Genomic DNA, 97,771 nt, shown 5'->3' with positions numbered 1-97,771 from the left:
GTTTCCTTGAAGGCGCAGAACGGATCGTCGAGACGAACGTGCTTGGTCCGCTGCGCCTGATCGCGGCCTTAAGCGAGCACCTGCAAACCCGGCCCGAGGCCACTCTGATGACCGTATCGTCAGGGCTGGCACACACCCCGCTGGCCCTCACGCCGACGTACAACGGCTCCAAGGCCTTCATCCACCGGTTCACCGAGACCATCCGGCTCCAGTTCGCTGACACCCCGGTTCAAGTCATCGAGCTCGTCCCGCCAGCCGTGCGTACCCAACTCATGAGCGGCGGGTCGCAGAACGAGCACTACCTTCCACTGACGCATATGTGGACGAGGTCATGGCTCTCCTCGAGACCCAACCCGAGGCCAGGGAAATCCTCGTCGACGCCGTGAAATTCCTCCGTTTCTCCGAAATCGAGAACCGCTATGACGAAGCAATTGCTGCGCTCAACCCCTCGGTGAAGCTCAAGGTCGCCGACAGGTGAGGCGGCAGATGGTTCTGCTGACCGCCGCGGACCTGCGCCGCACTTGAGTAACGTCACCCGGTAACCGGGGTAACCGGCTTGGGACCGCAGCACCAATAATGGAGGGGTGGGTTAACGCCGGGCGTGGTTGATGTGGGTGACCGGTGTAATCGCCTACCTCATCGCCGTGACCCAGCGGACGAGCTTCGGCGTCGCGGGGCTTAAGGCGACCGAACGCTACTCGGCCAGCGCCTCCGCACTTTCCATCTTCACCGTGGGGTGTGGCGTGGATGGCGGTTCGGGGCAGGTGATGCGCGCTCGAGGTTCCCGCCTGGCGGCGAACCGCCCCGGCACCTGCGGACACAATGACCACCATTCCTGATGTGCCTGATCGGCTGGGCCTGCTGTGCAGGTGGGTATTCCCGCCCTGCACAGCTTCCGCCGCTGCTATTCTGCGGTCAACTCGTCGGCCATCAGTTCTTCCTCATCGGCGTGGACTTCCTCGAAGGTCTCCGTGTCCTCGTCTTCCTCGGTGTCCTCGTCCGGTTCGTCTGACTGCTTGGTGCCGTCGAGGAGAATCTGCTCGACCGCACTGGCCGTGTACCCCCATGCGACCAGCTGGGTGATGTAGGCGAGGTGGCTCCCGGCCGGTGAGCGCCATGAGTCCTTGGCGGTGGTCTCTTCATACCCTGCGCACACCAGCGCGATTAGGGACACCTCGGGGCGGGCGGTTGTCTTGGCCACATGGTCCCGCAGCGGGTTCCACCCCTACGTGTCCTTGCCCTCGGTCTTCGCCCCGGCCATCTCGGCGGCCACTGCTGGCTCGTACCCGCTGGCGACCTCTGCGTGGTGGGTCAGGGCGTAGGTGGTGAAGTACTGCCAGCCCTTGGGTGCCTGCTTTTTTCACATGCCGGCCGCTCAATCGCGGTCCTGCTGCCGGAGGTCACTTCAGCGAACAGATCCGATTCTGCACCCGTGCTGCATTCAGCGCGGCGAGCTGCAGCTTTGCCTCCTGGGTCGATGTAGTGATGCGGGTATAAGCGATACGCTTTGTGTCCCCAGTTTGAGTCAGAAAGTCCCAGCGATGGCACTCGTGAAACAGATGGTGTCAAGAGGAGTTCTCGAGACAAGGGCATCCCGTCGTTCCGGGTGCTCGACGTCTAGACTGCACATCGATCATGTGTCTTAGAAGGCTTTACGTTCTTGAGACAGTGTCTGGACGTGCGGAAGACCCGGCTGTGGTCCGACTCCACGCTTCAACCGGACAGCTAGTGGATGCGCCACTCAATCGTCTGCCAATTGAGCCTACTTGTGATGAATGACCGCGCTGGAACTGTCCTGATCTGGAAGGGGAGCTTTGGTCGACCGTTCTTCTTCTTTGGTAGCCCATTCAGGACTAAGTCGTTACGAGCGAAGTGGCAGGCGGAGGCCGCGAACTCGAGGTAAATAGTCGAATTCGCGGTGGGGACTGGCTTGCGGGTGACGCATTAGCAGGACGGGTCAGGGACTTCATCATCGCGGCGCATTTCGCTCTTTTCCACCCCAAGTGATCACTAATATCTGCGCAGTATGGGCAGCGCGTCTCAAGCGTCGGGATGGCATCTGGCCGATGTGGCGGAGCGAGAGAATCTGTCATGCAGTTGTGGGCCGCTTGGATTATGAATGGTTTGAGGGGAGGTGACGTTGTGGTGGAGAGTCTGGAGACTGTGCATGTCGTGGGGCGTGCCCGGGACTCGGTAATGAGCGCGGGGGCCACCCGGTCACGGCCGCGGTTGAATTTCTCCGGCAGGATCGGGTTGTTCACGGCGAAGAAGCGCCGCACCCAGTCAGTGGGGGTTCGGCATTCTTTGGGAAGGCCTCTGGTGGGGAAAGCGGGGGTGTGGACAGTGTCCACACCTAGGGCTTCGGACCGGGCCGTACATCGGCCGGACCGGGCCGGATTGGGATGTTTTCGGGGGAGCCCAGTGTTTGCAAGGGCTGGAGTCCGGTTCGAGTCCCACTTCGGGCACGTGTTTCCCCTAGTCAGAGGCCCTTGGTTCTCTGACTGTGGACAGCCGGCCCAATTCTGCGGTCCGGGTGCCGGTTCTGGTGGCTGCTTGGAGTTTTCCTGGGGGCGGGTCACCTCCTTTCTGTCGCGAGGCACGGGTTGGGCGTTCTTACTCCTTCATGGGGGAGTGGCGGTGTGGGTGCATGACTTCGGTGGGATTTCTTAACCTGGTGATCCCCCTCGAGCGGCTCAGGGGAAGCAGTCACCGAGAATCCGTGCTGAAGTTGCACTCCTGCGGACACCACTCCAAAAGTACTGCAGCGCAATCAAGGGAAACCCGCCCGGATCGACGCCACAGGGGCCGTAACCACAGGTCAGTACACCCGGTCCGGGTGTCAGGTGCCCTTGAACGCCGTTCAACGAGCATCGGGGCAGCATCAGGTAGCTGGAATGCTGGGAACGTGACAACTCACCCTCCGACGCCGAGCAGTGTGGGTCAGTCCAAGCTCGCGATCAGGGCGCCAAGGCGTGCAAGCATCCCCGGAACAGCCTGACATGCATCGTCGCCGAACCTAGGTGCAATACCTCCAATGAAGGCCGCGGACAATGAGATGAGCTTCCCACGATCCGACTCGGGCGACTCGGCCTCCGCCCTCATCGCCTGCATAGCCGCAACCGCGGGCGAGGGCGCGTCACCGAGATTCGACAGCTCGCGCTGAAGCTCGGCCGGTACCGCTGCCAACTCCGTGGACGACTCTGCATCGAAGGTATTACTGGACTGAACAGCATGGTCACCTGCAGCAGCCACTCCCATTGTTCCGATCACATCTAGTCGAATGCGCATTCAGGACGCTACCGTCGAACCTTAATTTCGGGATGGTTCTCCTCGACCCAGTCGGCCATCCGGTTGCCGCGTCGCTTGATGAACTTCAGCGACGCCTCCCGGACCTCCACGTACTCATCCGTGGTGACCGGTACGCCCGAGCGCTTGAAGTCCTCGCCATGCTTTAAGAAGAAGTCAATTTTTCCTTCCCGCGTCACGAGGTCCTGGAAGTGGAAGAACTTCACGAACTGCTCGAACGTGCCGAAGAGCGCAAAGAAGTCTGCGTAGTTGGTGGTGACATCCTCGAGAGGGCTGCCTGGTTCCTCGGCGTAGTGGCGGCGGATGCACTCGAGGGTCAGGTCCATACGGTCCGCAATCTTCCCGCGCATTCCTCGTGCGGTGTTCATGGTGGGCCGGTGTATCTTCCTGACGGGCCAGATCATGGCACTGCCGATCGTGTACGGCGGGTTGAAATAGCGAAGCTTCTGCTTCTCGCTCAACCCGGCCTTGGCCTCCACCAAGGCTTTCGGTCTGCTCCACTTGGTGTAGGAGTTTGTGATGGCGTCGCTGCCGAACGTGAATTTCTTATCCGAGGCCTGCTCGAACATCAGGTAGTTGTTCCGACGGGTCTTCGGGTCGCTCGGCTCCGTGGGCGCGAAAAGGACATCGGAACTCAGTGCCTTGGTCCACAGCAGCTCGTGATTAGTTTTGAGCTTCTGACTGTGGCTGTCCGGGTCCTTCCCTGTTGGTACATCGGACTTGCAGTCGAAGGTGATGTCGAAGACGCGCATGAAATGGAGTGTATGTGCGCCTCGGTCTCGAACCACGAAACCTACCGTCGAGTCAGTCGCGCGCGTCGCAGATGCCGGTGGCCGGCAGCTGGAGCCCGCATGAGCCGCCGGCTGAGGTGAGCCTTGTACTCGCGAGTCAGCGTTGGTCCGGCGTCGTCCGGCAGGTCCGGACAGAACTGCCGGGGGTGTTCGGTCAGAGCAGGACGGCCAGAGTCAGGGCCCATGCTGGGGCGCGAGGGCCCGCCACGCATAATGGACTGGGCGGCACAGATGTGATCCGCATCAGGGGACTGTCGCGAAAGCAGGCGGTCCGGTCATCGAATGGGGAGCAATGACGACAGCATGGGTGGTGCGTCTCGGCACCGGAGGATCCAACGTGGACGAGCTGGTCGAGGCCGGCTATCTGGGTGTCGACTTCGTCCAGGACCACGACATCAGAGACCACCTTGGGCAAGGCCCGGAGGCCTTCCGGAAAGCCATGATCCCGGTGACCATCGGCCTCCATCGTGGCATGTCGAAGATAGTTGCAGCGCAAGCGATGGGAAGCCTGCACGCGGCGGCGGAGACCATGGCGGTTGGAGATCTTGTGCTCGCACCGACGGCCAGTCCCATCCGCTACCACTTCGGAATTGTCACCTCGGATTACGAGTTCCATCCCCGAAAGGTGCTGCCACACCGGCGCCGCGTCGACTGGAGGGGGTCCTTCGACCGGTCCTTGATGAGCCCGAGGCTGGCCTCGGCCGCCGGGACCCCGCAGACCATCAAGAAGCTCTCACCGGAGCACGCACCCGAGCTGGTCAGGCTCACGCGCCTCACCGAAATCGGCTCACCGCCGGCGTCCTTCACGCATGCCGGCTCTGCGGAGGCTCCCACCCTGGCGCCAGCCGGCGAGGTCATCCCGTCCGACGTGCAGGATCCGCTGGCCTTCCAGATGGAAAAGCAGCTCGAGGACTTCCTGGTGCACAACTGGAGCCGTACGGCCCTCGGCCGTGACTACGACATCTTCTCGACCGAGGACGAGGGTGACATTGGTCGGCAGTTCAAGACCGACATCGGCCTTATGGACATCCTCGCCATCAGCAAGGACCGCACACGGCTGCTGGTTGTCGAACTCAAGCGTGGCCGCGCCAGCGACGTCGTCGTGGGCCAAATCCAGCGCTATATGGGGTACGCGAAGGCAATCCTTGCGGAGCCGGGTCAGAGCGTTGAAGGGGTTATCATCGCCCAGGAAGATGATGCAAAGATTCGCTACGCACTCTCGGTCGCCGCAAATATCCGCTTTCTGCGCTACCGCGTGGAGTTCCACCTCGAGGAGTAGTCCGGCCGGCTGAAACAGGCACGAAAAGGGGGCCGTCCGGTGCGGACGGCCCCGTTTCAGGGTGTTTTGCCGGGTCGGGCCGCTTCGCGGTAGCGGGCTTGGATGTTCTCATCGACGGTCTGGAGGCAGGCGGTGTTCGCCAAGCGCTCCCACTGCTCACGGTTCTCGTCATGCCCGCGCGACGCCATCTCGTCCTCGATGTCATAGTCGCCGCCGTCGATGATGAGCTCGTAGTCGTAATCCGGGCTCAGGACGTGCTCGGTGTTCGAGTAGTGCTGCATCTCGTTGTGCACGGCGACGTGGATCAGTCCGGCATAGTGGGTGCGGCGGTCATCGCTCAGGTGCGGCAGCTCGTTCTCAAGCATGCGGAACGCGTCCCTGCGGTGATCCACGGCCTCGCCGTCGGCCATGTAGTCCGGGTGCCACTCACGGATGTCATCAGCCAAGCGGGCGGCGCCGAGGGTGTCCTTCACCGGTGACTTCGGAATCTTCAGCAGTTCACCGGTGAGCGCGGTGCCGTAGGCTGCCTCGAACTCGGAATCGAAGTCGGGTGCTTCCGGTGCCGCTGGTGCAAGGCTCAGGGCTGGCTCGGTGTGGGTGGTGGCGGCGACCTGGCCGCTGGCTGTTACTCCGGAGGGGTGCGGGTGATGTCCATACCGTCATGTGTGCGGCAGCGCCGCTCAGGCGCTGCACCGTCGGCACGGCACTCCCCGCGCGGAAACGTTCCCGGTCAGTAGAGTCCAGTGAAGGAGCCGGACACGGGCCAGCCGGAGGCAACATGCTGCAGCGACGAATGAGACGAAGAGGTACCAAGTGGGGAGCAGGACGGACAGTATCCGGCAGCAGGTCACGGACAAGGCGAAGGATGCGACGGCTGCTGTCGGAGCAGCTGTCACCGTGCCCCTCGTGGCGAGCTCGACCCTCATAGGAGCCGTGTTGATGGATCCTAGGCTCAGCGAAGTCCTCGAACGAGGAACGCTCGAACTACCACGGCTGGTCGGGACGTAAGGGACCGGAAAACCGATCAAGGGCTTCGTCGGGGTCGCCTTCGACAGGTCGGCCCGAGCATGGTGAGGCAATGGACCCCTGTGGGCGGGCGGCAGGGGTATCGCAGGCGGGGATGCCACCCACGACCTGGTCGTCAAGACCGTTATCGGCGCTGTCAGCGCCGGCTTGTTGACCGCCACGATCGCATACGAGAAAGGCAGAGAGGTCGATGCTGCCTCGGGAGGCCCTCGCAGTGCGGACCTGCACCGCGTGCCAGGGATTGCTGCCGCTGGCAGAGGCAGGAGACACCCCCGCAAGCTCACTGCGCCCACATTGCGGCCACACCGTCGACGTGTCGGCCCAAAACAAGCCCGACGAAAGAGGTCTCTGGCGATCACCGGGGGCTATTTTCGTGTCCGTTCAGTCGAGCAGGGGGATGTGCTCGGGGCAGAATGCTGTCACTCCGAACTGGTTGATCGAGTGCAGCTCTTCGAGCGTGTACTTCGCTCCAGCAGCGCCGGTGATCAACTGGTCCACCACAGGGTCACCGCCGGGTTTGCTGTAGACGAGACAGAAGTTGCGAGCAGCCGCGACGACGTCCGCGTCCGGGAAGTTCTCCAGGTTCGGGTGGACTGATCGCACGCGCGACAGGAACGCCTGTTCGGCCAGCTGTTCCTCAGTCAATTCCGGTGTGGGTTCTGCGGCAGGTTCAGCGTCCAGCTCACGGGTGCACGTTGTTTTGATGCCAGCGGTCGCCGATTCGTAGGTCCCGTTGTCCAGCTGAAATCGGCCCCTATCATCCCAGGCTTGGGTGAATTCGTCGAAGATGCCTTCCAGTTCACTGATGGGTTTAGCAAGCTCAGGCTCGGCCCTGGCCCCAACCTCACCCAGGCGGGCGGCCAGTACGCCCGCCTCCGAAGCGGTGTCGGCATCGAGGGATTCGACGTTGAGCAGGAATTCCTCGGCGTCCTTCGCGACTGCGCTTGTTCCGAAGAGCGACAGGCATGAGTCGAGAAGGGAAACAGTGGCCTCATCCGACTCGAAGGTGGCTTCGGCCGATGGTGTCGCCGAGGCAGCAGTCTCGGAAGTCTCGGTAGGTGCCGGTGCCGCTTGCTCTGCCTGTCCGCCACACCCGGCCAGGAGCAGGGCGGCTGCCACAATGAGGCAAATCGATCGTGATGCTTTCAAGGGTCCCCCATAAGAAGTTCTGCGGCGGTTGACCGCGCTGCCGCGTCCTTCACGCGGGCAGTGCGCTCATCGTATAGGTCCCGGCGGTTGCTATTGTTCAGCCGAGGCCGGACGCGACGGCCAGGCTCACCGCCCAGGGGACTTCTTGAGGCGGTCGATGAACCGCTCCGCCGCGTCTTGATCCTCATGGGTCAGCCGTCTGGACGGCTCCGGTATGACCAGCAGTGACTCGAAGCCGACGGCGGTAGATGCTTCGTGGCGATGCCCCTGAATGATAGGCCTTCATCCTCAACCGGTGCTCGCGCTCCGGGATGGTCATCTCCAACGTCGGACCGATCGGCGGAAAGGCCCAGTCCGGGCTTCACACGGTCGCCTCGCGGTTCAGTGCCGCAGCCTTGGCTGAGCGGATACGCGCCGTCCACGCGCTGGGCGATCGATTCAGGGTGTTCGCGGGCGACCTAATCAGCTTCCTGAAAGACCTCCTGATTCCGGGATCAATGACGAGGTCTTCTGCTTCGTGGACCCGCCCTACATCCGGGCTGGCAATGATCTCTACGCCATCGACATGGACGACGACCTGGACAACCGGCTGGCCGCAGCGCTGAACAAGCTGACCGCGCCGTGGATGCTCACCTACGACGCCCACCCACAGATCCCGCTGCTGTACCCGGGCCGTGCGGTGACTGAGTTCGACATCCCTCACACGGCAGGCAGCTCCCGTGTTGGACGGGAGTACCTGGTGCTCGGACCCGGCATGTCGCTGCCTCAGGTCAACCCGCCGGGCAAGGGCCGCTACGAGCTCTTCGCCGCCTGACGGGTGAGGCTTCGCGTGTAGCCGCACATATGGCGAACATGACCATGAGCCCCCGTCGCGAGCACGCCGAGATCGCCAACCGCAGCGGCACCTGGAGCGAGGAGACGACCCCTGAACGAGAAGCCGCGCGCCGCGTTCGAGGCCGGCGGCGGCAAGTCGTCAATGTGTACGTGCGCCCCGGCGAACGCATCGTCCTCACCTACGACTCCCGGGGCCGCACCGCCCATGCCACGCTGAACGGCGTGGCAATCAAGGGCCCGAATCTCCGGAAGCGGGTCGGCGACGTGCTCTACCGAATGCCGAAGCCTGCGACAGAGGACGGGGCAGGGTCAGAGTCCAGCGGGTCCTAGAGGTCGTCGAACCCGCAGGCTTCGCTGACCTTCTCTCCAGCCGAATCCATCTTGTCGCTCTCCTTCGCGCTGAGCTCGTCCTCGCCATCCACTCCCTTGGCGGCATAGTCAGCGACGAGCTTGACCTCGTCCTTCAAGGGGTCCGAGGCCGTCTTGGCGAGCTCCTGCATCTGCTCGGCAAGGTCCTTGCGCTCACCCTTGCTCAGATCATCGGAATACCCCGCGACGATTGCCCTGAGCTCAGCGCAGGTGTCGGCGGTGGAGAGCTGCTCCGCTCCACACCCGGTCAGGAGCAGCAGCGAGAGGACAGCGGTCAGTGCGGCGTATTTCACGGATTCCCTCAGGTTCGGTGTGCGAGACGTCTCATCCTATCCGCCGGCTGACGGAGCGGGAGAACCGCCCTGCCGCACACATGCAGGGGGAACCCGAATACCTAGAGGAACCTTGCTCACACCGCCACGCCTGCTCATCACCGCCTCCCGCACCTGGCACGACCGTGCCGCCGTCAAGGAAGCCCTGCGCGACTGGTGGAACTCCACGGACCGCAACCCGGGCGCCATCCTGGTCTCCGGTGCGTGCCCGAAGGGCGCCGACCGCATCTGCAAGGGGATTTGGGAGCGGAACGGGCTCACCGTCGAATGCCACCCAGCGAAGTGGCGGAAGCCGGACGGATCGAAGAACTGGAAGGCCAAATTCACCCGTGAAAGTCATTCGGCAGATGACCCAGAAGGACGGCATTGACAGCAAGCTCATTTCGGCCGTGACTACGCCGGCAACCGGCCAGTCATTGACAGCCCCGCGCCACAGGACATGGAGGCCAACCGCCGGGTGGACGCCGTTGTGCAGTCCAATGAATTCGACTCCGTCAAGGCGCTTATCCCAGAACAGGCCGCACCGAAGAAGCCAGCTGAGAAGAAGCACGCTGGCGGGCACTGAGCCCGCGGTGTCAGCTGTCTGCGGGTAGCCTGCCCAGCAGCTCGTCCAGGTCCGCTGAGCGTTCCGGGCAGTCATAGGCCGCGGTGAGGCGCAGGATGTCGTCGGTGATCTGCGGCTGCCCGCGGATCACGGTGATGTCCCTCTCCCACGTCAGCGGCGCTGGGGCATCGACGGCTCTCTCACAGACCTGCCTTGCCATGAAGTCACGGAACCCCTGGGCCGAATCCGGCACCATACCCTGGGCTGCAAGATCCGCGGCGTAGTCTCCGGAGATCTCGAAGGAAGCAGGCTCGGGCTCTACGGCCGTGGTTTCGGGCAGGAACGCGTCGCAGATGGCAATGGTTTCGTGGCCGGCGTCCGTGAAGGCCTCGTCATCGAATACCCAGGTCTCATCGCCCTCCAAGGTCTGGATGAAATTCTGGAAGGGCACTTGCATCGTTTCCAGGGGCTCAACCAGTTTGTCTTCGGCTGTGGCGGCCACTTCACCAAGCGCGGTGAAGATCTCGCTAGCCTTATCGGCTGTCTTCCCGCTGCGGTCCTCCGATTCAGTGAGGAACACCGACGCCTCGACGACGAGGCCGCCGTCAATCTTGAACAGCTCCACGCAGCTGTCCTCCAGCGGCACCGTCGACCGCTCATAGGTCTTGGTCGGGGCCGGCTCCGAAACGGCTTCCGCCGACGGAGATGCTGATGCCGGGCTCTCAGCAGATTCAGCCGGGGTGCTGCACCCGCTCAAGGCCAATACCGCGGCAGCAAACAGGGCATAAGCAGGCATTGTCTTCACGGTTCCCCCAGCAGAATAGTCAGAGCTGCGGTTCAGGGCCCGGGATAGGGGCGCCGCGCAGCAAAGTCATCCTATCCGGCTGCGGGGAGGATTGTTGTCGGCCCCGCACACATGAGCATCACCTGTCCCAGCCCCTCCCGAAACAGGCTGGTCCTCGACTAGATGACCAAGCCTCCACCTCCGCGTGCCGTGGCTTGGAGTGCCGATCCACTGCACCCGCACGAGTTCCTTGGCCCACGCCATCGCAAAGCACTTCACCGTCTGCGTGTGGCAGTCAGCGTCTACAGAGTTCGCTCAGATGGGTGGGGCGTTTTCCGTGGTCTCCGTGACACCAGTAGTGGGTGCGGGTAGGCAGATCGGTGGGACGTGCCTGTCCGCGAAGGTGAGATGCCGTGCCAACCTGGTCTCGGTCGGTTCTCCATGGGCGGCACCGTAGCCGCCACCGATGACACCGCTGCCCGATGTCCGCGGTCAGGTTACGTGTTAGCCTTCCTCGGTTGGTCTCGATCGAAATATGGGGAAAATGAATAAGAATCTCAAGCTGGCTGGCGCCGGCGTCCTGTCATTAGTCTTGCTCGGTGGTGGCGCCGGAATCGGCTCCGCGATCACGGACCCGACTAAGAGCGAAGAGTACGCCGCGATGGAGTCCGAGAATCGCTCGAAGCAATCCAAGGTCGACGATCTGACGACTGGCCTTACTGCAGCTCAAAAGAAGAATGAGGAGCTTGAAGGTGACTTGCGGGCGGCCGAGGATCGCGAAGACGAGTTAGCGATAGCCGAAGCTGCGGTGAAGAAACGTGAAGACGAAGCAACTGCTGCTGAGGCTGCCGTGAAGAAGCGGGAAGACGCTGTGAAGGGTGCTGAGACGGCGAAAGCCGCAAGCAGCATCACCGATGGCTCTTGGACAGTGGGGCGCACAGTAGAAGCTGGGACTTACACCACGGAAAGAGCCATCACGGGTTCTTGCTACTGGGAGATCACCACATCGGGGACCAACGGTGACGACATAATCGCCAATGACAACGTGTCCGGTGGTCAACCCACGATCACCCTCGCTGAGGGCCAGGACTTCAAGAGCAAGCGCTGCGGAACCTGGGTTAAACTCGGCTGACATCCTCCACGGACGACGGAAGCGCCCCACCTCCGAAGAGATGGGGCGCTTTAGTCTGCTGATCAGTTCGTCCAATATCCGCTGGGGACTTTGTGTTCAAACCAGTGTCCGATGGCGGAAGCGCTCTCCCACCGCCCGGAGCTTTTCCTCCTTGGCGTACTTCGGCGCCTCCGAGATCAAGATGCCCGCCCAGGCCATCGCCTGCAGGCGCTGCGGGGTGATCTTCGCCGTCACGATCGAACCCCGGATCGGCACGGGTGACCGCACGCGGTCCATGGTCTCCTGGGCGGGCGTGGACGGAGCCCTGCAACCCAGTGAGGTCGTCCGCGCTGGTTTTCCCGTGCCTGGCCAGTACTGCGGCCGCCTTGATGGCGTCGAGGGACGGGGCCTGGACCGCCGCACGCCATGGGAGCAGCTTGGCCGGCTCGATGAGGCGCTTGGCCACGACAGCGTCTTTCACATGAAGCACACCCATCGCGGTGCGGACGGGACGCGTCTTAAACAACGTGTACCCCATCTCTGGGCACTGCTGGAGACCTCATCGAGGACATCGAGGCGGTCCAAGCTCCTGGTACCCCGGTCGTCATGGGCTCAATCTGCGGCTAATGGCGCAGCGTGACACAGCCAACATGCGTTGAGGGACACTCAGGCGATAGGGAGTGCGCGCGCTGCTGTCCTGTGTTCAGCCCGGAGTGCTTTGAGTGTCGGGTAGTAGGGATGGTGAGCGTTGCCCTGGAGGTTGAGCGGTAGGCTCAACTGCTCCATCGCCCGCGTCTCGGCGCACCACGGGGCCTCCACCTGCGCCCAGGTTACACGGGCGTGGCGTTGCATCCAGTCGCTGATCTGGCGTTCGCCATCGGGCGTGAATGTGAGTCGGGTTCCGCTGCCGACCCTGCGGAGCGCGATACCGAGGGTTTCTGCCAAGTGACAACCCAGGGTCAGCCGAAGCGTGGACCCGTAGGCGTTGCCTCGGTAGTGGTACCGGATCCGGTCGCGGCGTGTTTGTGTGCTTGGTCGGCCGCCATTTCGCGGCGGCTCTTTCGGGGCAATTCCTATGTAGAGCAGCACGCTGTCACCGACAACGTGGCACGGGCGTGGGTCCACACCGGGTGGCAGTTCATCGAAGTACCACGCGTAGATGCCAGGAGCCCTAGTCACCGGTGATGGCAGCTCGAGTACTTCCTGGCGGGAGTACAGATGCGATGGGGCTAGCAGCCGTCCAAGCGCCCCAGCAGTGTGTTCGATGGTCAGCCTCCGTTCCTGATCATGCGAGTCTAGGCGAAGCGTGCCTGCGCATAGTGCACCAGATGTCTTGGCATGATCCGCGTCCAAAGGATCACCTGTGGCATCACGCTGAGGACGGGAAACATACTGAATGACGTGTACCCATCGGCTATCAGTCCTCGACTGATGGAGCGTCAAGCCGCCCGCTGGCCGAACCGGGTGCAGGTCACGCGATCGCCTATACGGCACCGCTCATCGGGTCGTCGAGGGGCCGACCAGACGGCAATCAGCCCGCTTTCCTAGGGTGCGAATGCCCCGCTCCCGTGTGGAGCTACGAAACCCGCGCGAGTGGAGTTACACGTCGCAGCCGATGCCGTCGCTGTCGCGGTCCAGGTGGCTGCCGTAGCCAGGCTCACTGGCGTACACCGGGGCTGCCCCGGCGGCACGTGCTTCATCGCAGTTGCTGTACGACCAGTTCGAATACTCCTGCACTGGTTCCACCTGCTGGATGTCGGTGTTCGTGGCTGGTTCCTCATATGCGGGGTCGGTGTTCGAGCTGGTTCCCGATCCGCCGCCGAACAGCTCGATGGCACCAAAGACGACGACGACGAACACAAGACCGAACATGACTGTGCCGAGTCCTTCTCGAAAATCCCAAACCATGAATCCCCCAACGATCAGATGCGCCGATTCTAGCCCTTCGGCCAGCCGGGGAAGGGTCGACCCTCCGCCCGCACACATGGGAGTAATGTCCAGAATTCTCATCGCCGGCGACTTGCACGGCTCCATCGGTTACGTCCAGATCCTCATCAAGAGCGCGGCCAACTCGGGTATCGACACCATCGCGCAGGTCGGGGACCTGATGGTCCTCTGGCCCGACTACGGCGAGCACCCTTTCACCACAGCGCTCAAGTAGTCCCTGGCCGAGCACGGCGTCCGGATGGTCTTCATCGACGGCAACCACGACGTCCACCTGGACCTTCGCGCCCTGCCGCTCAACAGTGAAGGGTTCGGCGTCATCATGGAGCAGCTCCTCTACTCACGCCGCGGGCACCGCTGGCAGCTGGACGGGGTCCGCTTCGGGGGACCGGCTCTTCCTAGGGTGCCCGTGACGGTTCAGAAGTGAGTGCCGCGTGCTGCAGCCGGAAGAAGTCCTCCGGGTACATACACTTCAGATCCTTAATTTTGGGGGCGTATGCGCTGTTATGCCACAGGAAGCAGGCCAGGCGACTGCGGCGGCCGACCACCACCTCCACGATACTTTGTACCGGGTCAACGCGCCCCGTAGCCCTGTCGTCGCGGCCGAAGAGCGGGAACTGGCGAGCAATCTCCGGGTAGGCCAGTAGGAAGGCGTCGCGTGACGGACCGCCGACCACAACGATCAGGCCGGCAGGGCAGGCGGCAAGCACACGATCCATGTGCTTGTTGCTGCAAAAGTGCGCGGCTTCACGGACACCGTGCTCAACCTTCGATTTGCAGTGCACGACCTCCGTCATCGCGACGTTCTCGTGCCACGGTGTTTCCTCGCCGACAAGGCTCTGCGTTTGATTCCGAATCCACTGCCAGTAGGTCTCAGTCCTGCCGCGGTTGACACTCTCGCCGCTGGCGACCCGTCGAAGAATATTGGCTGCAGGTTCGCCGCTGGCTCCAGACTTAAGGTGCTGCAGGGCTTCATTCACCCACGAGTGCTTGCTGTCGAACCGGTGCAGCATGAAGTCAGCAATCAGGTCATCGCTCCACTCCACAGTCGGATAGAGCTCAGCCAGGTGCTTGTATCGAGCCCGTGCTTCCGGCTCTCCGGCGCTGATCGACGGATTCGAGGACAGGAAGACCACCTTGGCCGTCTCCAGACTTCCCGCCCATGCTTCAGGCACCTGGAAGGGGCTCTCGTATCTGTTTTGGAAGCAGACAACCTTATGGCACGGGTGGTTGGAGTCCGCTGCCGCAACCGGTACCTCCGGGCACCGGGCGACGCTGAGCGCGAGTTCCTTAAGATGTAGTGGCACTGTTCCCCCAAATTGATCAACGTTGGAGTGAGCCTATCGCTCGGGTGCCCTCTCTTTGGGGGGACTTGCCAGGCTGCCGTGCGATACGGCTCCGCTGCACAAATTTTCTGTAGCAGCACCTCGACCAGGGGAGGACCATGATCACAGCACGTGTACCCTAAAAAGCCCCGACCGCAGGCTGATTTGTTTCGACCACACAGGCTGCGGTCGCCGTGACCTTGATCCTGCTGAGGCGCCGCCGCTCGAGGAAACACAAGGCGGCGCTGCGGGCAGGAGGCATTAGGCGCCGGAACGATCATCGAACCGGAGGCGCCCGCTCCCGCTGAAGAGGAAGCTGCGGTTAGCCCTGAGGCCGACGCCCCTGTCATCGTCATCCCGGCCGAGGATGAGGCCGAGGAAGAAACCGAGGTGCTGGTCTTCGTCGAAGAGCACAACCCGTTCGGTTAACCCCTAGGGCGTTTCTCACCCCCTAGTCGTCCTTCGGTAGGTACCAACCATGCTCGCGACGCCTGGGCTCTCGTGGCTCTGGGGGCTCGCGGGCGTATGCCTCGTTTTCACGGCGCACCATTTCCGCGTCGAAGCGGCGCAATTCGTTGTCGAGGCGTTGCAACTCATTGTCGAGATCTTTGTGGGAGACGTAACGCAGTCGCAGCGCTTCGCGCTCATCTTCGAGTTCCTCGTCGGACAGCGGGCGGAGGCCCCCAAATGCGCGTTCAACACCGTCAAAAATGCCCATGCATAGATGCGGTCACACTCGGGGCTACCGATGCATGACCGTCGGTCGACACCGTTGCCAAGGCGCGGGAACATTAACGACACCATGATGATGACCTCCACGCTCGAGCAGATTCGCGCCATTAGGAATAAAGCGCCCGGAACGGACGTCCAGGACCGTCCCGGCAAAGGCATACGAGGTCATGACCACCAGTACGAGGACGGCAAGGTCGCGCACCCGGTGCAGTCGGCGGATTGGCGGGGTGCGTCGGGGCCACAGCATGAGCTGACCGCCGGTGCGGTCGACGCCGCGGGATTAATTCTGGGCGTGCCTTCACGTGTGCGGTGACAGGGGCCGAGCTCACCGCAGCCTCCGGCCGGCATCACCCCGCGTTGGCTTGTGCCTCGGTGATTGCATCCTCCAAGGCCCCGGCCCGCTCAGGGCAGAAGTAGGCGACGGTCAGGCGAAGTGCCTCCGCCCCGCTACCCATGGATGGCTCACCGTCGTGCATCACCCGCACATTCCTGCGGAAGCTGCCGAGTGAATCGGACGTGTCGCCCTCGCAGACGTTTCCTCTCATGAATGCGGCGTAGGACGTAATGTCATCCGGGACGACGCCAACGGCGGCTAGATCTTCTTCATAGACGCCGCTGATCGGGACAGGCTCAACCAATGTGTCAGCCCCGGCGTCCGTGCCGGTGAAGTACGGGGTGCAGAGGTTAGTCAGCTCTGTGCCGGCGGCCTTCCACTCGGTCGCGACGAAGGTGTAGTTGGTGCCGCCGCTTTCGGTGATCTCGATCATCTCTGTCATGGGCGCCGCGAAGCCCTGGAGGAAGGGGACTATCTGGTCCTCGGCGTTGAGGGCTATCCCGTCGATCTCCTCCTTGAGGCCGCGAGCCTCCCTGATCGTCGGTGGCGCGATGTCCTCGAATTCTTGGAGGAAGGTGATCGTCCTGTAGAACGGGCCGTCTTCGTTCTGGCCGAGCAGCTGGTTGCAGGTCGTCTGCCGTGAGACCTGGAAGGCCGGTTCCGACTCGTCTGTGGTGGGCGGCGACGACGGCGTCGGGCTGGCACTGGCGCTGCTGGCCTCTGCCTCAGGCTCCTGCCCGGCATTGGACGTGCCGCACCCGGCGAGTAGGAGCAGGGTGAGCGGTACGGCAGCGAGACGGATGTTCAATGAGACCCCCAGAGTGACGTGAGGGTAGTAGCTTCCCATCCCGCCGGGTGCTCCACCAAACAATTTGTTCGATGAGGTGCCGGAGGCTCCGGGGCACTTTGTACACCCGCAGCGGCAGACGGTCCGTGCTGCCCGTCAGTTCGGTGGCGACCTGGAGGACAAGAGTGACGACTTCCTCGGTGATGTCCCTGGGCCGCGGGACGTTCTGGCGGGACATTACGAGGTCGGCGATGGCCGCGACTTCGATCGAAACGGTGGCCGAGGACGGTTCATGAGTGGCATGCAGACCCATGTGTACGGAGGTAGCGTCATCGCTGCCCTCGGGCGAGCAGACGCTGCTGGCCTTGTAGCATCCGAGGTCTTGGGCGACCTGGCTGCGGGCCGTAAGGCTCCCCGGCGTCCAGCACGATCTGCAGAATAGTTTTTGCTCCTCGCAGGTAATGCCCCCCCAGGTTCTGGTAGGTGTAATTGCCGCCGACGCACGCGGGTTCAACGGGAGGTGGACAACTGCGTCTCCTGCATGCTGTAGTGCCCTGACGAATGGCCCCGGTAGATTCTTTCCGCCGGGGCTATTTCATGTCCTGGGTGTGCGCCGGTAGTGCTCGTGCGTGAGCTCCGCCTGCTTGACCCACACGTCGTGCTTCCTGGTCGCGTTGGCACCTGCCTCCAAGTGCTCGAGGTGCTCGGCGAGTGAATAGAAGCCCTTCCCAGGGGCGTCGAGTGTCGCCAGTGCGACAACCGAGGACAGCATGTACTTCTTGTGGTCAGGATCGTCTTTCACGATGTCCGCCAGGAGGGCTCCGAGTGCGTTTCGCTCACCGTCACGGGACAGATCGAACGGCGCAACCTCGGCGTCCTCGGCGAGGGCTTTATTGAACTCGCCGTACGGGATCAAACTCCCGCGCTTGGCTGTGCGGATCATGATGTACCGTCCGGCCTCCATCATCCGCTCCCACTGCTCGTCGCTGCGTCCCTGCGGCATCTCGTCCCTTTCGTTGGCTGCGGAAAGCCTAGCGGCCAGCAACAGCTTTCCGCTCTATGCTCGGGGAGGACATCTCACAGGGGAGGGGGCCCGGCATGGGCAACAACCAGGAAGAGCGCAGCGCCAAGGTGCGCCGGAAACACGGGATTCTGATGGGGGTTCCCATCTGGAATGGTCGACAGGGCTGGGCCGCATACGCCGACGGTCTCCTCACCGTGAAGATGACGATAACGAAAGCAGTCGTCATTCCGGTGCAGGACCTCGCTCCAATCGACTTCAGGTCCGCTCGCTCAATGACCGCGGGATATATACGGTTCAGTCGTGAAGGCGGTAAGTTCGGTGACCGCCAGGAGATCATCTTCGGGTCGCAGGATGAGGGGCTTTTCGCGCAGCTCAAACATCTCCTCGAGGACGAGCAGCGCCGCGGTGTCCAGGGCTCGCTGCCCGAGGAGCCTCAGGCTGAAGAGGCTGAAGGAGCCGAAGGCGAACCGGGGGTGGAGACACTCAAGGACGAAAAGTACCGGGCCAAGTACAAGATCCCGGCTGATGCCGTGCTGGCCCGCTCCGCAGGCATGGGCTACGTCGCCTTCGACCGGCACTATGTCACCCTGCAGTGGGTCGGTCTGGGCAGGGGCATCGTTGGAAAGGGCGTGAAGCGGATCCCTCTGACAGCCATCACGAGTGTCCAGATGAAGCCGGCCGGCCTCGTGATGAGCGGGTTCATCCAGTTCTCCTTCGCCGGGGCTAACGATGTCCGAAGCGCTTTCGGCCGGCAGTCCTGGGACGCGATGGGCGACGAGAACACGATGTCCTTCAACGCGCCAGACGAATATGCGTTCCTGAAGCTCCGGGACGCCATCGAGCAGGCCCAGCGGGCACTGCACCAGCCGGTCGTTGTGCAGACCGCCCCGGCGCCGGAGGAGGATGTTTTCGCGCACCTGGAGAAGCTCGGGAAGCTTCGTGATGCCGGGATTGTCAGCGAGGCGGAGTTCGCTGCGAAGAAGGCTGAACTGCTTGGCCGGATCTGAGGACCGGGCCCAATGTCGGCCGTCGGCGTCCGGGACGCATAGGGAGGAGAACCAACCTCTTTAGATCGAAGGAACCCCGTGTCCCAAACTCTTCTCGCCAGCAACGTGGCAGCCATCAACTGGAACCGCATCCGGGACGAAAAGGATGTCGAGGTCTGGAACCGCCTCGTCAACAACTTCTGGCTGCCGGAGAAGGTGCCCCTGTCCAACGACGTCCAGTCGTGGGCCACGCTGACCCCGGACGAGCAGCAGCTCACCATGCGCGTGTTCACCGGGCTCACCCTGCTCGAGACGGTGCAGGCCACCGTAGGTGCCGTCAGCCTGATCCCGGACGCCATCACGCGGCAGGAAGAGGCGGTGTACACCAACATCGCGTTCATGGAGTCGGTGCACGCCAAGAGCTACTCCTCGATCTTCTCGACGCTGGCCTCCACCAAGGAGATCGACGAGGCCTTCCGCTGGTCCACCGAGAATGTGAACCTTCAGAAGAAGGCGCAGATCGTCATGGACTACTACCAGGGCGATGATCCGCTGAAGCGCAAGGTGGCCTCCACGCTGCTGGAGAGCTTCCTGTTCTACTCCGGGTTCTACCTGCCGATGTACTGGTCCTCACGGGCGAAGCTGACGAACACGGCCGACCTGATCCGCCTGATCATCCGCGACGAGGCCGTGCACGGCTACTACATCGGCTACAAGTTCCAGAAGGGCCTCGAGGGACAGTCCGAGGCGCGCAAGCAGGAGATCAAGGACTACACCTACGAGCTGCTGTTCGAGCTGTACGAGAATGAGGTCCAGTACACGCACGACCTCTACGACTCCGTCGGCCTGGCCGAGGACGTCAAGAAGTTCCTCCACTACAACGCCAACAAGGCCCTGATGAACCTGGGCTACGAGGCGATGTTCCCCTCCACCGTGACCGATGTGAACCCGGCGATCCTTTCGGCGCTCTCACCGAACGCTGACGAGAACCACGACTTCTTCTCCGGCTCGGGCTCCTCGTACGTCATCGGTAAAGCGGTCAACACCGAGGACGACGAATGGTCGTTCTGAGGGTGCGAGATCCGGTCCTACTTGGCGGAAACGAACCTCGTTGGCGGAAACGGTGAAGTGACAAGTTAGTTGGCCAACTGACAATCATCTTGGCCAAGTGACAACTCTCGTATCCGAGCATTGCTCAGTTGTGGGACTTGAAAGCGGGCGTCCGGGTCATAGACCTTGGCGCCCGCTGCGTTGTCCAGCCCCGTTTCACACCGTCAGCCGACCAAACCCTTGGCACGTTGGACTGCCGGGCGGAACTCCTCCTGCTTGGCGCGTTTGGTCAATGCCTGCGGGCCGACGCCCGGAGCCTTGATCGTGATGGCGCGCGGCACCCGGTCCGCCAAGTGCTTCGCCCAGGTCTGCTGCACGGAGACGCTGCACAGGATCACCACCTGCAGACGGGGGAGAAGGCACAGGACAGAGCCCATCGCCTTGGCGCCGGCCACACGTTCGTTGGCGTCCTCCGTCTCCGTGAAGAAGGGTACTATGTTCCACATGAGCCGGCGGCCACTGAGCCCGAGGTGTCAGCTGTCGGCGGGCAGCCTGCCCAGCAGCTCTTCCAGGTCCCCCGAGCGTTCCGGGCAGTCATAGGCCGCAGTGAGGCGCAGAATGTCGTCGGTGATCTGTGGCTGCCCACGGATCAGAGTTATGTCCCTCTCCCATGTCAGCGGTGCTGGGGCATCGACGGCTCTCTCACAGACCTTCCGTGCCATGAAGTCGCGGAACCCCTGGGCCGAACCCTCAGCCGAATCCGGCGCCATGCCCTGGGCTGCAAGATCCGCGGCGTAGTCACCGGTGATCTCGAACGACGCTTCGGCCGGCTCAGGTTCGGCGACAACTTCGGTGGGAAGGTGACCTCGGCAGGTTTCGGCAACTTCGCGGGCCCCATCCTTGAACGCCTCTGCGTCGAGGTGCCAAGTATCGCCACTTTGGCTGGCTTGGACGAATTCCCGCAAGGGGAGCTGCATCTCATCGAGAGGTGCAGCCAGCTCGGCTTTGGCGGTCTGCTCCACATCTCCGATCCGGGTATAGATGTCGTTGGCGCCCTCAACGGTTTCGTCGTTCATTTCCTCCACCGCCTCCAGGAACTCAAGAGCCTCAATAACGAGGCCGCCGTCCGGCTCGAGGACAGCAACGCAGCTCGATTCCAAGGGCATGGAGGTTCCTTTGTCATCCGGAGTGGTCTTGTCCGGTGCCGGCTCGACTATCGACTCCGCTGACGGCGACTTCGAGGAGGTCACCTCAGCCGATTCAGCCGGGGTGCTGCACCCGCTCAAGGTCAGTATGGCGGCAGCGAACAGGGCATAAGCAGGTATTGTCTTCATAGTTCCCCCAGCAGAATGGTCAGAGTTGCGGTTCAGGGCCCGGGATGCGGGCGCCGCGCAGCGGATTCATCCTATCCGGCTGCGGGGAGGATTGTTGTCGGCTCCGCACCCATGATCATCATGTGTTCCAGCCCCTCCCGAAACAGGCTGGTCGTCGACTAGATGACCAAGCCGCCTGCAGCCCCCACATCCGATTCGGCGCGCTCCAAACCAAGAACCGTTGAGGTCTACGACTTCCGGCGCCCCACCACCCTGGCCCGCGAGCACGCCCGCGTCCTCGAGCTGGCCTTATGAACCTTCGCCCGCCAGGTGGCGTGGTGGGGCCCTACGTGACGCCTCTGTGGGCGGCGGCCAGGGCGCGAGCCATCTGCAGCTCTATGTGTCGAGCCGAGGATCTTCATTGGTGCGTCCCGGTTGCGGAGATGCGTGACTATGGTGACTGCTGAGTTCAATGGTGCTGCGATCGGTGGTCCGCATACCGGCCCGGCTCATAGCTGGATCGGGCGCAGGACCCCTTGCCCCGGTCGCATGCGGATGGTCCGCCCTCACGCGTGCGGCAGGACCTAGAAAGCGCTACGTCGGGGTGGAGAATACCCGGCGCCGCAGCAGCCAGGGCCGCGTGTTCGGCGGTGATGTCCGGGCGGGGGAGTGGGAAGCCGGCCAGGGTGCCGTGGGCGCGCTCGTGGTTGCGGCGCTGGGCAAAGTATTCGGCCTTGCGCTGTTCGATGGCGTCGGTGGCGGTCCTCACGGACGGAAGGTTCGCCAGGCGGACGGGTGCCTCCTCGAAGGCGCGCACAGCGGCAAGGAGCTCGCCGCGGCTGGGCAGGCGGTCACCGTGGGCGGGGAGGTAGTCCTGCCAGATGCCGGACTTCACCGTGCGCGATGCGTAGGCGGCCAGTGCGCGGTCCATGTCGGTGAGCTGCTCGGCGGCCCGGAGGGGGGAGCAGGCGTTCGCGGGCCACCGGTGCGGGCTCGGACGCGGGAGGTGCTGCGACGGCTGCGGGGGACAGCTCCTGCTCGGCGACGAGGGCGGAATATCCACCGAGGCTGACGCCGACTCTGCGTGGGTGGCGTGGGCGAACTGCCCGGCGGTGCGCACACCCTTTACGGCGCAGTTCGGAGTGAAGCCTGACATGTCCTGCCCTTTCGAGCGGCCCGGTACCGCTCCTCTCATTTTCGCATCTCCTGCCTGCCGGGCTACCGGGCGCACCAAACGCTCGCCGTAGTGTCCGAATAATGCGTTGCGATCTGCGCTCGCAGATGCACCGCATTACGGAAGATTGCTTAGGCCAAGCCGGGTTCCCCAGCCATACAGAATTAGCATTAACAGCCTGGGCTGAGGTTGGCGCTATAGTTTGGCTGGGGGGACTGACCTGTCATTTGGTCTGACGCAAGGCTATATCTCAGTGATGAAGCGGCAGAGACGCCACCCAGAGAAATCAGCCAAAATAGTTAGACAGGATTTGTAATGACAGAGTATTCAACGGTGCCGAGCGCTCCGCGTGACGGTAAAGCCCAAGCGGCAGCAGACAAGGCGTACCGTAAGGCTACGCGGCCTTGGTTCAAGAAGAAGCGCTTCCTACTCCCTTTGATCATCATCGGGCTCATGATCATTTCGTCGATTGCCAATGCTGGTAAGGACGAGCCTTCCGCTGCCGTCGCTCCTAGCGCGGACGCATCGGCAGCGGCACCTGCTGCTACGGCCCCCGCAGAAACGGCGGCGCCCCCAGAAACGGCGGCGCCCGCAGAAACGGCGGCGCCCGCAAAACCGGCAGCCCCCGCAAAACCGGCAGCCCCTGCAGTTCCTACCGAGTACAAGTCCGCGCTGAACAAAGCGGAGTCCTACTCCAAGATGATGCACATGAGCAAGGCCGGCATCTACGAGCAACTCACATCGGAATTCGGTGAAAAGTTCTCGCCTGAAGCAGCGCAATATGCGGTCGATAACCTCGTGGCCGACTACAACGCGAATGCCCTGGCGAAGGCCAAGGACTACCAGGAGACTATGTCCATGTCTCCCGAGGGAATCCGCGAACAGCTGACATCGGAGTTCGGTGAAAAATTCACGCCGGAGGAAGCCGACTACGCGATTCAAAACCTAGGCTAGAAGGCACAAAACTAAAGGGGCTCCCATCTGGGGGCCCCTTTGCTGTATGGCGGTCTAAACCGTGGGGCTTCAGGCGTTACGACGTGCGTTCATCGTTCTGCAGAGAAAACATGGACTGGGGCTACATGACCGGATCTGGCGAAGCCTCCAATCGGTAAAACCCTTGCCACCGGGCGTCCGGGCATTCACGGTGTACTTCAAAGTTCCGTCTCAAATGTGTCTTGGGGCGCGCCCGGGGAAGCCCCCGCGAACTCGTTACTGTCCCTCACGGCGGCGACCATCCGCCGGGTCGGGATTCCCATGCCCAGGTTAGTTCTCCTCCCCTTCACCCTCGCTGCGGTGCTCGCCACCTCGGCCTGCATGCCGCATGCAGGCATCAACTTTGACGGCGAAGCCGTCAGCTGTCCTGAGGAGCCGGCGTCCCGGGAATGTGAGGACGGTGTTTACCGAGCGGCTGACCAATTGCTGTCCGATGATATTGGAGATGAGGAATTCCAGGACCGGGCCCTTGGAGTGATTCGGGCGGTGATCGTGCCAACCGACCTCGAACGCGATAAGGACGGAGAGGCGAACGAAAGTGACCTTTGATGAGGTCGAACGAATCAGCTCGTCGTTCGCGATGCTATTAGCGGTGGACCTGGTGATCCGCTGGGGACTCAGGGGCCGGAGTGCACCGGCGGCCGGCAGGAGAATGGATACAGGGAGGACAGGGCTTTGCATGAAATTCCTCTCAGTTGGCTGGTGACAACCGATGACCGATGGCGCATCGGATGTGAAAACGCGCCTGGCTAGGTAAGTTCGCTTCGTCTTGGAAAGAGGCGCTCCACTATGTCGATCGGGAGAACGGTTGTCAGGAATGTCTCCTGGTGGGGGAGAACTCCGGGTGTGGACAGTGTCCACACTTTGGGTCTCGGACTGGGTCGGACCGGTGCCGGACTGAGTCGGATTGCGGATGTTTTCGGGGGAGTGGCGGATTTACAGGCCCTGAGTCCGGTTCGAGTCCCACTTCGGGCACATGTTCCCCCTAGTCAGAGACCTTTTTGCTCTCTGACTGTGGACAGCCGGCCCAATTCTGCGGTCCGGGTGCCGGTTCTGGTGGCTGTTTTGGATTTTTCCTGGGGCCTGGGTGCGTCCATTCTGTCGCGAAGCCCGGGTTGGGCGTTCTTACTACTTCATGGAGGAGTGGCGGTGTAGGTACATGACTTCGGCGGGGTTTAGGACCTGATCATCCTCCCCGAGCAGCTCAGGCAAGGTGGCCACCGAGGGTGAATGGCTCATGAGTACCTCCACCACTAGCGGACGTAGGTCGCGGCGACTCCCGGCTTGCTCGCTGGAGGCTACAAGGACGGGCCCGAGTTCGGCCTCCAGCCAAGCCAGCAGGCGGGGAGCCTCAGGGCTTGCCGGCCGGAGCGGGTCAACGGGGGGGTCGCTGATCATCGTTCGAATGGAAGGTGAGTCCTTCGGCCTTCAGGCGCCGCACAAGGAGCCGCACGTTCAAACGGGCGCGGAGAGCATCTCAAACCCACCTGGACGAACTGAAGCAGGCATTAGCCAACGGAAAAATTGTTGCGGTAGTCGGGGTCGGACTGGCGATGCACGCCACGAACGCGGCGCCCTGCTCGAATTGGTTCGGCTTTCCTGATGAGAGCTCACGCCCAGAAAGTGTCGTAAGCGGCTACGGAGGAGTGGGCGACCATAATCGACACCGCGTTGTCGTGCGCGAGATCGTCCGATGACACTTCTACGCTCATAAAAACAGCCGGTATGGTCAAGGCAAAGATTGATGAGTTAGGCCACCAAGCGTCTCAAGATTGGATGGAGGCTACTATCGAAAGCCTCCAATTGAAGAGTAGCTCGAGGCCTGTGGCACTTCGCGACCTAAAATTTCCAATATTCACGACTAACTACGATTCGATGATCGAAGCCGCTTCTGGGATCGGGTCAGCAGCCTGGACCGCTCCTGACGACCTGCACAATGTCGCCCTAGGCGACTCTGCATCCGTTGATCACCTGCACGATATTTGCCGCGAAAGAGCCGCACAATGTGCCAGCTCTTTTGCGGTCCTGCTGGAAAAACTTTGACCGCGAAACGAATTCTTGACGGAAAGATCGTCATCTCTGGCGCCTGCAGTAACCCACTTTCTCCAACTCAAATACGAGCGACACCACCGCCACCAGCGCTTCGCCAGGGCGCATTCGTGAATTATCAGCAAGAACGACCGCAATGTCAGCGACTGTTGCCTTTCCATCTATGGCCCTCCAGATGCTCGCACCGGTCGCGTCGAGGAACAGGAAGCGATTCTCGCGGACGAGAACCGGCTGACCGCTCGTCTGTCGATAACGGACGCGAAGGTCACGAACGGGCACGTCGGTGCCGCGGACACTAATCGGGATCAGCTCTGTACCTCCTCAACGAGCTCTTCGGCGAAGGCAGCACATTTGTGGACATAAGCGCGGACGGCGCCTTCTTCCCTTTCCGGATGTTCGCAATTCTGTAATGCCCAAAATCTGCGGTGGACGGTACCGGAGGGATCGGTGAGGGCCAAGAGTCGTGCACGCCACTTGACCGCGCTGTTTGTAGATCCATGAGAGTGGTTCCAGAGATCGGCGCCGAGGCCGACAAGATCCCGCGCCCGGAGTAACGCGGAGTCCCAATCAGCACTATCCACCATTCCCCAGACATCTTCCAAGGCGCCGTCTATTCTGTGGACCGCCTGCTGGGTAAGGAATCGTCGAAACAAATCGGAATCAAATCTGCTCTGCCACTCTTGGAGCCCTGCAGCGTCGTTTAGTGCCAGCCCGGTAATCAGCCGGTGTATGAAGTGCTCCTCTTCAGGTAAAAAGCTATCAGCAACAAAACGTTCGCCTACATGTAGATTATTAAGTCGATTAGCTAGTTGATGGACGCGTTCGGGATCCCAATATTCGTAGTCAATCCGACGATGCTCATGAAAACGGATTCCGATCCGGCACCTTTGCCTTGAGATAGTAAGTACAGATCGAGGCCAAGATCCATCTATAACAAAGACGTCTATGTCCGAGCCATAATTTCCGAGGCCCTCCACGAGCGACCCCGAAAGATAGGCAGTTGGCGGACCGCGAAAAGGAAGAGCTTCGTGCTGCAAGATGGCTTCTCGGCTGAGTCCCAGTTCGCGCAGCAAGTCGGTAGCATCAGTCAAATCCGCCATGGGTTTCCATCACATCCAGCGGGGCGGGCACGACGAATCCCAGTTGAATCAGGCAATGATACTTACCTCGAGCGACGGAAATTGGCGCCCCTGGGGAGTGACTTCTTCGATGGATAGAGTCACGAAGGGGTGACTTCCGGCCTTGATATTGATGTCCCGGGGGATGCGGTCCAGATTGCGAACGCCGAGCTCATCAGCTATTTTCTGAATCAACTCTTCAGGTAGGCGCAGAGACATGGCCCGAGCGTCCTTGTTCATGGTGACTTCTCCCTTGCTTCGGTGGCTGATGCAGATCATTGTGCACCCCTCGCCAATGGCTGACAAGGGTTCATTAAATGTCGGAGGTGAATATGGGAGGGTTTGCCTCAAAGCCAGAGGTAGTGCAATAGGAATAATCGCTTTTGACTGCCGCTTTGCTGCGTGCCTGCGCGTAGGACCGCCAGTCCTCAACGGTCATCCGTGGCTTAAATATCGTCGGGTCCACGGGCTTTCAGTTAGGTGATCGAGGAGAGGCGGGCAGTCGATGCTTCGTATCTGTCGGCTCATGGATCTAAGGTTCTCCATCCGATGTACGCCAAGAGCGACTTGTTGCATACACATACGCGTTCAGGGAAGCCACATCCAAGGTATGGAATCACCCTTGCCTCTGACCGCGAAAATGCGGGTCGATATTGAGTGATCCTCGGCGAACGATTCGACCTAATGGATCGCTTCGGGCAGCGCTCCACAGTGCCGCGACGCATCCCCCTGAAACTCACCGACGTCTCGGATCGGATCTGCGCCGCCCCGGTCGGATCGGATCTGCGCCGCCCCGGAAATGCTGTACCAGCAGCTCATTGACGCGCAGGCGACCGCGTTCATCGGCGCCGCCCCGCTCCAGCGGACCGGGGACCGCGCGGTGCAGCGGAACGGCTCCCGGGCCGGGACGTTGACGACCACGCGGGGGACCTGAATCCGAAGTTTCTTGAGCTGCGGGCCGGCTGGTTTTTCCCGGCCCTGCTGGAGCGGCGTCGCCGCATCGATCAGGTCCTCTACGCGGTTATGATGGAGGCCGACCTGCGGGGAGGACGACGTCCAGCCAACCGGTAGCTGGCGCGGATGATTGTTGTGCGGTCGTTGCCGAAGCGGTTGCTCACGCAAACACCACGCAGCCAGGAACCGAGCTGGAGCGGACCTCCGCTATGGGAAACTTCTCGTCGAACATCATCAGGAAGACCGGACTCATGGAGCCCAGCCCTCTTGATGGTCCTATAAGCATTTGCTCAAGGCCAAGCTGGCCGGGCTTTAGCCCTACCTATATGCTCGTGCCATCTGCACCCAGACCCGCGGTCGCAGTGGGCGTCACCATGGCTGAATGACAAAAAGCTCTGTGTGATATGGAAATACCACCACACCGTCGACGGCGTAACTCTCGACGAGTGCGTGCACTTCCTTAAGGAAGACCGGCCCGACCGCAGCGACAGCTCGTTGGGCCTGAGTCGAGCTCGACGCCATCCCGACAAAGCTGTCAACGGTCATTGCTTGATTCCATCGCGACTCAGCTCGGATTACCGCGTCCAACCCTACGTCAAATCCGTCTGCCAGCTCCTGCGCGACATCAATGTCGCGATAGCGGCGACTGTACCCCGGGCTCCGCTCTTCGAGCAGACCTTCGTACGCCGACAGGAATGGGCTTCGGCTGTGGTCGCGGTTGTTTTGAACTACGATCACACGACCACCCGCCCGAAGGACCTTCCGGGCCGCTTGCAGGAAGGCAGGTCGATCGAACCATTGGTAGGCCTGTCCCGCAATGATGAGGTCAACGTCGGTGACCGTCGACAGGACATCTTCTATGCGGCCTACCATCCAATTCAAGCCCGGGAACTTCCGCTTTCCCGCTTCGACCATGTCTCTTGAAATATCGATGGCATACACTTCCGGGCCGACGAGTGCGGGCAGCACCCACTCCAAGGAGATTCCGGTCCCCGCACCTGCATCGACCACCCGCAAGTTGTGGCGCGTCATCCCAAGCGCAGTATCAAGGAGATCGGACGGATAACGGGGACGGTAACGGTCGTAGTCATCGGCAAGACCGTCAAATTTGGCGCCATCAGGCATGAAAATCCTCCTGGTTGGTGATTACGGAGAGCAAGCCTCCGCGGGAAGCCATTCTGCGCATCATAAGCGGCGGTGGCGTGAATGGATGGCTTCGTCCGGCTACCTTGAGAACGCCGCGCTCCAAGTCAAGAACCGCTCGCCCACCATCTGGTAGATCGTCGGTGTCAAGCTCGATAGCGGGTACGCCGAGGTTCCAACAATTTCGAAAAAAGATGCGGCCGAACGCGGGAGCCAGCACCAAAGTGACACCCGCGGCCTGCAGTGCGCTTACTGCCTGCTCGCGTGAACTACCGATACCCATCACCGCGTCCCCGACGAGCGCGTCGCCAGAGCGGAATGTCTCGGCCATCCCGGGAAACCGGTGCTCGAAGATATGGGGAGCCATGTCAGCCGGATCTGTGTACATGTGCTTATAACGCCCAGGGATGATGTCGTCGGTGGAGATGACTCCCGTGACGCGACGGAGACGTAGGGGACTCATGTCAGTTCCTCCAACTCCGCAAGGGTGGGAATGCGGCCTAGGAGTGCTGTCGCCGCAGCCACGATTGGGGATGCGAGGTAAATCGGAGCCGCCGGGTTACCCATTCGACCCTTGAAGTTCCGATTCATGGTTGTCAGTACCGGTAACCCACTTGCTGGCACTGGACCCTGTACCCCGACGCACGCTCCACACCCCGGCGGCGTCGTGATGACGCCGGCCTCGCGCAAGGCCTCAAGCGCACCACTCTCAGCAGATCGCTTCTCGACCGCCCGTGACGCTGGCGTCACGACCGTCATTACGTCTGGGTGGACCCGCCTAGCTCGCAGAAATTCGGCGGCGGCGGCGATATCCTCGGTGTGTCCGTTGGTGCAGGTACCGACGAAGACCTGTCCGACGCGAGTCCCGGCAACCTCGTCGAGTGTTGCGACGTTCCCGGGCAGATGCGGCAGCGCTACTAGTGGGGTCAGTCCGCTCACGTCGAGGTGAACGGTCGCGACCGCGTCCCCGCGACCTGTGGGGGAGAGCGCCGCGCCAAGCGGAGTGGGCCGCGGTGGAAGAAAAACACATTTTGCACCCATCTCGACCCCCATGCTGGCGACGGTGGCGGCCTCGTCATCGCTGAGCCCCTCGGGCCACTCGCCGCACCACTCGACTGCTCGGTAGAGCCAGGTGTCCATCGGAACGGATCTCAGCACGTGAAGCAGAACGTCCTTGGCCGTGGTCAAACGGTGGGGTGTGCCCGTCACCTCGAGCACCACAGTTTCCGGTACCCGAAGCCAAGTACGGTTCGTCGCCATGATGGCAGCGACGTCGGTGGCGCCCATGCCGAGCGCCAGCGCCTGCACAGCACCACCGAGGCACGTATGGCTGTCCGATCCGACGACGATACTTCCCGGACGAAACCACCCCTTCTCTAGTGCCACCAGATGACTCACTCCTTGGCCGTCCGATAGGAAGTCAACCCCAAGGGAATGAGCAAAGCGCCGGGCTTCGGCGAGTCGGTCGGCAATAGCGACATTCGGCGGCAGAACGCTGTGGTCCACGACAAATGCAACTCGGCTCGGGTCGTGCACCGCCCCAAGCCCATGTTTCTCCCAGAGACGCGCGATGGTCGGTGAATTCCCATCCTGTACGTAGACTCGGTCAACTTCCACTGTCACCAGATTTCCGGGTGCGATCGGATCGGTTGAATGGGTCGCCAGGATACGCTCAATCAAGTTTTCCCCCGCTGACGGGCCCGGCTCAGCGGTGCTGCCGCCGTCCAGCAGGCGCTCAGTGGCCCGCGGGGGCACCTTGCACCTCCTTGAGAATCCCGATGAGTTCGTCATCGGAGATCAATCCCTGCTTTTCCACGGAGCGGTCTCGAACTGCCGTGAGGCATGCGTCGAGGTGCTCGGGTTCGGCTTCTATGCCGAAGTTGGCTAGCACGTGCTCGATCATGCGACGACCCGAGTGTTTGCCGACCACGAGCTGCCGCGTCCCACCGACCAGCTCGGGAGGAAACGGCTCGAATGTGCTCGAATCCCGCAGCATACCGTTAGTGTGGATCCCGGACTCGTGTGCGAACACATTCGATCCCACGATCGGCTGCCAAGGCGGAACAGTCACCCCAGTCGCCTCTGCAAGTACCGCGGAAAGCCTCTCGAGGTGGTCCAGCCGGATCCCTAAATCACGGTTGTGGAACTGACGTAGGGCCATGACCATCTGGGCCAGGTCCGGCATGCCGGCCCGTTCACCGATCGCGTTGACTGTCACATGGAAGTAGCGGGCACCGGCCGCGAGCCCGGCCAAAGTGTTGGCGATGGCCAGACCGAAGTCATTGTGGCAGTGGCACTGCAGGTCGATCGTAGCCGCGGAGGCGACGGCGGCGACGCGCTCCCCGTACCCCGCGGGATCGAGGATCCCGATAGTGTCAGAAAGGCGAAGCCGATCCGCGCCCGCTTCCTGAACCACTACAGCGTATTCCTGAAGGAACTCGATATCGGTGCGACCCATATCCTCCGCGCTAATCGAAACAAACGCGCCCTGGTCCTTCGCCAACTTCACCATGTCGGCCGCGGTCGAAAGGAGCCACGCTCGATCTTTCTTCACGCTGTTTGCGAGGTGAATGTTTGAGGTCGGCAGGCCCATATGAATCGCACGGAACCCAAGGGAGAGCGAGTACTCAATATCGGCCCGCACGCCACGGTTCCACGCAACGAGGTTGACCTCGTCGCGCCGCTCAAGCATCTCTTGCATGGCGCGGACATCGTGACCACCCATTGCTGGGATACCCGCCTCGATCCATTTCAACCCAGCGTCCACCAAAGCATTGAAGATGCGGACTTTAGTGACGTCGGCGAATGCGACCCCGGGCGCCTGCTCACCATCGCGCAGTGTGGTGTCTTCGAGAATCAGGTCGTCTCTCATCAATTTTTTTCCTTTCATAGGGATGTGTTGGTTAATGCGGATGTGTTGGTCAAGGAGGTTAGGAGTCGGCGACGTAACGGCCCATCGGGACTGGAGGTCGCAAATACTCCACGCCTTTGCAAGCGTGGGACGATCTCAGCGACAACGCCCTCAAGGTCGAACGGCAAAACCGGGGGCATCAGATTGAATCCGTCACACACACCGGACTGGAACCACTCCACCAGCGTGTCGGTGACACTGTCCCAGGATCCAATAAGCACTAAGTGGCTACGGGCAGCAGCGATCCGACGCGAGAGCGCCTCCAGAGTGAGGTTGGGTTCGTCGCGAACGATTTCGAGGATGTGCGCACGCTTGCTGAGGTTGCCGTTGGAGAGTGGCAACTCGGTCGGTAGCGGCTGATTCGAAGGGAACCCCGTGACATCGGTGCCTAACTGGTCACTGAGCATGCTGAGGGCGTGTTCCGGATGCACGAGATCATTCAGCTCGGCGAATCGACGCTCCGCCGCGGCGAGTGTCTCTGCGCCGTAGATCGACACGCCTGGCAGCACGAGAGGACCTGGAACCTTGCGCCCTACCTGTCTCATAGCCGCGTCAAGGGCTGACTTGTAATGACGTGCTTTGGTTAGATCCGAGGCCGATGTGAAGATCAGATCGGCCCACCGCGCACCGAGCCGGAGACCCGGCCCCGATGCTCCAGCCTGCACAAGTACGGGACGCCCCTGCGGGGGTGGCTCGACATTCAGCTCGCCGAACGCCGAGACGTGTCGGCCGTGGAATGATACGGGCCGCCGAGCTTCAGGACGGTAATAACGGCCCGTTTCCCGATCCCTCACGAATGCGTCCGGATGCCAGCTCTCCCAAAGGGCGCATACCACCTCAACAAACTCCTCAGCGCGGGCGTAGCGCTCGGCGTGGGCAGGCAATCCCGGGCGACCAAAACTGGCTGCTGCAGCCTCCTTTGAGGAGGTTACGATGTTCCATCCGGCGCGCCCACCGCTAAGGTGGTCGAGCGAGGCGAACTGGCGCGCGACATTGTAGGGCTCGCTGAAGCTCGTTGACACCGTGGCTAGGAGCCCGATGTCCCGTGTCAACGGCGCGAGCGCCGACAGCAGAGTCAGGGGCTCCAGCCCGACCACTCGCGCGCTGCGCCCGTGCCGCTCGTCGTTGAAAACTGAGGGAGTATCCGCAAGAAAGAGGAAGTCGAGCAGACCTTCTTCCGCCGTGGATGCAAGTGCCGCGTAGTGGCTTAGCGATGACGGTGCGGCGCCCTCGCTACCGGGATGACGCCAGGCCGCAGGATGGTGTCCGTAAGCGTAGGTGATGTACGCTCCGAGCAGCATCCGGCGCCGAGGTTCAGCCTGCACGGCGTGCCTCGAGTTCCGGGATGATAGGAAGTCCCAGGTTGAGGAGCCGAGTGACATCCTCACAGATCTCCTCTGCCTCGTAAGCCCGGCCGTGATCGAGGACGCAGCGAGCCAGCTGGTCCATGGACCTATAAGCAGCACGCAGCATGTGGTTGGCATAGATCACGACGTCACATCCCGCGGAATACAGTTCGTCGTCCGTGATCCGGTTGTACGTCGTCGGTACGCAGAAAAGCGGTACATCACTATGTTTCACCTTGAACTCGCGGGCGAACGCCACGACTTCTTCAGCTCGTTTTGCCTTGCTGTGGATAAGGATCCCTGTCGCGCCCGCCTCCAGGTACGCATCGGCCCGGCGGTGTGCATCGGCCGCGCCAAGTCCGAGGATGAGCGACTCTAGACGAGCGATGACTTGAAAACGTGGGTTGACCCGGGCTGCACCCCCGGCCGTGAGGCGATGCTGAAATTCCTCTACGTCTGCGATCCGCTGCCCCGCGCCGGGACCGAGCAGCGAGTTCTGCTTAAGGCCGGCCTTATCCTCAATTACGACCCCATCAACTCCTGCCAACTCCAGGTCGCGGACCATGAAGTAGAAGTGCTCTGGTTGGCCACCGGTGTCGCCATCCATTAGTAGCGGGCGGCGGGCGGCGGCGAAGATTTCACTGAGCCGGTCAAGTCTGCTCCGAACGCTTAGAACCTCGTTATCGGGGTAGCCGCGGCTGGTGGAGTCGGTAAGCGAACTTGACCAGAATCCGTCGAAGGTGGCTGGCTGCCCGTCGGCGCGGCGGCCTGTGGCTCCCGCGACAATCATCGCCGAGATCGGATCGTGCACCTCCATAAGGCGCACCAGTCCAGGTTGCTCAAGGAGCGAGAGAAGGTCAGGCGGGGTTACCGGCTTGTTGGGTGAAGCTTTCATTCGGCACACTCCTTTGAGGTGGCTGGTTCGGAATTGGCTGGGGATTCAGTCGTCTGGGTGCGAGACCGTGGTTCGTCGGCCGCGCTCCACAAACCGCTCAAGGAGAAAAATTCCAACCAGGAGCCAGGCAGCACCGAGGCCGAAGGCCAGCGCAAACCGCCACACTGCCGACGAAGCGTCGTGATTGAGCAATGCGGATGTGACGGTGTCGATGATGTGGGTAAGCGGCACAACCTGCGCCATCCCTTGAACCGCCTCCGGCCAGTGGGAAACTGGCACGAATGCCCCACAGAACAGCGCAATTGTGGCGGCCGCCACGTTAGCGACGAGGTTGCGCGCGGCGGGCCATACGATCACCGCGGCAGCGACTGCCATGGAGAATCCAAAAGAGGAGAGTGCGCATAGCGGAACGGCGACCGCGGTGATTAAGGCAGATTCAAGGTCGTAGCGCAGACCTAGGATCGGACCCAGCACGAATAAGAGCAACAGCGGCGTGGCGGTGGCACTGGGTAACCATTGCAGCGCCCTACCTACAAAGGCCGGCCACGCCGGGGCAGTGCCGATGAGCAGGAAAGGCATTGTCCCGTCCTGCCGCTCCCAGCCAACAGTTTGAATCGCAAGCATGGTTTCGGTGGCACCGATCAGGAGCGAACGCCCAATGACCAGGTAGAGGGTGACTTGAGGGTCCTGCAGCATGGCGCCGATTGAAGCGAAGAAAAGCACCTCAAGGATCCCGCGGGCGAGCCACCCGAGGATCCAGGTCCGCCATGTGTAACGACGGCGGAAGTCAGCTGCACCCGTGCGGCCCGAAAGCAGGAGGAGCAGGGCAACTTGAGACAGGCGGCGATTCCCAGGTGTCTCGATAATTCCGGTTGACGTGGAGCGTGGCTGATCAGATGCCATCGAATGCGCCCTCCACACGTAGCCGGTCAACGGCACGTGAGATCACCCAGCTTCCGAGACCCCCGGCTACGAGCGCCGTTCCCAGCACGACCACGACGGCGGCCCACCAGTTGCTCGGTATTTCACCGATCAGCAGGGACCGGAGCAGGTCAGCTGCCCATGAGAGGTATACAAGGTGCCCGAGTGCCTCGAGCCAGTCCGGATACACATCGATCGGCACCAGCACGCCGCCAAGGATGAAAATTGGGTAACCAAGAGCGTTCTGATAGGTGTGCGGATTATGGGTTCGTACAAAGAAAACGGCTAGAAGAATACCTACGCACCCTGTCGCCGTAGCCGTTGCTACCACCATGAGCGCGGTGAGCGGGAGCGTGTCCACAGTAACCGGCACCCCCAGGACGAATCCGCCCAGTGCGAGACTCAGGGCGAAGACGACGACGGAGTACCCACTGACCGCCGCCGTCCTCCCGAGTAGATAGGTGAAATACGGCGCACGGGCCGCCGCCAACATTTCCAATCGACCGCTGTCACGATCCTTGGTGACGAGGTCACCGACTACGTAGAGCGCATTTTGCCAAGTGGCCATGAGCCCGGGGGCGACGACGGCGACAACCTCGAGGTCCGGTCGGCCCGCCGCGCGGATCACCGCCAGTATTCCAAGGATCTGGAGCGGAACTAGCGCCATCGTCATCAGTTCCACGGGGGTGCGCACAAGCGTTCGGGTTTGTATACGGCAGGCAGCGGCGCCGACCCGGAAGGGCTGGAACAAGTCAATCGACATGAAGCCCCCGATCACCTACGGCTGCGAGATACACGTCCTCCAGCGATGGCGGCATCACTGCAAACGCCGTCGTACCCGTAGCGAGCACCGCGTTGAGAACTCCAGCCATTTGTTGAGGTTGTGGGACGGTAATCGTCGTTGTGCCATTTTCCTCGGTGACCTGCAGGCCACCGTCCAGCCGGGAGAGAGCCACATGGACCTGCTGCAGCACCCCAGAAGGCAACGGTTCGTCGAACCGGACTCGCGCCCCTCCGGACTGCCGACGCAGCTCGGCGGGGGTGGCACTGAACCCGATCCGTCCAGCGTCAAGAAGGCTTACTCGGTCACAGATCGCTTGCGCCTCGGCCATGTCGTGGGTAGCCAGCAACACGGTCGAACCTGCCGCACGAGCATCAAGCACAAGACGCCTCAACGCGAGTGCGGCTACCGGGTCAAGCCCCATCGTCGGTTCGTCGAGAATTAGTACGTCGGGCTCAACTGCCAGGGCACGGGCGAGATGTACCCGCTGTTTCATACCACGACTGAAGCTCTCGACTCGGCGGTCTACACCTGCCAGTCCGACTCGTTCAAGGGCCTGTTTCGCACGCTCCTGTGCGCGACGCCGTCCACGTACGCCGTTGGCTACACACCAGAACTCGAGATTCTCCTGTGGGGTAAGGCGACCATAGAGTCCACGATCGCCTCCAAGCACGAGTGCGATCGACCGACGGACCGCGCTCGGATCGGTCGCGACGTTGTGACCCATCACACGCGCCGTGCCGGAGGTCGGCACGATGATCGTTGAAAGGATGCGCGAGAGAGTCGACTTCCCGGCGCCGTTGGGGCCGAGCAGACCGTGAATCTCTCCAACCTTCACCGTCAGGTTGACCCGATCGAGCGCTACTTTACGGTTCGGGCCACTACCAAAGGTGCGGCCCAGCCCGTCAACCTGGACTGCTGGCGCCGGGCTCGGCGACTGGGTGGACAGGTCAGCCGACATAAATCACCTGGGACTGGGCTACGGCGGCGCGGGCCCGGCTGACCTCATCCGTACTCACTTCGGGAGTGGACGTCAGCAGGAAAGTCCCGACAGTGGTCAGGAGGAGTGGTTTTTCGCCTGAACGCTCGAGTAGGAACGGCGTTTCACCGCCCTGCGGTGCGTCGTCCACGAGCAGGCCATGGAGGTTGGGTGCTCGCGATGGGCTGCGGCCCTGGTTGCGCTTTGAGTCCTCGGCCCGCCGTGCAGCATCTAGCCAGATCGGCGGCACACTCGCTAAGCCCGTATCTGCAGCAAGTCCCCATAGCTCCTGGAGCTCTGGCGCGAGTGCGTAACGCTCAAGGAGATCGGACTGATTGGTTGCCCACCCGGGTGCTGTTAATTCGAGGGCCTCAAGCAGCAGCGCCGCATCGATGAGGTCACGTAGATGGAACGCCCGTTGGAACCTTTCCTCACAGATGGCGAGCAATGAGGTTTCAAGAGGATTGGCCGGGACCGCGGCCCGCACCGATACATGGCGTCCGTCACCGTAGAACGGCGTGGCGGATAACTCTACGAGCACCGGTTTCTCGAAGAATATGTCCGGCGCGGGCCGCTCGAAGGCGATGTAGGCCTGTGAAGGGTCACCTTCCATCAGGGTGAGGTCCGGGTCCGAGAAGTCATCGGTCGCCCTGATGCGCGCGGCTGCGCGCCAAAGATCAATCGGGTCTGCAAAGGCTAGGTCTACATCAGTCTGGGAACGGCACAGCGGATTCTTATAAAGGGACCGTATCGTCGCGCCCTTCACAATCTGGCTGGAGGGCGCGACCTCACAGGCAAGCCGGGCGTACTTGTCCAACACGTGAAGGCGGTGACGCTGGCGGTCCAGGAGTGCACGCGCCGCCGGACTCAAGATTGGATAACCACGTTCCTCGACAGTGGATAGGTACAGCACACCGACCCCTTGATGCAATGCGTCGGCGACTCGGAACGCCTGATAGGGAGTCTCTGTCGGGCTCAACCCGAGATGATGGATGAGCCAGTCGTGGTCGATCATGCTACCTCCCGTGTCCAGATAGTCTCGATGTGGCGCCACCCTTGGGCGACTAGGCGGTCCACAATGCGCCAGCCTGGGCCGTCCGGTCCATCAGGGTGGACTACGCTTCCAAGGAGATCCTCATTTCTTTCCGCGGCCAGCTCACCTGCTCTGGCTACCAGAGCCGATTCGACCAGACGACGTCTTCCTCGGTCCGTCAGATCGACGAGAGTGTCGATGATTTCGGAGTAGCGAATCGGGATTGCCTCCGCGCGCAGAACGCCTGGGGCGAGGGTCAGATGTCCCACCGGACGCTCGTCTTCCAGTGCCACCAACGATGTCCAGCGACCGGAGAGCGGGGCGGAATTCAGCCACAACTCAGCGGAAGTCGTGCTGAGCTTGTCCCCATACCCAGCACGAAGCGCAAGAAGTAGCCAGGTACGCACGGCATCGATGTGTGGGTGGGCAGCGTCCAAAGGCGCATCAAGAATCCGTGTGGGAGATTCGGGGGCAGCATATAGATCGTCGGCCCCGAGAGCGACATAGGACATGTAGGGCGACCATCCGCCCCCCGGGTGCGCACGATCAGCAACGCGAACACGCACTCGAGCATTGGGATGATCAGCAAGAATCTCGTCGACAGCCGCTGCGTGGTACGCGGAGGCGTGCCATCGGTCAGGGTCGTCGAAGGAAAGAAGTGCCACGGCGCCGCCGTCAATGGGATCAGTGCTCCAGTCGACACGAAACTCTGCAGCCTGAGAGATCTTGTTGATGCTCATTTGCCCGTTCTCCTGTTGATTGCGGGGTGCGGGCCGTGTGAGACCCGCACCCCTAAGTCGGCCGATCGACTTACTTCTTGTTCGGCTTGGTGATGGTGATGCGAATGACAGCCATGAGAATCCTCCTCTCTGTTCTGTGGGTTGCACCCCCTCCATTTCCACGTCTCCACCTCGACAAGGTGGCCGGATTGGTAAGGGTAGGGGGCAGGACCTAGGAGTCCGTCGTGATGCACGAGGACGGTCGGGTAGGTATAGAGCGGTACGGCAGGAACGGCGGCGGCGAGAGCACGTTCGGCTTCCCGTACGGTTTGCTGTCGGTCTTCGGGGTCTACGGCCTCAAGCAGCCGCGTGAAAGCCTTGTCGATTGCCCGGTCGGCAATGCCGGCGTAATTCTGGCCACCGTCCTCAACTGACCTCCACAGGGTGGCATGGCCAGCTGGATCGGGGTTGCCGGCGAGTCCAATCAGTGCCGCATCGAAGTTGCCCTGGCGCAGACGGGCGACCAAATCGCGCGATTCCACCCAATCAACGACGAGCCCCAATTGGGACCGTGCGGCAAACCGCTCGATGTGGCGCACTGCCGCCATCCTGGTCGGTGTTTGGACGGCGATCAGCCGCACGGGGCCTGAGGACAAGCGGCGAGGCTGATCGCGTTCGCGCTCAGCCTCGTCACAATCCGCGGCAGTGAGGTTGCTAAACGCAGGTTCATAACCGTTCTCGCCAGGGCGCCGGAGCAATGCGTTGAGAGGGGTGTCGCCAACCGCATCTGCAGCAATCGCGTGGCGGTCGAGACCTGTGGCCCAGGATCGACGCCGTTCCCGGGAGGCGAACACACCACGTCGCGTGTTGAAAAGAAGGATTTCGAACTGTGCGCTGGGTGCTGATACAAGCGTCAGAGGCACACGAGCGGCCTCGACAACCTGCTCAGCCACGTCCCTGCGATCGAAGGTGGCGACATCCACCTCGCCGCGCATGACGAGTTCGGCGCGTTCGGCGTCGGTGGTTGCGAAGCGAACCTGGATCTGATCAATGGTTGCAGGGGCAACGTGGGAAGGATTTTGATGGAGCACCAGTCCAGAATCCGTGCGCCCATGGTAGCGGTACGGACCGCTGGCGGGGCGGACTGAGGAGGGCCAATCTGACTCAAAGTCGACATTGCGAAGGAGATGGGCCGGCATGATGGCGCCGGTTGTTGACGTGAACAGGTCGCTAGCCGCGCTGTATGGCCGATCCAGCTCGAGGACAAACTCGCGATCCGAGACGTGGCGAATATCCCTGACGAGGTTATACCCGTCACGTTCAGGCACGCCGGATCCGGGGTCGAGCATGATTTCCCAGGTGAAGCGGACGTCGTCAACGCTGATCGGAACGCCGTCGTGCCATCGGGCATTTTCACGAATCCGGTAGTGCAGACAGTGCCCGCCCTCGGTCGGGTGGGGCACATCGAAGGCAAGTTGGCCGCGGTAGCGCCCGTCCGGTCCAACCTTTACTAATGAGTGCAATATGGGCGCCATCACCGTGGCCGTGGCGAGATGTTTTCCCGCGTGAACCAGCGGGTTCAGCGTTGGTGGTTCTCCGCAGAAAGTAACTGAGACCGTCGATGGCGTCACAGCAGATCCCTTAGGACGGATAAATCGCTGGGACGCAGACTCAGCGCAACGAAGCGCACCCCCGACCGCGCGCACCCTTGGACTAGATCTTCAACGTCAATGGGGTCTTTATCAAGCGCCAGACCGTGCCATTGAAGGAAGGAGGGTTCACTCGTATCGAACTGCTCGCTGAGCAGTACGGCCACAATCTCGTCGTGGTCACGCTGATCATGGAGTGGATTGAGCTCCCGCAGGGAGGGCTCGTCGAGGGTCGGATCGACCCGCGACAGGGCGATGACGCCAAGTTCAGCTTCCGCCGCGAATCGGACGTCGACCGCGTTGGTGAACCATGACATCGGGTAAATGCGCTTGGAGTCTTTGTCGAAGAGAGGCCGAAGCGGTTGAGAATTCGGACTGACACGGAGTAAAGATTCTCCATGCTCAAACGCAAGTGCCGCCTCTTCCAGCTGCGGATATCCGAGCAGGGTTCCCTCGCAGAAGCTGGCATAAGAGGGCCAGGTGTGAACACGAGGCGGCGCCCCATCGTTGTTTGACAGATGGATCCAGGCTCGATCATTAGTTAGTGGAACAACGCCATGCTCTAGAACCGCGTTAGTCATCAACGTGGTCTTACCGGCGGAGACGGCACCAGTGAACAGCACAGCGTTACCATCGCGGGGACGGACGATACCACTGGCATGAAGCAAGCGGGTGCCCCGTACGCCGCGAACGACGAGAGCCAACGAACGCAAAAGGTGGAACAGTGCCTCGCCTGCAGCTGCGCGGTCACCATCGGACAAGACAGCGAACGACCACTTCTCGACGGCGCGAAGGTCGTCGCCAACGTAATCCGAGGGCGGGTCGCTGCGCACACCGAAGTCACGGCCCTCCCAAAACCACCATCCCGGTCGGTCGGAATGGGCTGTGGCGTCGAAAGACCAACGGGGGTGCTTGCTGCGATGCACGGCACGCCGTTCGCATTCAGGAGCCGCCGGGATCCCCGGATGGGGGACTTGAGTGATTTTGATGATTTTGGTCGGCTCCTGCTGAGCCGAAAGGGAACCTGACACGCCGGCATAAGCTTCCATGAATGCATCGACGTGCGCCAATGTCCAAGGCTCCGTGACCTCGAGTCGAAACTCGGTGTCGAGCAGGCGGACTTTGGACCTCACAGGACCGCTTTTTCAACACAGCCGAGCTTTTCCATCACAACCATGGTTCCCCCCATAAGTGATCTGCAGCACTGAAGATCAACGTAACGTGCGTAACATAAGTTACACAGATACATACTTAGTTGCTAGAGCAAACGGCAAATTTCTCGCAGAGAGTTGCGGGCTTCTTTTGTTTTCTCCCTAGTCGTGGTAACTGCGCCTAGCGCCAGAACGAATTGGGGGCATATGGCCGAACCAATTGAAGTTTGTTGCTGGAGGATGCCGGGGTTGGCGGTGGTTTGCTACCTAATGAGATTCAGGGGAGCTAGGTGATCACGGGTGATATCGTCCACCGTCGAGCAGCCCGCAAGGGTCATTACTTCCCTCAACTCCTCCGTCATAGTGTGGAGGAGCTGCTCAACCCCATGCTGCCCGGCTATCGCCATTGCCCAGAGATACGGCCTGCCAACCAGGACAGCCGCCGCGCCGAGCGCAACGGCGCGGAACACATCGCTACCCGATCGGATACCACCATCGACGTAGACAGGAACTGCTCCATCCACTGCAGCAACCACGTTAGATAAGGCGTCAGCGGTGGGAATAACCCCGTCGATTTGGCGACCCCCATGGTTAGAAACAATCACCTCCGATGCTCCTGCCTCGACAGCCATTTGAGCATCAGCTGGATGCAGTACGCCCTTGACGGCGACCGGGATTGAGGACTCCCGGATGAGCTCGCTCACATCACCCCACTTCAATGACGCGTCCCAGACGCCTGGTTCGGACGTCCGGGTGGAGCCATCACCGCGATGACTGGTCACCGCCACCCCTGACGGGAGCGGGCCGATGCCGCCATGACGAGCTGCGCGAGGGCGGTACGCCTCTCGTGCACGGTCAACTGTAATGACAACCCGCTGGAAACCCACCCGCGCGCACTCCGCCATGACCATGGAAGTCCAATCGCGGTCGGTGCTGACGTACAGCTGCTGCCATAACTGCGCCCCTGTTTTTGCGACATCATGCAGATCTGTCGTCGCCGAAGTCGCAAGAGTGTAGACCGTCCCAAAGTTAGCGGCTGCCCGTGCGCCGCCCATTTCGCCATCAGGATGGATGGCAAGCTGGCGTCCGGTAGGCGCCAGCAGGATAGGAGAGGTCAGCGCTGTACCGTTCACCTGCACCCCGGTGGAAACATCTGATGCGCTCTGCAGCACACGAGGGACAATCTGTTGCTGACTCCAGGCTTCTCGATTGCTACGAAGCGACCGCTCTGTTCCTGCGCCCGCCGCAACGAAATCGTACACAGCCGGCGGCAATGCATTTCGAGCTCTCTGTTCCAACTCGTCTGCGCTCAACCGTTCCATGATTATCCCCTTTTCTTTCTCAGTTCCTGCCCCTGAGTCTCAGCCCGGGCCCTGAGACGTAATGTCTCCTCACCATCGTGCGCGCAGCGCATTAAGACGATTCGAGTGGTGTGGCGAACGCAGAGGTATATCGTTCCCTCCGGACGGCGGCTACCCGATGATTTGGGAAGCCTTCAACCAAGCTCCCTTGGCTATAAGATTGGTGTGATATTGCTATCTCCTATCATCGATGATTCCTCTCTCCATTTGAACAGCTTAGGTAGATTTGCTGGCCGACACGCAACCCTTTTATGGTTCCAACGCGACCCAACATGAGTTTGAGCAAAATCAACCGTCGGAAGAGAAATGTTCGAGCACCATCGCCGATAACTCACCATACGACACCCTGATCCCGTACCCTTGAGTCACCGTTCGGTGCAGCTTCGAGTGCGATCCCCGTTACGACTCGAAGCTGCCCGAACGTTTGTGCCTCCGGTTTGATGGCCGGCTGTTCTTCAGCGTCCTGCCCGGGTCTCACCACACGGCGCGAAGAACCCTGCTGGTGCGTCTTGATGCCGGCCCATCCGGAGTGCCGCATCGGTGTTTTTCTCCAGGGCGTCGCCTTGGACGGCTCTGATGTCCCCGACTTTTCGAGACCGGGCTGAAGGAACTATCCCTACTCGTGGTGCTCTTCCGATTCTTCGTCGGCCTTCTGTCGGGCCTCCTGCTGATGCTGCCTGAGCTTCGCTTCAGCGTCCCTGCGACGGTAGACAATGGCCTTCGCTTGCTCAGCAGTGGGGTGGCGGTGTTCCCGCTCCCAGGCATGGTCGTTCACCCCGTTCCGCGGAGGGGCACCTTCATCACGGCCGCTGTCGTTTTCGCTCATACCATACGGTCCCATAAGGGCCCGGGCGGTGTACGGCCCGGGGCCCGCCCGGGCTTCAGACACCCTCGAGAGAACTATTTTGCCATGCGCACACGGCACTTGCTCCTAGCCAGGTCGACCATTCTAGTTAACGAGAGTGCCCGGCCGTTGCGACGCCGGCGGTCTGGGCGACAGCGACCGGCAGTGCCCCGATGGTGGCTGGCTGGTCCACCACGAGCAGGACCCTGCCGTGCTCGGTGACGACCGATGCCCGATGCCCGATGCCCGACGCCGGACCGGACCGGAAGGTACGTCCGGTCCTATAAGTTCGCTTCAAAGAAGCTCCGCCCCCTGTCCATGCGAGGTGCGGTTGTCCGGTAAGGCGTCCGGTGGGGGAGAAGTGGGGGGGTGTGGACAGTGTCCACACTTTGGGTCTCGGACTGGGCCGTACCGGTGCCGGACTGGCCCGGATTGCGGATGTTTTCTGGGGAGTGGCGGGTTTCCGGGACCTGGAGTCCGGTTCGAGTCCCACTTCGGGCACATGTTCCCCCTAGTCAGAGACCTTTTTGCTCTCTGACTGTGGACAGCCGGCCCAATTCTGCGGTCCGGGTGCCGGTTTTGGCGGCTGCTTGGGGTTTTCCTGCGGGCTGGTGCCTCCTTTCTCTCGCGGAGCCCGGTTTGAGCTCTCTTCTACTTCATGGGGGAGGGGCGGGGTAGCTGCATCACTGCGGTGAGGGTTTTTGGTTTGGTCATGCTCCTCGAGTGGCTCAGTCGAAGCATCCACCTAAAGTTTGTGGCTCACAAGCACCATCACAACGAGACTCAGGTTGCTGCGACGTCCGGTGTGGTCGCTGGCGGCTATGGGTACACAAAATGCGGCCGGGCGTCCCCATCGGAACGAGCAGGGATGCGCAGGGGAAACGTGGAAACAAGCGCAGCGGCCCGGTTTTCTACTTGTGAAGCTCGGCGTATATCGCCTCGACCGGTTCGCAGAGGCGGGCGTGGATGTCCCGGGTGATTTGGTCCGCGAGTATTTCATAACGGCCGTCGCGGATGCCGTCCAAAGCGATCCGCACAATGTCCGCGGGTTCATTCATGTCCCCGGGCAGGCCCTCGGTCATCGTCGTGCGGGTAAAGCCCATGTACAGTCCGATGACGGTGGTGTTGGAGGGTGCGAGTTCGAGGCGGAGGGCGTTGGTCGCGGACCAGAGGGCTGCCTTCGATGCGGCGTAGGCCCCGCCGCGGTGGTACCAGGCCCCAACTGAAACGACGTTCAGCAGTGTTCCGCCACCGTTAGCTGCAAGGACCGGGGCGAATGAGCGCGCGACCCGCAGGGCGCCGAAGAAGTTCGTCTCGAACATGCTGTGGATGGCGTCGAAGTCGACGGACGTGATGGGCTCCAGCGCGGCGATGCCGGCACTGTTGATGACGATGGTCGTATCTGCTGCCGTTGCCGTGGCTGCTTCGACGGACGCATCGCTGGTGATGTCCAGCTGCACTGGCACAACCTTCGGGTCATCCCCGCGAACGGGCGCGCGGGATGCCGCGTACACCCGGTCGGCCCCGCGGCCGAGGGCCTGCAGGACAAATTCGGTGCCCAGGCCTCCGCTCGCTCCGGTAACGAATACGACGTCACCGTCCAAGGACTGGTCCATAATGTGTTCCTCTCGTTGGCCGCTCCATTCAGAAGCTGCCGGATCAGGGTGTTTGGCTGGACGGCTGGGGTGGCTGTGCAGCCCCAGCCGTCCTCGTGTTGCGTCAATGGGTTCCGTCGATGGCCCGGTCGATCAGGTCGACTACCTTGGACGGACGGGACATCATGGGCACATGGGAGCTCTTGACCTCCACAGTGGTGGCGCCGGCCCGGTCTGCCATCACCCGTTGCGCCTCCGGGGGGATGATGTTGTCATTGCGGGCGACCATGTACCAGGAGGGAATCTCCTTCCAGGCGGGCGCGCCCGAGGGCGTGACGAGTGAGGCCAGGGCGCCGGGCCGCTGGCTGACGCCCATGAAGTCGGTGACCTGCTTGGGGAGATCCTGGGCGAACAGGCGGGCGAAGTGGGCCGGGTCGATGTAGGCGTCGGCGTCGCCTTCCTGGGCACCGGGGAAGGGCCGGATCACCAGGTGGTTGGTAACTTCCGTCTGGCCGCCGCCAAGGGTGTTCGCGGCCTGTACCGTCTCCTTCCCGTCCAGTGCGTAGGCGGCAATATATACCAGGGCTTCGACGTTCGGATTCCCGGTGGCGGCGTTGGTTATCACCGCGCCGCCGTAGGAATGTCCGATGAGCACGACGGGCCCTTTGATGGTGGCCAGGTAGCTTTTCAGGTAGGCGCTGTCGTACTGGATCCCGCGCAGCGGATTGGAAACGGCGTGCACCGGGTATCCCGCGTCCAGGTAGCGGCCGGCTACTTCCGCCCATCCTGAGGAGTCGGCGAAGGCTCCATGAACGAAGACGAGGGTGGGTTTTTGCTCATCGTGGCCCGAGGTGGCGGGCAGGGAAGCGGCCGCGGGTGCGGCGATGACGGCCGCCGCGATGAATGCGGCCAGGAGTGAGCGGAGGCTGAGCCACCGTTTGATGCGGTGGAGGACGGGCGTGATCATGGTGATCTTCCTTCGGGGCTGGTTCAGGTGGGGGCGGGCCGGGTTGATCTGAGCGGGATGGGGACGGGGCGGCCGGGGGGAAGCCAGAGGACCTCCGTAATCTTGTCGGGCCGTGTGTGGAGCTGTTTGAGGGCGAGGCTGCGGCCTTCGCTGAAGTGGCTCCAGCCTTCGTAGTGGACAGGTATCGCCACCTGGGGGCGGATGAGTTTGAGCAGCCGGGCGGCGTCCCGGGCGTTCATGGTGTACCTGACCGGTCCGGTGACCCGGAACCGGACAGCGCCCAGGTGCAGCAGTGCGACGTCGATCTCGAACCGGCGCGCGACGTCCCTAAGGCCGCGGTAAAGGACGGAGTCCCCCGACATCCAGAGGGCGAGGGTGTCCTCCCCGGGGCGCTGGAGCGCGAAACCGAGGGTCTGGCCGACGACAGGCAGGCTAAGGGCGGGCCCGTGGCGGGCCGGGGTGGCGATGATGCGAAGCGGTGAGATCCCGGGCTTGCGCAGCGTCATCTGCTCCCATGGGCGAAGCCCATGGGTGTTGGGCAATGCCAACCGTTTTGCACCACTTCTGGTGGTCACTACCGTTGGCACGGACGAAAGCATCTGGCGTCCGCGGTTGTCCAGGTTGTCCGCGTGGTGATCGTGTGAGAGCAGAACCGCGTCGACCGGCCCGAGGTCGGCGGGCTGCAGTGCCGGGCGGCCGGTTTTTACCGATGACGTGCCAAGTCCAAAGCGGTACCGGCGGCCCGGACCATCAAAGGTCGGATCGGTAAGGATCCTCCACCCGTCCAGTTCGACCAGGGCCGTCGGCCCACCGATGTGGGTGATCCGGAGCTGCTCCACACTCGCGGGACCTGACTATTGGTGGTGCTGGGTGTCACGGGCGGCCGCATGCTGCAGCGACCAGCTGAGGGCGTAGTCCGCGACTTCTTCCCATCCGTCCTGGCTCACGATGCGGTGGGTGCGTCCCGGGAACTCGACGCGTTCGACCACCGACGGTCCCTGCGCGTACTTTTTGAGCGCCGCTTTTTGGATCGCCGGCGGGGCAACGTGGTCGATGCCGCCGGAGATGAGCAGGAGCGGGGCCCGGTCCGGCTTGAGGAAGTCGACTTTGGTGATTCCGGTCTTTTGCTTTGGGAGGGAGAGCACGCCTTCGAAGAAGACCCGGTTCACGGAGTTGATGGCGCTTGATTCCCATTCCCTGTCGGAGTCGGCTCGGTTGAGGTCGTTTCCGAAGGTGTAGTGGAAGTGGCGTTTGGTGAACCGGTTGGCCTTGTTGATCCGGAACGGATTCGACAGGATCGGCAGGCCGGTTCGCAGTGTTGAGAACGGCAGAGCGAGCACCCCTGCAGGCTGCCCGGGTTCGACTCCGACCCCGGCGATCCCCAGTCCGCGGTCAAGGAGCATCTGAACGAAGATTCCGCCGAAGGAGTGGCCCATGATGATCGGCTGCTCGGGCATAGCCCGGATGATCCGGTCATAATGGTCGACGATCTCCTTGATGCCGACGCCTTCAAGTGCACTTGGGTCGTAGCGGACGCTGTCCGGGGACCGGTCATCGACACCCGGCCAGCCCGGCACGATGACCTCATGGCCGAGACCGCGGAATCTTCCGGCCCATGTGTCCCAGCTGGACGGGGTCATCCACAGCCCATGGACCAGGACGATCGGTGGTTTGGGTTCAGTCGGCGGGTTCATTTTCGCTTGCCTTTCTCTGCGAGCTCAGGAATGGATGAAGTCGAGGAGGTCGCGAGAGAGGCGTTCCTTCTCGGTGTCGGGCAGCGCGTGACCGGCATTGTCATAGACCTTCAGGTCGGCGCCGGAGATGAGCTTCGCGGAGCGCTGGCCGCCGACCTCGAACGGAACGATCTGGTCGTCGTCGCCGTGAATGACGAGGGTGGGCACGTTGATCTTGGCCAGGTCCTCGCGGAAGTCGGTTGCCGAGAAGGCGGCGATGCATTCATAGGCAGCGCGGTGGCCCGAGGCCATTCCCTGCAGCCAAAAGGCGTCCCGTATGCCCTGCGGGACATCGCCGCGCCGGTTGTGACCGAAGAACGGGCCGTCGGCCAAGTCCCGGTACAGCTGGGAGCGTGAAGCGCGTTCGCCTGCCCGGATATCGTCGAACACCTCCACCGGCAGGCCTTCGGGATTGTCATCGGTCCGCAGCATGAGCGGAGGAACTGCTGACACGAGCACAAGCTTCGCGACCCGTGCCGGGCCGTGCCGGCCCACATAGTGGGCGACCTCCCCTCCACCGGTGGAGTGGCCCACGAGAGTGACACCGTTGAGGTCGAGCGAGTCCAGTACCACGGCAAGGTCGTCGGCGTAGGTGTCCATTTCATTGCCGGCCCAGGTCTGCGTGGAGCGGCCGTGCCCGCGGCGGTCATGGGCAATGACGCGGCATCCGTTTTCGGCGAGGAAGAGGGCCTGGCTGTCCCAGGCATCGGCGTTCAGCGGCCAGCCGTGGCTGAGCAGGACGGGGGTTCCATCGGCCGGTCCCCAGTCCTTGTAGAAAATCTGCGTTCCATCTTCGGTGGTCACGTAGCTCATGGAGATGTTTCCTTCGGTTCGGTGCCAGCAGGGTCCCTTCCGAAGGTCCCACGGCGAGGGAACAGCCCGCATCGCGTGCGGTGCACAGTCCGAAGGTGCACGTCGCGCTGTGGGGCTACACGCTTGGACTGACCAGCTGCCCAGTCCCTGCGCGGCACCCTACGCGATTGTGGCGAGACCACTACGAACCCATATAGGCCAGAAGTGATGGCGGTGTTCGGGCCGCGGCGGTCCGCCTCCCGGCGGCGCACCTCAGTCGAGGTTGATTTTGTGGAGCTGCCTGCGCGAAGTTACCCCGAGCTTTCGGAACACCTTCCGCAGGTGGTAGTCCACGGTGTGGGAACTGAGGAACAGTTCGGCCGCGATGTCGGCGTTGGTGTTGCCCGCTGCGGCAAGCCTGGCCACGGACAGCTCCTGTGGCGTAAGCGTCGCAGCGAGGGTTTGTTTGTTGTGCCCGAGTGTTTCTCCGAGTGCGGCTAGTTCCCGGCGCGCCCGCGCCGACCAACCCGGCGCGCCAAGCCGCTGGAAAATTTCAAATCCATCGAATAGGTGAGCGGCGGCTTCGGTCCGGCGGCGCCGGCGGCGAAGCCATTCTCCGTACAGCAGGTGTGTGCGCGCGGCATCCATTTCCAGAGCGGGCCCGGTAAGCAATTCCAGGGCGCGTTCGAAGTGCGGGGCGGGTGTGTCGTCGTCGAGATGGGTCATGCTTCGTTCTTCAAGCCCTTCCGCCCACTTACTCTTGGAGTGGTGGCTTTCCTCCCGCAAGCGTAGAAGGAGGTCGTTCGCCGATTGATGATCGCCGGCGCGTGCCGCACATTCAACAAGGTCAGGCAGGTACAAGGCGCCGGTGAAGAACGGGTCATCATGCCTGATTTGGCGGCCGGCGTTCCACGCTTCGACATAGCGGCCTTCCGATGCTCGGAGCAAAAGGGTCCCGATGAGGCGGGAGGAACCGCTTAGGCCGTACCCGTAAGCTCTTGCCTCGGCGGAGACCTCGTCCTCCCTGGTGATTGATTCATCGCCGAGCCATCCGCGGAGTACCGGCAGGGACGTGACCATGGCGGCCCACACCTTGGGGAGTCCCATGAAAGAGATAATCTCCGCCGCACTGTTGAGACGCTCGCTGCCCTCGCGGATCCTGCCTTGCCGCATATTGAGGTACGCGCCGAGGAGAAGGATGCGGCAAAGGACCAGGGTGGCGCCGAGATTCCGTGCAGCGTGTTCCGCGCGCTGAAGAACCGCTTCGCTTGATTCCGGATCTCTGAAAAGGCACGCGGCATATGCAACGGAAATGAAGGACTGCAGGATGTCCTCGTCGGGAATTCCAGGTGCTGTTGCCTGATCGATTGTTGCGCGGACGAGGGAGGCCGCCGCCGCAGGTCCTTCAAGGACGAGGGTGCTTAAAGCGATAAGGGCCTGAGTGGGCAGATCGGTACCCGGGGCCGTTTCGCAGATTCGACGCGCTTCCTCGGCAACCTCCCGGGAGGACGTCCCCTGCACCATATCGTCGGCCTGAACGAGCGCCCAGTAAGCGCTGGCAATGGCCTGTTTGGCCCGCGCCGGGGCGGTGGAGCGGAAGAGCCGGGCCGCAACCAACAGTCGTTGAGGACGATGCGCGTAGATAGGACCCGGCACGGGCGCAAGAGTGTCCAGGTCGCACCTGGCCATGAAGAGCCGCCCTCGAGCCAAGTCGTCGAGTCCATCGGGGTCCAAAGTCCTCAGCAGCGCTCCTGCCTGCGCGGGTGCGCCTGCCGCGATCGCCGATTCTCCGGCAGCGAGAAGGCGCAGGTTCTTGACTGTCTGGGCGGAAGTGAGGGCCGCTGAACGAACTAGCAGGTTCGTTCGACTCATATAGCCGCCGCGCTTCGTTGCCATATCCGCTGCTTCCTCAAGCGCGTCTGCAACCTCATCATCCGGTCCGATAGTGGCCGCCGCCCGGTGTGTTACCCATCTGTAGGTGTCACCGCGCCGCTCGGCTGCATGCGCAAGGTGCAGGTGCATGGCTCGGGTGTCATGACTGGGCGAACCGTTGTATATGGCTGAACGCACGAGCGGATGGCGGAACGTCACGGTTGAATCGACACGAACCAGGCCGGCCAGTTCTGCTGCGCGTGAAGCATTATCCTGCAGACCCAAGGCATCACTGGCAGCTGTGATCGCCTCAAGGTTGCCCTCTGGCTCTATGGCTGCTGCCAAAAGCCACATCTGTGTCTCCTGCGGCAGCTGGCGGCCCTGCCTGAGGTAATGCGCTTCCAGGTGCTTCCCCAGCGGTACCGGCTCGGGAAGAAGTTCTTCACCGCGTAGCTGGCGTTCCGTGAGGTCCGTAAGCAAATCCACTAGGGCGAGTGGATTGCCCCCTGTCGCGTCGACGATCTGGTCAGCGACACGCGGGTCCAGTGCTTGGGAGGACGAGGTTTCGAGCAGCGTCAAGGCGTCGGCGCGGTTTAGGCCCGCGAGGGTTCGTGCAGGGAGGTCGTCCAAAGGAGTTGGCTCCGCGTCATTGCTCCGGACGGCAAACAACACCACGAGCCGTTCGGCCAGGATGCGCCGCGCTACGAAGGCAAAAGCATCCAGTGACTCGCGATCCACCCACTGCGCATCATCGATAAAGCATGCGAAGGGGGCTTCTTCCGAGACCCGCGCAAGGAGATTCAACAACCCGAGGCCGACCAAGGATTTAGAGGCTGGAGGGCCGCTCGCCAGCCCGCACGCCACAAGGAGCGCTGAGCGCTGGGCCTCGGTGAGGTCATCAAGGGCCGCCCGGTGGGTCAGAATCATTCTCTGGAGCGCAGCATAGGGAAGGTCGGCTTCTGCTTCGACGCCGGCTATCAGCGTCATTGGGAGCTGCGGATACTCGGCCAGGACCGAGGATATGAGGAAGGTCTTGCCGACACCGGCGTCTCCACGTACGACCCCGGCTGTTCCGTGTCCTTCAGCAGCTGCCCTGAAAAGACTCGTGAGCCAGGCTTTGTCGTCGGATCGTCCAATAAGGCTGACCGGCGGCTCCAGCCTGTCCATCAAGCTCCAATTCCAGGGGGAGGAGATTGTCGTTTGAGAGAACGATAGCCAATGTCACCCACTCAGGAGGGAAAGTTACTGCGACATTTCGACCGACGGCGCAGACTTGCCCAGGGAGGAGCAGGCAGGAGCCTCAAAGGCCGAAAGGGACGGCGCAGCCCTGCGAATACGGGCGCACAGCGCATATCAAGGGAGCGTCTGCCATGAAGTTCAGCGCGGCTCGGGCAAAGTAACAGCAGGAGAATTCGAGAGCGAAGCAAGTGGGGAACGTAGGTGCCAAGATACTCCGCGGCCTCGACGCTCGTGCCGTGCCGGAGCATGGACAGGGAAGGACGGGGGCTGACCGAGGCTCGTCGGCGTTCGCCGGTGACGACTGATGGCCCCGGGCGGATCGGATGTGACTACGCCCGGTTCAACAAGTTCGCTTCGTCCTGGAAAGAAGCGCCGCACCCTGTCCATACGGGGTGTGGCTCGTCGGGAAGGCCTTCGGGGGGGGGGGGGGGGGGAGAAACGGGGGTGTGGACAGTGTCCACACCTCGGGTTTCGGATTGGGCCGTACCGGTGCCGGACTGGGCCGAACTGGGGACGTTCTTGGGGGAGTGGCGGGAATTCAAGGGCGGGAGTCCGGTTCGAGTCCCACTTCGGGCACATGTTTCCCCTAGTCAGAGGCCCTTTTGCGCTCTGACTGTGGACAGCCGGCCCAATTCTGCGGTCCGGGTGCCGGTTCTGGTGGCTGGGTTGGGGTTTTCCGGGGCTGGGTGCCGCCTTTCTGTCGCGAAGCCCGGGTTGGGCTTTCTTACTGGTTCATGAGGGAGCGGCTGGGTAGCTGCATGATTTTTGTGAGGGTTCTTCACCTGGTTATCTTTCTGAGCAGCTCGGGCGAAACAGCCACGGAGAGTCCGTGTTGAAGCTGCACATGGCGGACGTGATTAGGCATCGACGTTGAACGCAGGGACGGTGCCTGGGGGATCACCGTCGTACGGCGACACTGTGTCATTTCCCACGAGGAGCCCGTCACGGATGGACATTCCTCGCTCGGTTAAGGACCCGGTAAGTGCCGCGATGGTTGCGGCGTGAGGCCTTGGCTGTCCGGGCTCGGCGGGCATCGATATGTATAGGGCAAAAATCGTGCCAGCGGCCTCACCGTCGTGTGCCAGGTATTCAGCGATGGTTCGAGCGTAGCTGACCTCTGCTCCTAGCTTCGGCAGGTCGACGCGCAGGGTGGCCCCGACGTGCCCAAGTGGGCCACGGTCGCGATTGGCGTCTGTATACGACGTATCGAAGATGGCGCTACGCGAGTGCCGGATCTGAGACTCGTATCTCCAAAGTGATGACGATGGCAATGATTGCCACGGCGGTCAGGAAGAGGCTTTGCGGTGCCAGGGCGCTGAGTCCGATCAAGACGGCTAGGGCTGGGATGGTGACGTTCTGTGCCCGGGTGAGGGAACTCCTCAGGGTAAGGAGCCAGATGCCGAGGATGAACGAGCTGACAGGTACGGTCAGGGTGGCAGCGGCCTCGGTTGAGGCTAGGGCGGTGGCGGCAGTTTCGTAGTCGATCGCAACTTCAATGCCAGCGGAGAACGCGCCGGCCGCCGCAAAAATGGCGTAATGGGCGTACCCGAACACGAGCGAGTTTCGGAGTCGATCGAATTGATCGTGATGGCTGCGAGCAAAGTAGATCCACCACATGCCGCTTGCGATCACGAGTCCGCTTACAGCGACGGCAATTAAGGGCGAAATGTGCTCGCTGCTTTCGGCTGCGTCGATGATTGCGTTGGCGGAAGCGAGAATGGACTCGCCAAGCAGAATCAGGGTGAAGAGTCCGTATCGTTCAGCGATGTGATGGGGATGCCATGGTGTGGGGCGGGAGCTTTCCGCCCAGATCGGCACAGCGATTTCAATGAGGACCAGCACCAGGAACACTGGGATGCCGCCCTGCTCCGGCAGAGCGAGCCGCGCCAACCAGAGCACTTGGACGACGGAGATGCCGATCGCGTACTTCAGAGCTGTTCGTCTCAGGGGCGCGTCGCCGTGAGCCGCGCGGAGCCATTGCGCAACCATGGCCAGACGCATGATGGCGTATCCGATGGTGACAAGCCAAAAGTCACTTTCCGTCATCGCGTCGCTTGCGCCTGCGGCAATGACGAGCACGCCGCTCATTTGGACGATGGTGAGCACCCGATACAGCCAATCGTCCGTGTCGAACGCAGTGGCGAACCAGGTGAAGTTCATCCAGGCCCACCAGATGGCGAAAAGGATCATGAGATAGGCGCCGGTGCCGCTGGCGATGTGCTGTTCAGCCTCGGCGTGGTGTAGTTCGGCGGAGGCACGGGAGACGGCTACAACGAACACGAGATCGAAGAACAGCTCGAGCGGGGATGCTCCTCGATGCTCCTCAGAAGGGTTCCTCGGCCGCATCTGGGCTAACCCAAGGCGCATCGGTGCACTGGTCATCTAGATTGTCCTTCGATCGTGGGCCGTCAAGGTGAGGCGGACGCCGTGTCGACGGCGTCCGCCTTATTGGCCGGTCGGCTGCGGGGCTGGTTCAACCGTCGCGGATGGTTTTGAGCGATAAATCGCCACCAAAGGCCCGGGAGGCGACGCTCGACCGGCCATTCGAATGCGTGCTCCTCCGGTCACCTAAAGCAGTGACAGTATCCCCGTCGACGGAGACCTTTTCCTCCGTAAGGGTGTCTGAGGCGCCGATAAACTCCTGTTCACTCCACCCATTTTTATACCGGGCGCTGGCTCTGCGGAAGTTGCTAATGAGCAGGAGTTGCGGGACCCTGGCGACCGGCCAGCGGAGCTCGCCGAAACCCTCGTTGAGCGCGTCTGAGACACCCCACTTGGGCGAGAAGCTGTGGCCGCCGCACTAGCGACCGACGTCAGCCATGGGGCAGCGCCCATGGCAGCAGTCGATGGACCTTGGCCTCGATGGGGCGGGGCAAGACAGCTGAAGCCGAGCAGTCCAAGTGACGCGACTTCAGTCTTCGGTAGACGGCTAAGGCACACGTAGGGGAGATCGTCCCACGTCTCCTTGCTACGGAGCAGTTACCTTGGGGGTGGAGATGGTAGACGCTTGTAGAGCCGTGGTGCTGGTCTGCCGGCAATGGTGAACCGGGTTAGCTGCACTTCCGGTGAAGGCAGTCGATGCTTTCGGTCGCCCGCCTACACCGGAAGCGCATGATCAGACTAGGGTTTGACGTTGAACTCGCTGATGACTGCAACACGATTGAACGCGTTGATGGCGATGACGATCCACTGGACGGCGGCGATCTGATCGTTGCTGAGGACCATTTGCTCGCGCTCATGCTCGTATGGTGAGCCGGCGGTGGCTATGAGCGTGGTCTTCTCTGTCAGTGAGAGGGCAGCGCGTTCCTCGGGCGTGAAGTACTCGGTTTCCCTCCATGCGCTGAGGACCGCGAGTCGATCGGGGGTTTCGCCCTGCTCTCTCGCCTGCTTGCTGTGCATACGGAGGCAGAAGGCGCATCCGTTAATTTGAGACGCCCTGATTTTCACGAGCTCGGCCACGCCAGGACTCAGTCCGGCGCGCTCGGCGAACTCCTCGCTTTCCTGACTAAGAACCAGCAGAGCGTCATAAACGCTTGGTGCCAGAGAGTTGATTCTGTTGGGGTGAGTCATGACGTGACCTCTTTCGGACGCGATAGCTGATGATGATGCAGGAACCCTGACAAAAGGGGTGGACTACTTACCTTCGGGGACCGGCTCCTTCAGCCAGTTCTCGAAGCGGGTAGTGAACAAGGTGGCGTCAGGTCCTGGTACCAGCGTGGTGTCGCTCAGTTCCATGCCGAAGTAGAGCGCGTGTGGGTCGGCAACGACGGTGCGAGAGTCGCCGCGTGCAGCCAGTCCCTGGCGGATCAGATCATCGAGCGTGAACTCCTCCGGGCCGGCGATCTCGTGGATCGCGTTGAGAGGTTCCCCCACGCTGGTGCGTGCGACTGCTGTGGCAACGTCTTCCGCCGCTATGGGCTGGATAGAAACGGGGGCCAGGTGAACCTCGTCGCCCACAGTTGCGGCCTGTGCGATGCTCTTCACAAACTCGAAGAACTGCGTCGCATGAACGATGGAAAAAGGAATTGGGCCTTCCGTGATGAGTTTTTCCTGAGCTATCTTCGCTCGAAAGTACCCACTGGCAGCCATTCGCTCCGTACCCACGACGGACAGGGCGACATGGTGGCGAACTCCAGCGCTGGCTTCTGCCGCGAGGAGATTCCTCGTTGAGGTTGTGAAGAAGTTCAGAACGGCTTCATCTTCGAACGAGGGAGAGTTCGAAACATCGATGACAACTTCTGCTCCTTGGAGAACTTCAGCCAGACCCTCTCCGGTAAGCGTGTTCACACCGGTATTCGGTGAGGCCGAAATTGCTTCGTGTCCGTGTTCGGTGAGCTTCGTAATGAGCTTCGACCCGATCAGGCCGCTACCCCCGATAACAACAATTTTCATTTTTACCCTTTCATTGGCCGATCTGGAGATGGTGCTTTGCGCCATCCCAGTGCCTGCGATGGCAGAGATCGAGTTCGGTACAGGTATGACAGGACATCGCTCAGATTTGTGACAATGCCCCTACAGCTGCGTCTTCGTACGCTTAGGATCGGGGCGACGGTGCTGCTAGAACCAGACGCTGCGCCCATCAGTGTTCGAGAAGCTTTTGCTTTGATACGGGTACGGGCGTTGGCTGACCGGGCTTCTTCGAGGAAGCCTGCGTGCCGTCCGACCGGCCTCGGGGCGTTCCGCTGCGCGCCTCGTGCAAGGCGCCTGGAGCGGCAGGTGTCCCCGCCACGTCGCAATGCATCGGGTGCACCCTCTCGGGACCGGCTTGATCACGAGTGGCGGCGGGGTTCCGGATGGTGGCCGCGGCGAGGATGCCGCCGAGCACCAGCACCACGGCACCGATCATGCAGGCCGAGGCGAACCCTGCCGAAAACACCGGCGGGTCGCTGTAGGCGTCACCGGTGAGCCCGACGGCGGCCGGGAGGACGGAGATGGCCACGAGGCCCGCCGCGCGGGCCACGGCATTGTTCACCCCTGACGCCAGGCCGGCCTGATGGTCGGGCACCGCGGTCAGGGCCGCCGACGTAAGCGGGGCCACGAGTAGCGAGAGGCCCAACCCCAACAGGACCACAGGCGGCAGCACGTCCAGGATGTAGGAGGCCCCAGGCCCGATTCGCAGCATGAGGACCAGCGCCACCGCACACAACAGTGGCCCCACGGTCATGGGTATCCTCGGCCCGATCCGCGCACCGAGCGCTCCCGCACGGGGGGACAGGACGAGCATGAGGGCCGTTATCGGCAGCATCGAGGTCCCGGCCCCGACCGGGCTGAAGCCCGACACGACCTGGAGGTGGAGGACGAGCAGGAAGAAGATGCTGCCGAAGACGGCGTAGATGAGGAAGGTGACGGCGTTAGCGGCACTGAACTGACGATTGGCGAAGATCCGCAGCGGGAGCATCGGATGCGCCGTGCGCCACTCCACGACCAGGAATGCCACGGCAGCGAGGATGCCCAGGACGGCACTCGCCAGGACGGGCGGCGAGCCAAAGCCCCGGGTTGGCGCCTCGATAAACGCGTAGGTGGTGCCCGCGAGGGCCAGGGCGCCGAAGACGGCTCCGGCGATATCGAGCCGACCCGTCGCGGCGTCGTCGCGGCTTTCCGGGACATGCCGTACGGCGATCCAGACCACGACGGCGGCAAGGGGCACGTTTATGAGGAACACCCAACGCCAGGAGACGCTCTCCACGAGCCAGCCACCGAGGAAGGGACCGATCGCGGTCGCAACACCACCGAGGCCCGACCAGGCGCCGATGGCCCGCGCGCGGTCCTCACCCGAGAACCCAGCCTGAATGATGGCGAGGCTCCCCGGCGTGAGCAGCGCCCCACCCACACCCTGAAGGGCCCGCGCCGCGATAAGCAGGCCGGCGTCCGGAGCGAGCCCGCACAGCAGCGATGCGACAGCGAACCAGATGACCCCGACCACGAAGACGCGCTTCCGCCCGAACATGTCCCCGAGGGAGCCTCCCATCAGGATGAAGGAGGCGAGCGTCAGGGTGTAGCCGGTCACCATCCACTGCAGTGCGGCGAAGTCCTCGCCGAGGTCCGATCCGATGGTAGGCAGGGCGACGTTCACCACCGTGGCGTCGATCCCCGCGATGCTGGAGCCCAGTACCGTGGCCAGCAGGATCCACCGTCCGGACGCCGTGCCCATCCTGATCTCGCTCACGATCTACCCGCCCATCGACCCCGCAGCACCCCGCTGCGCCCCACCGGTTGCGGGCGCAGATGCCCGTCTGGCCATAGCGCTGCCGCTTCCATGTGCTTCATGCGTTTCAACGAAATCTCTCCTTTTGAGCGTCGGTGGCCGTGCGTCAGAGGTTAGGCAGAGCCGTTACAGATTCGACAACCGAGACCGACTAGTTGTGACAGTCAGGGGTAAGGAGGTCTTCGAGTGCACCTAAATTGCCTGTGCGCGCCGCGTTGAGGAAGGCGGTGAGCAAGCTTTGCTGTTCGGTGGAACCGGTGGAACCGGTAGAGCTCAGGCGTTCGGGTGTGAGGTGCTTGCGAGCCCGGCTGACCAGTTGGCGCGCGTTGGCTTCTTTTAGGTTGAGGATTTGCGCGATCTGCCCGTACGGGTAATCGAAAGCCTCCCTTAATATATAGGCGGCACGCTCTGTCGGTGAGAGCTCCTCCAACATGAGCAGCACCGCAAATCCGAGTGACTCCGTCTGTTCCGCTCCGAGGGCGGGATCGCAGGTGGTGTCTACGGGTTCCGGGAGCCAGGGTCCGATGTACGTTTCCCTGCGTAACCGTGCAGAGGCGGCAACATTGATGGCCAGCCGTGTCGCGGTCGTCGCCAGGAACGCTGGTGGATGGCGCACTACTGCCCGGTCGGTGGACTGCCAGCGGATCCAGGTGTCTTGAACGACGTCTTCGGCCTCGGCGGCGCTTCCAAGCATCCTGTACGCAATGCCAAAGAGCCGCGGGCGCACCGCCTCGAAGGTCACTGTTGCGCGCTCGAGATCCTGCGAATTGGCGCTGTCCTTAATTTCCATGTCTCGATCTCTCGCATAGACGGGGTTTGCTATCTGGTCATCAGGGCCCAACCAGTACGGGTATCTGCGTGCCGCCAGGCACCGTCCGCGTGGTGAGGGGTAGTGGCCGGATGCGGGTGTGGACTGATGTGCACGCCTGCCGCGCGCTGAAGCGGATTAGCGTTCAGTGCTGTATCCAGGGATATGCAGTTCCAAACGCGTCCCTTCTTTGGGCCAGGTTCTCCACGGCATCGATTGGCATCGGGAGCGGCTAAATCCGCCGGTCGATGAAGGGGGACCAGACTGAAAGGCAAGTGCGCTCCGTGTAGTGGGACACACCTGGTCTGGATGCCTACGGTGGCTCCTATTCACGCTGACTGTCGTGCTGCCGCGGGGGAGGGCCGAGGATTACCTCGGCACCAGGGCATGGTCGGCGTGAAGCGCAGCTCTCCGAATTCATCCGCAGGCCGCGAGCACCTGCTCGCGTATCTGCCGGCGATCAGAGATCGGCAAAATGGGAGGTGACATCTTCATGATCTTCCTTGGCAAGCCCTTGGAGTAAGTGACTGATCGCGGGCGTTCGCTCGCGAGGGGGATCTTTCACATCTGGCCCCGCACTAAGGTGCTTGACCTGTGCAGCCAGCCTGACCGGCTGCCGTTAACGGTCCCGAAATCTGGGCAGCCCACTATCTGAGGGGCTCGAGGGCGGCGCTAAAATTGAGGCGTATGACAGGCCCTCATGATGCCGAACGTGGCCCTGTGCTCATCGTGCGCAGCAAAATTGAGACGCCGCCTGTGACAGAGCGGCTGATTGCGCGCGCCCGGTTGACGGACAGGATCCTCGGCCTGATGCGTTCACACCGAATTGTGTGCATCACCGCCACAGCGGGGGCCGGCAAGACTACGGCGGCTATCCAGGCTTTGGAAGAGCAGGAACGTCCCGTGGTCTGGATAACGTTGGACAGCACCGACCGCGCCCCCGGGCGGCTGCTGCTGTATCTCGAGTCGGCGTTTGCGAACGAAGCACCACACCTGCGCGGCCTTGTAACCAACGTGCTCGCCGCGGGGCTGGGGCACGAGGAGGCTACGGGTTTGCTGGTTGAAGCAGTGGCCGGTGAACCCCTCGTGCTTGTCTTGGACGGACTTGAGCAACTCGCGGGCGCTGAAGAGTCCATTTCTCTTGTCCGGGCCATCGCACGCTACGCACCGCGCACGCTGAAGGTTCTGCTCCTGAGCCGCCTGGACGTGCCACTCGATGTCGGCTCCGACGTAGGCGTAGATCAGGTAGCTATCGTTGGAGAGTCTCAGTTGGCCTTCAACACCGACGAAGCGGCCGACGCCCTGGCACAGTACGGGATGCTCGACATTGATCCAGCGCGTGCCGTGGAGTCCACGGGCGGATGGGTTACCGGGATATTGTTCGAGGCGTGGCGCGCGCGTGAGCACGTAGTGGGGACCGGCGGTGAGGCGGATCCGCTCCATGGTTACTTGGCTTCTCAGATCCTTGCCCGCCTTACGGCCGAGGAACGAGATTTTCTCATCACCACGTCGATGCTTGAAGAGGTGACGGCCGCTCGGGCAGAAAAGCTCGGTGAGGTCGGGGCTGGTGAACGACTGAAGGGGCTATACGCACAACATCTGCCTGTCTCCTGGAGAGCCGGGTCCGCCAGCATGCGTTGCCACCCACGATTCCGTGAGTACCTCCTGACCCTCTTGAGACGTCGCGACGGCGAAGACCTCCGAAGCCTGCGCCTGGTCTTCGCCGACTTGATGCGCGCGGAGGGAAACTTCGAGGAATGCGTGGAGCAGCTGCTGCTAGCCGGCGCGTTGGACGACGCGGTAGAGCCCGCAGGACGCGCCATCATCGGTGTTATTGCACGGCTCGACTACCCCGTTGCGAAAAAGTGGCTTCGAATCCTCGCCTCAGCAAAAGACAGTCAAACCTCGGAGCTGGCGGTAGGGGAACTCATGCTCGCCATCGCCGACGATGACTACGCCCGGGGTTGCTCGGTAGCCGACAGACTTGAATCGGCAGGTGCCCGCAAGCAGCTAGCCGCCACCTCTCCCACCGGTGCAAGCATCATGGCGTGGTGCTACTGGCACTTGGGGCGGGTCGATGAGATGAAGGCCGTCCTCACTTCCGCACCACGAAGCCCCGAAGTAGACGCGGCGTCATACCTGTTGTCGCTATCCGCGCTGAAGCCCGAGCCTGCCGGCCTTACTGTTCCGCGCCTAACCGGAGGACCCCTCGACGCCCTCATAATGCGGACCCACTACGTACGGGGGAGGCTCCGCGAAGCTAACCAACAAAACCCTTCGCCCTGGGCCGCCGCCGTTTCCACTCCGTGGAAGGCCGCGACCCTCAGGGCAACTGGCCACTTGGAACAGGCCCTGAACCTGTACCGGTCATACAGCCCAGAAGCCCGATCTCAGGCCTGGATGCACGGGGTCGCGGGTCCAGAGATCATGGTCGATCTCGCCGACGAGGCAGAAGCCCGCCGGATTCTTGCCCACGGCAGGGACCTGATCAAGGCCAGCGGGTCGTTAGTCATGGAGTGGCTCAACCTGCTGGTTGAGGTGAAGCTCGAACTTCGGGTCAGTCACAATGTCAACGCCGCGGGCGAGATCCTTGATCGGGTAGAGAACTCGGGCGGACGTTCCTACGCCTTCATTGGGGAATCGGTGGACACGGCGTGGGGACTGTTGTTCCTCATGTCCGCATCGGATGAAGGCCGTGCCGCTCAAGTCCTTCAGCGTGCTGTTGACAGCATGCAAGAAGGGCACCGCATTCTTGAATTGCCTGCTGCCGCAGCCTACCTGGCTGAAGCCGAGTGGCGGCGGGGCCATGAAGCAGAATCAGACGCCGCATCCGATCTGGCACTTGCAGCAGCCGCCGAACAGGGCTCCAACCACCAACTGCTCCTCGCGCTGTCCGACTTCCAGGGCGTCGTCTCACGCCGCTTGGATGCCGAAAGCGGCGTTGATTCGCGCTGGCACGAGTTGGGTCGAGCCTTACGCAAACGCGGCGTTCCCGTCGACCGGCAGGCGCGCCCGGTCATCTCCCTCTCTGAGTTCGGCTCCCTGCGCATCCTCGTTGAGGGAGAAGAGTCGAGGCCTCGCCTGGCAAGAAGCGCGACACTCCTCGCCTATTTAGCAACGGTCCCCGGTTACCGCGCCACACGCGAGGAACTGTTGGAGGCCCTGTTTGACGGCCGCATGGATGAGTCATCGCGGGCGTACCTGCGGCAGATCACTCACAGACTAAGGGAAGTGTTACCCGCGGGGACCGGCCCGTCATTCTCCGCGGACCTGCTCGCCTTCCACATTCCAGTAATCATCGACAGTGAATCTGCCCAGTTCCTATCGCTCTTATCTGAAGCCGCCAGACTCACCGGATCAGAAAAGCTTGAGACTCTCTTACGAGCACTTTCCATTATCGATCGCGGTGAATATCTGCCTAATGTGGACTTTCCGTGGGCGCGGCAGCGACGCGAATACCTCGAGGATCAGGTTGTTCAAGCCCGCCTACAGGCAGGGCTGTTGGCGTTCGACCAGGAACACTACGAGCAGGCGGCCTCCCTGGCCGAGCAAGTCGTGGCCCGGGACCCTTTCAAGGAGGGCGCGTGGCGGCTGTTGATGCACACCGCTAGCGCTTTGGGCGACAACGATCAGATCACCACCTACTTCAAGCGTTGCGCAGCGGCCTTGAACGAGCTTGAAGTATTGCCATCAGATTCCACCCGGTTGCTTTTCGAACGGCTGCGGCGTTAACCCGCCGAAGGAGACAGCAGCTTCGCGTGGCCCAGCAGTCGGGTGGCTTAAGTGCATCCGCCTGTTGACCCGAGCGTCGACCGGTCCATCGACGCCCCCTTATGAGGTCGCTTGTTTTCCTGCATCACACGTCACTCATTCGGCAGTTACCCGGTCGAAGTACGTAGGAGCTACACAGCTCCCCGGTCCGCCGCGGGGTAAGAGCGGGAACACCGGGTTTCCGGCGACCTTCGGGTCTGCGCCAAGCAGAAAACGGCTGGTCCCACCCGCCACCGACACCGCCCCGGGCCCCGGATTTGGAGCTCGGGGCAGTCTGTGTCCCCGAAATAAGCCATCGAGGTGCTAGCGCCCGAGGCATTCGCAATGCGCTCGGTTGATCCTTACATGCCACCCGCGGCGTCGATGTCGACGTGGGTTTTTCAACGCCACCAGTTCCGAGGGGCAACTGGCAGGGGCGCATGCCCTCCCGGCGAGGGCTAGCACCCACTATGGGGACGACAGAGGCACTTTCCCGGGGTGCACAATTACCGGGATTCCTTGGAAATCTTTTTCATGGCGAGGATTGCATCGGCAAATGCCTGAGGTTGCTCGGCTGGGAGATTGTGGCCCGCCTGGGGCACCTGCCGGTGCTCCCGAAAACCAATGAAATGGCGCGCCTGCGCGGACCCGTCCGTGGCGGGAAAGTTGCCGTCGGCGAGCCCGTCGAGTGTGATCGTTGGGACGGAGATCTCAGGCTGCTGGCTTAAACGACGTTCGATGCTCTCGAACTGAGGGGCTCCCGGCGCGTACCCGAGCCGGTGGCGGTATGAGTGGATGACTATATCGACGTAATCGGGGTTGTCGAAGGCTTGCGCAGACCGGTCCAACTCGTCGGGGCTGAACGCCCAGGCGGGGGAGTTGCGCTTCCAGATCACTTCCGCAATCTCGCGGCGATGCTTGCGGAGACCAACTCGACCCCGCTCGGTAGCAAAGTACCAGAAGTACCAGAAGCCCGCCTCGAGCTCGGGTTCGAGCGGCAGCTGCGATGCGGCGATGTCCTGGACGAGGTACCCGTTGACCGATACCAGTCCTGCCACTTTATCGGGCCAGAGGGCCGCCACTGCGCATGCGGCCCGCCCACCCCAGTCGTAGCCAGCCAAGATAGGGCTGCCGAGGTTGAGCGTGCTGATGAACGCGGAGAGATCCGCGGCGAGGGCCGCTTGCTGACCGGACTTCTCCACCTGCTTGCTCAGAAAGCGTGTTGGTCCGTGGCCACGCAGGTAAGGAACGAGCACACGCAGGCCCTCATCAGTGAGCCGAGGTATGACGTCGGTATAACTGTGGATGTCGTACGGGAAACCGTGCAGAAGAACGACGGGTGTGGCGGTCGGATCGCCGGCGTCAACATATGCAACGGACAACTCACCGGCGTCGATCGTGCGAGTCGAGTGAACGGGCAAAGGCATCGTAAGCTCCGCGTTAGAGAGTGAGAACGGTTAGAGAGTGAAAACGGTGAAGCTAAGCGACACGGCAGGTGCCACGCTCCCTGGAGGAGCGAGGCACCCACCGGTGGTTCACGCACTAACGGATTGGCCGAGGATGTAAGCTTTGCCTGCTTCCGCAATCACTGCTGCGACGGCGTCAGGCTGCGAGACTGACAGTGCGTGCGAAGCGCCAGTAATCTCGTGGGTGCCCTGTGAGGCTGCGCGCTCTGCCCCGGCGCGGTGAACCGTGACCGGGATGTTGAGGTCCTGGTCACCGAATACATGCCAGGAAGGAATGTCCTTCCAAGCCGGTCGGTCTGTCGGCAGCCCCTCAGAGAGCGCGGCCTCAGTGACGGGGCGTTGAGTCGCCGCCATCAGCGCAGCCTCGGCCGCTGGGACGTCGGCTGCGAACTGGTGATGGTACAGCTCCTGCCGGATCGCGAACTCGTTGCCGCCGGTAGCAACCGGGTACGCGGCGAGAGCGCTGCCGAGTGAGCTACCCGGCTCGCTGGTCGATAGCTGAAGTGCGCTCTGACCCGTCTCCGGAACAAAAGCAGCGACGTACACGAGTCCGACGACTGCATCGTTACGGGCTGCTGCCTCCGTGATGACGAGCCCTCCGTAGGAGTGACCGACGAGGACGACGGGACCCCCGACGGAGGCGATGACGTCGCGCACGTATGCGGCGTCGCCGGCGAGACTACGCAGCGGGTTCGCAGCCGCGACAGCGGTGACTCCGTGTTCCTGCAGCCGGGCGATCACATCGTTCCAGGATGCAGATTCCGCGAACGCTCCGTGTACGAGCACGATAGTTGGCTTCTGGTTAGTCATGTGCTTGGTTCCAATCAGTTCTTGGTGTGGGTGGGGGGGGGTTAGTGGTTAGCGAATGTCTTGCGCAACACGGAGATGGCCTGTTCCACAGCGGCAGTGCTGGCTGCGGTAGATCGAAGGGGGTTGAGCATCATGAAATCGTGGAGCGCGGCGTTGTAGCGCACGGTCGTGGTGCGGACGCCGGCTTCAATGAGCCTGCGGCCATATGCCTCGCCCTCGTCGCGGAGGACGTCATTTTCATCGACGATGAGGAAGGCCTCAGGCAGCCCGACGAGCTCCTCACGGGTCGCTTGGAGCGGCGAGACTGTTGACTGCTTGCGAAGGTTCGCGTCGGGCACGTAGCAGTCCCAAAACCATGCCATTGCTTTCGCCGTAAGGTGGGGCCCGTCGGCGAACTCGCGGTAGCTTTCGGTGTCCTGACCGGCATCCGTCACCGGGTAGAACAGCGACTGGTGGATGAAAGTCACGTCGCCGCGTTTTTTTGCCAGAATGGCGAGCACAGCGGCCATGTCGCCACCGACAGAGTCGCCGGCGACAGCGAGCCGCTTGGCATCGAGCCCCTTGGCATGACCGTGACCTGTAATCCACTGGGCGGTGGCGTAGGCCTGCTCAATGGCGACCGGGTACTGGGCTTCCGGGCTCCGATCATACTCAACGAACACCACAGCAGCGTGGGCGCCGACGGCAAGCTCGCGCACCAAGCGGTCGTGGGTTCCAGCGTTGCCCAGGACCCACCCACCACCATGCACGTAGAGAAGAACCGGCAACACGCCAGCACTGCCCTGCGGCCTGACGATGCGAACCCGCACATCACCAACCGCAGCCGCGACGTCAATCCATTCCTCATCAACGTCGAGCAAAGCGATTGGCGCTGATTGCACATCGTCGAGGAGAGTGCGCGCTCCCTCAACTCCAAGGTCTGCCAGACGGGGCGGCTTCGCGGTAGCGTCAGCGAATGCCTGCGCTTCCGGCTCCAGCACGTGGTGGGACATAGTGGACTTCCTTCCTTCGGAACTGGTCACTGGCACATCGCGGTGACTAAGAGCTAGGACCAAGCGGTCTCCATTTCTGTGACAAGACCGCAGATTGGCGCCTCAGGTGGAAGCGATTCGAGCCGAGGGAGACACCCATGCATGTGTTGCGCATGGAGGGCCCCCAAACCAGTAGCGGACGGCTTCGTCACGGACTCGGGGGCAACCGGTCAAGCCTCATGAGGCGGCGGATCTAAGTGGCCTGGACGATGTCTTCGGCCGCCGCGAAGGTAGGAGGGCCCTGCGGGCAATGTCGGCCCGGGTTCGCGCTTTGCCGCATGCCTGCGACGGTGGCATGGACGGCCGAGACTGCTCGTTGCCTGTCTTCGACGGCTGCGCGACTGCCCTGTCCTGCCGGTGCGGCCGGTCTTCTCAGTTGTGCACGAGCTTCACGTCGGCACCGACTCCCTCGGCTTCGGCCGCTGCAAGCACCACCGGCAGGAGGCCGGGAAGCCGGGATTCCAATTCGGCTGTGCGGAGCCGGACGAAACAGCGGGTGCCCTCACGCCTCGTGGTGGTCACTCCAGCTTCGCGCAGCAATTTCAGATGATAGCTCAAGGTCGACTTGGCCACCGGGGCGCGCAGGTCACCCCAGGACCGCTCGACGCCATCGGCCAGTATGCGCACCAGGCCTGCGCGGGTTGGATCGCTCAACGCGGCCAGTACACGCGTAAGGGTGATGTCGTCGGCCTGGTGCATCTGTCGATGGTAACCCGCATCCGGTGATAGTGTCGTTCGATGATCAACGAACATCGAACAAATATTTCAGGATTGACCGTCATTGTGACTGGCGCCGGATCGGGCATCGGCAGGGCCACCACCCAGGCCTTGGGCTCAGCCGGGGCGAACGTCCTTGCCGTCGGCCGCCGACTCGAGGCTCTGACCGACACCGCAGAGGGATACCCAACTGTCGTACCGTTCGCGGCGGACATCCGCGGAGGAACCGCGGCACCGGAGATCGTTCACGCGGCTGTTGAGCGGTGGGGCGGACTTGATGCCCTGATCAACAATGCCGGGGTTTTTGCGGCCATGCCCCTGGCGGAGGTGACCTCTGAGCGCATCGACGACCTTTTCATCACCAATGTTGCAGCGCCGAGCCTGCTCGCCCGCGCAGCGCTGCCGCACTTGGTGCAAGCCCAAGGCACGATTGTCAATGTCTCGAGCACCTTCGGTCATGTTCCGGCTCCGGGCGCCGGACATTACGGGGCAACAAAGGCAGCAATTGAACAGCTCACCCGCAGTTGGGCGCTGGAGCTTGCCCCGCACCGGGTCCGGGTTAATGCCGTGGCTCCGGGGCCGACCGAGAGCGACGCTCTGGCGTCCGCAGGACTTTCCGATGAGCTGATCTCCCAGGTCAAGGACGAGGAAGCCGCACGCGTACCGTTGGGCCGGCGGGGCAATGCCGTTGAAGTCGCGGAGTGGATTCTGCGGTTTGTCGATCCGAGTGCATCGTGGGTAACGGGCCAGGTGATGGCTGTCGATGGAGGGCTCGCACTAACGTAAAGCTTCACCCAGGGCAGAAAGCGAGCCCTCGGCCCGGCAGTCTGACGCCTGACAGGCTCTCAAAGCTCTAGTGCTTGATTGTGAACCGGCTGGCGATGGACCCCCGGTTGTAAATGTTGATGGCGATGGTGCTCCACTGAACGGCTGCAGCCCGTTCATCACCTAGGACCCGCAGTTCCTCGCTGACCTCACAGGGGGCAGGGGAGGTCGGGGCGGTCAGCGTGGTCTTTTCAACGAGGGACAGCGCTGCCCGCTCCTCAGGGGTGAAGTAATCAGGGTCCCGCCAGGAGCTGATCACCTGAAGGGCGGGGAAATCAGGCTGCCTTGTCGTCCGTTCTTCCGGCGCGTTGCTCGTCCTCCTGATGTTCTGGGGCGCAAGGCTCTTTCACTGGGCCGCCCGCCAAATCCGCGGGCGTGACCGGATGAAGCCGATATTCGAAGAACCAATGCGAGAGACTGGTCCGCCGGCGGCCGACCCGCGATACCGGCCGGTCGGTTGCCCCGATCGGCGACGTGGCTGCGGCCGGGTCAAAATCGAGCAGCCTCCACCGGTCAAAGCGGTCGAGGGGCTGGTGAACCTCGATGAACTCACCATGCGGCAAACGCACAATCCGCCCGGTTTCGACACCGTGTAGAACCACCTCGCGATCCTTGCGCTGCAGCGCGAGGCAGATTCGACGGGTCACGGCGAAAGCGACGAACGGCCCCAGGAGCGTCATGAACCTGAAGAAATAAATGACTGATTCCAGTGACAGAGACAGCTGAAGCGCCGCCACGTCGGCGCTTCCTGCACCCCACAGGCCGCCGACAAACGTCATCCCTGCGACGCCGATGGCCGTCCTCGTCGGATTGTTCCGTGGCCGCTCAAGCAGGTGATGCTGGCGTACGTCATTGGTGAGCCATCCCTCCAGGAACGGATAGGCGAGCACCACCGCGAAAAAGAGTCCGACCACAGCGATGGGGACAAGCATTGCCAGCGGCCAGGTGCCCCCCAGCCACTGCAATTCCCATCCGGGAGGGATCAGCCGCAACGCGCCGTCAATGAATCCGAAGCACCAATCAGGCTGGGCGCCTGCTGTTGCATTTCCGGGGTCGGCGGGTCCGTAGAGCCACACCGGATTGATGGTCATCGTTGCCGCAGTCAGCACGGTGAGGCCTGCCACAGTGAGGAGGAACCCTCCACTTTTCGTCGCCCGCGTCGGCAGGAGGGGTTCGCCGACCACGTTACTATTCGTCCGCCCAGGAGCCGGAAACTGCGTGTGCTTGTGCACGAAGGTCAGAAGCAACTGCGCTGCACCGAGCCCGGCAGCGAGCAGGGGAAGAATCACCACGTGGAGGGTATAGAGGCGGCCGATGATCACCTCCCCGGGAAAAGCACCGCCGAAGGCGAAGGACGACAGCGCCGACCCAATGAACGGGACGGACTTCACAGTGCCGTCGAGTATGGCCAGGCTGAGCCCAGAAAGCATGTCATCGGGCAGGGTGTAGCCGGTCAGGCCCAATCCGAGCCCCGTGATGAACGTCAGCACGAGCATCACCCAGGCGGTGCGGCGGGGCCTGCGGAAAGCGCCTGTGAAGAAACTGCGCAGCATGTGGAGGACCAGCCCCGCCATAAACAGGAGGGCCGACCAATGATGCACCTGACGCATCAGGAGCCCGCCCCGAACCTCGAAAGTGAGGTGGAGCGTGGAGTCCAGGGCCCCGGACATTTGGGCGCCCTTCAAGGGCGCGTACGGGCCGGTATATCGAACCGTCTGCATCGAGGGTTCGAAGAAGAACATCAAAAACACGCCGCTGATGGTCAGGACGAGAAATGAATAGACCGCCAGTTCTGCGAACATGAAGGACCAATGGGCCGGCGCCGCCTTCCATCCCGCACGCCCGGCGATTGCTTGGCGGAGCGGGGACTTGAACCTGGGGCTGAGGCGTAGAGTCAGCTGCTGCGGCCATGCAATCCGATGATTCATGAAAGGGCCGTCCCTTCTCTGGTGTCGCAAAAAAGACCAGATGCCCCGGCTTTCTGTGACAGCGCAGGGACCGCAGCAGGTTGTCGAAAAGGCGCAACCCACCGAAAGGCAGGCGATGTCTCCTTCTACGGCTGGTCCGCTGTGGTCTGCGGTGCAACCCGGCGGGCCGCATGGGGGAGGACGGCCCCTGATACTGCAGGCCCCGGGTTTGTCGGCGGCCAGAGACAGGCCCACCCTTCGACCACACGAAGCCTGGCCGCTGTCTGCAACATCCCACATTTTCAGGGCGTACACGCGGGCGGTGCCCCGTTGACGCGCCCCGTTGACGCACCCCGGCCGGCGAACCGGACCGGAGAACCTTCGTCCCATCAGACCTGTGGCAGCCAGCAGCCGTTGAGCGGAAGGGCCGCCGCCCCTGCCCGCGGGTCCGTCAGCCAACCAGTGCACTTTCCGCCGGATCGCCTACAGGCCAGCCATCCCCGGAGAGGTGTCATTTCACCGAGCAGTCACCGGCAGGGCGCCAACCACCTCAGCCGGCGGCTCGTCGTCAGCCGTGAGGACCACGGCATACTTGAAGTAACTCCGTCTCAGCGGCAGCTTAGTGTCCGCCGCCCGCCGAAAGGGGCGGACCTTGCTTCAGGTCGTCGTTCTGCGGACCGCCGGGCTAGAACACCGGCGGGCGCGACGGACGGAACACCCACGCCGGGCCGTCACACATCCGCCGTGCATCCTGTCTCACCTTAAGACCCCGCCGCCAAAACATTCCCAGAACAGAACTCATACCAGACGTGACCGGAAGACCGGTCGAAGGAGCAGCCATGAACAACCCCGAGCGACGCCTCTCCACTTCCGTGCTCGTCATCGGCGCGGGCGGGTCAGGGCTGCGCGCAGCCATCGAGCTCGCCGAAAGCGGAACGGACGTCCTGGTCGTTGGTAAACGGGCGAAGTCCGATGCCCATACCTCGCTTGCAGCCGGAGGCATCAATGCGGCCTTGAGCACTATGGACCCCGAGGACAGCTGGCAGCAGCACGCCGCCGACACACTCAAGGAAAGCTATCTGCTTGCCAACCCTCACACCGTTCAAATCGTGACAGAGGGAGCCCGACGCGGAATCGAGGATTTGGAGCGCTACGGCATGCCTTTCGAGCGCGAGGGCGACGGACGCATCTCACAGCGGTTTTTCGGAGCCCACAAATTCCGACGCACAGCCTTCGCGGGAGACTACACCGGCCTTGAAATCCAGCGCACCCTGATCAGCCGGGCCACGCAACTCGAGATCCCCATCCTCGATACCGTCTACGTCACCCGCCTTCTCGTGCATGACAATGCGGTTTTCGGCGCCTACGGTTTTGACCTTCACAACGGAACCCAGTACCTCATCCACGCCGACGCTGTGATCCTAGCGGCCGGAGGCCACAACCGAATCTGGCGGCGCACCTCGTCCAGACGTGATGAAAACACAGGCGACTCGTTCCGCCTCGCCGTCGAAGCCGGCGGGCGCCTGCGCGATCCTGAACTCGTTCAGTTCCATCCCTCCGGAATCATCGAGCCCGAAAACGCGGCCGGGACGCTGATCAGCGAAGCCGCCCGTGGGGAGGGCGGGATTCTGCGCAATGCTTTGGGTGAGCGGTTCATGGCACGGTACGACCCGGAGCGGATGGAGCTCTCCACCAGGGACCGTGTGGCCCTTGCCTGCTACACCGAGATCAAGGAAGGACGGGGCACTCCCAACGGGGGCGTATGGCTTGATGTCTCCCATCTGCCCCGGGAAACGATCATGGCCAGGCTGCCCCGGGTCTACCAGACAATGCTCGAACTGCAGATGCTCGACATCACAAGGGACCCAATCGAAATCGCCCCTACCGCCCACTACTCCATGGGCGGCGTGTGGGTCCGCCCCGACGACCATGGGACCGATGTCGATGGTCTCTATGCCATCGGAGAGGCCTCCAGCGGGCTGCACGGAGCGAACAGGCTCGGCGGCAATTCGCTGATCGAACTGTTGGTCTTCGGGCGCATCGTAGGCCAGGCCGCAGCGGCCTACTCCTCGGAGTTGACCGCCCACCTTCGCTCAGCCAGTTCGATCACCCAGGCGCGCACTGAAATCGCCGCACTATTGGCCGCCGACGGGCCGGAAAACGTGCGCGCCCTGCAGCGCGCCATCCGGGACACGATGACAGCCCACGCGGGAGTTGTGCGGGACGAGGAGGGACTTCGCGCCGGGATTGCCGAGCTCGACCTCATTGAAGCCAGGATGGAAAACATCGGTGTTCATCCTGACATTGCGGGCTATCAGGATCTGGCCCACGCGTTCGATCTCAAATCGGCAGCACTGGCCGCGCGCGCGACCCTTGAGGCCGCGCTCGAGCGCCGGGAAACCCGTGGCGCCCATAACCGCAGCGATTTTCCGGATATCGACCCCGCACTCCAGGTCAACCTCGTCTGGTCGCCCCAAGGCGGTATCGCTCACGAGGAGATTCCACCGATCCCTGCAGACATCGTTGCCCTCATGGAAGAGGTGTCCGTGGACGGCAAGCTCGTGGAGTAACCGGGCGATCCGTCCTGCCGCGTTCAGGCAGGACGGATCGTTGGTCAGAGAGCTTGAGCCAGCTGGTTCCGTGTGCCTCCCACCGAGGCTCAGCGGTCCACTCCTGGAGGGACGTTCGTCAGGTCACTCTTGCCGACGATGCCACCGGCCGGGAACGCGCCAGCAAGGCGAGGCGGTCACCCTCGTCCAGGTCGACGAATACAGCGGCAGCGTTCTCGCCCCACCCGGACCGGCTGCGCGTGCCAGGAATGGGGACGACGCCCTGAGGGAGGATCCAAGCCAGGGCCACCTAGGAAACGCTGGCACCCTTGTCCATGGCGATGCCCAATTCGCTTCACCAGGCGCCGGGTGGCGGTAAATGCATCAGGCTGGAACCGCGGCCATCCGAGGCGGACATCCTACGATGCGGGCCCACTTAGGTCCTAGACTCCGCCGGTATCGGCACCTTGGGTCGACCCGGGGCAGGTAGTAGAGATCGGTCACATCGGTACCCCATGGCCAAGCGACCGCTCCACGGCTCGGCGGATATACTCCGGCGAGCCATTGCAGCCGTAGCCCGTCCCCCCGTCGGTAGTCTCCCCTGACACCTTCGTCGCGCTACTTCCTTCCGGCGGTTCCCCAGTGCGCTGGGAATAAAGCTCTCATTCCCAAACAACCCGAACCATCTGGCCGTGTCGATCCCTTCTGGTCGACTGGCCCACAGTCTGCGCTCATCGCCATTGCACCAGGGACTGGCTCCACTGGCCAAGCCACGACTGAAAGCGAAGGGGAAGGATGGTCGCTGCCTCCCCGGGCAACAGGGTCCTCTCATCCAGGGCCGCCCCGAAGAAGCGGGCGTGGGGGTCAGTGAGAACCCGGCGTGAATCCTTGCTCTGGCGGAGCCGGCGTCGAATCAGGTCGTCAAGACGGAACTGCTCGGGGCCGGCGACCTCGATCAGGCCGTTCAACGGAGCCCCAGCCGCCACCTGGGCTACCGCCTCCGCTGCATCCTCTGCGGCGACAGGCTGAATCAGGACCGGCGCGAGCCGCACGCTGCTGCCCTCCGTCGCCGCCCGGGCAATGGTCCCGACGAATTCGTAGAACTGGGTCGAATGCACTACGGAGAAGGGAGTCGGGGACTGCCGGATAAGGTTCTCCTGTGCCATCTTGGCCCGGAAATAACCGCTCTCCGCCAGACGCTCCGTGCCCACCGGAGACAGCGTCACGTGGTGGGATACACCCGCCACGGCCTCCGCCGACAGGAGGTTGCCCGTGGAACGGGTGAAAAACTCCAGGGTCGCCGCATCATGAAATGACGGGGAGTTGGAGGCATCCACGACGGCCTGGGCCCCATCCAGGGCCTCCGCAAGGCCACGGCGGGTAAGAGTGTCGACTCCCGTCCGTGGGGAAGCGACCACAGCATCGTGCCCGTGCTCCGCCAGTTTGTCTACGACTTCCGAGCCAATCATTCCGGTGCCGCCAATGACAACGATTCTCACAGCCGACCTCTCCTCAAGTCCCGGCCGTCGGTATCCACGGTGATAAGGCCATGGACAGGACAGCTTCCGATACAGATATAGACAGCACCGCACTCCGCTTTGTGACAACCGGTGAGCGCAGGGAGCCGTGCCCTACGCCTTCCTCCGCTCCACGCAGTTCTTCGAATTCGTGCACGACCTCGTGGGCTGGAACACCGATGTTCAAGGCACCGTAAGGCTCCCCTCGAAGCAGATACAATTCGTCGCTGTCGATGATGTCGTCACGGCGCTTACCGGCATCACTACGTCCACAGGCGTGCGCCGCCTCGTCGAGATAGGCGGCACCGACGTCTTCACCATCGACGAGGCTGAAGCTGCGGATGTCGGGGCGTCCGGTGGCATGGAAGTGTGCAGTTGCGTGCCGTGACGGCGAATCGTCGCAGCAGCCGATATCTCCGCACCGGACGCATCGACGGAGGTGGATCCACCAACCGTCGTCACGCAGGCATTCGACCATCGCCTGTGGCGGCGGCATACGAGCTGGTGTCCGCAGAATGGTTTCATGGTGTCTCGTGTCCTGAAACACACCGGGCGTCTTGCATCGAGCGGGGCATCGTGTCGGCGCCGCCGGCGGAAGGTGCGCTCATGCCCGGCTGCCTGCAGACGGCGTGAGACCCGAGCCGACCAGATGTGTGAGGTCGACCAGGCGATTGGAGAAGCCCCACTCGTTGTCATACCAGGCGACAATTTTGACTTGGTCGCCGATGGCTTTGGTGAGCCCTGCATCGAAGATGGATGATGAGGGGTTCCCGACGATATCGGAAGAGACGATGGGGTCTTCCGTGTAGGTGAGATAAGCCTTCATTGGCCCCTCTGCCGCCGCTTTGAAGGCGGCGTTGATCTCCTCTTCGGATGCTTCCCGGCTCAGGGTTGCTGTCAGATCGGTGGCGGAGCCGACGGGTACCGGTACCCGCATTGCGTATCCGTCGATCTTTCCGTTGAGTTCTGGCATGACGACGCCGATGGCTCGTGCTGCTCCCGTGGAGTTTGGCACGATGTTGATGGCTGCGGCGCGGGCCCGGCGGAGGTCTTTGTGGGGTCCGTCGTGGAGGTTCTGGTCTGCGGTGTATGCGTGGATTGTGGTCATGAGTGCACGTTCGATCCCGAATGCCTCATGAAGAACCTTGGCAATGGTTCCTACGGAGTTCGTCGTGCATGAAGCGTTGGAGATGATGTGGTGCTTTCCGGGCTCGTACTGGTCGTCGTTCACCCCCAGCAGGAGCGTGATGTCCTCGCCCGTGGCCGGCGCGGAGATAATGACCTTTTTCGCTCCTGCCGCCAGGTGCCGTGCGGTGTCAGAACCCTTGGTGAAGAACCCCGTGGACTCGATGACGACGTCAACCTTCAGCGCCGCCCAGGGCAGATCGGCGGGATTCTTCTGCCTGAACACCTGGATCGCGTGGCCGCCGACAATCAGGCGAGCCTCCTCGTGCGTGATGGGTTCGGAGAGTTTGCCGCCGACGGAGTCGTAGCGCAGCAGGTGGGCAAGAGTTTCAGGGTCTGCGAGGTCGTTGACGGCTACTACCTCGAAAGATGCGTTCTGTTGGAGAGCTGCCCGGAGGAAGCTGCGGCCTATACGACCGAAGCCATTGATGGCGACGCGCACTGTCATGATGCTTTCCTTGCGGTTGATGGGATAGGTGGTTTCCCCGGGTGCCCGCGTGGTGCGGCGGGCCGGGCCTGTACCGCGCGTATCTGCTACGCGGTGCCGCGGATGAAGTCCGGTGATCGGCGTATCTCGTAGTGGTCCTTCCGTGTCAGGGGTTTGATTCGCCCGGCGACGGGCGGTCCAGGCATAGGTCAGAAAGGCATGCCGGTTGTGGCACGCGAAAGACCGGGGTGCCGCCGGCGCCGGCGACAGGAAATCGTGTCATCGGCGCCGGTGGAGGGGTGGCCGCGGTCAGGCCTTCCGGGTAGGGAGAACTACGCCCGGTAGCGGCTATTTTCCCTGGGGCACGGGCTCCTTGAGCCATTCCTCGAACCGGGTGGTGAACAGGGTGGCGTCCGGCCCTGGCACGAGGGTGGTGTCGGCCAGTTCCATGCCGAAGTACGGGGCGTGGGGGTCGGCCACCACGATGCGGGAATCGCCGCGTGCGGCCAGCCCCTGGCGGATCAATTCGTCGAGCTTGAATTCCTCGGGCCCGGCGATCTCGTGGGTGCCATTGAGGGGTTCACCGACGCTGGTACACCCGACGGCTGTTGCGACGTCCTCGGCTGCCATGGGCCGGATGGAGACCGGGGCCAGGTGGACCTCGTCGCCGACGGTTGCGGCCTGGGCGATGCTCTTCACGAATTCGAAGAACTGCGTTGCATGGACGATGGAGTAGGGGACCGGGCCTTCCTTGATGAGCTTTTCCTGGGCGATCTTCGCCCGGAAGTACCCGCTGGCGGCCATTCGCTCGGTGCCGACGACAGACAGCGCAACGTGGTGGCGGACTCCGGCACGGACTTCCGCTGCCAGGAGATTGCTGGTTGAGGTCTCAAAGAAGTTCAGGACGGCTTCATCTTCGAAGGACGGCGAATTTGACACGTCAATGACAACCTGTGCACCCTCGAGGACCTCGGCCAGTCCTTCTCCGGTGAGCGTGTCCACTCCGGTGTTGGGTGAGGCCGAGACCGCTTCGTGTCCGTGTTCGGTGAGCTTCGTGACGAGCTTCGAGCCGATCAGGCCGCTGCCGCCGATAACAACAATTTTCATTCTTGGTCCTTTCATCGTCCGATCTGGGTGCAGCGCTTCGCGCTGTCCGTTCACCCCGAAGGGTGGAATCGGATCCGGTACAGGTATGACAAGGGGTCTCTGGCTTTTGTGACACCGTTCTGCCCGGATGGCTCTGACGGGAAGCAGAAGGAGTCCTTGATGGAGCTCCTAGCTTCGGCTGTGGCCGGGCTACCAACGACGACCGGGATCCGGTAGTGGGTGTGACAGCCGGGCGGCCGGTCTCACGTGATAGACGCTGCGGAGGTAGGGGCTTGCAGCACGTGTCACGTTTGGTGTTCCTGTCTTGTCCTTGTTAACGGGAGGGAATCCCGATCGAGGACTGTTGTCGTTGGGAGTGGTATGTCGGGGTATGGATCAGGCAGCACCGAAGGTCGACGTCATCGGATGCCGGACGGGTCAGACGATTCCGGAGGGCACGGACTGCGGGCAGGCGATGAAGCCCGCGAAAAATCCGGGGAGTTCCTGCCAGCCGGGGGTTCAGGGAGTTTGGATGAAGCTGAGGCGGTCTTCGCACTCCACCGGGGCCGGCTCTTCGGGATTGCTTATCGGATGCTCGGAAGCGCATCGGATGCTGAGGATATCGTCCAGGACGTATGGGTGCGGTGGCAGACCTGTGACCGGTCAGAGGTGCGGGAACCGGGGGCGTTCCTTGCGACGATATCGACGCGGCTTGCGATCAACGTGTCCCAGTCGGCGCATTCCCGACGTGAAACGTACATCGGTCCGTGGCTTCCTGAACCCGTGAACACGGAGTCCGACCCCGCACTGGGTGCCGAACGAGGTGAGGCGCTCGGCTTCGCAATCCTGCTGCTGCTGGAGAAGTTGACTCCGACGGAACGAGCCGCCTACATTCTCCGCGAAGCGTTCGATTATCCCTACCGGCAGATCGCGCAGATTGTGCTGATGAAGGAACCCGCCGTCCGGCAGCTCGTGTCCCGGGCGCGCAAGCGTCTTGTCTCGGAGCGGCATGTGCCGGTCGCGCCCACCGAGCAAAAGCGCCTTCTGACGGCGTTCCTGCGTGCGGCTCAATACGGTGATGTCACTGCGCTCGAGGACCTTTTCGCGCAGGATGTGGTGAGCTACTCCGACGGCAACGGCGTGAAACTGGCCGCCCGAATTCCTGTGAAGGGCCGAGCCCGCGTCGCTCGGTTCATCGCGTCCTTCTCCTCCCACTTCTGGAATGGCAAGTCCGTCGGATGGGTCGAGCTCAATGGTCAACCGTCAGCCGTTCTGATGGAGGACGGGCAGGCGACAACGGCTCTCGCCATCACTGTAGGTCCAACCGGAATCGCACAGCTGATGTGGATGATGAGCCCCCAAAAGCTGCACCGGATCCATCCTGCGTGAGGTTCACCGCACGCATCTCCCGGACAACCTGAGACGAGAAGCCCTTGCACGATGACGAGCACGACGACAACTGCGCGCCCTATTCACAGGACCTTGAAGGCGAAAGGCAACGGTTAGCTGGCATCGCGTTCCGGATGCTCGGATTGAGTTTCGAGGCGAACCTCGCTGTGGCGGAGGCGTTCGAACGGTGGCTGAACCTTACTTCCGAGGAACGGGCGGATATCGGATCGCCCCAGGAGTGGCTGACCGAAGCGGTTTCCAAAGTGTGTCTTGAGCGTCTGAGTGTTAAGCCATCGCGCCGGGCCGGCTATCGGGGGAACTGGTTGCCCGAGCCAGTGCCCTTCCCACCCCTTGAGGAGCTCTCGTCGGGTCAAAACCCGAAAGACCGCTATACGCTCGACGAATCCGTGAACATGCTGCTCATGGTGGTGCTTGACTCCCTGACCGCTGAGGAGCGGGTCGCTTTCATCCTCCACGATGTTTTTGGGGTTGGTTATAAAGGGATAGCGGATGTCGTCGGACGATCACCTGTAGAGACGCGCCGGCTCGCGAAGTCAGCACGCCTTCACATTCAGGACCGCCGGAAAAACGAGGTGTCGGCAGAACGCCAACGCCAGATGGTCCTCAATCTCCTGAAGGCATGCGAGGCACGGGACGAACATGCCGTGGGGTGCATGCTCCATCCCCTGGTGACGCTTCTGGTCGACAGCGGGGGCAAGTGCGGTGCCGTAGCAGGACCGGTCGAGGGTGCGGAAGCCGCATCCCGCAAGCTGATCCAGATGCTGATAGAGGCTCCGGTAATGACCGTGTCCGCTCGTTCAGTCAATGGTGGATCCGGGCTCATCTTCAGGCATGCCGAACGCGTAATCGGTGTGCTCAGCGTAAATGTGGAAGCCGACAAGATCATCAACATTTGGATTGTCACCAACCCGGACAAGCTGGAGCAGTGGAACACCTCCTAACCTGAAACACTGATTACCCTTGTTGATGTAGCTCCACGGCGTGAGTAGCCAGGGCTGCGGTATGCAGCATCCGGATGACTCTGGTCGTCGCAGCCGTGGTCCCCCGGTGGGGACCGTGTGTTTACGAGCCATGCCGAGCTGGTTCTCACAACGTATTGCCGCCGCTTCACGCCGGCCGGTCTTTGCGGCCCGGCCCGCGACGCTGATGGTGCCCGGTGGGGAGGTGACAACTTATCGGAAGCCTCATTATGTGCCGTAAGACAGTTGATGCCATTGGATGCTCGTGCGCTGCTTCCTCGGTTCTCTCGTCATTTCACGAGCCGTCGTGAGGGGATTATTGATTGCGATCGGCCTTCGAAGCAGCTACCGGGAAATCACTTCCGGGGGTTGGTGCCAGTGCTTCGGCGTCAAGACGATCCGATAGTTCCTGCCGGTACAGTTCCGCCGGTCCCTTCCCGAGTTGCGCGGGTGTTGCCGGGTCCATCCTGTACTCGAAAAACCACCCCGAGGCCCGCATGCGCAGCCTCTGCACGATGGAGCGTCGTTGCACTGAATCTCCGGAGGCTGCTGGGTGCAGTGGGGCCGATGGATCGTAGCTCACAAGCTTCCAGCGTTCGTACGCAGTCACGGGTTGGTGCACTTCGACGAATTCGCCGTGTGGCAGGCGGACTATTCGTCCGGTCTCTCGGCCGTGGATCACAATTTCGCGGTCCTTCCTTTGAAGGGCGAGGCAGACTCTGCGGGTGACGGAAAACGCGATGACCGGGCCGAGGACCAGAAGGACCTGATAAGCGTGGAGGAGGTCCTCCAAAGCGAGAGAGAGAGCCCGCGCGGCCACGTCGGCGCTGCCCGCGGCCCAGAGCACACCAACAAAGCCCAGACCGGCCGCGCCGATGGCGGTGCGTGTGGGGTTGTTGCGTGGGCGCTCCAGGAGGTGGTGCTCGGTGGTGTCGGCGCTGATCCAGCGCTCCAGGAATGGGTAGGCGGTGACGGCCAGGAGGAATAGCCCGACGACGGTCATCGGTGCCAGCAGCGCCAGGGAAACTGTTCCGCCCATGACAGTGATTTCCCATCCCGGTGGCACCAGACGCAGCGCACCGTCGATGAATCCGAAGTACCAATCCGGTTGGGATCCTGCGCCGGCATTACCGGGGTCGGACGGACCGTACAGCCAGATGGGGTTGATCGTCGCGGTCCCCCCGATGAGCAGGATGAACCCGGAAAGGACGAACATGAATCCGGCGCTCTTCGCCGCCCGGGTCGGCAGCAGGGGCTCACCGACAATGCTTCGATCGCTGCGCCCGGGTCCGGGGAACTGCATTGGTTTGTGCAGCAGGGCCAGTGCGGCCCGGACTGCTGCGAGGCTGATGATCCCAAGGGGAAGGATGAGGACATGCAGGGTGGTGAGCCGGCTCAGGATCACCTGGCCCGGGTAGGGGCCGCCGAAGACGAGATAGCTCAGTGACGAGCCGATCACGGGAATAGCTTTGAAGGTGCCGTCCATGATCAGCAGGCTCAATCCTGAGAGCATGTCATCGGGCAGTATGTAGCCTGTCAGCCCAGTGGCCAGACTTGCCAGGAAGATGCCGATCAGCACGACCCATGCGGCCTGCCTGGGCTTCCGGAATGCTCCTGTGAAGAACACTCTCAGGACATGCATAACCAGTGCCACCATGAAGAGCAGGCCCGCCCAGTGGTGTGCCTGGCGCATCAGAAGTCCGCCGCGGACGTCGAATGACAGGTCGAGAGTGGAGTGGAGTGCCCGGGACATTTCCACGCCGATGAGCGGTGCATAACTGCCCTGATACCGGACTGTTTCCATGGATGGTGTGTAAAAGAAGGTGAGAAACGCCCCGGTCAGCAGCAGCACCACAAATGAGTAGATCGCCACCTCACCGAACATGAGGGACCAGTGGGTGGGTACGGCCTTATTGGTGCCCCATTTCATGATCGAGCTGTAGCGGGTCTGTGATTTGCCCAAAGCGTTCAAACGGCGGATCACTGTGCGGGGCCGGGTGCTGGTGGAAGTCATTTTAAGTCCTCGGCTTTGGGCCGGTCAGGTCTACGGATGGGAGGGGCCCTCTCCAGCTGAGGGAAGTGTTACGGATGGGTTCGCGGCTTCAACGGGGCGAGGTGCAGCTGGCGGGCGCAAGCGGTGTCGTGCCGCCGTAAGTCTGTTGCGGTGCCGATCAGCGGGAGGGTTTGGTGCTTGCGGTAAAGACGTCGCGTGGATGCTGTACGGCCTGGATTGAGACGATATCCCGGCCGAAAAGCGCGGCTCCGGTCCAGACAAGGAGTACCCGGATCTTTCGTTCCCAGGTGGGGACGGCCAGCACGTGGTAACCGCGGTGCATCACCCATGCGGGGAATCCCTTAATGATGATTCGCCGGAACTGGAAGACTCCCATGCCCAGGCCGAGGGTGGCGACGACCCCCAGGCTGCTGTGCCTGTACTGCAGCAGAGGCTCGCCTCGGAGGTCAGCGGCAAGGTTCTTGGCCAGGAGTTTGCCCTGTCGGACGGAGTGCTGCGCGTTGGGCACTGTTCGTGCACCCGGATTGGAGGACGCCAGGTCGGGGACCGAGGCATTGTCACCGGCTCCCCATGCTCCCTCAATGGGGGAGTCGTCCGTGCCGACGCGGAGGTCCGCGCGGACCCGCAGGTAGCCACGTTCGTCGATAGGGAGGTCAGTGTGTGCTGCAACAACAGGATTGGCGGCATTTCCTGCTGCCCACACCAGCATGTCCGAGTCGTACTCCTTCCCGTCGGACAGGATGATGTGCCCGTCGATTGCGGACGTCAGCTGTGTGTTGAGGTGGATGGTCCCGCCTCGTTCGGTCAGATGACGCACGACCCAGCGGCCCGGGCCGTCGGTGACTTCGGGAAGAATCCGCTTGTTGGCCTCAATCAGGTGGAAATTGAGGTCCTCGCGCTCGATGCCGGGGTACGACTTCTCGAGGGTGTGCGCCAGCGAAAGGAGTTCTCCGAAAAGTTCCACTCCCGAGAAACCTCCGCCAACGACCGTTACCGTCAGTGCCTTGCGCCGCTCGGGTCCCATGGGCATGGTCGACGCGCGGTCGAATGCGGTCATCAGCTGATCACGGATCGCGACTGCTTCCTCCACCGTTTTCAGACCGATCGCGTAGTCAGCCACGCCCGGAATCGGGAAAACACGTGAGACAGCGCCTGCGGTGACCACCACAGTGTCGTAGTGAATGGACTGTTCCAGCCCGCTGAGCGGCATCACCGTAGCAGTGCGGTGCGCGTGGTCGAGGCTCGTCACTGATCCTGCGATCACCGTCGTGCGCCACAGATGACGGCGAAGGGAGATCGCTACGTGGCGCGCCTCAACGGATCCCGCGGTAACTTCGGGAAGGAATGGTTGGTAGGTCATGTAGGGGCGAGGATCGACCACCGTAACCTCGGCCTCACCCTTGCGCAGGGACTTCTCAAGTTTCCATGCAGTGTAGAAACCCGCATATCCCGCGCCCACGATCAGAATCTTTTTCAACATCTTCTCCTGTCTGATGAATCATCAGCTAAGACAGGAAGCAGCTCCGGTTTGTGACGTATCCAAGGAAGAGGATGTGGTGAGCATCGTGCTCCTGACCGGCGATCGGAGCAACGGCAACTCCTGTTCCACCCGGGAGCTCCATGGTCCAAATGGGTTGATTATGTTGGGCCAGGTCCATAGTCAGGGGCGACATCACCGACCTGTTCGGAGCCGTACGACGCGGAATGCCGCCGACATGGACATGGCGAGGGATGAGAGAACCCTGATCGGCCTCTGCCGGAGAAATTCAGTCAATTACCTGCCGCGGACCCGCCGCGCACCTTGCCTGCCTAATGTGCTTACGGCAGGTTCGGTGCGGCGGCGGTTCGCTGGACGTTGCTCCAGATCCGGGCGACAAGTGTTGATGCCAGCATCGCCGTTCCAATTTCGAGGCCGATGACACCCAGAGTCTGTTCATTGACCGCATCGGTTACCGGAGCTGCCGCCGCTGACCCGTTTCCGTGGGAGTGGCCCCGCGGGGCCGACGTACCCGGTGCCAGCATGAGACCGGCATGCAGTACCGCCATCGACAATGCGGAGATCATGACTTGGTGAAGCACGGGTGTGGTCGGCCGGCGTCAAATATGCACCGCGCATGGAAGGCAGACCGCTACCATCACAATCATGAGCACGTTGAGCCACCATGGGTGGTGGCTGCCGATCTGCGACACGTGCATGACGCAGGACCCGGCGGTGGCGAGTGCGCAGAGCCGCCCCTGGAGCATCGCCGCTAGTCCGGCCGGGGCGCACGGCGGTCTTTGCGCTGCTCGAGTTCCTCGTCCGGGACGACGACGAGCATGGGCTGGCCCGGGGCGCAGAACATCGTCACCACGAACTTCGTTTCCCGGTCCAAGAGGTTGTTCCCGTCCTGGTAATGGATGACATCTCCGCCCGGTTCCCAGAAGGTTTTACCGGCTTTGACAACGCGCTGCGGCTCACCTTCCAGTTCAAAGACCATTTCGCCCTCGACGACGTACCCGTAGGCGGGACCGCTGTGCCGGTGCGGAGGGGATCCGATGCTTCCCGGCTTCAATGTGACCAGGATGGTCATCGCCTCGGCGCCGGTCGGGATCGGCGCGGCAGTCACTGCCGAAAGGACGTCGATAACTAACTGGCCTTCAAATTCATTCGATGTGTGCATCATGTCTTCCCTCGTTTTATGGATGGAAGACCGGCTCCTGCGGAAGCAGCAGCCGGTCCTACTACTGAAGACCACGCAGGATTCGATTTTGTGACCGTGCTTGGCGTCGGAACCGGGCGGAGCTCGGCAGACCGGTCAGGCAGGTGCTGCCTGGGCGCTTCGCCTACGGCCACCGGTATTTCGGGGCGGTTAACGACAACCGGGCAAGCTGAAATCAAAGCCGGCAATACTCCGTCCGGGGTTGGAGCCGTATGGTTCCCTCCCGAACAGACATCTGCGGACAGACCGGTATCACAGGGGCCCCGAGGAGCGTCATGAAAACCCCCATTGTTCCGTCATCGCAGATTTTCGATCACCCCTGGACGCCCGAGCAATTGCTCGCTGTGTGTGAAGCAAGCCGGGTAGCACAGTCCCACAGTGACTATGCACCCGCTGCCAAGGTGATATCCCGTCTCGCCGGAGCCGTCGATCTGCCCGGCATCCGTCGGATGGTCGCCGCGGTGATGGGAGGCACCGCGGGCACCCACTACATCTGCGGTGCGCTGCAGGGTGCACACCTGGCAATCAGCCTGCCCAACCTCTTCACCGACCGTCAACTCCAACTGCTGCTGGGCCCACTCAGTGTCGCGCAAGGGCAGCACCAGACGGACAGGATGCTGATCGCCGCATAAGCCGCATGCTCAGCAACGGATGCCCATCCGTACCCGACCGGAAAGCGGTGTGCTGAGAACGGCATTGGGTCCTTCCGTGGCCAACAGCCCACTCCACCGGCCTGCCTTGCAACAACAGTACGGGTCCATAAGCCGGTCCCTCAGCGGGTGCTTTCCCGGGTTGGGTCACGCGCAGATGCAGAGGCCGTCGATGAGCCTGTGGGCCTAGATCGCGTCCGCTAGTCCTTCCGCATGGGTTCTCAGCTGGCACAGTATTTCGGCTGCGACTGGAGATATTGGTTTATCGGGATCAAGTGGGCAGTCAAAGTGTCCGGTGTCGGTCATCCATGCCAGGACTCCGTCGGACATGCATTCAGGGTCGAAAAGAGCGGGCGGGTTGCAGAAGGGCACTCCTTCCGCACCGATCCATGCAACCCTGCAGCCATTGTCGATCATCGCCTGCAGGGTCTGGCGGACGGCCGTCTGAAATGCTGCCCCGGTGGGCCAGATGATGATGGGCACCTCCCAGAGGAACACTTTCCAGCCCTCGCCGTGTAGGACAAAGTGCTCAGGACTGGGACTGGCGATCCATGCCTCTGACGGGAAGCCGGACACAGCATCCAGTGAGGGTGCCGCCAGTCCGTACACGATCAGTCCTGGCACTTCCTCACCGTCGACGAAAATTGTCAGTGAATCCCTGACCGGCGGTGGTGCGGGTGGGTGAACCACAACAGGTGCTCCTTTTCCTTACTCACTGCCATGCATCGGAGTCTTCATGCGGAAATGATAAGGAGAAGGTTGTCCGTAAGCCGTTCCCCCACCGCGACACTCCTCCAGTGAACCTCCGACTGCAAAGTTCTTATATAGAAGCTGCCCTGATCGATTCGCGTATACCCAGCTCGAGAAAATGCCCGGTAGAGGCCGCCCAACCGCTACAAGACCTGTGCTGCGGGCCTACAAACTGTCACCTGCCCCCGCAGTAGATCCGTGCGCGTAGTACGCTCTATTGCTGTGGATCTCACTTCTCCGCGCCAGACAGAGCAGAATTAGAGCCCGCCGACGACCTTGTCCTGTGGCGATACTTGGATTTCCCGAAATTTTTAGACCTAGTAACGAGTTCCACACTTAAAATGCCTCGTGCCTCGTCAATGGAAGACGCCTGGGAGGGCGCCCTAGGGGACGCTGCAGTGGTAGCGGCTCATCGGGTGCGCAGATATACGCTCGGACGATGGAGGAAACCATCAGGACAAAGCGTCACAGAGACTTGGACGTTGCGGAGCTTGTGGCGCTGGCGGGGCTTTTCGACAGTGAGTACCTGAGCGAGTACGGCCGGTGGAACCCCGATGCGCCTTACGGCTATTCACCAGCGGACTTTCACGTCCTGGCATTCCGAGGCCCCGTATTGGCAGCCCATGTGGGCTTCCAGCCTCGGCTGATTGGAGTAGGCGCACATGACATTGTCGTCGCTGGCACGGGAGGTGTGCTGGTCGATGAGCGTGCACGCGGCACTGGCCTCGGCGGCAGAGTAATGCGGCATGCTCAACAGGTGATGTGTGATGAGGCCAAGGTCGACTTCGGCTTTCTGGGATGCCGGCAGGAGGTGGTTCCGTTCTATGAATCGACGGGATGGGTGCCGGTTTACGCCACCGAGAGGTGTTTATCCCGCCTGGACCAGAAATCCGTCATCGTGTCGGAAGGCGGGCCGAATCTCATCTGCTCCGCAGTATGTGATGTCAGCCAGTGGCCGCACGGAGGCATTGACCTTCGAGGTACACCTTGGTGACCTTGTTCTTCAAACCGCGCAGCGTCCCCGAGCAGGATCCTCGTACGGACGTCGTCCTGGTGGCCTGTGCCTCGGCTACTTTTGCTGACGGTTACGCTTCCTACGCAAAAGCGCAGCGGGCACAATCGCAAGCACGATGCCAACACTCGCCACGAGCCAGCTGGCAAAGTAGCCGATCGAGTCGCGGGTGTAGACCCTAATGAAAATCAATGCCAGCCCAATCAAAAGCGACACCACGATGAGAATGACCGGTTGGAGCGCTGCATATCAGTCATTCTTGAAGCCTAGCTTGAGGTTCGAATGGCAGTCAGGATTTTTCAGTGTGTACTAGGAATAGCCAGCGATGCCTCACTTCCGCCGGGCCCTAGGAGGAAGCTTGAACATGCTGATGGAACTTTGATTTTGAACTCTCTTTTCGTGGTGATGTGATTGTTCGCCTGTCAGCTTTTCGAGTGGATCGGCGTCCTAGTGTTCGTCGGTGCGGGGGCTTTAGGCGGAGTCGCAACAATCCCCATCAATCGGAAGGTGGGAAAGACGAACGAAAGGCGCTCCGCAACGACGGGTGGTTCCCGCGAGAGGATCCCTCAGCGGACACTTTTCCGGGCGGCCCAACGCGGCAGAAAACAGCCGGAATGTTTACCGTCCGCCAGGTACGGGGTTCGAAAATACGGCACGGCCGGTCCGGCGCCGGTACAGTGGCGGGCGAGACGATGCATTTGAGGCGTCGCTGCGGTGGCGTATGAGGGGGGACAGTGGAGTCTTTTAGGGAGTCTTTCAAGGAGTCGTTATCGACTGAGGATCGGTTCGGCAGGGGGTTGCTTAATGCGATGCTTGTGCCTGTGTGCGTCGTTTTAGGTGCGATTTCCTTCGGCTACGCCATGGAGTCTATTGGATGGTTGACGGGAATTGTGGAGCCTCCAGCTGAGGTGCTTGTGCCGGGCCCTAGGAGAAGCAGCGATTACCTGGTGGAGTATTCGGCCGGTGTGGCCTGGTTGCTGCTCTTGGGCGGCCTCTTCTTCGGTCTGTTCTCTGTCACCGCAATGGTGCTCGTAGCCCGCCTTACGGTGGGGATCTTCCGGCGGGCCGGAACGAAGGCGCGCCTTGCGCGGCAGCACAAACGCCATGCCGGGCGGAACCCCGGCACGCAAAGCCGCCCCGGGGGCTGGCCGGAGCCAAAGAACGATGCTCCGGGCGGAGCGCCCGGCTCGGGAACCGGGGTTTGAAGAACCGAGACAGGAGTCCAGGATCAGTCCAAAAGTGTGCCACGACATCGAGGGGGCGGATCCACGTCCTGGATAGCCTGCAATGTTCAGTTCACCCTCCCTGTCGGATGGATACGCTAATTACATCCCGGTCGTGTCGCTTTTGCCGTTCCCTCACCATGCACGCCAGCGCTTTGCGGAAGCGCTATATGAGTCCTCGACAAACGCATGCACGTAAGACCCGTACGATGATATGCGCAATGATCCTCCGGCGGATTCGAGCAGCCGACGCAACAGTAAGGTTGCTCTTTGGTCGCTGGTCGCTTGTTCTGAAACTATTGATGGTCTGAATGAGGGCCAAGGCGTGGATCAGCGCCCATGTGGCTCTTCCGCGCTTGGAGGACGATGGGGATGAGGTTGCAGAGGGCAAATATTGGACCTCCAATCCTCGCCGAGCAGCTCAGGCGAGGCAGTCACCGGGAGTGAATGATTCATGAACACCATCGCCACGATCAGACTTAAGAGTCTCGAAGGAGCCTTTCGGGGCAGCGGCGGCGAAGCTCGGCGGTAGAGCGAAGATGACGTGATCTGACTATGCGACGGCGAGGACCAGCGGTGTATCGGGTCTTATCCCTGTGCCGCAGGCAGCGGCGCTATCGTCCCGTCCGGGTGACGCAGGCCTGCCAATTCCAGGGTGCCTGCGGGGGTGAGCTCGTAGGCATAGCTTTCACCCTCGGCCAGTGCCCCGAGGCTCTCATCCGACGGGAGGTGCTGGGTGAGGGTCTGGCCCGCATGGGCATAGGGCCACTCTAGGGGGCCGCAGACTGCGATGGTTCCGTCGCGGTACATTATGCCGACCTCCGTTATCGTCCCAGGGGTTCCCTCGGCGTTATCAACCCGGGCATAAACTGACTGGCCCGCCGGCAGCGGCGTTCCTGTCGCGGGGACCCTTTCCCCGTCGTCGGTAAGCGGCCGGGGAGGCTGGGGCCGGCCCCCGATCGCCTCACACGCCGATACCGGATGGGCCGGGGCGCCGTCTGCCTCCTGCCCGCTCCCCGGGGTGCAGGCGCCCATGGACACTTCTTTCGAAGGTTGCATTCCGGGGCCGTTCACGACTTTGCAGACGGGCTGTGAGACGGACTGGACCTGATCCGGGGGTGTCTCCGCCGGCAGCGAGGAGGTTGCCGCGGTATAGAGGATGCAGTACCCGAACGCGGCAACACCGGCCCATGCCGCCAGCATGCTGCGCGGGTACGGGGCCGGACCTCCGCGGGTCGGCGTTCCTTCCGCAAGCTGGCCGTCAACGCCGCCCAGGCCGCTGGAATGGACTGTGGCGCCGCTGTTGAAGGCAGGGCTTTCGGATGCTGGTGCCCCGAGGTCCCTGATCTGCACCCGCTCCACTGGGCCGGTCGGACCTTCTCTATGAGTTTCTTGTTTCCCCATCCGCCAAGACTAGACACCTTGATGCTCTCGTCCGGGGCGTGGGCACCGTGTCGCCAAACCCCGCTTGCCAAAAGATTCAGTGCAAGGAGGGGCACGCCGCCATGTACTTCGAGTGCCCGCCTGGTATCGGTGCCGGGGCGGTGTGTATGCGCTGAAGGACACGCTCGGCGCGGTGAACTGCTTGGATCCCCAGGTGTGTGAGAGCCGGGACAATGACTCCCATGCGTCTTTACCTATCGTCATATCAGCTGGGCAGCCATCCTGAGGTGCTTTCGGACCTGGTTCGGGGTGACAGGCGCGGCTGGGTCATCCTCAATGCCCTCGACGGGGTTGATGATGAGGTGCGGCACCGGGAGGCCGAACGGCAGATAGCGAACCTCCAGGCTCTGGGACTCGCCGCCCAGGAGCTCGATCTCCGTAAGCACGACGCAGGAACGCTCGCTGCGCATCTCGGCGATCCTGAGTTCCTGTGGGTCCGCGGCGGGAACGTCTTCATGCTGCGTGCGGCCATGGCGCTCTCAGGTATGGATGAGGTCATCGTGAATCGTCTCGAGGAGGATGCGTTCGTTTACGCCGGTTTCAGCGCCGGTGCCTGCATTCTCGGTCCCACCCTGTCGGGCTTGGAAGAGTGTGACTCAACGACTGACTGCCTGGCCACATACGGCAGTGTCAGGTTCGATGGTCTGAACATCCTCGACCGCCCCCTCGTGCCCCACATTCAGTCCCCGGAACATCCCGAAAGCGAAGCCCTCACCCGGGTGGCCTCCCGATATGACCGGACGAATCAGCCGTACTGGCCGCTTCGAGATGGCCAGGCACTGGTGATCCATGGCAGCACGACCACGCTCATCTGAACCCATGACGGGACAGAAGCGCCTCGCCTAGGCGGTCATGTGACGCTGTCCCGCTGAGGAATTCCTCAGCGGGCGCTTTCGGGCGGTGCGGACGCGCGTCTGGCTCCGACTGCTCGGGTGATCACGGCCTGTCCCAGCTCCACCAGCTGGCCTGCACACACGCATAGGTCGGGTCGGTAATGGGCCAGGGACGGCCCTTCTGGTTTGAGAGAATCCTGCCCCCAAGCTCACCGCGGCCAGGTGATGCGAGCTTGGCTAAACGGCCGCTCGGCTAGAGCCGACTTCCAAGTCCGCGTTTCGGCCGCCGGTAGGCTCGTTTTGTAGTCAGCTGCACACTCGTGGTGTGTGGTCTGAATCAGCGAAATCTACCTTTGGGAGTACTGACAATGGATCTGCCGGCGGGGGAGGGATTGGTTGAATCAGTCAGTCGGAGCCCTGAGCACAAGTTCAGCAAGAGTCTCTGTCAGTCGATTATTCTTCGGGCAGGGCTTGGGGTGGAGGGGGATGCTCACGCTGGCAGCACGGTGCAGCACCTCTCGCGGGTCCGGGCCGATCCGGCCCAACCGAATCTTCGGCAGGTCCACCTCATTCAAGCCGAGCTTTTCGACGAATTAAGGGATGCGGGATTCCAGGTGGGCGCGGCCGACTTGGGGGAGAACATCACCACCCGCGGCTTGGACCTGCTGCGCCTTCCCCGCGGCACCATTGTCCGGATTGGGTCCGAAGCAGTCATAGAGGTGACGGGTCTGAGGAATCCCTGTCCTCAGATCAACCGGTTCCAGCCCCGATTGCTCAAAGCTGTTCTGTCGAAAGACGATGCCGGGAGTGTCATCCGCAAGGCAGGCATTATGGGAATCGTCCTCAACGACGGTGAAGTTGTCGCGGGCGACGCGGTGAGGGTCGATTTGCCTGAGGGGCCGTACCGACCTCTTGAGCCGGTATAAGTTCCGTGTCTGGTGCAGGTAGCTGGCTGGTTATGGTTGAGCTGGGGTTTTTAGGCGGAGCGCCATAAGTGCCGCGACGGCGTAGAGAAGGCCCTGTATCTGCAGGCCAATGGTCAGTCCTGGCCCGGTTCCCAGGAAGCCTGCAAGGAGCGTGCCGATGGCTTGCATTGCTCCGAAGAGAGCGAAGTAGGTGCTGAGGACCCGTCCCCGCGCCCCCGGCTCGCAGGTGCTTTGGAGGACGGTCACCAGGCCGGTCATGAGGGATACCCCGGGAACACCAATGAGGATGAAGAGCCCGATGTAGATCGGGAAGCTGGTGGTCAGCGCGGGCAGGTTCCAGATCGTTAGTGACAGGGCGCTGAAGATGATGAGTGATCCTGAGATGAGTCTTCGTGGTGAGATGCGGTTGATGATCAGCCCGAGTAACGCCCCTCCCGTGAGCGCGCCGATGGCCTGCACGCCGCGCAGGACGCCGACGTCGGCTTCATTGCCGTGGAGTTCCTGGGTGACAAAGAGCACGAACAAGAGGACGAAGCCGCCCTGGGCGAGAGCGACGAAGCACACCACACTCATCACATCGCGCAGAGCCGGTGTCCCGGCAGTGATTTGCAGGCCTTCGACCAGGTCGGCCCAGGGGCTTGTATAAGAGCCTGCGCCCAGGTTTTCTTGTGCTGGTTTTTGTCGTCCACGGGTGCCAAGGGCGAAGATGACGGCCGCAGCGAGGAAGGTGCCTGCATTCGCGCAAATGATGGCGTCGAAACCGCCCGCGGCGAGGATGAGTCCGCCGATAGGGCTGCCGAGCAGACGCGCGAGGCTGGAGAGCAAACCCATGAGCTGGTTGATTTGCGCGAGCTGATCCAAGGGAACGAGGGCGGCGGCGGTGGTGGCTCTGCAGGGTTCGATGATCGTTCCGAGCACGGATTCGATGACTACCACGCTGTACAGGATCCAAAAATCTGTGGTGTCGTCCACGGCCAGAAGCGGGACCAGGAACAGAGCCTGCAGTCCGGCGGTGATGGTCATGAGTTTCCAGGGCTCGCTACGGTCCACCAGCACCCCTGCCAGGGGCCCGGCGACGATGGTCGGCGCCAGTCCGAGGACAAAAACCGTCGCGGTGACCAGCGGGGATCCGGTGAGTTCCAGTACGTAAAGCGGCAGGGCGATCAGCAGCATCCAATCGCCTGCTTCAGCTAGAAAGCCCGCCCCGGCCAGTCCCGCGATACGTCGATCACGCAGCAGGCGCAGCACTGCTACACATCGCCGTCGGCAGGGTTGTCGGGGAAAGACCGTATCTGCAACTGCACCACCTGACTGCCCTGCGGTAGTTCGGCGCGGTGCGGCCTAACGTAGGGCCGGACGAGGTCATCGATCGACGCCAGAAGAGCGGTCAGCTCCGCCGCGGTGAGCACCAGATGGTACCGGTGGGTTCCCGCCGCATCCTGCCATTCCTTCGACAATTCGCTCCGGTGGGCTAGGTAACGGTCGAACGCGGCATTTGCGTTGCGTGCCGCCACACTCTCGAGTGCGGTGCCAGCCAGCTCCCCGGCCGGGGTGCCGTCGCCGGAAAAATCAAAACCGGTCGCTGTGGCCTTCCACGGACGGTCCCTGCCGTCACCGGCTGCGGTTTCCGCACGCTCAACGAGCCCGACCTTCGCCAAGGCCCGAAGGTGCCAGGAGCAGTTCGAAGCAGTCTCACCCACGACCTTCGCGCACTGACTCGCGGTAGCGGGCCCCGAGGCCAGCAGGTGATCCAGAATCGCAAACCGGGCCGGTACGGCCAACGCCGCAAGCGCATCCTTACCGGCGACCTTCCGAGGAGGTACGGAATGGGCTTGACCGCCTGACATGAGGCTCCGATCTGAAGTAGATACTTCATTACCTGATCGTCCGCCCGATTTGTCAAGCGCATACTTCAGAAATGCCAGCAAGCACCCCTCCCTCGAGAAGGCGCGGGGGTCCGTAAGCCGTTCCTCAACTGGCACGCCTTATCGGTGGCTTAAGCGATGGTTACCGGAGTGCTGCTTCGCAGCTACTCGGAGCTACGCCGGCTCCTTTTCCTCTCCACCACGATGAGGCTGATGAGCCCAGGCAAGGTCATCAGTGGAAACGCCCAGTGCGGTAGGAAGTCCACAACCAACACGTCGACTAAGAACAGCGCCACGACGATGGCAAGGTAGGAAGCAAGAAGGCTGCCGGGAGCTTCATATCGATTCCCTTGGGCTCAGTCACGATGTGCATGTTCCTTTTGTACTTGAAATCACGACCAGCTCCCTTCACAGTACAAATCAGAGCGGGGCGCTTTCGGTGCCCTTAGATCGATCCCTCAACGGACACATTCGCGGGCGGGCCTACGGCGGCATTCGTGGTCCAGGACCGGTCAAGGGTGAGGATTGAGATCGGGCGGCGCGCTTCGGCCCTGACGTTTTCGTGCGGGGAGGACTTGTACAGTCTGCGTATGCAAACCACGTCTGAGGACAATCCGGTAAGTGCCGCCGTGAGATCGCCGCTGGCGCTTCCGGTGTTCCGGCGGGTTCTGGCATCGAATCTGGTCTCGGCCACCGGTAACGGCATGGCACCGATCGCCCTGGCGTTTGCGGTGCTGCAGATCGGCGGGACGCCGCTAAACCTGGGTATTGTTCTGGCCGCGAATTCCATTCCGACGATCATTTTCCTTATCGTGGGAGGAATTTCAGCGGACCGCTGGTCCAGGATCAGCATTATTTTCGTCTCGAACCTGGGCCTTGGTGCCACTCAGGGGCTCGTCGCGTGGGCGGTGCTTTTCGGTTTCGCCAGCACGCCGCTGATTATTGCCGCCGCGGTCTCGGGCATCTTTATGGCCTTCAACGCCCCGGCGGCCCAGGGCATCGTGAAGCAGGTGGTTCCGGAGGAGCTGCTGCAGCAGGCGAATTCGTATCTGCGCCTGCCCGGCAATGTGGTGCGGATCCTGGCCCCGGTCGTAGGCGGGGTCCTGGTGGCCACGGCCGGTGCGGGGTGGGCGCTGTTGTGGGATGCGGTGAGCTTCGTCATCGCGGCGCTGCTGATCCGGGGTCTGAAGCTGGGCCGCACGGAGCGGTCGGCTCCGACCAGCGTTGTGGAGGACCTGAAGCTGGGGTGGCAGGGATTCATCGGCCGCACCTGGCTATGGACCTTCACCGCCTGCGGGACCGTTCTCGTGGCGTTCTGGCTGGCCGGCTTCCAGCTCCTCGGGCCGGTATTGGCCTCCCTCGAGTACGACGGGGCGGGTTCCTGGGGCCTGATCCATGGGGCGCTGGCCTTCGGCCTGGTCGCCGGCACGGTCGTTTCGCTTCGCTGGAAGCCGCGGCACCTGCTGGCGGTCTCCGTGGCCTGCAGCGGCGCCCTGGCCCTGCCGCTGCTGGCCCTTGGATTCCAGCTGCCCCTGTGGGCGGTGATGGGCGCAGCCGCCTTCGCGGGGGTCGCCTTGGATGTCTCCATCATCTGCTGGTCGACGGTGCTGCAACAGCACATTCCGGATGAGGTGCTGGGCCGGGTAATGGCCTTCAACTCCATCGGGGAGAGGGTCGCCATTCCGATCGCCTACGTGTCCATCGGGGCGCTGGCCACCTCCTTTTCACCGGGGCTGCTGCTGCTGGTCTGCGGCATCGGCATCATCGCCGTGACGCTTATAAACCTCGGGGTGCGCGACGTCTACCGGGTCAACCGGACGGCCTAGAAGTACCTGGCCATCAGGGATCCCTCAGCGGGCGCTGTCTCGGGCGGTTCCAATGCGGCAATTCTCCGGTACCGCCGCCAGGGACTGGTCTCCCGGCCCGTCCGGGACACACCATCGGCCCCTGTCCATGCGGCCTGAATCTGAACAATCCCACCCGCCGCTTTGCTCAGGAGTCTCTACCGCTGATCCCTGTAGAGCACTTACTGCCCTGTTACCGTCGGGTGATGGGGAGTATCGAGGACGGGCGGCTGCACGACGTCGTGGATGCCGCTGTCGGCGGTCTGCCGCCGGCTGCGCAGGCGGCTGCCCGGTCGGTTGTGGACATTGGGTCGGCCCATGTCGTGGTCCTGCTGGACGGCAGTGCCGCGGTCCGGGTTGGTCGTGACCCGGACATGGCGGCCACAATGCGGAAGCGCCAGGAGCTGGTGGACCGCATCCCGGCTTCGGTCGGGCTCCTTCTGCCGAGGTCGTTGGGCCCGGTCGTGGAGGTCAACGGGTTGTCCGCTGTCGCAACCCAGCTGATACCCGGAGCACCCTGCCCGGCACGGGACGGGGAGCCGGGCGAGCTGGAGCGCCTGCTCACCGAAGTGTCCTCCATCCCCACCGGGCCGATAGACGGACTGCTGACCGAACCTCTGTCCTTCTGCGGGGGAGCCGACTGGTACCAGATCCAACTCGATGAGGTCATTCCGCGTCTGGCCCCGGACGTACAGGGGCGGGCCTTGGATGCCGTTGCTGCCCTGGCGGACCTCGGGCCGGGTGAGAAGGTGTTCTCCCACGGTGACCTCGGGGGTCACAACGTGTTCTGGGAAGGCGGCCACATCACCGGTGTGCTGGATTGGGATCTAGCCTCGCGCAGCGACCGCTCCACTGACCTGGCCTGTGTCGGGGTTTGGAACGGGTGGGACAAGCTGCCACTTCTCGCTCCTCTTTCCGAGGTTCGCCGGGCATCTGTCCGGCGGAACACCTTCCGGTTGCAGCAGGTTGCCTTCTACCTCCTCAGCGGTCGGCCGCCACAGGAGATCGACCGGGCCGTCACCCGGGCAAACACCTGGCTCCGGGAAATCTGAAGCGATAGAACGCCAGTGATCGGCGCAGAGCCGTCTCGTGACCCGATGGTGTATTCAAGCGGTCGTTGCAACGGTCGGGTTTTCTGGTTTGAACAGTAGTTGTTGCATGGCGTGTGCGGGGGTGATTCCGCCGAGGGTTTTACGCGGCCGGTCATTGAGTTCGGTGGCGACCTCGAGCAGGCGCTGGGGTGAGTGAACGGAAAGGTCTGTGCCCTTCGGGAAGTACTGGCGCAGCAAACCATTGAGATTCTCGTTTGAGCCACGCTGCCACGGCGAATGCGGATCGCAGAAGTAGATCGCCATCTTCGTGGCCATGCTGATTTGGCGGTGCCGGGCCATCTCGGTGCCCTGATCCCAGGTCAGGGATCTGGCCAGGTGCGCCGGGAGGGTCTTGATGGCGGCCAACAAAGAATCCCTGACGGTGATCGCACTGTGATCCCCTGGCAAATGGATGAGCATCGCGAATCGTGTCTGGCGTTCAACGAGGGTCGCGATAGCTGACCGGCAGTTCGAACCGAGCACCAAGTCACCTTCCCAATGGCCGGGCACGGCACGGTCGGCGACCTCTGCGGGGCGTTCGCTGATGAGGATCATGTCCGGGATCTTCCCCGAACTCTTCGCCGTGGTGGAGCGCCTGGGACGCCTCACCGCACGCCCGGTGCGCAGGTGTTGATGCAGGTCAGCGCGCAGATGGCCGCGGCCCTGAACGTACAGAGCCTGGTAGATCGTCTCTGGACTCACCTGCAACTCCTGCCGGTCACCACAAGCCATGGCAAGGTGGTCACTGATCTGCTCCGGGCTCCACTTCACACACAACTTAGCCTGCACCAACCAGGCTAAGTTCCAGGTCATCGAACTTGCTTGCCTTCGGCCGCCGGCCCGATAACTCAGCTCTTTTCTGCGCAGCGTACGGGGCGTACTTCACCCGGTTCGAGGCCCGTCCCCGCAGAGCCATGCGTGGGTTGTTCCGCTGCAACTCGCGGCTGACCGTCGAAGCACACCTGCCTATTTCCCGGACGATCGCCCGAACACCACACCCGGCCAGGTGCAGGTCCGCTATTCGCAGTCGTTCCTCCAGGCAGAGGTACCGGCCTGAAGGCTCTGGTTTCGCGCGCGGGATACGGCCGCCGGTTGCTTGGCGCCAACGGTGTCCAGTTCGTCGATTCACCCCCACAGCATCACAGGCCGCTGTCAGCGTCGATCCTTGGGCCATCAACACCCAGAACCGCGCCTCCTGTTCGAGTCGTTCCTTCTTCGACGCCACTCACAACACCTCACTTCAATAGGGGGTGTTGCAACGACCGACTGAACTCACCATTCCTCTCCGGGCAACTGTTGTGTGGATAGGCTGAGCTCATGTCTCGAGTCTTGATTACCGGCATGTCGGGCACGGGAAAGACAACGGTGCTGGGCGAGCTATCCCGGCGGGGCCACTAGACGCTCGACACCGACTATGACGGCTGGGTGCTTGTAGACGGCACGTGGAACGAAACGCGCATGGCCGCGTACCTCGCTTCGAACTCGTCTGTAGTCATCTCGGGAACTGTCGAGAACCAGGGACGCTTTTATAACCGTTTCGAGGCCGTCGTACTCCTCAGCGCACCGGTGGAAGTGCTCATCGAGCGCGTATCCACTCGTACCAGCAATCCCTACGGCAACGTAGAGACAGAGCAGTCCGTGATCCGCCAGCAGGTCCTCGACGTCGAACCGCTGCTTCGACAGGGTGCAACCCTTGAGCTCGACGGACGCCGACCGCTTTCAGAACTGGCTGATGCTGTCGAACGCCTCATGGAATCCGCCGGCCACGTCCGGTGAACCATCGGCTAGCAAGTCCGCTATAGCACGCAGTATCGCCTGATAGGCGCGGATAGCCGTGGTGGCCTCGCTGTCCGTGGCTCGAGGGCTACACCCGGTTCAACGGCGGCCGAAATACATGCCGAAGCCGAGCCTCCAACGCCGCAGCGTCACGCTCAGTACGCGCTCGGAGCCAGGAAACGTCACAGCCCAGCAGCCAGCTCCGAATCGCTGTCGCCTGCCCAGTCGTCACTTTCTGCCGAGTCGGACTGCCCGTGATATTGGGCGGGATCTGAAACAGCAGTTCACATACGTTCCGACGCAACGAAGATCCCGCGAGGCTCACACCTCCGCCAAGGTGCGTCGAGAGCCGCTTCTGCAGACTTGTCGCCGTGCCGACATACTGCGGCGCCCCACCACGTGACCACAGGTAAACCCCCGGCTCATTCGGCAGATCCGCGCGGGTCAGACCACTTGCAGCACGTCTCGGCACCGCAAGGAGCCGACTCCAGTCCTTGCCCGCAGGCTCAGCGGAGTCGAGCGATGTCGACGAAGTCGCCTTGTCCATCGCATCGAGGATGGTGTCCATCTCGAAGTCATCCTCGGCACCGTAAATATTCAGATCGCCTTGGTCGTAGGAGTTTGTCATGACGCAACAGTATCGCCATCAAAATTGCAGACAAGAGCAGGAGGGCCAGGCTGACCCTTCCTGCGCAGCGGGTCCGAAAGGCGGTCGCTCTGCGCCCGTGCAGTCGACTTTGGGAAGTCGCGCAGACGACTTTGAGAAACGACAAATCCCAGGTGGAATTTGGCGCCCTTCAGTCGCGTATACCCCGCCCGAGAAAATGCCCGGTGAGGGTTGCCCAAGCGCTGCACCGGGCGCAGGCGTCACATACAGGTCGAGGAGGCTACCTAGGGTCGCGTTGGGCGGTCCCGGCTTGGCAGGATGGACAGGTGAGCGAAATTCAGCCAGTCCATCCGGCCGACATCTCCTCCACGGAGGCCGTCGCCGTCGCGGTACCGCACCCTTGGCGGCGCTACGTCGCCCTGGGGGATTCCTTCACCGAGGGCATCGGTGACCCAAGCACCGATAGCCTCGGCGGGAACCGGGGCTGGGCCGACCGGGTGGCCGAGGAGCTCGGCTGCGGCTGCAGCAGCTTTTCCTATGCGAACCTCGCGGTGCGCGGACGGCTGCTCCAGCAGATCATCGATCAGCAGGTCGGGCCCGCGCTGGCACTAAAGCCGGACCTCGTGAGCATTTCGGCAGGCGGCAACGACCTGCTGCGTCCCGGAGCGGATCCGGACCGGATGGCGGCCCGCCTCGATGCGGCTGTGCAGGACCTCGGCAGCGGCGGCGCGACGGTCGTGCTCTTCACCGGGCCGGACGTACGCGACACGGTCCTAGGGGGGATGCGCCTGAAGATGGCGGTCCTCAATGAAAACCTCCGCGTCATCGCCGCACGGCACGACGCCGTTATCGCCGATATGTGGGCACTGCGGCAGCTTTCCGATCCGGGCATGTGGGCCGAGGACCGCCTTCACTTCTCGCCCCTGGGGCACCACACGGTGGCAATGATGGTCCTCGATACGCTCGCCGTGAACCACACCCTGGAACCGATGCAGGCCAAGCCGCTTCCGCCGAGGACCTGGCGCATGGCCCGCACCGAGGATGCTGTCTGGGCCCGCGAGTACTTGGTGCCGTGGGTGCTGCGGCGGCTGCACAACCGCTCCGCGGGCGACGGGATCACTCCCAAGCGCCCGGAGGCGACGACGAT

At 62.4% G+C, this 97,771-nt stretch carries 97 protein-coding genes and 3 pseudogenes; 32 read left to right on the top strand and 68 right to left on the bottom strand.

From position 1 onward, the window contains the following. The coding region (locus GVV86_RS15660; protein ID WP_246670013.1) for an SDR family NAD(P)-dependent oxidoreductase at nucleotides 1-386 on the top strand (386 nt) is incomplete at its 5' end. 228 nt (nucleotides 387-614) lie between these two features. After that, on the top strand, nucleotides 615-839 hold the full coding sequence (locus GVV86_RS15655; protein ID WP_159618780.1) for a hypothetical protein: 225 nt from the start codon (nucleotides 615-617) through the stop codon (nucleotides 837-839). A gap of 65 nt (nucleotides 840-904) precedes the next feature. Here the strand turns inward: GVV86_RS15655 and GVV86_RS18930 are convergent, their stop codons facing one another. Next, nucleotides 905-1,201, bottom strand: coding sequence for a hypothetical protein (locus tag GVV86_RS18930; RefSeq protein WP_159803314.1), 297 nt, complete (start codon nucleotides 1,199-1,201; stop codon nucleotides 905-907). Nucleotides 1,202-3,296: 2,095 nt separating this feature from the next. Beyond that, the gene (locus GVV86_RS15645) at nucleotides 3,297-4,058 is read right to left on the bottom strand and encodes a DUF6994 family protein (protein ID WP_159803313.1); all 762 of its coding nucleotides are present in this window, start codon (nucleotides 4,056-4,058) and stop codon (nucleotides 3,297-3,299) included. A gap of 331 nt (nucleotides 4,059-4,389) precedes the next feature. Between GVV86_RS15645 and GVV86_RS15640 the strand changes: the two genes are divergently transcribed. Further along, nucleotides 4,390-5,376, top strand: a complete 987-nt coding sequence (locus tag GVV86_RS15640; RefSeq protein WP_201291474.1) for an endonuclease NucS domain-containing protein — start codon at nucleotides 4,390-4,392, stop codon at nucleotides 5,374-5,376. Nucleotides 5,377-5,432: 56 nt separating this feature from the next. On the opposite strand, the gene GVV86_RS15635 is transcribed toward GVV86_RS15640, so the two are convergent. Continuing rightward, a complete protein-coding gene (locus tag GVV86_RS15635; RefSeq protein ID WP_159803312.1) occupies nucleotides 5,433-5,849 on the bottom strand; it encodes a hypothetical protein in 417 nt (138 codons plus the stop codon). Between the two features lie 340 nt (nucleotides 5,850-6,189). Here GVV86_RS15635 and GVV86_RS15630 point away from each other — a divergent pair, with 340 nt between their 5' ends. Further along, on the top strand, nucleotides 6,190-6,384 hold the full coding sequence (locus tag GVV86_RS15630; RefSeq protein ID WP_159803311.1) for a hypothetical protein: 195 nt from the start codon (nucleotides 6,190-6,192) through the stop codon (nucleotides 6,382-6,384). 399 nt (nucleotides 6,385-6,783) lie between these two features. Here the strand turns inward: GVV86_RS15630 and GVV86_RS15625 are convergent, their stop codons facing one another. Then, a complete protein-coding gene (locus tag GVV86_RS15625; protein WP_159803310.1) occupies nucleotides 6,784-7,551 on the bottom strand; it encodes a hypothetical protein in 768 nt (255 codons plus the stop codon). 517 nt (nucleotides 7,552-8,068) lie between these two features. Between GVV86_RS15625 and GVV86_RS15620 the strand changes: the two genes are divergently transcribed. Both GVV86_RS15620 and GVV86_RS15615 read left to right on the top strand, forming a co-directional pair. After that, on the top strand, nucleotides 8,069-8,365 hold the full coding sequence (locus GVV86_RS15620) for a hypothetical protein (protein WP_159803309.1): 297 nt from the start codon (nucleotides 8,069-8,071) through the stop codon (nucleotides 8,363-8,365). 44 nt (nucleotides 8,366-8,409) lie between these two features. Then, a complete protein-coding gene (locus GVV86_RS15615) occupies nucleotides 8,410-8,715 on the top strand; it encodes a hypothetical protein (RefSeq protein ID WP_159803308.1) in 306 nt (101 codons plus the stop codon). Here GVV86_RS15615 and GVV86_RS15610 read toward each other — a convergent pair. Then, on the bottom strand, nucleotides 8,712-9,047 hold the full coding sequence (locus GVV86_RS15610; protein WP_159803307.1) for a hypothetical protein: 336 nt from the start codon (nucleotides 9,045-9,047) through the stop codon (nucleotides 8,712-8,714). The two genes, GVV86_RS15615 and GVV86_RS15610, sit on opposite strands and share 4 nt — an antisense overlap. 112 nt (nucleotides 9,048-9,159) lie before the next feature. On the opposite strand from GVV86_RS15610, the gene GVV86_RS15605 reads away from it, so the two are divergent. Further along, nucleotides 9,160-9,456 (top strand): SLOG family protein, encoded by a 297-nt coding sequence (locus tag GVV86_RS15605; RefSeq protein ID WP_159803306.1) that lies wholly within the window; start codon nucleotides 9,160-9,162, stop codon nucleotides 9,454-9,456. 205 nt (nucleotides 9,457-9,661) lie between these two features. Here GVV86_RS15605 and GVV86_RS15600 read toward each other — a convergent pair whose 3' ends face one another. Further along, entirely contained in the window at nucleotides 9,662-10,276 is a 615-nt protein-coding gene (locus GVV86_RS15600; protein WP_159803305.1) for a hypothetical protein, read from the bottom strand. Between the two features lie 682 nt (nucleotides 10,277-10,958). On the opposite strand from GVV86_RS15600, the gene GVV86_RS15595 reads away from it, so the two are divergent. After that, entirely contained in the window at nucleotides 10,959-11,546 is a 588-nt protein-coding gene (locus GVV86_RS15595) for an Rv1352/Rv1906c domain-containing protein (RefSeq protein ID WP_159803304.1), read from the top strand. Nucleotides 11,547-11,642: 96 nt separating this feature from the next. Here GVV86_RS15595 and GVV86_RS15590 read toward each other — a convergent pair whose 3' ends face one another. The 3 genes from GVV86_RS15590 to GVV86_RS18770 form a co-directional block, all read right to left on the bottom strand. Further along, nucleotides 11,643-11,822 (bottom strand): hypothetical protein, encoded by a 180-nt coding sequence (locus GVV86_RS15590; RefSeq protein WP_159803303.1) that lies wholly within the window; start codon nucleotides 11,820-11,822, stop codon nucleotides 11,643-11,645. Nucleotides 11,823-12,191: 369 nt separating this feature from the next. Continuing rightward, nucleotides 12,192-12,704 (bottom strand): GIY-YIG nuclease family protein, encoded by a 513-nt coding sequence (locus GVV86_RS19000; protein WP_425513936.1) that lies wholly within the window; start codon nucleotides 12,702-12,704, stop codon nucleotides 12,192-12,194. 420 nt (nucleotides 12,705-13,124) lie between these two features. Further along, nucleotides 13,125-13,397, bottom strand: a complete 273-nt coding sequence (locus tag GVV86_RS18770; RefSeq protein ID WP_246670012.1) for an excalibur calcium-binding domain-containing protein — start codon at nucleotides 13,395-13,397, stop codon at nucleotides 13,125-13,127. Between the two features lie 121 nt (nucleotides 13,398-13,518). Here GVV86_RS18770 and GVV86_RS15580 point away from each other — a divergent pair, with 121 nt between their 5' ends. Then, complete coding sequence (locus GVV86_RS15580) at nucleotides 13,519-13,686, top strand: hypothetical protein (protein WP_201291476.1); 168 nt, start codon at nucleotides 13,519-13,521, stop codon at nucleotides 13,684-13,686. Nucleotides 13,687-13,710: 24 nt separating this feature from the next. Further along, nucleotides 13,711-13,896, top strand: a complete 186-nt coding sequence (locus GVV86_RS15575; protein WP_159803300.1) for a hypothetical protein — start codon at nucleotides 13,711-13,713, stop codon at nucleotides 13,894-13,896. On the opposite strand, the gene GVV86_RS15570 is transcribed toward GVV86_RS15575, so the two are convergent. From GVV86_RS15570 to GVV86_RS15560, 3 genes are all read right to left on the bottom strand, one after another. After that, nucleotides 13,868-14,644, bottom strand: coding sequence for a hypothetical protein (locus GVV86_RS15570; RefSeq protein WP_159803299.1), 777 nt, complete (start codon nucleotides 14,642-14,644; stop codon nucleotides 13,868-13,870). The genes GVV86_RS15575 and GVV86_RS15570 overlap by 29 nt on opposite strands. 411 nt (nucleotides 14,645-15,055) lie before the next feature. Continuing rightward, entirely contained in the window at nucleotides 15,056-15,208 is a 153-nt protein-coding gene (locus GVV86_RS15565; RefSeq protein WP_159803298.1) for a hypothetical protein, read from the bottom strand. Between the two features lie 37 nt (nucleotides 15,209-15,245). Then, nucleotides 15,246-15,512, bottom strand: coding sequence for a hypothetical protein (locus GVV86_RS15560; protein WP_159803297.1), 267 nt, complete (start codon nucleotides 15,510-15,512; stop codon nucleotides 15,246-15,248). A gap of 84 nt (nucleotides 15,513-15,596) precedes the next feature. Between GVV86_RS15560 and GVV86_RS15555 the strand changes: the two genes are divergently transcribed. Then, nucleotides 15,597-15,839 carry a hypothetical protein gene (locus GVV86_RS15555; RefSeq protein ID WP_159803296.1) on the top strand — a complete coding sequence of 81 codons (243 nt, stop codon included), beginning with the start codon at nucleotides 15,597-15,599 and terminating at the stop codon, nucleotides 15,837-15,839. 34 nt (nucleotides 15,840-15,873) lie between these two features. Here GVV86_RS15555 and GVV86_RS15550 read toward each other — a convergent pair whose 3' ends face one another. Together GVV86_RS15550 and GVV86_RS15545 are read right to left on the bottom strand one after the other, a co-directional pair. Further along, nucleotides 15,874-16,707 (bottom strand): hypothetical protein, encoded by an 834-nt coding sequence (locus GVV86_RS15550; RefSeq protein ID WP_159803295.1) that lies wholly within the window; start codon nucleotides 16,705-16,707, stop codon nucleotides 15,874-15,876. Between the two features lie 535 nt (nucleotides 16,708-17,242). Continuing rightward, nucleotides 17,243-17,650 (bottom strand): hypothetical protein, encoded by a 408-nt coding sequence (locus tag GVV86_RS15545; protein ID WP_159803294.1) that lies wholly within the window; start codon nucleotides 17,648-17,650, stop codon nucleotides 17,243-17,245. 95 nt (nucleotides 17,651-17,745) lie between these two features. On the opposite strand from GVV86_RS15545, the gene GVV86_RS18765 reads away from it, so the two are divergent. Further along, nucleotides 17,746-18,678 carry a DUF4429 domain-containing protein gene (locus GVV86_RS18765; protein ID WP_159803293.1) on the top strand — a complete coding sequence of 311 codons (933 nt, stop codon included), beginning with the start codon at nucleotides 17,746-17,748 and terminating at the stop codon, nucleotides 18,676-18,678. Nucleotides 18,679-18,756: 78 nt separating this feature from the next. Then, a complete protein-coding gene (gene nrdF, locus GVV86_RS15535) occupies nucleotides 18,757-19,728 on the top strand; it encodes a class 1b ribonucleoside-diphosphate reductase subunit beta (protein ID WP_159803292.1) in 972 nt (323 codons plus the stop codon). A gap of 203 nt (nucleotides 19,729-19,931) precedes the next feature. Here the strand turns inward: nrdF and GVV86_RS15530 are convergent, their stop codons facing one another. Together GVV86_RS15530 and GVV86_RS15525 are read right to left on the bottom strand one after the other, a co-directional pair. Further along, complete coding sequence (locus tag GVV86_RS15530; RefSeq protein WP_159803291.1) at nucleotides 19,932-20,213, bottom strand: uracil-DNA glycosylase family protein; 282 nt, start codon at nucleotides 20,211-20,213, stop codon at nucleotides 19,932-19,934. Between the two features lie 27 nt (nucleotides 20,214-20,240). Further along, nucleotides 20,241-20,873 carry a hypothetical protein gene (locus tag GVV86_RS15525; protein WP_159803290.1) on the bottom strand — a complete coding sequence of 211 codons (633 nt, stop codon included), beginning with the start codon at nucleotides 20,871-20,873 and terminating at the stop codon, nucleotides 20,241-20,243. 330 nt (nucleotides 20,874-21,203) lie between these two features. Here GVV86_RS15525 and GVV86_RS18880 point away from each other — a divergent pair, with 330 nt between their 5' ends. After that, nucleotides 21,204-21,335 (top strand): hypothetical protein, encoded by a 132-nt coding sequence (locus GVV86_RS18880; RefSeq protein ID WP_281406967.1) that lies wholly within the window; start codon nucleotides 21,204-21,206, stop codon nucleotides 21,333-21,335. Nucleotides 21,336-21,489: 154 nt separating this feature from the next. On the opposite strand, the gene GVV86_RS15515 is transcribed toward GVV86_RS18880, so the two are convergent. Continuing rightward, complete coding sequence (locus tag GVV86_RS15515; RefSeq protein WP_159803289.1) at nucleotides 21,490-22,176, bottom strand: hypothetical protein; 687 nt, start codon at nucleotides 22,174-22,176, stop codon at nucleotides 21,490-21,492. Nucleotides 22,177-22,509: 333 nt separating this feature from the next. On the opposite strand from GVV86_RS15515, the gene GVV86_RS15510 reads away from it, so the two are divergent. The 3 genes from GVV86_RS15510 (at nucleotide 22,510) to GVV86_RS15500 (ending at nucleotide 25,230) form a co-directional block, all read left to right on the top strand. Then, the gene (locus GVV86_RS15510) at nucleotides 22,510-23,148 is read left to right on the top strand and encodes an Ltp family lipoprotein (protein WP_201291473.1); all 639 of its coding nucleotides are present in this window, start codon (nucleotides 22,510-22,512) and stop codon (nucleotides 23,146-23,148) included. A 300-nt stretch (nucleotides 23,149-23,448) separates the two neighbouring features. Then, on the top strand, nucleotides 23,449-23,736 hold the full coding sequence (locus GVV86_RS15505; RefSeq protein ID WP_159803288.1) for a hypothetical protein: 288 nt from the start codon (nucleotides 23,449-23,451) through the stop codon (nucleotides 23,734-23,736). 1,176 nt (nucleotides 23,737-24,912) lie between these two features. Further along, a complete protein-coding gene (locus GVV86_RS15500) occupies nucleotides 24,913-25,230 on the top strand; it encodes a hypothetical protein (RefSeq protein WP_159803287.1) in 318 nt (105 codons plus the stop codon). Nucleotides 25,231-25,260: 30 nt separating this feature from the next. On the opposite strand, the gene GVV86_RS18995 is transcribed toward GVV86_RS15500, so the two are convergent. Genes GVV86_RS18995 through GVV86_RS15485 form a run of 3 tightly spaced genes read right to left on the bottom strand, consistent with a single transcriptional unit; the run spans nucleotide 25,261 to nucleotide 26,594 of the window. Next, entirely contained in the window at nucleotides 25,261-25,515 is a 255-nt protein-coding gene (locus GVV86_RS18995; protein WP_201291472.1) for a PqqD family protein, read from the bottom strand. A 26-nt stretch (nucleotides 25,516-25,541) separates the two neighbouring features. Continuing rightward, nucleotides 25,542-26,336, bottom strand: coding sequence for a hypothetical protein (locus GVV86_RS15490; protein ID WP_159803286.1), 795 nt, complete (start codon nucleotides 26,334-26,336; stop codon nucleotides 25,542-25,544). Between the two features lie 48 nt (nucleotides 26,337-26,384). Further along, entirely contained in the window at nucleotides 26,385-26,594 is a 210-nt protein-coding gene (locus tag GVV86_RS15485; protein WP_159803285.1) for a hypothetical protein, read from the bottom strand. Between the two features lie 511 nt (nucleotides 26,595-27,105). Between GVV86_RS15485 and GVV86_RS18760 the strand changes: the two are divergent. Further along, nucleotides 27,106-27,401: pseudogene (locus tag GVV86_RS18760) on the top strand (transposase); the annotation flags it as partial. Nucleotides 27,402-27,677: 276 nt separating this feature from the next. Here GVV86_RS18760 and GVV86_RS15470 read toward each other — a convergent pair. From GVV86_RS15470 to GVV86_RS15340, 28 genes are all read right to left on the bottom strand, one after another. Beyond that, nucleotides 27,678-28,433, bottom strand: a complete 756-nt coding sequence (locus GVV86_RS15470; RefSeq protein WP_159803283.1) for a class I SAM-dependent methyltransferase — start codon at nucleotides 28,431-28,433, stop codon at nucleotides 27,678-27,680. Continuing rightward, nucleotides 28,426-28,914, bottom strand: a complete 489-nt coding sequence (locus tag GVV86_RS15465) for a LeuD/DmdB family oxidoreductase small subunit (protein WP_159803282.1) — start codon at nucleotides 28,912-28,914, stop codon at nucleotides 28,426-28,428. The genes GVV86_RS15470 and GVV86_RS15465 overlap by 8 nt, the downstream gene beginning before the upstream one ends. Continuing rightward, complete coding sequence (locus GVV86_RS15460; protein ID WP_201291471.1) at nucleotides 28,911-30,131, bottom strand: aconitase/3-isopropylmalate dehydratase large subunit family protein; 1,221 nt, start codon at nucleotides 30,129-30,131, stop codon at nucleotides 28,911-28,913. Before GVV86_RS15460 ends, GVV86_RS15465 begins: the two co-directional genes overlap by 4 nt. Before the next feature lie 55 nt (nucleotides 30,132-30,186). Then, complete coding sequence (locus tag GVV86_RS15455) at nucleotides 30,187-31,323, bottom strand: homocitrate synthase/isopropylmalate synthase family protein (RefSeq protein WP_159803280.1); 1,137 nt, start codon at nucleotides 31,321-31,323, stop codon at nucleotides 30,187-30,189. A gap of 14 nt (nucleotides 31,324-31,337) precedes the next feature. After that, nucleotides 31,338-32,687, bottom strand: a complete 1,350-nt coding sequence (locus GVV86_RS15450) for an LLM class flavin-dependent oxidoreductase (protein ID WP_159803279.1) — start codon at nucleotides 32,685-32,687, stop codon at nucleotides 31,338-31,340. Next, complete coding sequence (aepX, locus tag GVV86_RS15445) at nucleotides 32,677-33,603, bottom strand: phosphoenolpyruvate mutase (RefSeq protein WP_159803278.1); 927 nt, start codon at nucleotides 33,601-33,603, stop codon at nucleotides 32,677-32,679. The genes GVV86_RS15450 and aepX overlap by 11 nt, the downstream gene beginning before the upstream one ends. 45 nt (nucleotides 33,604-33,648) lie before the next feature. Then, nucleotides 33,649-34,506, bottom strand: a complete 858-nt coding sequence (locus tag GVV86_RS15440) for an ABC transporter permease (protein ID WP_159803277.1) — start codon at nucleotides 34,504-34,506, stop codon at nucleotides 33,649-33,651. Then, a complete protein-coding gene (locus tag GVV86_RS15435; RefSeq protein WP_246670016.1) occupies nucleotides 34,496-35,197 on the bottom strand; it encodes an ABC transporter permease in 702 nt (233 codons plus the stop codon). The genes GVV86_RS15440 and GVV86_RS15435 overlap by 11 nt, the downstream gene beginning before the upstream one ends. 79 nt (nucleotides 35,198-35,276) lie before the next feature. Next, nucleotides 35,277-36,266, bottom strand: coding sequence for an ABC transporter ATP-binding protein (locus GVV86_RS15430; protein ID WP_159803275.1), 990 nt, complete (start codon nucleotides 36,264-36,266; stop codon nucleotides 35,277-35,279). Beyond that, complete coding sequence (locus tag GVV86_RS15425; protein ID WP_159803274.1) at nucleotides 36,256-37,299, bottom strand: hypothetical protein; 1,044 nt, start codon at nucleotides 37,297-37,299, stop codon at nucleotides 36,256-36,258. The genes GVV86_RS15430 and GVV86_RS15425 overlap by 11 nt, the downstream gene beginning before the upstream one ends. Then, on the bottom strand, nucleotides 37,296-38,057 hold the full coding sequence (locus tag GVV86_RS15420; protein WP_159803273.1) for a hypothetical protein: 762 nt from the start codon (nucleotides 38,055-38,057) through the stop codon (nucleotides 37,296-37,298). Before GVV86_RS15420 ends, GVV86_RS15425 begins: the two co-directional genes overlap by 4 nt. After that, on the bottom strand, nucleotides 38,054-39,667 hold the full coding sequence (locus tag GVV86_RS15415) for an ABC transporter substrate-binding protein (RefSeq protein ID WP_159803272.1): 1,614 nt from the start codon (nucleotides 39,665-39,667) through the stop codon (nucleotides 38,054-38,056). Before GVV86_RS15415 ends, GVV86_RS15420 begins: the two co-directional genes overlap by 4 nt. Further along, nucleotides 39,664-40,755, bottom strand: coding sequence for a hypothetical protein (locus tag GVV86_RS15410; RefSeq protein ID WP_159803271.1), 1,092 nt, complete (start codon nucleotides 40,753-40,755; stop codon nucleotides 39,664-39,666). Before GVV86_RS15410 ends, GVV86_RS15415 begins: the two co-directional genes overlap by 4 nt. A 344-nt stretch (nucleotides 40,756-41,099) precedes the next feature. Further along, nucleotides 41,100-42,158, bottom strand: coding sequence for an alpha-hydroxy acid oxidase (locus GVV86_RS15405; protein ID WP_159803270.1), 1,059 nt, complete (start codon nucleotides 42,156-42,158; stop codon nucleotides 41,100-41,102). A 655-nt stretch (nucleotides 42,159-42,813) separates the two neighbouring features. Next, nucleotides 42,814-43,023: a hypothetical protein gene (locus GVV86_RS15400; RefSeq protein WP_159803269.1), complete on the bottom strand. Its 210-nt coding sequence runs from the start codon at nucleotides 43,021-43,023 to the stop codon at nucleotides 42,814-42,816. A gap of 127 nt (nucleotides 43,024-43,150) precedes the next feature. Then, the gene (locus GVV86_RS15395; protein ID WP_159803268.1) at nucleotides 43,151-43,339 is read right to left on the bottom strand and encodes a hypothetical protein; all 189 of its coding nucleotides are present in this window, start codon (nucleotides 43,337-43,339) and stop codon (nucleotides 43,151-43,153) included. 613 nt (nucleotides 43,340-43,952) lie between these two features. Next, nucleotides 43,953-44,657, bottom strand: a complete 705-nt coding sequence (locus tag GVV86_RS15390) for an SDR family oxidoreductase (protein WP_159803267.1) — start codon at nucleotides 44,655-44,657, stop codon at nucleotides 43,953-43,955. A gap of 103 nt (nucleotides 44,658-44,760) precedes the next feature. After that, a complete protein-coding gene (locus tag GVV86_RS15385) occupies nucleotides 44,761-45,603 on the bottom strand; it encodes an alpha/beta fold hydrolase (protein WP_159803266.1) in 843 nt (280 codons plus the stop codon). A gap of 23 nt (nucleotides 45,604-45,626) precedes the next feature. Continuing rightward, complete coding sequence (locus GVV86_RS15380; protein WP_159803265.1) at nucleotides 45,627-46,442, bottom strand: MBL fold metallo-hydrolase; 816 nt, start codon at nucleotides 46,440-46,442, stop codon at nucleotides 45,627-45,629. A gap of 15 nt (nucleotides 46,443-46,457) precedes the next feature. Beyond that, nucleotides 46,458-47,297, bottom strand: a complete 840-nt coding sequence (locus tag GVV86_RS15375) for an alpha/beta hydrolase (protein WP_159803264.1) — start codon at nucleotides 47,295-47,297, stop codon at nucleotides 46,458-46,460. Nucleotides 47,298-47,321: 24 nt separating this feature from the next. Beyond that, entirely contained in the window at nucleotides 47,322-48,149 is an 828-nt protein-coding gene (locus GVV86_RS15370) for an alpha/beta fold hydrolase (RefSeq protein WP_159803263.1), read from the bottom strand. 252 nt (nucleotides 48,150-48,401) lie between these two features. Beyond that, a complete protein-coding gene (locus GVV86_RS15365; protein ID WP_159803262.1) occupies nucleotides 48,402-51,167 on the bottom strand; it encodes a helix-turn-helix transcriptional regulator in 2,766 nt (921 codons plus the stop codon). 929 nt (nucleotides 51,168-52,096) lie between these two features. After that, nucleotides 52,097-52,510, bottom strand: coding sequence for a DUF4192 family protein (locus tag GVV86_RS18755; protein ID WP_281406965.1), 414 nt, complete (start codon nucleotides 52,508-52,510; stop codon nucleotides 52,097-52,099). Continuing rightward, a complete protein-coding gene (locus GVV86_RS15360) occupies nucleotides 52,458-53,621 on the bottom strand; it encodes a low temperature requirement protein A (RefSeq protein WP_246670011.1) in 1,164 nt (387 codons plus the stop codon). Before GVV86_RS15360 ends, GVV86_RS18755 begins: the two co-directional genes overlap by 53 nt. A gap of 738 nt (nucleotides 53,622-54,359) precedes the next feature. Beyond that, on the bottom strand, nucleotides 54,360-54,809 hold the full coding sequence (locus GVV86_RS15355; protein ID WP_159803261.1) for a carboxymuconolactone decarboxylase family protein: 450 nt from the start codon (nucleotides 54,807-54,809) through the stop codon (nucleotides 54,360-54,362). A 63-nt stretch (nucleotides 54,810-54,872) separates the two neighbouring features. Then, complete coding sequence (locus GVV86_RS15350; RefSeq protein WP_246670010.1) at nucleotides 54,873-55,676, bottom strand: SDR family oxidoreductase; 804 nt, start codon at nucleotides 55,674-55,676, stop codon at nucleotides 54,873-54,875. A 142-nt stretch (nucleotides 55,677-55,818) separates the two neighbouring features. Further along, nucleotides 55,819-57,405, bottom strand: coding sequence for an MFS transporter (locus GVV86_RS15345; RefSeq protein ID WP_246670009.1), 1,587 nt, complete (start codon nucleotides 57,403-57,405; stop codon nucleotides 55,819-55,821). 190 nt (nucleotides 57,406-57,595) lie between these two features. After that, a complete protein-coding gene (locus tag GVV86_RS15340; RefSeq protein WP_159803260.1) occupies nucleotides 57,596-58,234 on the bottom strand; it encodes a sigma-70 family RNA polymerase sigma factor in 639 nt (212 codons plus the stop codon). Nucleotides 58,235-58,972: 738 nt separating this feature from the next. Between GVV86_RS15340 and GVV86_RS15335 the strand changes: the two genes are divergently transcribed. Further along, the gene (locus GVV86_RS15335) at nucleotides 58,973-61,984 is read left to right on the top strand and encodes an AfsR/SARP family transcriptional regulator (protein ID WP_246670008.1); all 3,012 of its coding nucleotides are present in this window, start codon (nucleotides 58,973-58,975) and stop codon (nucleotides 61,982-61,984) included. Nucleotides 61,985-62,508: 524 nt separating this feature from the next. Here the strand turns inward: GVV86_RS15335 and GVV86_RS15330 are convergent. From GVV86_RS15330 to GVV86_RS15315, 4 genes are all read right to left on the bottom strand, one after another. Continuing rightward, on the bottom strand, nucleotides 62,509-63,429 hold the full coding sequence (locus tag GVV86_RS15330; protein WP_159803258.1) for an alpha/beta fold hydrolase: 921 nt from the start codon (nucleotides 63,427-63,429) through the stop codon (nucleotides 62,509-62,511). Between the two features lie 108 nt (nucleotides 63,430-63,537). Further along, nucleotides 63,538-64,278, bottom strand: coding sequence for an alpha/beta fold hydrolase (locus tag GVV86_RS15325; RefSeq protein WP_159803257.1), 741 nt, complete (start codon nucleotides 64,276-64,278; stop codon nucleotides 63,538-63,540). 41 nt (nucleotides 64,279-64,319) lie between these two features. Further along, a complete protein-coding gene (locus GVV86_RS15320) occupies nucleotides 64,320-65,270 on the bottom strand; it encodes an alpha/beta hydrolase (protein ID WP_159803256.1) in 951 nt (316 codons plus the stop codon). Between the two features lie 411 nt (nucleotides 65,271-65,681). Further along, nucleotides 65,682-66,008: an ArsR/SmtB family transcription factor gene (locus GVV86_RS15315; protein WP_159803255.1), complete on the bottom strand. Its 327-nt coding sequence runs from the start codon at nucleotides 66,006-66,008 to the stop codon at nucleotides 65,682-65,684. A gap of 39 nt (nucleotides 66,009-66,047) precedes the next feature. Here GVV86_RS15315 and GVV86_RS15310 point away from each other — a divergent pair, with 39 nt between their 5' ends. Further along, a complete protein-coding gene (locus GVV86_RS15310; protein WP_159803254.1) occupies nucleotides 66,048-66,812 on the top strand; it encodes an SDR family NAD(P)-dependent oxidoreductase in 765 nt (254 codons plus the stop codon). 67 nt (nucleotides 66,813-66,879) lie between these two features. Here the strand turns inward: GVV86_RS15310 and GVV86_RS15305 are convergent, their stop codons facing one another. Beyond that, nucleotides 66,880-67,110 (bottom strand): carboxymuconolactone decarboxylase family protein, encoded by a 231-nt coding sequence (locus tag GVV86_RS15305; protein WP_159803253.1) that lies wholly within the window; start codon nucleotides 67,108-67,110, stop codon nucleotides 66,880-66,882. 16 nt (nucleotides 67,111-67,126) lie between these two features. Next, nucleotides 67,127-68,779, bottom strand: a complete 1,653-nt coding sequence (gene qcrB / locus GVV86_RS15300; protein ID WP_484793016.1) for a cytochrome bc1 complex cytochrome b subunit — start codon at nucleotides 68,777-68,779, stop codon at nucleotides 67,127-67,129. 818 nt (nucleotides 68,780-69,597) lie between these two features. Between qcrB (GVV86_RS15300) and GVV86_RS15295 the strand changes: the two genes are divergently transcribed. After that, nucleotides 69,598-71,328: an L-aspartate oxidase gene (locus GVV86_RS15295; protein WP_159803251.1), complete on the top strand. Its 1,731-nt coding sequence runs from the start codon at nucleotides 69,598-69,600 to the stop codon at nucleotides 71,326-71,328. Nucleotides 71,329-72,038: 710 nt separating this feature from the next. On the opposite strand, the gene GVV86_RS15290 is transcribed toward GVV86_RS15295, so the two are convergent. Further along, a complete protein-coding gene (locus GVV86_RS15290) occupies nucleotides 72,039-72,806 on the bottom strand; it encodes an SDR family oxidoreductase (protein ID WP_159803250.1) in 768 nt (255 codons plus the stop codon). A gap of 127 nt (nucleotides 72,807-72,933) precedes the next feature. Here GVV86_RS15290 and GVV86_RS15285 point away from each other — a divergent pair, with 127 nt between their 5' ends. Next, nucleotides 72,934-73,212: an SDR family oxidoreductase gene (locus tag GVV86_RS15285; RefSeq protein ID WP_159803249.1), complete on the top strand. Its 279-nt coding sequence runs from the start codon at nucleotides 72,934-72,936 to the stop codon at nucleotides 73,210-73,212. 12 nt (nucleotides 73,213-73,224) lie between these two features. On the opposite strand, the pseudogene GVV86_RS18925 reads toward GVV86_RS15285, so the two are convergent. The 3 genes and pseudogenes from GVV86_RS18925 to GVV86_RS15275 form a co-directional block, all read right to left on the bottom strand. Further along, nucleotides 73,225-73,302, bottom strand: a pseudogene (locus GVV86_RS18925) (UBP-type zinc finger domain-containing protein); the annotation flags it as partial. Nucleotides 73,303-73,428: 126 nt separating this feature from the next. After that, complete coding sequence (gene gap, locus GVV86_RS15280) at nucleotides 73,429-74,457, bottom strand: type I glyceraldehyde-3-phosphate dehydrogenase (protein ID WP_159803248.1); 1,029 nt, start codon at nucleotides 74,455-74,457, stop codon at nucleotides 73,429-73,431. Between the two features lie 327 nt (nucleotides 74,458-74,784). Then, complete coding sequence (locus GVV86_RS15275) at nucleotides 74,785-75,543, bottom strand: SDR family oxidoreductase (RefSeq protein ID WP_159803247.1); 759 nt, start codon at nucleotides 75,541-75,543, stop codon at nucleotides 74,785-74,787. Nucleotides 75,544-76,050: 507 nt separating this feature from the next. Between GVV86_RS15275 and GVV86_RS15270 the strand changes: the two genes are divergently transcribed. Next, the gene (locus tag GVV86_RS15270; RefSeq protein ID WP_281406966.1) at nucleotides 76,051-76,911 is read left to right on the top strand and encodes an RNA polymerase sigma-70 factor; all 861 of its coding nucleotides are present in this window, start codon (nucleotides 76,051-76,053) and stop codon (nucleotides 76,909-76,911) included. A gap of 44 nt (nucleotides 76,912-76,955) precedes the next feature. Beyond that, nucleotides 76,956-77,873, top strand: coding sequence for a sigma factor-like helix-turn-helix DNA-binding protein (locus tag GVV86_RS15265; RefSeq protein WP_159803246.1), 918 nt, complete (start codon nucleotides 76,956-76,958; stop codon nucleotides 77,871-77,873). A gap of 334 nt (nucleotides 77,874-78,207) precedes the next feature. Here the strand turns inward: GVV86_RS15265 and qcrB (GVV86_RS15260) are convergent, their stop codons facing one another. The 4 genes from qcrB (GVV86_RS15260) to GVV86_RS15245 all read right to left on the bottom strand — a co-directional run bounded on the left by qcrB (GVV86_RS15260) (nucleotide 78,208) and on the right by GVV86_RS15245 (nucleotide 82,568). Continuing rightward, nucleotides 78,208-79,905 (bottom strand): cytochrome bc1 complex cytochrome b subunit, encoded by a 1,698-nt coding sequence (qcrB, locus tag GVV86_RS15260; protein ID WP_159803245.1) that lies wholly within the window; start codon nucleotides 79,903-79,905, stop codon nucleotides 78,208-78,210. Nucleotides 79,906-80,062: 157 nt separating this feature from the next. Next, nucleotides 80,063-81,382 carry an NAD(P)/FAD-dependent oxidoreductase gene (locus GVV86_RS15255; RefSeq protein ID WP_159803318.1) on the bottom strand — a complete coding sequence of 440 codons (1,320 nt, stop codon included), beginning with the start codon at nucleotides 81,380-81,382 and terminating at the stop codon, nucleotides 80,063-80,065. A 341-nt stretch (nucleotides 81,383-81,723) separates the two neighbouring features. Further along, nucleotides 81,724-81,951, bottom strand: coding sequence for a hypothetical protein (locus GVV86_RS18745; protein WP_246670007.1), 228 nt, complete (start codon nucleotides 81,949-81,951; stop codon nucleotides 81,724-81,726). Nucleotides 81,952-82,154: 203 nt separating this feature from the next. Beyond that, the gene (locus GVV86_RS15245; protein ID WP_246670006.1) at nucleotides 82,155-82,568 is read right to left on the bottom strand and encodes a cupin domain-containing protein; all 414 of its coding nucleotides are present in this window, start codon (nucleotides 82,566-82,568) and stop codon (nucleotides 82,155-82,157) included. Nucleotides 82,569-82,879: 311 nt separating this feature from the next. On the opposite strand from GVV86_RS15245, the gene GVV86_RS15240 reads away from it, so the two are divergent. After that, the gene (locus GVV86_RS15240) at nucleotides 82,880-83,236 is read left to right on the top strand and encodes a hypothetical protein (RefSeq protein ID WP_159803244.1); all 357 of its coding nucleotides are present in this window, start codon (nucleotides 82,880-82,882) and stop codon (nucleotides 83,234-83,236) included. A 204-nt stretch (nucleotides 83,237-83,440) separates the two neighbouring features. On the opposite strand, the gene GVV86_RS15235 is transcribed toward GVV86_RS15240, so the two are convergent. Then, the gene (locus GVV86_RS15235; RefSeq protein ID WP_159803243.1) at nucleotides 83,441-83,944 is read right to left on the bottom strand and encodes a hypothetical protein; all 504 of its coding nucleotides are present in this window, start codon (nucleotides 83,942-83,944) and stop codon (nucleotides 83,441-83,443) included. Between the two features lie 499 nt (nucleotides 83,945-84,443). Between GVV86_RS15235 and GVV86_RS15230 the strand changes: the two genes are divergently transcribed. Continuing rightward, nucleotides 84,444-84,998 carry a GNAT family N-acetyltransferase gene (locus GVV86_RS15230; RefSeq protein ID WP_159803242.1) on the top strand — a complete coding sequence of 185 codons (555 nt, stop codon included), beginning with the start codon at nucleotides 84,444-84,446 and terminating at the stop codon, nucleotides 84,996-84,998. 1,829 nt (nucleotides 84,999-86,827) lie between these two features. Here GVV86_RS15230 and GVV86_RS15225 read toward each other — a convergent pair. Then, nucleotides 86,828-87,049, bottom strand: coding sequence for a hypothetical protein (locus GVV86_RS15225; protein ID WP_159803241.1), 222 nt, complete (start codon nucleotides 87,047-87,049; stop codon nucleotides 86,828-86,830). An 815-nt stretch (nucleotides 87,050-87,864) separates the two neighbouring features. On the opposite strand from GVV86_RS15225, the gene GVV86_RS15220 reads away from it, so the two are divergent. Next, nucleotides 87,865-88,497: a Type 1 glutamine amidotransferase-like domain-containing protein gene (locus GVV86_RS15220; protein ID WP_159803240.1), complete on the top strand. Its 633-nt coding sequence runs from the start codon at nucleotides 87,865-87,867 to the stop codon at nucleotides 88,495-88,497. 386 nt (nucleotides 88,498-88,883) lie between these two features. Next, nucleotides 88,884-89,441: an MOSC domain-containing protein gene (locus GVV86_RS15215; protein WP_159803239.1), complete on the top strand. Its 558-nt coding sequence runs from the start codon at nucleotides 88,884-88,886 to the stop codon at nucleotides 89,439-89,441. A 30-nt stretch (nucleotides 89,442-89,471) separates the two neighbouring features. Here GVV86_RS15215 and GVV86_RS15210 read toward each other — a convergent pair whose 3' ends face one another. Further along, nucleotides 89,472-90,689 (bottom strand): MFS transporter, encoded by a 1,218-nt coding sequence (locus tag GVV86_RS15210; RefSeq protein WP_281406964.1) that lies wholly within the window; start codon nucleotides 90,687-90,689, stop codon nucleotides 89,472-89,474. 2 nt (nucleotides 90,690-90,691) lie between these two features. Then, nucleotides 90,692-91,288, bottom strand: a complete 597-nt coding sequence (locus GVV86_RS15205) for a helix-turn-helix domain-containing protein (protein WP_159803316.1) — start codon at nucleotides 91,286-91,288, stop codon at nucleotides 90,692-90,694. Between the two features lie 608 nt (nucleotides 91,289-91,896). On the opposite strand from GVV86_RS15205, the gene GVV86_RS15200 reads away from it, so the two are divergent. Both GVV86_RS15200 and GVV86_RS15195 read left to right on the top strand, forming a co-directional pair. After that, entirely contained in the window at nucleotides 91,897-93,132 is a 1,236-nt protein-coding gene (locus GVV86_RS15200; protein WP_159803237.1) for an MFS transporter, read from the top strand. 224 nt (nucleotides 93,133-93,356) lie between these two features. Continuing rightward, nucleotides 93,357-94,202: a phosphotransferase family protein gene (locus tag GVV86_RS15195; protein ID WP_159803236.1), complete on the top strand. Its 846-nt coding sequence runs from the start codon at nucleotides 93,357-93,359 to the stop codon at nucleotides 94,200-94,202. Nucleotides 94,203-94,256: 54 nt separating this feature from the next. Here GVV86_RS15195 and GVV86_RS15190 read toward each other — a convergent pair. Continuing rightward, nucleotides 94,257-95,415 (bottom strand): annotated as a pseudogene (locus tag GVV86_RS15190) (IS30 family transposase). A 284-nt stretch (nucleotides 95,416-95,699) separates the two neighbouring features. On the opposite strand from GVV86_RS15190, the gene GVV86_RS15185 reads away from it, so the two are divergent. Continuing rightward, nucleotides 95,700-96,017 (top strand): nucleoside/nucleotide kinase family protein, encoded by a 318-nt coding sequence (locus GVV86_RS15185; protein WP_246670005.1) that lies wholly within the window; start codon nucleotides 95,700-95,702, stop codon nucleotides 96,015-96,017. 88 nt (nucleotides 96,018-96,105) lie between these two features. Here the strand turns inward: GVV86_RS15185 and GVV86_RS15180 are convergent, their stop codons facing one another. Then, the gene (locus GVV86_RS15180) at nucleotides 96,106-96,645 is read right to left on the bottom strand and encodes a GIY-YIG nuclease family protein (protein WP_159803235.1); all 540 of its coding nucleotides are present in this window, start codon (nucleotides 96,643-96,645) and stop codon (nucleotides 96,106-96,108) included. A 314-nt stretch (nucleotides 96,646-96,959) separates the two neighbouring features. On the opposite strand from GVV86_RS15180, the gene GVV86_RS15175 reads away from it, so the two are divergent. Further along, the coding region (locus GVV86_RS15175) for an SGNH/GDSL hydrolase family protein (RefSeq protein WP_246670014.1) at nucleotides 96,960-97,771 on the top strand (812 nt) is incomplete at its 3' end.

Source organism: Arthrobacter zhaoguopingii (assembly GCF_009828595.1).
GTDB classification, from domain to species: Bacteria; Actinomycetota; Actinomycetes; order Actinomycetales; family Micrococcaceae; genus Arthrobacter_D; species Arthrobacter_D zhaoguopingii.
This window is presented reverse-complemented; position numbering and strand designations above follow the sequence as displayed.

Coding starts and splice junctions, on each gene's coding strand:
- GVV86_RS15645 (WP_159803313.1), bottom strand. CDS start 4,058: ATGCGCGTCTTCGACATCACCTTCGACTGCAAGTCCGATGTACCAACA.
- GVV86_RS15640 (WP_201291474.1), top strand. CDS start 4,390: ATGACGACAGCATGGGTGGTGCGTCTCGGCACCGGAGGATCCAACGTG.
- GVV86_RS15615 (WP_159803308.1), top strand. CDS start 8,410: ATGAGCCCCCGTCGCGAGCACGCCGAGATCGCCAACCGCAGCGGCACC.
- GVV86_RS15595 (WP_159803304.1), top strand. CDS start 10,959: ATGAATAAGAATCTCAAGCTGGCTGGCGCCGGCGTCCTGTCATTAGTC.
- GVV86_RS15590 (WP_159803303.1), bottom strand. CDS start 11,822: ATGGACCGCGTGCGGTCACCCGTGCCGATCCGGGGTTCGATCGTGACG.
- GVV86_RS18770 (WP_246670012.1), bottom strand. CDS start 13,397: ATGTTCGGTCTTGTGTTCGTCGTCGTCGTCTTTGGTGCCATCGAGCTG.
- GVV86_RS15580 (WP_201291476.1), top strand. CDS start 13,519: ATGTCCAGAATTCTCATCGCCGGCGACTTGCACGGCTCCATCGGTTAC.
- GVV86_RS15575 (WP_159803300.1), top strand. CDS start 13,711: ATGGTCTTCATCGACGGCAACCACGACGTCCACCTGGACCTTCGCGCC.
- GVV86_RS15560 (WP_159803297.1), bottom strand. CDS start 15,512: ATGGGCATTTTTGACGGTGTTGAACGCGCATTTGGGGGCCTCCGCCCG.
- GVV86_RS15555 (WP_159803296.1), top strand. CDS start 15,597: ATGATGATGACCTCCACGCTCGAGCAGATTCGCGCCATTAGGAATAAA.
- GVV86_RS15550 (WP_159803295.1), bottom strand. CDS start 16,707: ATGGGAAGCTACTACCCTCACGTCACTCTGGGGGTCTCATTGAACATC.
- GVV86_RS15545 (WP_159803294.1), bottom strand. CDS start 17,650: ATGCCGCAGGGACGCAGCGACGAGCAGTGGGAGCGGATGATGGAGGCC.
- GVV86_RS18765 (WP_159803293.1), top strand. CDS start 17,746: ATGGGCAACAACCAGGAAGAGCGCAGCGCCAAGGTGCGCCGGAAACAC.
- GVV86_RS15530 (WP_159803291.1), bottom strand. CDS start 20,213: ATGTGGAACATAGTACCCTTCTTCACGGAGACGGAGGACGCCAACGAA.
- GVV86_RS15525 (WP_159803290.1), bottom strand. CDS start 20,873: ATGCCCTTGGAATCGAGCTGCGTTGCTGTCCTCGAGCCGGACGGCGGC.
- GVV86_RS18880 (WP_281406967.1), top strand. CDS start 21,204: ATGACCAAGCCGCCTGCAGCCCCCACATCCGATTCGGCGCGCTCCAAA.
- GVV86_RS15515 (WP_159803289.1), bottom strand. CDS start 22,176: ATGTCAGGCTTCACTCCGAACTGCGCCGTAAAGGGTGTGCGCACCGCC.
- GVV86_RS15510 (WP_201291473.1), top strand. CDS start 22,510: ATGACAGAGTATTCAACGGTGCCGAGCGCTCCGCGTGACGGTAAAGCC.
- GVV86_RS15505 (WP_159803288.1), top strand. CDS start 23,449: ATGCCCAGGTTAGTTCTCCTCCCCTTCACCCTCGCTGCGGTGCTCGCC.
- GVV86_RS15500 (WP_159803287.1), top strand. CDS start 24,913: ATGGTCAAGGCAAAGATTGATGAGTTAGGCCACCAAGCGTCTCAAGAT.
- GVV86_RS15490 (WP_159803286.1), bottom strand. CDS start 26,336: ATGGCGGATTTGACTGATGCTACCGACTTGCTGCGCGAACTGGGACTC.
- GVV86_RS15485 (WP_159803285.1), bottom strand. CDS start 26,594: ATGAACAAGGACGCTCGGGCCATGTCTCTGCGCCTACCTGAAGAGTTG.
- GVV86_RS15470 (WP_159803283.1), bottom strand. CDS start 28,433: ATGCCTGATGGCGCCAAATTTGACGGTCTTGCCGATGACTACGACCGT.
- GVV86_RS15465 (WP_159803282.1), bottom strand. CDS start 28,914: ATGAGTCCCCTACGTCTCCGTCGCGTCACGGGAGTCATCTCCACCGAC.
- GVV86_RS15455 (WP_159803280.1), bottom strand. CDS start 31,323: ATGAGAGACGACCTGATTCTCGAAGACACCACACTGCGCGATGGTGAG.
- aepX (WP_159803278.1), bottom strand. CDS start 33,603: ATGAAAGCTTCACCCAACAAGCCGGTAACCCCGCCTGACCTTCTCTCG.
- GVV86_RS15440 (WP_159803277.1), bottom strand. CDS start 34,506: ATGGCATCTGATCAGCCACGCTCCACGTCAACCGGAATTATCGAGACA.
- GVV86_RS15435 (WP_246670016.1), bottom strand. CDS start 35,197: ATGACGATGGCGCTAGTTCCGCTCCAGATCCTTGGAATACTGGCGGTG.
- GVV86_RS15430 (WP_159803275.1), bottom strand. CDS start 36,266: ATGTCGGCTGACCTGTCCACCCAGTCGCCGAGCCCGGCGCCAGCAGTC.
- GVV86_RS15425 (WP_159803274.1), bottom strand. CDS start 37,299: ATGATCGACCACGACTGGCTCATCCATCATCTCGGGTTGAGCCCGACA.
- GVV86_RS15420 (WP_159803273.1), bottom strand. CDS start 38,057: ATGAGCATCAACAAGATCTCTCAGGCTGCAGAGTTTCGTGTCGACTGG.
- GVV86_RS15405 (WP_159803270.1), bottom strand. CDS start 42,158: ATGGAACGGTTGAGCGCAGACGAGTTGGAACAGAGAGCTCGAAATGCA.
- GVV86_RS15400 (WP_159803269.1), bottom strand. CDS start 43,023: ATGAGCGAAAACGACAGCGGCCGTGATGAAGGTGCCCCTCCGCGGAAC.
- GVV86_RS15390 (WP_159803267.1), bottom strand. CDS start 44,657: ATGGACCAGTCCTTGGACGGTGACGTCGTATTCGTTACCGGAGCGAGC.
- GVV86_RS15385 (WP_159803266.1), bottom strand. CDS start 45,603: ATGATCACGCCCGTCCTCCACCGCATCAAACGGTGGCTCAGCCTCCGC.
- GVV86_RS15375 (WP_159803264.1), bottom strand. CDS start 47,297: ATGAACCCGCCGACTGAACCCAAACCACCGATCGTCCTGGTCCATGGG.
- GVV86_RS15370 (WP_159803263.1), bottom strand. CDS start 48,149: ATGAGCTACGTGACCACCGAAGATGGAACGCAGATTTTCTACAAGGAC.
- GVV86_RS15365 (WP_159803262.1), bottom strand. CDS start 51,167: ATGGACAGGCTGGAGCCGCCGGTCAGCCTTATTGGACGATCCGACGAC.
- GVV86_RS15360 (WP_246670011.1), bottom strand. CDS start 53,621: ATGACCAGTGCACCGATGCGCCTTGGGTTAGCCCAGATGCGGCCGAGG.
- GVV86_RS15355 (WP_159803261.1), bottom strand. CDS start 54,809: ATGACTCACCCCAACAGAATCAACTCTCTGGCACCAAGCGTTTATGAC.
- GVV86_RS15350 (WP_246670010.1), bottom strand. CDS start 55,676: ATGGCGCAAAGCACCATCTCCAGATCGGCCAATGAAAGGGTAAAAATG.
- GVV86_RS15340 (WP_159803260.1), bottom strand. CDS start 58,234: ATGGAAATTAAGGACAGCGCCAATTCGCAGGATCTCGAGCGCGCAACA.
- GVV86_RS15330 (WP_159803258.1), bottom strand. CDS start 63,429: ATGCCTTTGCCCGTTCACTCGACTCGCACGATCGACGCCGGTGAGTTG.
- GVV86_RS15325 (WP_159803257.1), bottom strand. CDS start 64,278: ATGACTAACCAGAAGCCAACTATCGTGCTCGTACACGGAGCGTTCGCG.
- GVV86_RS15320 (WP_159803256.1), bottom strand. CDS start 65,270: ATGTCCCACCACGTGCTGGAGCCGGAAGCGCAGGCATTCGCTGACGCT.
- GVV86_RS15315 (WP_159803255.1), bottom strand. CDS start 66,008: ATGCACCAGGCCGACGACATCACCCTTACGCGTGTACTGGCCGCGTTG.
- GVV86_RS15310 (WP_159803254.1), top strand. CDS start 66,048: ATGATCAACGAACATCGAACAAATATTTCAGGATTGACCGTCATTGTG.
- qcrB (WP_484793016.1), bottom strand. CDS start 68,779: ATGAATCATCGGATTGCATGGCCGCAGCAGCTGACTCTACGCCTCAGC.
- GVV86_RS15295 (WP_159803251.1), top strand. CDS start 69,598: ATGAACAACCCCGAGCGACGCCTCTCCACTTCCGTGCTCGTCATCGGC.
- gap (WP_159803248.1), bottom strand. CDS start 74,457: ATGACAGTGCGCGTCGCCATCAATGGCTTCGGTCGTATAGGCCGCAGC.
- GVV86_RS15275 (WP_159803247.1), bottom strand. CDS start 75,543: ATGAAAATTGTTGTTATCGGCGGCAGCGGCCTGATCGGCTCGAAGCTC.
- qcrB (WP_159803245.1), bottom strand. CDS start 79,905: ATGACTTCCACCAGCACCCGGCCCCGCACAGTGATCCGCCGTTTGAAC.
- GVV86_RS18745 (WP_246670007.1), bottom strand. CDS start 81,951: ATGGCGGTACTGCATGCCGGTCTCATGCTGGCACCGGGTACGTCGGCC.
- GVV86_RS15245 (WP_246670006.1), bottom strand. CDS start 82,568: ATGATGCACACATCGAATGAATTTGAAGGCCAGTTAGTTATCGACGTC.
- GVV86_RS15240 (WP_159803244.1), top strand. CDS start 82,880: ATGAAAACCCCCATTGTTCCGTCATCGCAGATTTTCGATCACCCCTGG.
- GVV86_RS15230 (WP_159803242.1), top strand. CDS start 84,444: ATGGAGGAAACCATCAGGACAAAGCGTCACAGAGACTTGGACGTTGCG.
- GVV86_RS15225 (WP_159803241.1), bottom strand. CDS start 87,049: ATGTACCGCGACGGAACCATCGCAGTCTGCGGCCCCCTAGAGTGGCCC.
- GVV86_RS15220 (WP_159803240.1), top strand. CDS start 87,865: ATGCGTCTTTACCTATCGTCATATCAGCTGGGCAGCCATCCTGAGGTG.
- GVV86_RS15215 (WP_159803239.1), top strand. CDS start 88,884: ATGGATCTGCCGGCGGGGGAGGGATTGGTTGAATCAGTCAGTCGGAGC.
- GVV86_RS15205 (WP_159803316.1), bottom strand. CDS start 91,288: ATGTCAGGCGGTCAAGCCCATTCCGTACCTCCTCGGAAGGTCGCCGGT.
- GVV86_RS15200 (WP_159803237.1), top strand. CDS start 91,897: ATGCAAACCACGTCTGAGGACAATCCGGTAAGTGCCGCCGTGAGATCG.
- GVV86_RS15195 (WP_159803236.1), top strand. CDS start 93,357: ATGGGGAGTATCGAGGACGGGCGGCTGCACGACGTCGTGGATGCCGCT.
- GVV86_RS15185 (WP_246670005.1), top strand. CDS start 95,700: ATGGCCGCGTACCTCGCTTCGAACTCGTCTGTAGTCATCTCGGGAACT.
- GVV86_RS15180 (WP_159803235.1), bottom strand. CDS start 96,645: ATGACAAACTCCTACGACCAAGGCGATCTGAATATTTACGGTGCCGAG.